Source organism: Xanthomonas sp. NCPPB 3583 (assembly GCF_041475715.2).
GTDB lineage: Bacteria > Pseudomonadota > Gammaproteobacteria > Xanthomonadales > Xanthomonadaceae > Xanthomonas > Xanthomonas euvesicatoria.
Map to the genome: position 1 here is coordinate 1,083,816 of NZ_CM191263.1, position 112,432 is coordinate 1,196,247.

The window sequence follows — 112,432 nt, forward strand, 5'->3', positions numbered from 1 at the left end:
CAAGGTGGGCAAGGTGACGCGCAAGCAGCTGGAAGAAATCGCCAAGGTCAAGGAAGCCGATTTGACGGCGGCCGAGCTGGAAGCGGCGGTGCGCACGATTGCGGGTTCTGCCCGCAGCATGGGTTTGACGGTGGAGGGCTAAGACATGGCACAGAGCAAGCGCGTTAAGGCCATCACGGCCGCTGTCGTTCCGGGCAAGACCTATGCCTTCGAAGACGCAATCAAGATCCTGAAGACTGCCACCAAGGCCAAGTTCGTCGAGTCGATCGACGTCGCCGTGCGCCTGGGCGTGGACGCCAAGAAGTCCGACCAGCAGGTGCGCGGTTCTACCGTGCTGCCGGCCGGTACTGGCAAGAGCGTGCGCGTTGCAGTGTTCGCACCGGCAGGCGCCAAGGCCGACGAAGCCCTGGCTGCGGGTGCCGAGGCGGTAGGCATGGACGACCTGGCCGAGAAGATGCAGGCCGGCGATCTGAACTATGACGTGGTCATCGCGACCCCGGATGCCATGCGCGTCGTCGGTAAGCTGGGCACCCTGCTGGGTCCGCGCGGCTTGATGCCGAACCCGAAGGTCGGCACCGTGTCGGCCAATCCGGGCGAAGCGGTCAAGAATGCCAAGTCGGGCCAGGTGCGCTACCGCACCGACAAGGCCGGCATCATCCACTGCACGATCGGCAAGGCCAGCTTCGACGACGAAGCGCTGAAGTCGAACCTGCAGGCGCTGTTGCTGGATCTGGTCAAGGCCAAGCCGGCCACCTCCAAGGGTACCTACCTGCAGAAGGTGTCGGTCAGCTCGACCATGGGTCCGGGCGTGACGGTGGATCAGTCGAGCCTGTCGTTGAAGTAAGCGAATGCGTCCGGCGTCATGCGCCTGACGTATTTGGCAGTACAGCATTGTTTTTCCGGCCCGGGTCACCGTGTGCTGGGAGTCCGTTCCCTCCTTTGGGGCAACGGACATTTTGAAGGCGATCGCCGGCACGTCCGGCGGTAGCCGTCAAAGACCGCAGGCGCGGTCAGCGCAGATCGACGACGGGCACGGATGCTCGCACTGGCAAGGAGTCGCCGTCGATGCAGCGGGATCGCTTAATTGGTTCGTGTCGAACCGGCCGGCGTAGATGGTGTCGCCCTTCTGGAGCTTTCTGGTTTACGCGCGTCTGGGACATCCCGGATCGAGTCCACTCCAGGTCTAGAACGGCCACCAAAGGAACATCGGTCGATGTTCCCGGCTTCCAGGAAGGAGGCTGCCCTGGACCGCAACCGGCAGGAGCCGCGAGCGGAGTAGTTTGAAGCGGGGATGACGATTCGGCATGTGGGATCTGGCAACGGCGTGATTGCTGTGACGGATTCCGAAGTACCAATCCCGAATCCCGGCTTTAACGGAGGAGTGCAATGGCTCTCAATCTGTCCCAGAAGCAAGAAGTAGTCGCCGAGCTGGCAGACATCGCCGCCAAGGCCCACTCCCTGATCGCCGCCGAATACGCTGGCACCACGGTCTCCCAGATGACCGCGATGCGTAAGCAGGCCCGCGAAACCGGCGTGTTCTTGAAAGTTGTCAAGAACACCCTGGCCGCGCGCGCCGTTGAAGGTACTGATTTCGCTGTCGCTGCTGACAAGCTGGTCGGTCCTTTGCTGTATGCGTTTTCGATGGAGGAGCCCGGCGCAGCCGGTCGCCTGATCAAGGAATTTGCCAAGAGCAACGACAAGCTGCAGGCCAAGGTCGTGTCCATCGGCGGGGAATTGTTCCCGGCGGGTCACGTCGACGTGTTGGCCTCGCTGCCGACCCGTGACCAGGCCCTGGCCATGCTGGCCCGCGTGCTGTCCGAACCGGCTGCCATGTTCGCCCGTGCCGTCAAGGCCGTTGGCGACAAGCAGGGTGGTGGCGACGAAGCCGCCGCGCCGGTCGCCGAGACTGCCGAAGCTTGATGTCCTAGCGTTCGCTAGAACCCCAATCCAGAAAATCATTTAAAGGTAATCACAATGTCCCTTACCAACGAACAGATCGTCGACGCCATCGCCGAGAAGTCCCTGATGGAAGTGATGGAGCTGGTCAAGGCCATCGAAGAAAAGTTCGGCGTCTCCGCCGCTGCCCCGGTCGCTGCTGCTGCAGCTGGCCCGGCCGCCGTGGTTGAAGAGCAGACCGAGTTCAACGTGGTGCTGACCAACTGTGGCGCCAACAAGGTTGGCGTCATTAAGGCCGTGCGCGCCGTGACCGGCCTGGGTCTGAAGGAAGCCAAGGATCTGACCGAAGCCGGTGGCATGCTGAAGGAAGGCGCTTCGAAGGACGAAGCCGAGAAGATCAAGAAGGAACTGACCGAAGCTGGCGCGACTGTCGAAATCAAGTAAGCAGTACCTTGCATCGCCAGCGTTTCATGGTGATGCACTGAAGGCTGGGAGCGTAAAGCTCCCGGCCTTTGGCCGTTTCGGAGGGGAATCGGGATTGGACAATCGCAGTGCAACATCGCGCGATCATCCGATTCTCGATTCCCGATTCCCGGCCTCACCGAGTTGGTAGTTGGAAGTAGCGGGAGAAGGCGTGCTGGTGCCGGCAATACCAGCGACTTCCAACTGACAATTTTGTTATTTCAGGGCCGCCGCGATGTGGCCCCCGCAGCCTAGGGTGAAGACCTCATGACGTCTTATTCGTTCACCGAAAAAAAGCGTATCCGCAAGGACTTCGGTAAGCAGCGCTCGATCCTCGAAGTGCCGTTCCTGCTTGCCATCCAGGTGGATTCCTACCGCGAATTCCTGCAGGAAGACGTGGAGCCGAACAAGCGTAAGGACCTCGGTCTCCACGCGGCATTGAAGTCGGTGTTCCCGATTTCCAGCTACAGCGGCAACGCTGCGCTGGAGTACGTCGGTTACAAGTTGGGTCAGCCGGTGTTTGACGAGCGTGAATGCCGTCAGCGCGGCATGAGCTATGGCGCGCCGCTGCGCGTGACCGTGCGCCTGGTGATCTACGACCGCGAGTCGTCGACCAAGGCGATCAAGTACGTGAAGGAGCAGGAGGTCTATCTCGGCGAAATTCCGCTGATGACCGGCAACGGTACCTTCATCGTCAACGGCACCGAGCGCGTGATCGTTTCGCAGCTGCATCGCTCGCCGGGCGTGTTCTTCGACCACGATCGTGGCAAGACCCACAGCTCGGGCAAGCTGCTGTACAGCGCCCGCATCATTCCTTACCGTGGCTCGTGGTTGGACTTCGAGTTCGACCCGAAGGATGCGCTGTTCACCCGTATCGACCGTCGCCGCAAGTTGCCGGTATCGATCCTGCTGCGTGCGCTTGGCTACAGCAACGAAGAGATGCTGGCCGAGTTCTTCGAGATCAATACCTTCCACATCAACCCGGACGAGGGCGTGCAGCTGGAGCTGGTGCCTGAGCGCCTGCGTGGTGAAACGCTGAACTTCGACCTGGCCGATGGCGACAAGGTCATCGTGGAAGCGGGCAAGCGCATCACTGCGCGCCACGTCAAACAACTGGAAGCTGCCGGCGTTGCCGCGCTGGCCGTGCCGGACGACTACCTGGTCGGTCGCATCCTGTCGCACGACGTGGTCGATGGCTCCACCGGCGAACTGCTGGCCAATGCCAACGACGAGATCAACGAAGACCAGCTGGCTGCCTTCCGCAAGGCCGGCGTCGATGCGGTGGGCACCCTGTGGGTGAACGATCTGGATCGTGGTCCGTACCTGTCCAACACCTTGCGCATCGATCCGACCAAGACGCAGCTGGAAGCGCTGGTCGAAATCTACCGCATGATGCGTCCGGGCGAGCCGCCGACCAAGGAAGCGGCGCAGAACCTGTTCCACAACCTGTTCTTCACCTTCGAGCGCTACGACCTGTCCACGGTCGGCCGCATGAAGTTCAACCGTCGCGTCGGCCGCAAGGACGTGCTGGGCGAGTCGGTGCTGTACGACAAGAAGTACTTTGCCGAGCGTAACGACGAAGAATCCAAGCGCCTGGTCGCCGAGCACGCCGACACCTCCGACATCCTGGAAGTGATCAAGGTGCTCACCGAAATCCGCAACGGTCGCGGCGTGGTCGATGACATCGATCACCTGGGCAACCGTCGCGTGCGTTCGGTCGGCGAAATGGCCGAGAACGTGTTCCGCGTGGGCCTGGTCCGCGTCGAGCGCGCGGTCAAGGAACGCCTGTCGATGGCCGAGTCCGAAGGCCTGACCCCGCAGGAACTGATCAATGCCAAGCCGGTGGCTGCTGCGATCAAGGAATTCTTCGGCTCCTCGCAGCTGTCGCAGTTCATGGACCAGAACAATCCGCTGTCGGAAGTGACGCACAAGCGTCGCGTCTCCGCGCTGGGTCCGGGCGGCCTGACCCGCGAACGCGCCGGTTTCGAAGTGCGCGACGTGCACCCGACCCATTACGGCCGCGTCTGCACCATCGAAACGCCGGAAGGCCCGAACATCGGCCTGATCAACTCGCTGGCCGTGTTCGCCCGCACCAACCAGTACGGCTTCCTCGAGACGCCGTACCGTAAGGTGCTGGACGGCAAGGTCTCCGACGACGTCGAATACCTGTCGGCGATCGAAGAAAACGAGTACGTGATCGCTCAGGCGAACGCGCTGACCGATGCCAAGAACATGCTCACCGAGCAGTTCGTGCCGTGCCGGTTCCAGGGCGAATCGCTGTTGAAGCCGCCGTCCGAAGTGCATTTCATGGACGTCTCGCCGATGCAGACCGTGTCGGTCGCAGCGGCGCTGGTGCCGTTCCTGGAGCACGACGACGCCAACCGCGCACTGATGGGCGCCAACATGCAGCGCCAGGCCGTGCCAACGCTGCGTTCGCAGAAGCCGCTGGTCGGTACCGGCATCGAGCGTGCGGTTGCGCGCGACTCGGGTGTGACCGTCAATGCGCTGCGTGGTGGCGTGATCGAGCAGATCGACGCAGCCCGCATCGTGGTCAAGGTCAACGAGGCAGAAATCGGCGGCGGCACCGATGCCGGCGTGGATATCTACAACCTGATCAAGTACACCCGCTCCAATCAGAACACCTGCATCAACCAGCGCCCGCTGGTGAATGTGGGCGACGTGATCGCGCGCGGCGACGTGCTGGCCGACGGCCCGTCCACCGACATCGGTGAACTGGCGCTGGGCCAGAACATGCTGATCGCCTTCATGCCTTGGAACGGCTACAACTTCGAAGACTCCATCCTGCTCTCCGAGCGCGTGGTGGAAGAGGATCGTTACACCACGATCCACATCGAGGAACTGACCTGCGTTGCGCGCGACACCAAGCTGGGGCCGGAGGAAATTTCCGCCGACATCCCGAACGTGTCCGAGCAGGCCTTGAACCGTCTGGACGAAAGCGGCGTGGTGTACATCGGTGCGGAAGTGCGCGCCGGCGACATCATGGTCGGCAAGGTCACGCCGAAGGGCGAGAGCCAGCTGACCCCGGAAGAAAAGCTGCTGCGTGCGATCTTCGGCGAAAAGGCGTCCGACGTGAAGGACAGCTCGCTGCGCGTGCCCCCGGGCATGGACGGCACCGTCATCGACGTGCAGGTCTTCACCCGCGACGGCATCGAGAAGGACAAGCGCGCCCGCCAGATCGAGGAAAACGAGATCAAGCGGGTCAAGAAGGACTTCGACGACCAGTTCCGCATCCTGGAAGCGGCCATCTACGCACGTCTGCGCTCGCAGATCGTGGGTAAGGTCGCCAACGGCGGCGCCAACCTGAAGAAGGGCGACACCGTCACCGACGCGTACCTGGACGGGCTGAAGAAGTCCGATTGGTTCCAGCTGCGCATGAAGGACGAAGACGCTGCCGACGCCATCGAGCGTGCGCAGAAGCAGATCCAGGCGCACGAGAAGGAATTCGAAGCACGTTTTGCCGACAAGCGCGGCAAGATCACTCAGGGCGACGACCTCGCACCGGGCGTGCTGAAGATGGTCAAGGTGTTCCTGGCCGTGAAGCGCCGTATCCAGCCGGGCGACAAGATGGCAGGCCGCCACGGCAACAAGGGTGTGGTCTCCAACGTGGTGCCCGTGGAAGACATGCCGTACATGGCCACCGGCGAGTCGGTCGACATCGTGTTGAACCCGCTCGGCGTGCCGTCGCGTATGAACATCGGCCAGATTCTGGAAGTGCATCTGGGTTGGGCCGCCAAGGGCCTGGGTCGCAAGATCCAGCGCATGCTGGAAGCCCAGGCCGCCGTCAGCGAGCTGCGCAAGTTCCTCAACGACATCTACAACCACGACAACGCGATCAATGCACAGCGCGTGGACCTGTCGCAGTTCAGCGATGAGGAATTGCTCAACCTGGGCAAGAACCTGATCGACGGCGTGCCGATGGCGACCCCGGTGTTCGACGGCGCCAGCGAAGCGGAAATCAAGCGCATGCTGGAACTGGCCGACCTGCCGCAGAGCGGTCAGACCCAGCTGTACGACGGTCGCACTGGCGAAGCGTTCGATCGCAAGACCACGGTCGGCTACATGCACTACCTGAAGTTGAACCACTTGGTCGACGACAAGATGCATGCGCGCTCGACTGGCCCGTACTCGCTCGTGACCCAGCAGCCGCTGGGCGGCAAGGCACAGTTCGGTGGTCAGCGCTTCGGTGAGATGGAAGTCTGGGCGCTGGAAGCCTACGGCGCGGCCTACACCCTGCAGGAAATGCTGACGGTGAAGTCCGACGACGTGCAGGGCCGCAACCAGATGTACAAGAACATCGTCGATGGTGAGCACGAGATGGTCGCGGGCATGCCGGAATCCTTCAACGTGTTGGTGAAGGAAATCCGCTCGCTGGCGATCAACATGGAACTGGAAGAGTGATCGAGACGGATCCCGGCGCCGCAATGCGCTGCCGGGATCCGGAACGTAACGCCCTCGGTTTCATCTCAGATACGAAATTCCTCCGACCCGGAGATATCAAATGAAAGACCTGCTCAACCTCTTCAATCAGCAGCGCCAGACGCTGGATTTCGACGCGATCAAGATCGCGCTGGCGTCGCCGGACCTGATCCGTTCGTGGTCCTACGGCGAAGTGAAGAAGCCCGAAACCATCAACTACCGGACCTTCAAGCCCGAGCGTGACGGCCTGTTCTGCGCCGCCATCTTCGGACCGATCAAGGACTACGAGTGCCTGTGCGGCAAGTACAAGCGCATGAAGCACCGTGGCGTGGTCTGCGAAAAGTGCGGCACCGAAGTCACCCTGGCCAAGGTGCGTCGCGAGCGCATGGGTCACATCGACCTGGCCTCGCCGGTCGCGCACATCTGGTTCCTCAAGTCGCTGCCGTCGCGCATCGGCCTGATGCTGGACATGACCCTGCGTGACATCGAGCGCGTGCTGTACTTCGAAGCCTATGTCGTCACCGAGCCGGGCCTGACCCCGCTCGAGCGCCGCCAGCTGCTGACCGAAGAGCAGTACCTGACCGCACGCCAGGAGTACAACGACGACTTCGACGCCGCCATGGGCGCCGAGGCGGTGTACGAGCTGCTGCGCACGATCGACCTGCAGTCGGAAATGACCCGCCTGCGCGAAGAAATCGCCAGCACCGGTTCGGAAACCAAGCTCAAGCGCCTCACCAAGCGCATCAAGCTGATCGAAGCCTTCCTGGAATCGGGCAACCGTCCGGAGTGGATGGTCATGACCGTGTTGCCGGTGCTGCCGCCGGACTTGCGTCCGCTGGTGCCGCTGGATGGCGGCCGCTTCGCGACCTCGGATCTGAACGATCTGTACCGCCGCGTGATCAACCGCAACAACCGTCTGCGTCGTCTGCTCGAGCTCAATGCGCCGGACATCATCGTGCGCAACGAGAAGCGCATGCTGCAGGAATCGGTCGATGCGCTGCTGGACAACGGCCGCCGTGGTCGTGCCATCACCGGTACCAACAAGCGTCCGCTGAAGTCGCTGGCCGACATGATCAAGGGCAAGCAGGGCCGGTTCCGTCAGAACCTGCTCGGCAAGCGCGTTGACTATTCCGGTCGTTCGGTCATCACCGTCGGTCCGTACCTCAAGCTGCACCAGTGCGGCCTGCCGAAGAAGATGGCGCTCGAGCTGTTCAAGCCGTTCGTGTTCGCCAAGCTGCAGCGTCGTGGCCTGGCCACCACCATCAAGGCCGCCAAGAAGCTGGTCGAGCGCGAAGAAGCCGAAGTCTGGGACATCCTGGAAGAAGTGATTCGCGAGCATCCGGTGCTGCTGAACCGTGCGCCGACCCTGCACCGTCTGGGCATCCAGGCGTTCGAACCGGTGTTGATCGAAGGCAAGGCCATCCAGCTGCATCCGCTGGTGTGTACTGCCTTCAACGCCGACTTCGACGGTGACCAGATGGCCGTCCACGTGCCGCTCTCGCTGGAAGCCCAGCTGGAAGCGCGTGCGTTGATGATGTCCACCAACAACATCCTGTCGCCGGCCAACGGCGAGCCGATCATCGTGCCGTCGCAGGACGTGGTGTTGGGCCTGTACTACATGAGCCGCGCCCTGGAGAACAAGAAGGGCGAGGGCATGGTGTTCGCCAACACCAGCGAAGTGAAGCGCGCCTACGACAACCGCGTGGTCGAACTGCACGCCAAGGTCAAGGTGCGCATCACCCAGGTGGACGTGGAGGCCGGCGGCAAGCGCAGCAGCGGCACCTCGATCGTGGACACCACGGTCGGCCGTGCGCTGCTGAGCGAAATCCTGCCTGAAGGCCTGCCGTTCCAGCTGGCCAACACCGAGATGACCAAGAAGAACATCTCGCGTCTGATCAACTCCAGCTACCGTCTGCTGGGCTTGAAGGACACCGTCGTGTTCGCCGACAAGCTGATGTACACCGGCTACGCCTACGCAACCCGCGCCGGCGTGTCGATCGGTATCGACGACATGCTGATCCCCGACGAGAAGAAGGGCATCCTCACCGAGGCAGAAGCCGAAGTGCTGGAAATCCAGGAGCAGTACCAGTCGGGCCTGGTCACCGCCGGCGAGCGCTACAACAAGGTCGTGGACATCTGGTCGCGTACCAGCGAGCGCATCGCCAAGGCGATGATGGACACCATCGGTACCGAAAAGGTCGAGAACGCCAAGGGCGAGACCATCGACCAGAAGTCGATGAACTCGCTGTACATCATGGCCGACTCCGGTGCCCGTGGTAGCCAGGCGCAGATCCGTCAGCTGGCCGGCATGCGCGGCCTGATGGCGCGTCCGGACGGCTCGATCATCGAGACGCCCATCAAGGCGAACTTCCGCGAAGGTCTGAACGTGCAGGAGTACTTCAACTCCACCCACGGTGCCCGTAAGGGTCTGGCCGATACCGCGCTGAAGACGGCGAACTCCGGTTACCTCACCCGCCGCCTGGTCGACGTGGCGCAGGACGTGGTGATCACCGAAATCGATTGCGGCACCACCGAAGGGTTGATCATGACCCCGATCGTGGAAGGCGGCGACGTGGTCGAGCCGTTGCGCGAGCGCGTGCTGGGCCGCGTGGTGGCCGAGGACGTGTACCTGCCGGGCAACGACGAAGAGCCGATCGTCACCCGCAACACGCTGCTCGACGAAGCCTGGGTGGCCAAGCTCGAAGACGCCAGCGTGCAGTCGGTGAAGGTGCGTTCGACCATCAGCTGCGAATCCTCGTTCGGCGTGTGCGCACGCTGCTACGGCCGCGACCTCGCACGTGGTCACCAGGTCAACATCGGCGAAGCGGTCGGCGTCATCGCCGCGCAGTCGATCGGCGAGCCGGGTACCCAGCTGACCATGCGTACGTTCCACATCGGTGGTGCGGCATCGCGTGCGGCTGCGGTGGACAACATCACCGTCAAGACCACCGGTTCGGTGAAGTTCAACAACCTCAAGTCGGTGGCGCATGCCAGCGGTTCGCTGGTTGCGGTCTCGCGTTCTGGCGAACTGTCCGTGCTCGACGGCCATGGCCGCGAGCGCGAGCGTTACAAGCTGCCGTACGGCGCGACCATCACCGCCAAAGACGGCGATGCGGTCAAGGCCGGGCAGAGCGTTGCCAACTGGGATCCGCATAACCACCCGATCGTGTCGGAAGTGGCCGGTTTCATCCGCTTCATCGACTTCGTCGACGGCGTCACCGTCATCGAGAAGACCGACGAGCTGACCGGTCTGGCGTCGCGTGAAATCACCGACCCGAAGCGTCGCGGTGCACAGGCCAAGGAACTGCGCCCGATCGTGCGCATCGTCGATGCCAAGGGCAACGACCTGACGATTCCGAACACGGATCTGCCGGCCCAGTACCTGCTGCCGCCGCGCTCCATCGTCAACCTGCAGGACGGCGCTGCCGTCGGCGTGGGCGACGTGGTGGCCAAGATCCCGCAGGAAGCGTCCAAGACCCGCGACATCACCGGTGGTCTGCCGCGCGTTGCCGACTTGTTCGAAGCACGCAAGCCGAAGGATCCGGCGATCCTGGCCGAACGCTCGGGCATCATCAGCTTCGGTAAGGACACCAAGGGCAAGCAGCGCCTGATCATCAAGGACACCGATGGGTCGGAACACGAAGAGCTGATTCCCAAGTACCGCCAGATCATCGTGTTCGAAGGCGAGCACGTGACCAAGGGCGAGACCGTGGTGGACGGCGAGCCGAGTCCGCAGGACATCCTGCGCCTGCTGGGTGTCGAGCCGCTCGCTGCATACCTGGTCAAGGAAATCCAGGACGTGTATCGCCTGCAGGGCGTGAAGATCAACGACAAGCACATCGAGGTGATCACGCGCCAGATGCTGCGTAAGGTCGAGATCGTTGACCAGGGCAACAGCAAGTTCCTCAACGGCGAGCAGGTCGAGCGCCAGCGCGTCATCGAGGAAAATGCCCGCCTGGTCAAGCGCAACGAACTGCCGGCCAAGTACGATCCGGTGTTGCTGGGTATCACCAAGGCGTCGCTGGCCACCGAGTCGTTCATCTCGGCGGCATCGTTCCAGGAAACCACCCGCGTGCTGACCGAGGCGGCCGTCCGCGGTACCCGCGACAACCTGCGCGGTCTGAAGGAAAACGTGATCGTGGGTCGCCTGATCCCGGCCGGTACGGGTTTGGCGTATCACGCCGGACGTCGCAAGGCCTCGGGTCTGACCGACTCGGAAATGGAAACGCTGTCGGGCAAGCCGGCAGCCGCCGAACCGGTCGCTGCAGTGGCCGACGCTGGCGCGGACGAGGAGTAAGCGCTCCGACGGCAGTCGCAAGACCGCCGTAAGCCAGGCGAAAAGGAGGGCAGGACGCCCTCCGTTTTCCGGCCTTGGATGGGCCAGCAGGTTCAGATTCCGTGAAGTTGACGGAGTTTCGTCCTGCCAGCTATACTTCTCTGTCTCGGTGGGCCGGTCTCGGCCTGCCTTCTTTTTCGTGCAGGCCGTCTCGGCCTATCAATCAGAAGAATCAACTGATGACGACGATCAACCAGCTGGTCCGCAAGCCTCGGCAAGCGACCACCTACAAGAGTGCCTCTCCGGCACTGGACAAGTGTCCGCAGCGCCGTGGCGTCTGCACACGCGTCTACACCACTACCCCGAAGAAGCCGAACTCGGCCCTGCGTAAAGTCGCCAAGGTGCGCCTGACCAACCAGGAAGAGGTCATCAGCTACATCGGTGGTGAAGGCCACAACCTGCAGGAGCACTCCGTGGTCCTGATTCGCGGTGGCCGCGTCAAGGATCTTCCCGGTGTGCGTTATCACACCGTCCGTGGTTCGCTGGACGCCGCCGGCGTCGCCAAGCGTCGTCAAGGCCGTTCCAAGTACGGCGCCAAGCGCCCGAAGAGCTAAGGAAATACTCAAATGTCCCGTAAAGGTTCTACTCCGCAGCGCACCGTCCTGCCAGATCCAAAGCATGGCAGCGAAACCATTGCCCGCTTCATCAATATGGTGATGCAGAGTGGCAAGAAGTCGGTTGCTGAGAAAATTGTCTATGGCGCAATGGACGTCATTGGCGAAAAGAATCCGAATGCCATCGAACTGGTGCAGAAGGCACTGGACAACGTGGCCCCGGCTGTCGAAGTTAAATCGCGTCGCGTCGGTGGTGCTACCTATCAGGTGCCCGTCGAAGTGCGTTCCTCCCGTCGCATGGCGCTGGCAATGCGCTGGTTGATCGATTCCGCGCGCAAGCGTGGCGAGAACACCATGCCGCGTAAGCTGGCTGCAGAACTGTTGGACGCCTCGGAAAGCCGCGGCGGCGCGATCAAGAAGCGCGAAGAGACCCACCGTATGGCGGAGGCGAACAAGGCGTTCGCACATTACCGCTGGTGACCTCGGGGGCCTTGGTAACGGGGCCCTTCAGCACCATATGAGTGCTGTTTGCGACGCATGTTGCGTCGCATCCAATCCGAAGGCCGCCGAAAGGCGGCGTTCGGCCATCCGAAATCCAAGAAATTGAGAGGCTCCCCGTGGCCCGCACCACCCCTATCGAGCGTTACCGCAACTTCGGCATCATGGCCCACATCGATGCCGGCAAGACCACCACTTCCGAACGCATCCTGTTCTACACCGGTGTGAGTCACAAGATCGGCGAAGTCCATGACGGCGCTGCAGTGATGGACTGGATGGAGCAGGAGCAGGAGCGTGGTATCACCATCACCTCCGCTGCGACTACCGCGTTCTGGTCGGGTATGGACAAGTCCATGCCGCAGCACCGCTTCAACATCATCGACACCCCCGGGCACGTCGACTTCACCATCGAAGTGGAGCGCTCCTTGCGCGTGCTCGACGGTGCGGTGTTCGTGCTGTGCGCCGTCGGTGGCGTGCAGCCGCAGTCCGAGACCGTGTGGCGCCAGGCCAACAAGTATTCCGTGCCGCGCATGGCCTTCGTCAACAAGATGGACCGTACCGGTGCCAACTTCGACAAGGTCGTTGAGCAGCTGAAGGCCCGTCTGGGTGCGTACGCCGTGCCGATGCAGGTGCCGATCGGCGCCGAAGACGGCTTTGAGGGCGTGGTCGACCTGCTGAAGATGAAGGCGATCCATTGGGATACCGCATCGCAGGGCACCACCTTCGAATACCGCGATATTCCGGCCGACCTGGTCGATGTCGCGACCGAGGCACGCTCGTTCATGGTCGAAGCGGCTGCAGAAGCCAGCGAAGACCTCATGGACAAGTACCTCAACGAGGGCGACCTGAGCGAACAGGAGATCCTGTCGGGTCTGCGCGAGCGCACCTTGAAGGTGGAGATCGTGCCGGTGTTCTGCGGCTCGGCGTTCAAGAACAAGGGCGTGCAGGCCATGCTCGACGGCGTCGTGCACCTGCTGCCGTCGCCGGCTGACCGTCCGCCGGTGCAGGGTATCGACGAAGACGAGAAGGAAGACACGCGCGCTGCCACCGATACCGCGCCGTTCTCGGCGTTGGCGTTCAAGATCATGACCGACCCGTTCGTGGGCTCGCTGACGTTCTTCCGTGTCTATTCGGGCACGCTGAACTCCGGCGACCAGGTCTACAACCCGGTCAAGTCGAAGAAGGAGCGCGTGGGCCGCATCCTGCAGATGCACTCCAACAATCGCGAAGAGATCAAGGAAGTGCGTGCGGGCGACATCGCCGCTGCCGTGGGTCTGAAGGATGTCACCACCGGCGACACGCTGTGTGCGCAGGACAAGATCATCACCCTGGAGCGCATGGTGTTCCCGGAGCCGGTGATCTCGATGGCGGTGGAGCCGAAGACCAAGTCGGACCAGGAAAAGATGGGCATGGCCCTGGGCCGTCTGGCGCAGGAAGATCCCTCGTTCCGCGTCAAGACCGACGAAGAATCCGGCCAGACCATCATCTCGGGCATGGGCGAGTTGCACCTGGACATCATCGTCGACCGCATGCGTCGCGAGTTCAATGTCGAGGCCAACGTCGGCAAGCCGCAGGTGGCCTACCGCGAAACGATCCGCAAGTCCGACGTCAAGTCTGACTATAAGCACGCCAAGCAGTCCGGTGGTAAGGGTCAGTACGGTCACGTCGTGATCGAGCTGTCGCCGATGACCGAGGAAGAGCGCAAGAGCGAGAACGTCAAGGACGATTTCCTCTTCATCAACGACATCACCGGCGGCATCATTCCGAAGGAATTCATCCCCTCGGTCGAAAAGGGTCTGCGCGAAACGATCACCAGTGGTCCGATCGCCGGCTTCCCGGTGGTGGGCGTGAAGGTCAAGCTGGTGTTCGGCTCGTACCATGACGTCGACTCCTCGGAAATGGCGTTCAAGCTGGCTGCATCGATGGCGTTCAAGCAGGGCTTCGCGAAAGCCAGCCCGGTGTTGCTGGAGCCGATCATGAAGGTCGAAATCGTCAGTCCGGAGGATTACCTGGGTGACGTGATGGGCGACGTGAGCCGCCGTCGTGGCGTGTTGCAGGGTCAGGACGACAGCCCGTCGGGCAAGATCATCAACGCGATGATCCCGTTGGGTGAAATGTTCGGTTACGCCACTTCGCTGCGCTCGATGAGCCAGGGCCGTGCGACGTTCTCGATGGAGTTCGACCACTACGAAGAGGCACCGGCCAATATCGCCGACGCCGTCACCAAGAAGGGCTGAGTTCGCTCAGCCGCTTCTCACAAATTTTTCAATTAGAGGTAGTTAGTCATGGCAAAAGCTAAATTCGAGCGCACCAAGCCGCACGTGAACGTCGGCACCATCGGTCACGTTGACCATGGCAAGACCACGTTGACCGCTGCGCTGACCAAGATCGGTGCCGAGCGTTTCGGTGGTGAGTTCAAGGCGTACGACGCGATCGACGCGGCGCCGGAAGAGAAGGCGCGCGGCATCACGATTTCGACCGCACACGTCGAATACGAATCCCCGACCCGCCACTACGCGCACGTTGACTGCCCCGGCCACGCCGACTACGTCAAGAACATGATCACCGGTGCAGCGCAGATGGACGGCGCGATCCTGGTGTGCTCGGCCGCTGACGGCCCGATGCCGCAGACCCGTGAGCACATCCTGCTCTCGCGTCAGGTCGGTGTGCCGCACATCGTGGTGTTCCTGAACAAGGCCGACATGGTCGACGACGCCGAGCTGCTCGAGCTGGTCGAAATGGAAGTGCGCGAACTGCTGAGCAAGTACGACTTCCCGGGCGACGACACCCCGATCATCCACGGTTCGGCGCGTTTGGCGCTGGACGGCGATCAGAGCGACATCGGCGTGCCGGCGATCCTGAAGCTGGTCGAGGCGCTGGATTCGTTCATTCCGGAGCCGACCCGCGACGTGGATCGTCCGTTCCTGATGCCGGTCGAAGACGTGTTCTCGATCTCCGGTCGCGGCACCGTGGTGACCGGTCGTATCGAGCGCGGCATCATCAAGGTGGGCGACGAAATCGAAATCGTCGGTATCCGCGACACGCAGAAGACCACCGTCACCGGCGTGGAAATGTTCCGCAAGCTGCTGGACCAGGGTCAGGCAGGCGACAACGCCGGTCTGCTGCTGCGCGGCACCAAGCGTGACGACGTCGAGCGCGGCCAGGTGCTGTGCAAGCCGGGTTCGATCAAGCCGCACACCGAGTTCGAAGCCGAAGTCTACGTGCTGTCCAAGGACGAGGGTGGCCGTCATACCCCGTTCTTCAAGGGCTACCGTCCGCAGTTCTACTTCCGCACCACTGACATCACTGGCGCCTGCCAGCTGCCGGAAGGCGTGGAGATGGTGATGCCGGGCGACAACGTGAAGATGGTCGTGACCCTGATCAACCCGGTCGCGATGGACGAAGGTCTGCGCTTTGCCATCCGTGAAGGCGGTCGTACCGTCGGCGCCGGCGTGGTTGCCAAGATCATCAAGTAAGCAACACCTGCAGCACGGCAGCTTCGGCTGCCGTGTCGCTGGAAAAGAAAAGGTCGGCGAGAGCCGGCCTTTTTCTTTGTACACGTGTTGGCGGGGACCCTGCCTGGCGCGAGAATGCGCTTGCCGATGCAAAGAGAGAGATGAAGAAAACAGGCGCCTGCTCCACTCATAACGCTGCGTCCGGTGGGCAGATGGTGCGTGCGCCAGCCGCATCGGCGGCATGATCGCGGATTGGCAAACCGGCTGTCATGACGTGAGGCGGCATGGCGCGCAGATGCCGGCAACAGTCAGCGAATGCCGTTGATCAAGCCGCTTGTCGGGCTCTTGAGCAGATTCAGGCCGGGCAGGTCGAAATTGTCCAGCTCCTGTTTGGTGGTTGCGATATTCAGCCCGACGATGGCCAAAGTGTCCGGGTCCACGTCGATGCCTAGTGGTATGGAAGAGAACTGGACGTAATCGCGGCTGGCATTCCATTGCGGGCTGCCGCCGATGGTTTGGAGGATGCGGTTGATCTGGGTGCCGACCGGATGGCCGAGTAGATGGAAGGGCAGGTGCGCCCTCTGATCGGCGAAGGCGATCAGGTTGCTGACACGGTCATTGCGCAATCCCACCGCCAGCTCGCAATGCAGGAGGATGCCAGCTCGACGCGGATGCTGCGCCAGCTGTGCTTTGATGTCGCGCGGGTACAGATACAGCAAGCTGAGTCTGTTCGGATCCACCGCATCGGTGTGGGTAACGTCAGGCTGCCCTAGCGCGGCCAGTACCTGTTGCTTGCGCATTCCAAGTGCGAGCGGACCGATGTGCGCGCATGCCACCGGCAACGTGGTCGCGCTGGCGGAGGTAGTAAACGTCAGGTGCAACGCGCGCGAGCAGGCCTTGCCATCGTTGCTGGCAGCGCGGGAAGGCGGGGCGACGAGTCCGAAGAGTAGTAGGCCGCAAAACAAGAGAGAGTGCCGGGGCATAGGGGGTGTCCGGTGGCGAAATCCTGCAAGGACGAGGCCGGGTGGGAAAGAAAGGTTGGTTACTTGTATTGGTTGATACGTCTACCTTATGCCGCCTTTGCAGCTGTCGGTAATCGGTCCGCGACGGAGTTCGACCCGATAAGCGCCGGTGGGGCCGTCGATGTCGCTGAGACCGGAAGCGTCCACCGCGATACGGTCTAGCATCAGCGCCGTCAAATGGCGCGCCGCTTGCGCGGATACGGACGTCTTTGGTGAGTTCGATATGGATGGCGTTCCCAGTGTAGTGGGCGGATTCTTGCCGGTGGTCGACACCCTGCCACCGGGCGGATCGGGGGCGTGCTGCTTAGGTGTTATCTGCAGGGCCATCTTCGGAAGCCGCATTGCTGCAGTCGTGGCAGGCTTTGCCTGCACCAGCAGACCGGTGATGCAAACGCGTTGGCAAGGTAGGGCCCTGCAACGATCACTGCAGTATCCCGGCAACGCCGCTGGGGTCCGATATTGCCTGGAACCAGGGTCGCTATACTCCAGCCGTTGTCCATGCCCGCCGTGTTTGATTCCCGGCCCTGAGTTTGGTCAGTCCGGACTGGCGCCACGACAAAGGTGGTGTCCGGGGCGGATTTATGCGTCACAGCTGCTACCGGGCTAACTCTGGATCAGGGTAGCGCGCTTGCAGGAGCGGAGGTGAGCCGCTAGAATGCGCGGCTCGGTGTCCCTGGGTAGGGCGCTGAGTTACAGCGAAAAGAACGGCAGGATGCCGCTCGTGTTCGCCAGACCGGGAAGGTCGCGTTGCATGGAGCACTCAACAACTCTCACGTTGTTGACCGTGCTCTTGTTGCGCATTATACTTTTCCGTCTGGGCAGGCCGGGTCACCGGGCTGCCTCAGTTTTTGGGCGGAGGAAATGCCCTCGCCAGCAGGATGCGCGGCGATTTCATCAATGTCAGGAATATCGGGGCAGGTATCCCAGAGGCCTTGCCCGTCGCTCTTTTAACGAAGGAACCCACCGTCATGGCGGAGCAAAAGACCGGTCAGAAGGCGGATCAGAAGATCCGTATCCGGCTGAAGGCGTTCGATCATCGCTTGATTGACCGTTCGGCCAGCGAGATCGTCGAAACGGCTAAGCGGACTGGCGCGCAAGTGCGTGGCCCGATCCCGTTGCCGACCAAGATCGAACGTTACACCATCCTCGTATCCCCGCATGCTGACAAAGATGCGCGTGACCAATACGAAACCCGCACGCACAAGCGTGTGCTCGATATCATCGACCCGAACGACAAGACCGTGGACGCGCTGATGAAGCTCGAGCTCGCGGCTGGCGTCGACGTCCAGATCAAGTTGACCTGAGGACTACGACCATGACGAAGAAATATTCGTTGGGCTTCGTGGGCCGCAAGGCTGGTATGAGCCGCGTCTTCACTGAAGATGGCCGCTCGGTACCGGTCACGCTGATCGAAGCAACTCCGAACCGCATCGCGCAGATCAAGACCGTCGAAGTTGACGGCTACAGCGCCGTGCAGGTCACCGTTGGCGCCCGTCGTGCCGCGCTGGTCAACAAGCCGGCTGCAGGCCACTTCGCCAAGGCGAAGGTGGAAGCGGGTCGCGGCCTGTGGGAATTCCGTGTTGAAGATGCCCAGCTCGGCGATTTCGCCGTCGGTGGCGAAATCAAGGCGGACATCTTCGAGGTCGGCCAGAAGGTCGACGTCCAGGGCGTCACCAAGGGTAAGGGTTTCCAGGGCACCATCAAGCGCTACAACTTCCGTATGGGCGATGCAACCCACGGTAACTCGCTGTCGCATCGCGCGCCGGGTTCGCTGGGTCAGCGCCAGACCCCGGGTCGCGTTTTCCCGGGCAAGAAGATGTCGGGCCACATGGGCGCAGTGCAGCAAAGCACGCAGAACCTGGAAGTGGTCAAGGTCGACGTCGAGCGTGGTCTGATTGCTATCCGCGGCGCCGTGCCTGGCGCAGCTGGTGGCGATGTGATCGTCCGTCCGGCGAGCAAGGCATAAGGAGAGATGACGATGGAACTCGTTATCACGGGTAGCAACAACAAGGTCTCGGTCTCCGATGCCGTGTTCGGTCGCGAATTCAGCGAAGATCTGGTTCACCAGGTCGTTGTCGCTTATCGCAATGCCGGTCGCGCCGGTACCAAGGCACAGAAGACGCGTTCGGAAGTTGCGGGCACGACCAAGAAGTCGAAAAAGCAGAAGGGCGGCGGTGCGCGTCATGGCGCGCTGACGGCTCCGATCTTCGTCGGCGGTGGCGTGACCTTCGCGGCCAAGCCGCGCAGCTTCGAGCAGAAGGTCAACCGCAAGATGTACCGTGCGGCCATCTGCGCGATCTTCTCCGAGCTGAACCGTCAGGGTCGTCTGATGATCGTCGACGCGTTCGACCTCGAAGCGACCAAGACCAAGGGCTTGATCGAAAAGCTCAAGGGGCTGGAAGTGGGCAAGCGCCCGCTGATCGTTACCGAAGAGGCTTCCGAGCACCTGTATCTGTCCGCTCGCAATCTGCCGTATGTGCAGGTGCGTGACGTGCAGGGTCTGGATCCGGTCGCTCTGGTCGGGGCCGATACGGTCGTGATCACCGCCGACGCGGTCAAGAAGGTCGAGGAGTGGCTGGCATGAGCAGCAACGAAAAAAGCAGCAACGAAAAAATCTTCAGCGTGCTGCGTGCTCCGCGAGTCTCCGAAAAGACCGCGCGCCTGCAGGAAATTTCCAACCAGTATGTCTTCGAAGTTTCGAACGAAGCCACCAAGGCCGATGTAAAGGCCGCGGTTGAGCAGCTGTTCGACGTCAAGGTCAAGGCGGTCAACGTGGTCAACGTCAAGGGCAAGAGCAAGTCCTTCCGTAACCGTGCTGGCAACCGTGGCAATTGGCGCAAGGCGTACGTCCGCCTGGTTGATGGTCAGTCCATCGACGTAACGGCCAAGGCCTGAGGTCCATCCCATGCCATTGATGAAGTTCAAACCCACCTCTCCCGGCCGTCGTTCCGCCGTGCGCGTGGTTACTCCCGATCTGCACAAGGGCGCACCGCACGCGGCGCTGCTCGACTCGCAGAGCAAGTCCGGTGGTCGTAACCACCACGGCCGCATCACCGTGCGTCACGTCGGTGGTGGCCACAAGCAGCACTACCGCATCATCGACTTCAAGCGCAACAAGGAAGGCATTCCGGCGCGTGTGGAGCGGATCGAATACGATCCGAACCGTACCGCTCATATCGCCCTGCTGTGCTACGTCGACGGCGAGCGCCGCTACATCATCGCCCCCAAGGGCCTGAAGGCTGGCGACCAGGTCATTGCCGGTGCCAATGCACCGATCAAGACCGGCAATACGCTGCCGCTGCGCAACATCCCGGTCGGTACGACGGTTCACGGTATCGAGCTGAAGCCGGGTAAGGGCGCTCAGATCGCACGTGCCGCCGGTGCAGCCGTCCAGCTGGTCGCTCGCGAAGGCATCTATGCCACGCTGCGTCTGCGCTCGGGCGAAATGCGCAAGGTGCCGGTCGAGTGCCGCGCCACCATCGGCGAAGTCGGCAACGACGAGCACAACCTTGAGAAGCTGGGCAAGGCCGGCGCCAAGCGTTGGCGCGGTGTTCGTCCGACCGTTCGCGGTGCGGCCATGAACCCGGTCGATCACCCGCACGGTGGTGGTGAAGCGAAGGCTGGTCAGGGTAATCCGCATCCGGTCACCCCGTGGGGTGTTCCGACCAAGGGTTACAAGACGCGCAAAAACAAGCGCACCCAGCAGTTCATCGTCCGCGATCGTAGGGGCTAATCGACCATGGCACGTTCACTTAAGAAGGGCCCGTTCGTCGATCACCACCTTGCAAAGAAGGTGGAGTCCGCTGCGGGTAGCAAGAAGCCGATCAAGACCTGGTCGCGCCGTTCGATGATCCTGCCTGAAATGGTAGGCATCACCATCGCCGTGCATAACGGCAAGAACCACATTCCGGTGCTCGTCAACGAGAATATGGTCGGCCACAAGCTCGGCGAATTTGCCGTCACCCGGACCTTCAAGGGTCACGGTGGCGACAAGAAGTCGGGCAGGTAAGGAGAGATGACGATGGAAGCGAAAGCAATCCTGCGCACCGCGCGCATCTCCCCGCAGAAGGCCCGCCTGGTCGCTGACCAGGTGCGTGGTTTGTCCGCCGAACGTGCGGTCAATCTGCTGAAGTTCTCGGACAAGAAGGCTGCACACCTGATCAAAAAGGTGGTGGAGTCGGCGATCGCCAATGCCGAGAACAATCAGGGCGCGGATGTCGACGAGCTGAAGGTCAAGACCATCATGGTTGATGAAGGTCCCTCCCTGAAGCGTTTCATGGCGCGGGCGAAAGGCCGCGGTACCCGCATCCTCAAGCGCACCAGCCACATCACTGTGGTTGTGGGCGCCGCCAAGTAAGCGGAAAGGAAAAGACCATGGGTCATAAAGTTCATCCGACTGGAATCCGCCTCGGCATCGCCAAGGACTGGAATTCCAAGTGGTACGCAAACAAGGCCGAGTTCGCCTCCTATCTGGCAGCCGACCTGAAAGTGCGTGAAATGCTGCGCAAGAAGCTCGCGCAGGCAGGTGTCAGCAAGATCTTGATCGAGCGCCCTGCCAAAACCGCCCGCGTGACCATTCACACCGCCCGTCCGGGTGTGGTGATCGGCAAGCGTGGCGAGGACATCGAAAAGCTGCGCAAGGAAGTGAGCCAGCTGATGGGCGTTCCGGCGCACATCAACGTCACCGAAGTGCGCAAGCCGGAGCTGGATGCGCAGCTGGTCGCCGAGTCGATCGCGCAGCAGCTTGAGCGTCGCATCATGTTCCGCCGTGCAATGAAGCGCTCGGTCGGTAACGCGATGCGCCTGGGTGCCTTGGGCATCAAGGTCAATGTGGCTGGCCGCCTCAACGGTGCAGAAATTGCCCGTTCGGAGTGGTACCGCGAAGGCCGCGTGCCGCTGCACACGCTACGTGCCGACATTGATTACGGTTTTGCCGAGGCGTCCACGACGTACGGCATCATCGGCATCAAGGTCTGGATCTATAAGGGCGAAGTCTTCGACTTCTCTCAGGTTGGCCAGGAAAAGCAGGACGACAGCCCGCGCAACGATCGTAACGATCGCGGCGACCGTGGTGACCGCCCGTCGCGCCCGGCTCGTGAAGCGAGGTAACGGCAATGTTGCAACCCAAGCGAACCAAATATCGCAAGATGCACAAGGGCCGTAACGACGGCCTGGCATGGAGCGGAAACGCCGTCAGCTTCGGCGAGTACGGCCTCAAGGCCACGGCGCACGGTCAGCTGACCGCACGCCAGATTGAAGCAGCACGCCGCACGATCAGCCGCCACGTCAAGAAGGGCGGCAAGATGTGGATCCGTGTGTTCCCCGACAAGCCGATCACCAAGAAGCCGATCGAAGTCCGCATGGGCTCCGGTAAGGGCAACGTGGAGTACTGGGTCGCGCAGATTCAGCCGGGCCGCATGATCTATGAAATCGAGGGAATCCCCGAAGAGACCGCACGTGAGGCGTTTCGCCTTGCCGCTGCCAAGCTCTCGGTGACCACCACTTTCGTGACCCGGACGGTGCGCTGATGGATATCAAACAACTCCGCGAGAAGTCGGCTGACGAATTGAAGGCCCACCTGACCGATCTGCGTAAGGAGCAGTTCTCGCTCCGTATGCAGCAGGTCACCGGCCAGCTGCCGAAGACCCACGAAACCCGCCGGGTGCGCCGCGAGATTGCTCGCGTCAAGCACCTGCTCGGCAGCACCAAGTAAGGACGGCCGCGATGAGCGACAATAACGAAAAGCAAACGCTGCGCACGGTCGAAGGCCGTGTCGTCAGCAACAAGATGGACAAGACGGTCACCGTGTTGGTGGAGCGCCAGGTCAAGCATGCGCTGTACGGCAAGTACATCAAGCGCTCGACCAAGCTGCACGCACACGACGCCGACAATGCCTGCAACGAAGGCGACGTCGTGCGTGTGACCGAGATTGCTCCGATGTCCAAGACCAAGAACTGGCGGGTGGTGGAAATCGTCACCCGTTCGGCCGAATAAGGGAGATCTGAATCATGATCCAGATGCAGAGCTACCTCGATGTCGCCGACAATTCGGGTGCCAAGGAAGTGATGTGCATCAAGGTGCTGGGCGGCTCCAAGCGCCGTTACGCACACATTGGCGACATCATCAAGGTGACCGTCAAGGACGCCATTCCGCGTGGCAAGGTCAAGAAGGGCGAAGTCTACGACGCCGTCGTGGTGCGTACCCGCAAGGGTGTGCGCCGTCCCGACGGTTCGCTGATCCGCTTCGATGGCAACGCCGCTGTGCTGTTGAACAATAAGCAGGAGCCGATCGGGACCCGCATCTTCGGGCCGGTGACGCGCGAGCTGCGTTCCGAGAAGTTCATGAAGATCGTCTCGCTCGCTCCCGAAGTGCTGTGAGCGGAGGACATACACATGGCTAACCGTATCAAGAAGGGCGACCAGGTCGTCATCAACACCGGCAAGGACAAGGGTAAGCAGGGTGAAGTGGTGCGTGTGGACGGCGATCGCGTGATCGTCTCCAACGCCAACGTCATCAAGCGCCACACCAAGCCGAACCCGCAGGCAGGCGTTGCCGGCGGCGTGGTCGAGCGTGAAGCGTCGATCCATATCTCCAACGTCAATATCGTCAACCCGGCAACGGGCAAGGGCGAGCGCGTTGGCTTCAAGGTGCTGGAGGATGGACGCAAACTGCGTGTGTTCCGCTCCAGCGGTGAGGCGCTCGACGCCTGAGGAATGAGATCATGAACACTCGTCTCGAAAAGTTTTACAAGGAAAACGTGGTGCCGGCCCTGATGAAGGAATTCGGCTACACCAATCCGATGGAAGTGCCGAAGCTGGTCAAGGTCACGCTCAACATGGGCGTGGGCGAAGCCGCTACCAACAAGAAGATTCTGGAAAATGCGGTCGCCGACATGGCCAAGATCTCCGGCCAAAAGCCGGTGGTCACCAAGTCGCGCGTTTCGGTCGCATCCTTCAAGATCCGTGACGGTTGGCCGATCGGCTGCAAGACCACCTTGCGTCGCGCCAAGATGTACGAGTTCCTGGATCGCCTGATCAACATCTCGTTGCCGCGCGTGCGCGACTTCCGTGGTGTGTCCGGTCGCTCCTTCGACGGTCGTGGCAACTTCAACATGGGTGTGAAGGAACAGATCATCTTCCCGGAAATCGACTTCGACGCCGTCGACGCGATTCGCGGTATGGATATCGCCATCACCACCACCGCCAAGACGGATGCGGAAGCGAAGGCGCTGCTGGCAGCGTTCAAGTTCCCGTTCCGTAACTGACCGTCGAGGACATCCGAAATGGCAAAGACCTCCATGATCCACCGCGACATCAAGCGTGCAAAGCTGGCGAAGAAATTCGCCGGCAAGCGTGATGCGCTGAAGAAGATCCTCTCCAGTCAGGATGCGTCCTACGAAGAGAAGATCGAAGCGTCGACCAAGTTGCAGAAGCTGCCGCGCGATTCGTCGCCGAGCCGCTATCGCAACCGTTGCGAGCTGTCCGGTCGTCCGCGCGGTGTCTACCGCAAGTTCGGTCTGGGTCGCAACATGCTGCGCAAGGCCACGATGAACGGCGACGTTCCGGGCCTGCGTAAGGCGAGCTGGTAACAGCATTCCGGCCGTTCGCGGCCGGATTTGAACAGGATGGTTCTGTTCAACAAGAGAGTCCGACGCAAGTCGGGCTCTTTTGTCGTATACTTCCGCTTCTGTCTTGCCCGTTCGGGCCTGGCGTGGCGTCAAGGGTCCTGGCCCGTCCCCAGGAAAACACAAGATTTTCGCGAAAGCGGATATCGGTGCACTCAAAGGTACTCACATGAGCATGACTGATCCCATCGCCGACCTGCTGGTTCGCATCAAGAATGCGGCCGCGGTTGGTAAGCAGACGGTGAAATTGCCGTCGTCCAAGATTAAGGTTGCGATCGCCCAGGTCCTGAAGGACGAGGGTTACATCACCGACCTGCGCGTGACCCAGACCGAAAACAACAAGGCGGAACTGGAAATCGTGCTGAAGTATTTCGAAGGCCGCCCGGTCATCGAGACCCTGAAGCGTTTTTCGCGCTCGGGTCTGCGCCAGTACCGCGGCAAGACCGAGCTGCCCAAGGTCCTCGGTGGCCTGGGTATCGCCATCATCTCCACGTCGAAGGGCATCATGACCGATGCGCAGGCTCGCGAAGCCGGCGTTGGTGGTGAAGTTCTGTGCTTCGTGGCCTAAGGGAAGGAATCGAACATGTCCCGTGTAGCCAAGAAGCCTGTCTCCCTCCCGAAGGGTGTTGAACTCAAGGTCCAGCCTGAGCTGGTCAGCGTCAAGGGCCCGAAGGGCACGTTGACCCTGCCCAAGCCGGCTGGTGTCGAAATCGCCATCGATGGCGACGTTGCCACGCTGTCGGCTAACGATCCGTCGCAGATCGCCCTCACCGGCACCGTGCGCGCCATCCTGGCCAACATGGTCAAGGGCGTCTCCGAAGGCTTCGAGCGCAAGCTCGAGCTGGTCGGCGTCGGTTACCGTGCTGCCATGCAGGGCAAGGACCTGAGCCTGGCGCTCGGTTTCTCGCACCCGCTGGTGTTCGTGGCGCCGGAAGGCATCACGCTGTCGACTCCTACCCAGACCGAAATTGTGGTCCAGGGCGCCGACAAGCAGCGCGTCGGCGAAGTTGCCGCCAAGATTCGCGGCTTCCGTCCGCCGGAGCCCTACAAGGGCAAGGGTGTGAAGTACGCCGGTGAAGTCATCATTCGCAAGGAAGCCAAGAAGGCGTAAGGCAGGTCCCTCTGCGAGGAGCCTGGCCATCCATGGCCGGACTTTTCAATGTACAAGCCTGTTTTCCTTCAGCTTTCGTAGGATAAATATCATGAGCATCAACAAGAACATCGCCCGTCTGCGTCGCGCCAAGTCCACCCGTGCGCACATCCGTGAGCTCGGCGTTGCCCGTCTGTCGGTGCTGCGCACCGGTCAACATCTGTATGCGCAGGTCTTCACTGCCGACGGCTCCAAGGTGATCGCTGCTGCGAATACCCTGCAGGCCGACGTCAAGGATGGCTTGAAGAACGGCAAGAACAGCGATGCGGCCGCTAAGGTCGGCAAGCTGATCGCCGAGCGCGCCAAGGCTGCAGGCATCGAGAAGGTCGCATTCGACCGCTCGGGCTACCGCTACCACGGCCGCATCAAGGCGCTTGCCGACGCTGCGCGCGAAGGCGGCCTGCAGTTCTAAAGCACTGCTGCGGAGGTGGTCATCGACCACCTTCGCGATACCGCCGGCAGGGAGATGCCGGACCGTCCCGTTCTTTTGCAACGGTGCCGGGAACACCGCTTCACTTCACAACCATAAGCGGCTTCGAGCCGTACATACTCAATCAATCAAGGAATCAAGATGGCAGAAGAACGTGCACCGCGGGGTCGTGATCGCGACCGTAACCGCGAAGAGAAAGTCGACGATGGCATGATCGAAAAGCTGGTCGCGGTCAATCGCGTCAGCAAGACGGTCAAGGGCGGTCGCCAGTTCACCTTCACCGCGCTGACCGTGGTCGGCGATGGTCTGGGTAAGGTCGGTTTCGGTTACGGCAAGGCGCGCGAAGTGCCGGTTGCCATCCAGAAGTCGATGGAACAGGCGCGCAAGAATCTGGCCACTGTCGATCTGAACAACGGCACCTTGTGGCATGCCGTCAAGTCCGGCCATGGCGCAGCACGCGTCTACATGCAGCCGGCTTCGGAAGGTACGGGCGTCATCGCAGGCGGCGCCATGCGCGCTGTGCTGGAAGCGGTTGGCGTCAAGAACGTGCTGGCCAAGGCTGTCGGTTCGCGTAATCCGATCAACCTGGTCCGTGCGACCCTGAAGGGTCTGTCGGAAGTGCAGTCGCCGGCACGCGTTGCGGCCAAGCGCGGCAAGAAGGTGGAGGAGCTCAACCATGGCTAAGGACACCAACAAGACCGTGAAGGTGCGCCTGGTGCGTGGCCTGCGTGGAACCCAGTCGCGTCACCGCCTGTCGGTGCGTGCGTTGGGCCTGAATAAGCTGAACGATGTGCGTGAACTGAAGGACAGCCCGCAGGTGCGTGGCCTGATCAATACGGTTCATTACCTCGTCAAGGTTGAGGAGTAATCCCATGACTCTGCGTCTTAATGACCTCAAGCCGGCCGACGGCGCCCGTACCGAGCGCACCCGCGTCGGTCGTGGTATCGGTTCGGGACTCGGCAAGACCGCTGGTCGCGGTCACAAGGGCTCGTTCGCTCGTAAGGGCGGCGGCAAGATCAAGGCCGGCTTCGAAGGCGGCCAGACCCCGATGCAGCGCCGTCTGCCGAAGATCGGTTTCCGCTCCAAGATGGCGCGCGATACCGCAGAAGTGTTGTCCTACCAGCTGGACAAGCTGGATGCCGGCGATGTCGACTTCGCAGCGCTGCGTGCGGCCAATCTGGTCCCGAGCCGCGCCAAGAAGGCGAAGATCGTGCTGAAGGGCGAGCTGAGCAAGAAGTTCGTGCTGAAGGGCGTTGCGGCAACCGCAGGCGCCAAGGCGGCAATCGAAGCTGCCGGCGGCAGCGTAGAGGAGTAATCGGCAGATGGCGCAGGCTGGCATTGGTAACCTCGGTGGCGGGCTCGGCAAGTTCACGGAACTTCGCCAGCGGCTACTGTTCGTCCTCGGGGCATTGATCGTCTATCGCATCGGCTGCTATGTGCCGGTGCCGGGCGTGAATCCCGATGCCATGCTTTCGTTGATGCAGGCGCAGGGCGGCGGCATCGTGGACATGTTCAACATGTTCTCGGGCGGCGCCCTGCACCGTTTCAGTATTTTTGCGTTGAACGTGATGCCGTACATCTCGGCGTCGATCGTGATCCAGTTGGCCACGCATATCTTTCCCGCCCTCAAGGCGATGCAGAAGGAAGGCGAGTCGGGTCGACGCAAGATCACCCAGTATTCGCGCATCGGTGCGGTGTTGCTGGCTGTGGTGCAGGGCGGCAGTATCGCGCTGGCACTGCAGAACCAGACCGCGCCCGGTGGCGCTCCGGTGGTGTATGCGCCGGGCATGGGCTTCGTGCTCACCGCGGTGATCGCATTAACCGCTGGCACCATCTTCCTGATGTGGGTAGGCGAGCAGGTCACCGAGCGCGGCATCGGTAACGGCGTATCGCTGATCATCTTTGCCGGCATCGTGGCTGGCCTGCCGTCGGCAGCCATCCAGACGGTCGAAGCCTTCCGCGAAGGCAATCTGAGCTTCATTTCGCTGCTGTTGATCGTCATCACGATCCTGGCGTTCACGCTGTTCGTCGTATTTGTCGAACGTGGGCAGCGCCGGATCACGGTCAACTACGCGCGCCGCCAGGGCGGTCGCAATGCGTACATGAACCAGACCTCGTTCCTGCCGCTCAAGCTCAACATGGCCGGCGTGATTCCGCCGATCTTTGCGTCCAGCATCCTCGCTTTCCCGGCGACGCTGTCGATGTGGTCGGGCCAGGCGGCGTCGGGTGGGGTGGGGTCTTGGCTGCAGAAGATCGCCAACGCGCTTGGGCCCGGTGAGCCGGTGCACATGCTGGTCTTCGCTGCGCTGATCATCGGTTTTGCGTTCTTCTACACTGCGCTGGTGTTCAACTCGCAGGAAACCGCCGACAACCTCAAGAAGTCGGGCGCGCTGATTCCGGGCATCCGTCCTGGCAAGGCCACCGCCGACTACGTCGATGGCGTGCTGACGCGCCTGACCGCGGCCGGTTCGCTGTACCTGGTGATCGTGTGCCTGTTGCCGGAAATCATGCGCACGCAGCTCGGCACCTCGTTCCACTTCGGCGGCACCTCGCTGTTGATTGCAGTGGTCGTGGTGATGGACTTCATTGCGCAGATTCAGGCGCATCTGATGTCGCACCAGTATGAGAGCTTGCTGAAGAAGGCCAACCTCAAGGGCGGCTCGCGCGGCGGTCTTGCGCGCGGTTAAGTGGTACACTAGATCTTCATTGCGTGAAGACGGCCCGGTTCCCGGGCCACGATCTTCCGATCAGAAGGGCGGCTCGCGCGACGTCTCGCGCGCGGGTGTGACGGGGTGGTCCTGTGCGGGAGTAGCACAGGCGATTCGGAGCAGTTTTCTGGATCAACATCGTCCGGCGCCGGAGCGAGGGCACACTCCCCACGCCGGGTCCATGGAACCTCTGGTTTCACGGGCTTCAAAGCAATCCGAGGCCTTGCTATAATTCCGAGTTCACTTTTGATCCATCCTGCCGGATGGCGCCTGGGCGCTGTCGGGCCATCACTCAGTTGGAGAATCGCGTCATGGCGCGTATTGCAGGCGTCAACCTGCCAGCCCAGAAGCACGTCTGGGTCGGGTTGCAAAGCATCTACGGCATCGGCCGTACCCGTTCGAAGAAGCTCTGCGAATCCGCAGGCGTTACCTCGACCACGAAGATTCGTGATCTGTCCGAACCCGAAATCGAGCGCCTGCGCGCCGAAGTCGGCAAGTATGTCGTCGAAGGCGACCTGCGCCGCGAAATCGGTATCGCGATCAAGCGACTGATGGACCTGGGCTGCTATCGCGGTCTGCGTCATCGCCGTGGTCTCCCGCTGCGTGGTCAGCGCACCCGTACCAACGCCCGCACCCGTAAGGGTCCGCGCAAGGCGATCAGGAAGTAAGGGATAGATCATGGCCAAGCCAGCAGAAAAGAAAACGAAGAAGAAGATCAAGCGCGTCATCACTGACGGCGTCGCTCACGTCCACGCTTCGTTCAACAACACCATCGTCACCATCACCGATCGCCAGGGCAACGCGCTGTCGTGGGCTACGTCCGGCGGCGCCGGTTTCCGTGGTTCGCGCAAGTCGACCCCGTTCGCTGCCCAGGTTGCCGCCGAGAAGGCTGGCCGCGCTGCGCTCGATTACGGCGTGAAGTCGCTGGAAGTGCGTATCAAGGGTCCGGGTCCGGGCCGTGAGTCGGCCGTGCGTTCGTTGAACAACGTGGGCTACAAGATCACCAACATCATCGACGTGACGCCAATCCCGCACAACGGGTGCCGTCCGCCGAAGAAGCGTCGCGTCTAAAGGGAGCGATAAGAAATGGCTCGTTATATCGGTCCTACCTGTAAGCTCGCGCGTCGCGAAGGCGCCGACCTTTCCCTCAAGAGCCCGGCGCGTGCGCTGGACTCCAAGTGCAAGCTTGAGCAGAAGCCCGGCCAGCACGGTGCGGCTCGCAAGGGCAAGCTCTCCGACTACGCCACCCAGCTGCGCGAAAAGCAGAAGGTCAAGCGTATCTACGGTCTGCTGGAACGTCAGTTCCGCAACTACTACAAGAAGGCCTCGACCAAGAAGGGCAACACCGGCGAGAACCTGCTGCAGTTGTTGGAAACCCGTCTGGACAACGTCTGCTACCGCATGGGCTTTGCCGTCACCCGTCCGGCCGCGCGCCAGCTGGTGTCGCACCGTGGCGTGCTGGTCAACGGCAAGTCGGTGAATCTGGCCTCGTACCAGATCAAGGCTGGCGATGCGATCACGCTGTCGGAAAAGGCACAGAAGCAGCTCCGCGTGCAGGAAGCCCTGACCGTGGCTGAGCAGCACGACATGACGCCGTCGTGGGTTGAAGTCGATTCGAAGAAGTTCAGCGGCGTGTTCAAGGCCGTTCCGGATCGCGCTGACCTGCCTTCGGATATCAACGAAGCGCTGATCGTCGAGTTGTATTCGAAGTAATTCACATTGGAGAACCTCCGGTACTGCCGGAGGTTCGCAGGAGACCCCGCAACATGACGGTTACCGCCAACCAGGTTCTGCGCCCCCGTGGTCCGCAGATCGAACGTCTTACCGACAACCGTGCCAAGGTCGTGATCGAACCCTTGGAGCGCGGTTACGGGCACACGCTGGGCAATGCCCTGCGTCGTGTGTTGTTGTCGTCGATCCCCGGTTTTGCGATCACCGAGGTCGAGATCGACGGCGTGCTGCACGAGTACACCACGGTGGAAGGTTTGCAGGAAGACGTGCTTGACGTCCTGCTGAACCTGAAAGACGTGGCGATTCGTATGCACAGTGGCGACAGCGCCACGCTGTCGTTGTCCAAGCAGGGTCCGGGTACGGTCACTGCGGCAGACATCAGGACCGATCACAACGTTGAGATCATCAACGGCGACCACGTGATCTGCCACCTGACCAAAGACACCGCATTGAACATGCGCCTGAAGATCGAGCGTGGCTTTGGCTACCAGCCGGCTGCTGCGCGTCGTCGCCCGGATGAAGAGACCCGCACCATCGGTCGTCTGATGCTGGATGCGTCGTTCTCGCCGGTGCGTCGCGTTGCCTACGCCGTGGAAGCTGCGCGCGTCGAACAGCGTACCGACCTCGACAAGCTGGTCATCGATATCGAAACCAACGGCACGATCGATGCCGAGGAAGCCGTGCGCACCGCCGCCGACATCCTCAGCGATCAGCTGTCGGTGTTCGGCGATTTCACCCACCGCGATCGCGGTGCGGCCAAGCCGGCTGCCAGCGGCGTGGATCCGGTGCTGCTGCGCCCGATCGACGACCTCGAGCTGACCGTGCGTTCGGCCAACTGCCTCAAGGCCGAGAGCATCTACTACATCGGCGATCTGATCCAGAAGACCGAAGTCGAGCTGCTCAAGACCCCGAATCTGGGCAAGAAGTCGCTGACAGAAATCAAGGAAGTGCTGGCACAGCGCGGCCTTGCGCTGGGCATGAAGCTGGAGAACTGGCCGCCGGCCGGTGTCGCCCAGCACGGCATGCTTGGTTAATGCATCAAGGCATGGGCGTCTTCGGGCGCCCATGTTTGTTTTCTACATCGACGGGTTAAAGCCTGCGATGACATCCGGTTCAAGGACGGCCGGCTCGGACCAACCGCAGTCCATTCAACAGCGCCAGGATGGCGACAACGTTTCTCAAGCAGTCTCAACATTCCCTAGGAAACCATACTCATGCGTCACCAGAAATCCGGCCGTAAGTTCAACCGCACCAGCGCGCATCGCGAAGCCATGTTCCGCAATATGGCCGCCTCGCTGTTCAAGCACGAGCTGATCAAGACCACCTTGCCGAAGGCCAAGGAACTGCGTCGCGTCGCCGAGCCGCTGATCACCATCGGCAAGGTCGATGGCGTTGCCAACCGCCGTCTGGCGTTCGCCCGCCTGCGCGACAAGGAAGCCGTGGGCAAGCTGTTCGTCGAACTGGGCCCGCGTTACGCGACCCGTCCCGGCGGCTACCTGCGCATCCTGAAGGCCGGCTTCCGTGCCGGCGACAATGCGCCGATGGCGTATGTCGAGCTGGTCGACCGTCCGGTCGTCGCCGAAGAAGTGGCCGAGTAATCGGATCGCTGCTGCACAGATTCTCGAAGAAGCCCGGCTGACGCCGGGCTTTTTTGTTGGCTGCTCGAAACTGCGTGTCTGCCGACGGCTGTCGACTGCACGGGCACGCGTGCGTGCGCGTGGATGTGTGCGTTACGCAGCAAGCAGGGCGACGTCGCCAAAGCCTATGTGCCAGTGCAGGCGCTGCCGCTTGCTCGGCCAATTGCAATCTCCTTCCGGCTGGTCGACGACGGCTTGCGGACTTTGGATTGCCGCTCGCGGGTGGGCGTGCGGTGGGCCCTGGTCTTTCGGACATCGCATGCGTGTCACTCCGTGCCGCGGCGGCGATGCAGCGCACAAGCACCACACGCCGCGCGATTGGACCGCCCGCTCAGGCATGCGTGGTCACGGCCGTGGCGATGGCTGATAATCGACGACTTGACCCAAGGCAAGCAGTGACGATGAATCCATTTCGCTGGAGTTTCCGGGCGCAGTTTCTGCTGGGCTTTCTTGCATGCGCAGGATTGCTGGCTTACGCGATCTATGTGCAGTTGCATCTGGGTCTGGAGCCTTGCCCGCTGTGCATCTTCCAACGGATCGCCTTCGCGGCGCTGGCCCTGTTTTTTCTGCTCGGCGCGCTGCATGGGCCGCGTGCCGCCGCCGGGCGCAAGGTCTATGGGGTCTTGAGTTTCATCGCCGCGGGCGTGGGCATGGGCATCGCTGCGCGGCATGTGTGGGTGCAGATCCGGCCCAAGGACATGATGTCTTCGTGCGGGCCGCCGTTGAGCTTTCTGAGCGAGACCATGGGGCCCTTCGAGGTGTTCCGCACCGTGCTGACCGGCACCGGTGATTGCGGCAATATCGATTGGCGCTTCCTCGGGTTGAGCATGCCCATGTGGAGCATGGTGTGGTTCGTGGGGTTGGCGCTGTGGGCGCTGTACGCGGGCTTCAAGGCGCGGCGTAGCTCGGTCCATCACTGACGCATGACAGGGCTAGCGGCTTGCAAAGCCCTGCGGCAGCGTTGTAGGCGTGCAGTGGGATCGTGACGGGCAACGGGCGCTGTGCGCTGCTTAGGCGAGGCTGCTGCGCGGTTGGCGGTTGAAGGGCTGCCTGATCCGCTGCAGGTCAGGCGGCTTGATTCGTCGCAAGGCGCCCGACCTGCGCTGCGCTTGCTCGACGCGTCTGCTTCCTGGCCTTGATACTGGATGCCGTTGCTGCCGCTTGCATGCGTCTGCGGCGTGTCGACCGCGAGTGCCAAGAACGACATCGAAGACGTGACTGATTCCTGGCTCTTTCCGCTGGCTAGCGCTGGTCGATCGCGGCATCGCTTCAATCGATAAGCCGATATTTACGTGTCTGCCAAACGATGCGCGTCAGCCATGCAGGCGGTCCGCAGCGTGGCCAGCCGTGCTGCAGGCTTGGTCATCGGACTTCGGCAACGAATGGGCCGGTGTTGTTCCGGTCCATTCGCCGCCTTGCACCGCGTCAGAAGTCCTGCTGCAGGCTCACATAGACGCCGCGGCGCGGCGCCCACTGCGGCGCGAAGACGCCGATACCGCCGCCATCGCGCAACTGGTAGCTGCGGTTGAGGACATTGACCGCGGCCAGTTGCACATGCAGCGGATGCGTATTGACGTCGAAGTCGTGGCCGACGCTGGCATTCAACTGGAAGTACGACGGAAGCGAGGCGCCGTTGGGCACGGTGTCGGTATCGGTGCGCAAGCCGCTGCCGAACAGATAGTTGAGGCCGACCTTGCTGCCTTCGCTGAAGGCGTAGTTGATGCCGCCGGACGAGGTCAGCTTCTGGTCGTGATCCAGGTGGATCCAGTTGTCGTAGGTGTAGGCCAGCGCATCCGGATCGAAGTTGTACAGGCTGGTCATGACCCGCTTGCCCATGGCTTTGCTGTAGGCGAGGTTGAAATATGCCGTCACCGGCCCGTTGGTGTAGTCGGCGCTGAATTCGGCGCCGCGGATGCGGCCATAGCGGTAATTGAAGGTGGAATAGATATAGGCGGCACCGAACTGGCCTTCGTCCTGCAGCCGGTCGGCCTTGCGGTAATAGGTGTCCAGGCCAAGCGTCAGATGGTCGGTGACCACTTGCGAGATGCCCAGGTCGTAGTAGTCGCTACGTTCGCTCAGTGGCGTGGTCGGGCCGTCACCGGCCGACTGCTGGTTGGTGGTGCCGTCGTAGAGCGCGATGTCGCTGGTGGAGATCAGCTCGCTGGCCGGCGGGGTGAAGTAACGCGCGTATCCGGCATGCACGGTGGTGCTGTCGGTGGCGCGCCAGATGACGCCCAGGCGCGGGCTGAGCTGACCTTCGGTCGTGCCGAAGGCCTTGTACTTGTCGCCGCGCAACCCGTAATTGACGGTCCAATCTTCGCCGATCTTCCACTCGTCCTGCAGGTAGAGCGCGTAGGTGCTGGCATGGAAACGGCTGCCGTCGGGAATGAACAGCGGCACGTTGCTGCTCTGGCTGCCGTCGTCGTTGGCGGGGAAGACATACGAATTGTTGCTGGCGATGGCGTGTTCGAAATTGCCGTATACGCCGTAGCGCAGCGTATGCGAGCCGCCCCATGGCGTTGCGAAGTCCGCCTGCACGGTATTGGCGCGGTTGCTGCGGTCCACCCGCGAGGCGATGCCGTTGAAGATCAGGTCGCCGGCGACGTCGGGGGAGAAGGCGACGCTGCTGTAACGCTGGCCGGCGGAGAGCTGATAGTTGGTGTCGCCGAGCGTGCCTTGCAGGGCCAGGGTGCCGAAACGGGTGTTTTCGCGCTGGTTCTCGTCCAGGCGCGAGGAGTCGAAATCGGTGGTGCCCAGGTAATCGAAGGCTGGCGTCTGCCCCGGATTGTTGGGGATCTGGAAGCGGTTGTTCGCGTAGCCGACCAGCAGGCTGAGACGGGTGTTCTCGTTGACCAGGTAGGTCAGATCGGCGAAGCCCTTGCCCTGATGGGTTTTGTCGTGGATGGGGTTGAGGCTGTCGACCGGGTTTTCCAGGCCATTCTTGTTCTGGTCGTAATCGCCGCTGACGAACCAGCTCCAACGCCCGCTGCTGCCCCACAGCGAGGCGTTGGGGTTGATGGTGCCGAATGAGCCGGCGGTGATGCCGACGCTGCCGCCATTGCCGAGTTCGGCACCGCTCTTGGTGGTGATGTCGACCACGGCTGCGGTGCGGTCGCCGAACTGCGCCGGCAGCGCACCATCGAGCAGCTTGAGGTTCTTGATGATGCGCGGCTCCAGACTCTGGCCGAAACCGGAGATGGATTCGGGAATCATCACCCCGTTGATGCGGTACTGCAGGTTGGCGTGGTCGCCGCGGACGTGAATGCCGCCGTAGGAATCCTGTACCACGCCCGGCGCCTGCAGCAGGACCTGATTGAGTGGAGTCGCCGCGCCGAGCGGCAGGCGATCGATATCGTCAGCGGTGATGGCAAATTGGCTGCTGCCGATGTCCGGTGACAGGGCATTGCGCGCCGCCTCGAGCTTGGCGATCACGTTGACCGTGTCCAGATCGGTCGTGCGTTCGGAGTCGGCATCGGCGGCAAACGCCGCACCGATGGGGGCGGCCAGCAGGGCGGCGGTGATGGCAGCAGACAGAAGACGAGGAGTCATGGCAGTTTCGCGAGGCGGGTGAGGGGAGGGTGTTGTTATTTTGTAACGTTGAGCGCTTTGGCGAGCGCTAGCGTAGGTCGAAAGTCATGGCTCGACGAGCGATGTTGTTTGCTGTTCAGGTCGAAAGGGCCGGCGCGCGACCGCACGTCGGACGGACGCGGCGGCAATTCGGTGCCATTGGCCTCCAGGCGCTTTGCGTAGCGTTCCGGCTCTGCGAACATCGCAGGCTGCCTAGGAGTCCTTTCATGAATCTTTCCGCTGCCACTTCCGCTACCGATTCGGCCGCCGCAGCGTGGGCGCCGGACAGCTGGCGCGGCAAACCTGCATTGCAGCTGCCGGTGTACCCGGATGAGAACGCGCTGCAGGCGGCCATGCACGAGTTGGGGCGGCTGCCGCCGCTGGTGACCTCGTGGGAAATCTTTGCGCTCAAGCGCCAGCTGGCCGAAGCGCAGGAAGGCAAGCGCTTCCTGCTGCAGGGTGGCGATTGCGCCGAAAATTTCAGCGATTGCGAATCGGGCACCATCTCCAACCGTTTGAAGGTGCTGCTGCAAATGAGCCTGGTGCTGGTGCACGGCCTGCATTTGCCAGTGGTGCGGGTGGGTCGCTTTGCCGGGCAATACGCCAAGCCGCGCTCGGCCGACACCGAAACGCGCGATGGCGTGACCTTGCCGAGCTATCGCGGCGATGTGATCAATGCGCCGGCCTTCACCGAGGCCGCGCGCGTGCCCGACCCGCGCCGCATGATCACCGCACATTCGCGCTCGGCAATGACGATGAACTTCGTGCGCGCGTTGATCGACGGCGGCTTCGCCGACCTGCATCACCCCGAATACTGGAATCTGGACTGGGTGGGCTATTCGCCGCTGGCGGCGGACTACCAGAAGATGGTTGCCTCGATCGGCGACGCCGTGCGCTTCATGGAAACGCTGTCCGGGGCAGAGGTGTACAACCTCAATCGCATCGATTTCTACACCTCGCACGAGGCGTTGTTGCTGCCGTACGAAGAAGGCCTGACCCGTCAGGTGCCGCGTCAGTGGGGCTGGTTCAATCTCAGCACGCACTACCCGTGGATCGGGATGCGGACGGCCGCGCTGGATGGCGCGCACGTGGAATACCTGCGCGGCGTGCGTAACCCGATTGCGATCAAGGTGGGGCCGTCGGTGCAGCCGGACCAGCTGCTGCGCCTGATCGATGTGCTCAATCCCGAGGACGAGCCCGGGCGTTTGAGCTTCATCCATCGCATGGGCGCGGCGCAGATCGCCGACAAGTTGCCGCCGTTGCTGGATGCGGTCAAGCGCGACGGGCGGCGGGTGCTGTGGGTGTGCGATGCGATGCATGGCAATACCGAAAGCACCGGAAATGGCTATAAAACGCGGCGTTTCGACAATATCCGCAACGAAGTGGAGACCTCCTTCGACCTACATGCGGCTGCCGGCACGCGGCTGGGTGGCGTGCACCTGGAACTTACCGGCGAAGATGTCACCGAATGCACCGGCGGTGCGCGCGAGCTCACCGAGCGCGATCTGGAACGGGCGTATCGCTCCAGCGTGGATCCGCGGCTGAACTACGAACAGTCGCTGGAAATTGCGATGGCGATCGTGCGCAAGCAACAACAGGTGGCGTCGCAGCCGCTGGGCGGATGATCAACGTGTGCGCATGACGTGATGCTCATGCCGCGTGCGGCATGCTCTGGCAGCCATCCCTCTTTCCCCCCACAGGAGGAACGGTTTGACTGCCGATTGGAACGTCATCCGCGAATATGCAATTCCGCTCGGTGCCTCGCTGCTGGCGGGCATCGTCACCTGGTCGTTGATGCTGTGGCTGTTTCGCCGCATGCAGGGTCGCGACTACCGCCGTGCGCGCATCATTCGCGTGATCACGCTACCGGCGGCGTTTATCTTGCCGCTGTTGTTTCTGGGGGTTGCCACCGAAGCGACCCCGTTGGCCGGCAAGGCGCTGGCAGCGGTGCAGCATCTGCTGCACCTGGGAATCGTCGGCTGCGTCACCTGGTTGCTGGTACGCGCGGTGGCCGCCGGCGAGGCGGCGATCTTGCGCAGCAATCCGATCGAGGTGTCGGACAACCTCACCGCGCGGCGCATCCAGACCCAGACGCGGGTGCTGAGCCGCGTGCTGATGGGCACGGTGATCTTGCTCGGCATTTCGGTGGTGCTGCTGACCTTCCCGCAGGTACGCCAGATCGGCAAGACCTTGCTGGCGTCGGCCGGCATCATCGGGCTGGTGGCCGGTATCGCGGCCAAGCCGGTGTTCGGCAACCTGATCGCCGGTTTGCAGATTGCACTGACCCAGCCGATTCGCCTGGATGATGTAGTGATCGTGGAAGGCGAGTGGGGCCGCATCGAAGAGATCGGCAGCTCGTACGTGGTGGTGCGGATCTGGGACGAGCGCCGCATGGTGGTGCCGCTGACCTGGTGGATTGAAAACCCATTTCAGAACTGGACGCGCAGCAGTGCCGATCTGCTCGGCACAGCGTTCCTGTGGCTGGATTACCGTACGCCGATTGCAGCGGTACGTGCGGAACTGGAGCGTATCTGCCACAGCGAGCCGCTATGGGACGGCCGCGTGTGCGTGACCCAGATTACCGACACCAGCGACAACACCATCCAGGTGCGACTGCTGGTGAGCGCGCGCAATTCCGGCGATGCCTTTGATCTGCGCTGCCTGGTGCGCGAACGCATGATCGATTTCCTGACCCGCGAGCATGCGTATGCCTTGCCGAGGCTGCGCGCCGAAATCGCAACGCAGGAAAGAACGCCATCACGCCCTGCCGAGCCGATTGCACAGGAGAGCGTGCGCTCGCCGGGCGCAGAAGACGGCGAGCCTGCGGCCAGCATCTAGCGCGCCAAGAAAACGACTGCACCCCTGCCAGGCGCGTGCGGCCGGTGCCCGAAACCGGCATGTATTCCGCGGACAGGCGGTTCTTGCGCGCCGCCCACGCCCGCCTGGCGACGCTCGTTGCGTTTGTGGGACTGCTTTTATCGGGTGGTATTGCGCAACTGCCGGCATCGAATGTGTTCGGCAGGCAGTTGCACAAGCGCCCGCCAGGGCATTCTTGTTGGGCGCCAGGTATAACGGCGGTCAATCATGCTGGCGCGAACCGGGCGCAGGCGCGACGGGTGTCGTGCCTGACGTGGCCCCACCTGGCGCAGCCGGCGCACTCGGCGCATAGCCAGGCGTAAAGCGCGCATGGCTGCGTTGCTCGTATGCATACGCCAGCTCGATCAGGCGCGGCTCGCTCCAGGCCGTGCCCATGAACAACAGGCCCAGTGGCAAGCCCTGGGTCTGCCCCATCGGCACGCTAAGGCTTGGATAGCCGGCCACCGCCGCGGCACCATAGCCGGCGCCGGGGAAGGTATCGCCCTTGCCGAGTGTGGTGATCCACGCCGCGCCCGTCGTGGGCACGATCAAGGCATCCAGGCGATCTGCCTTCAAGGCTGCGTCGATGCCTTCCGGCCCCGCCAATCGCTTGGCGTTGGCGCGCGCGCTCAGATACCCCGCATCGTCGAGACCGGGCGCTGCCTGCGCCTGTTCGAACAATTCCTGCCCGAAGTACGGCATTTCGCGCTGCGCGTGCTTGCGATTGAACGCAATCAACTGCTCCAGGTTCGCCACAGGCGCGTGGTGGTTCTGCAGATACGCGTTCAAGCCGGCCTTGAATTCGACCAATAGAACGAACTGCTCGGCAGCATCCCACTTGCCATCGGTGACCAGGGCGGTCTCGACCACGGTGGCGCCTGCGGCACGCAGCGTCTGCACGGCGCGGTCGAGCGCCGCGGCGATTGCCGGATCCTCGCGGAGCGGGTTGCGCAACAGGCCCAGGCGCGCGCCACGCAGGCTGTCGGGTTTCAGGTGGGCGAGATAATCGACGCTGGTCGCCGGTGCCTTGGCGGTGGCGGGGTCCTGCGGGTCGGGTGCGGCGATGGCCTGCAGCACTGCAGCCGCATCGGCGACGCTGCGGGTCATCGGGCCGGCGGTGTCCTGGCTGGCGGAAATCGGGATGATGCCGTCGCGACTGATCAGGCCAACGGTCGGCTTGAGCCCGACCAGGCCGTTGACCGATGCCGGACAGGTGATGCTGCCATCGGTTTCGGTCCCGATGCCGACGGTGGCCAGGCTGGCCGCGATGGCCGCACCGGTGCCGGCACTGGAGCCGCAGGGATTACGATCCAGCGCATATGGATTGCGCGTGAGCCCCCCGCGTCCGCTCCAGCCGGAACTGGATTGGGTGGAGCGGAAATTGGCCCATTCGCTGAGGTTGGTCTTGCCCAGGATCACCGCGCCGGCGGTGCGCAGGCGCTGCACCACAAACGCATCGCGAGCGGGGCGGAACTCGGCCAGGGCGAGGGAGCCGGCGCTGTTGACCATCGGCAGCGCGTCGATATTGTCCTTGAGCAGCACCGGGATGCCGTGCAGCGGCCCACGCACGTGGCCGGCTTTGCGTTCGGCATCCAGGGCGCGTGCGTCGGCTTCGGCCTGTGGATTGAGTTCGATCACCGCGTTGAGCCTGGGGCCGGCGCGATCGATGCCGGCAATACGCTGCAGATACGCGCGCGTCAGTTGCAGGCTGCTGCTCTGGCCGCTGGCCATGCGCGCCTGCAGGCCGGCCACGTCGGCCTCGCTCAGATCGAGAGGGTGGGCGGTGGACGCGTCGGCAGCGCTGGCCGCAGAACGCGACGGATCATCGGCATGCACACAGCCGCACAGCGCGGCAAGCAGCGCGAAGGACAAAAGGGTGGATCGCATGGATGGTCGTCCCCGGGGAGAAGTCGCAGGCTAACGGCGCTGCGTCGGGGTGACAACGTAAGGACGTGCCCGCCAACGGGCAGGCAGGCTCAGCGACGGCGGCGTCGCACCAGGTCGCGTGCCAGCACGCCGACCACCAGCAGGTTGATCGCCAGCACGCCCCAGGCGGTCCAGCCGGGATGACGCACGATGGCGTAGATATCGAATGGCAGATAGATGGCCGCCGACAGGCAGCCCAGCACCGAGGCCCAGGCCTTGGCACGCCACAGACCCCAGGCTTCCACCACATGCAGCAAGCCATAGGCCAGCATGGCGGCAGCGGCCAGATGCACCGCATCGGGGCTGATGGTCTTGAGCAACGACGGCAGTGCGCCGTGGTCGGGGTCCAGGTTGAAGCGGCGGATCAGGGTGATGACCGCGTTTTGCAGCGGGAGCGGGCCCAGAATTTCCAGGCCCGTCGCCGCCAACAGCGCAAGCGTCCCCTTGACCGCCTCAAGCAAGGCGATCACATGCAGTCCCGGATGCGCGCGCGGATCCGGGCTATAGGGTTTGTTACTCACGCGTCAGCTCAACAACTCAGCCCGAACGGCCAGCGCGCTTGCGGTCGCTTTCGGTCAGGAATTTCTTGCGCAGGCGGATTTCCTTCGGGGTGACTTCCACCAGCTCGTCGTCCTCGATGAAGTCCAGCGCCTGTTCCAGCGTGTACTTGATCGCTGGGGTCAGCTTGATCGCATCGTCCTTGCCCGAGGCGCGCATGTTGGTCAGCGGCTTGGTCTTGATCGCGTTGACGGTCAGGTCGTTGTCCTTGGAGTGGATACCCACCAGCTGGCCTTCGTACACGTTGTCGCCTTCGGCGGCGAACAGGCGGCCACGCTCTTCCAGCGGCCCCAAGGCATATGCCGGGGTCGCACCCGGTGCATTGGCAATCATCACGCCGTTCTGGCGCTTGGCGATGGCGCCCTGTTCCTTCGGACCGTAGTGGTCGAATACGTGAAACAGCAGGCCCGAGCCCTGGGTCAGGGTGCGGAATTCGTTCTGGAAGCCGATCAGGCCACGCGCCGGGATCATGTAATCCAGACGCACGCGGCCCTTGCCGTCGGGCTCCATGTTCTTCAGCTGGCCCTTGCGGGTGCCCAGCTTTTCCATCACGCCGCCCTGGTGCTGTTCTTCGATGTCCACCACCAGCTGCTCGATCGGCTCCATCAACTTGCCGTCGATTTCCTTGATGATCACTTCCGGACGCGACACGGCCAGCTCGTAGCCTTCACGACGCATGTTTTCGATCAGCACCGACAGGTGCAGCTCGCCACGGCCGGAGACCAGGAACTTGTCGGCGTCCGAGCCTTCCTCGACCTTCAGCGCCACGTTGTGCACTTTCTCGCGGTCCAGACGGTCGCGCAGCTGGCGGCTGGTCAGGAACTTGCCGCCGGACAGGTCCTTGTTGCCGGCGAACGGCGAGTTGTTGACCTGGAAGGTCATCGAGATGGTCGGTTCGTCCACGGTCAGCGCCGGCAGCGCTTCGGGATGATCGAGCGCGCACACGGTGTCAGAGATGGTCAGTTCCTGGATGCCGGAGATGGCCACGATGTCGCCGGCCTCGGCGGTGTCCTGCTCAATACGCTCCAGGCCCAGGAAGCCCAGCACCTGCAGCACCTTGCCCTGGCGCTTCTTGCCTTCGCGGTCGATCACGCTGACCGGCATGTTCTTCTTCAACGTGCCGCGCTGGATGCGGCCGATGCCGATCACGCCGACGAAGTTGTTGTAGTCCAGCTGGCTGATGCGCATCTGGAACGGGCCGTCCGGGTCCACGTCCGGGGCCGAGACGTGCTGCATGATCGCTTCGTACAGCGGGGTCATGTCGCCTTCGCGCACGTCCGAATCCAGGCTGGCGTAGCCGTTCAGTGCGGAGGTGTAGACGATCGGGAAATCCAGCTGCTCGTCGGTGGCGCCGAGCTTGTCGAACAGGTCGAACACCTGGTCGATCACCCAGTCAGGGCGTGCGCCGGGACGGTCGATCTTGTTGACCACCACGATCGGCTTGAAGCCCATCGCAAAGGCCTTCTGGGTCACGAAGCGGGTCTGCGGCATCGGGCCGTCCATCGCGTCGACCAGGATCAGCACCGAGTCCACCATCGACAGCACGCGCTCGACTTCGCCACCGAAGTCGGCGTGTCCGGGGGTGTCGACGATGTTGATGCGGTTGCCCTGCCAGGTGATGGCGGTGTTCTTGGCCAGGATCGTGATGCCACGTTCCTTTTCCTGGTCGTTGCTGTCCATCACGCGTTCAGCCAACACGGTGCGTTCGGACAGGGTGCCGGACTGCTTCAGCAGGCAGTCGACGAGGGTGGTCTTGCCATGGTCGACGTGCGCGACGATGGCGATATTGCGGAGTTTTTCGATAGACATGCGGAAAGGGCCCCTGTCTGGCGCCAGTCTTGAGATGAGGTAAGCCCGACATTATAGCGGTTTCGTTGCGCTGCCGTTGCCGATTGCCCGGAGTCGATTCAGATCGCCCATTCAGCCAGCGTGACGGGCCGCGCGCCGAGCGGGCCGGAGCGTTGAACGATGGTCGTACCCATGCGGCCGGCCACGCACCCGGGTGTATCCTAGCGGGCTATTGATCACCCCAGAACCTGCAAGGATTTCTATGTCCCTGATCGCCACTTTCGACACCTCCCGCGGCCCGATCGTCGTCGAGCTGTACCCGGACAAGGCCCCGCTGACGGTTGCCAACTTCGTGAACCTGGCAAAGCGCGGCTTCTACAACGGCCTGAGCTTCCATCGCGTCATCGCCGACTTCATGATCCAGGGCGGTTGCCCGGAAGGTTCCGGCCGCGGCGGCCCGGGCTACCGTTTCGAAGACGAGACCAACAATGGCGTCGGCCATGAGCGCGGCGTGCTGTCCATGGCCAATGCCGGCCCGAACACCAACGGCAGCCAGTTCTTCATCACCCACACCGCCACCCCGTGGCTGGACGGCAAGCACACCGTGTTCGGCAAGGTCACCCAGGGCCTGGACGTGGTCGATAGCGTTGCCCAGGGCGACACCATCAATACGCTCACCATCGAAGGCGACACCGACGCCGTGCTGGCCGCCAAAGCCGACCGCGTTGCGGAGTGGAACAAGATCCTCGCCGCCTGATCGCATCCTGTCGAACGGCCGCCATGTGCGGCCGTTCGCTTGTCAACGCGCGCCGCCAAGCCCTGCGCCCCGCCAGCGTGCGACCCCCACCAACGTTTTTTAGCAGAGGAAACACCCCATGAAAGCACCTGTTCGTGTTGCTGTGACCGGCGCTGCCGGCCAGATCGGCTATGCCCTGCTGTTCCGCATCGCTTCCGGCGAAATGCTGGGCAAGGACCAGCCGGTCATTCTGCAGTTGCTTGAACTGCCGATTGAGAAGGCCCAGGCCGCCCTCAAGGGCGTGATGATGGAACTGGAAGACTGCGCGTTTCCGCTGCTGGCCGGCATGGTCGGTACCGACGACGCCGAAGTGGCCTTCAAGGACGTTGATATCGCCCTGCTGGTCGGTTCGCGTCCGCGCGGCCCGGGCATGGAGCGCAAGGACCTGCTGCTGGCCAATGCGGAGATCTTCACCGCACAGGGCGCGGCCCTGAACAAGGTCGCCAAGCGCGACGTGAAGGTGCTGGTGGTCGGCAACCCGGCCAACACCAACGCCTACATCGCCATGAAGTCGGCGCCGGACCTGGACCCGAAGAATTTCACCGCCATGCTGCGCCTGGACCACAACCGCGCGCTGAGCCAGCTCTCGGCCAAGCTCGGCAAGCCGGTTGCCGGCATCGAGAAGCTGGCGGTGTGGGGTAACCACAGCCCGACCATGTACCCGGATTATCGTTTCGCCACCGCCGATGGTGCCTCCGTCGGTGATGCGATCAACGACCAGGAGTGGAACGCTTCCACCTTCATCCCGACCGTGGGCAAGCGCGGCGCAGCGATCATCGAAGCGCGTGGCCTGTCCTCGGCCGCCTCCGCCGCCAATGCCGCCATCGACCACATCCGTGACTGGGTGCTGGGCACCAACGGCAAGTGGGTGACGATGGGCGTACCGTCGGACGGCTCCTACGGCATTCCGGAAGGCGTGATGTTCGGCTTCCCGGTCACCACCGAAAATGGCAAGTACACCATCGTCAAGGATCTGCCGATCGACGACTTCAGCCAGAAGTACATCGACAAGACCCTGGCCGAGCTGGAAGAAGAGCGCAGCGGCGTGGCGCATCTGCTGGGCTGAGTTATTCGGTCACTGCTGTCATGAAAACGCCGGGCATTGCCCGGCGTTTTTTTATTGCGCCTCGCGTGGCAGAGACTGCGCGGTCAGGCCAGGCCTTCGGCCTTGAGTGCAGCCTGCACATCGGCATCGGCCAGCATGCGTTGCACGAACGCCTGCAGCGCATTCAATCCATCCAGATTCACCGCAACTTTCTGCGCCCACAGCAAGGTGACGAACAAATACGCATCGGCACCGGTGTGGCTGTCGCTGGCGAGCCAGGTGCGGCCTTGCAGATGCGCATCGACGCGCTCGTACAGCGTGCGCAATTTGCTGCGCGCATCGTCCTGGCTGCGCGCAATCAGCGCCGGGTCCTGCAGATACGCGGTGCTGCCGAAGATCGGCTTGAAGGTGGGGTGCACGTCGGCATTGACGAAGGCGATCCACCGATTGATCTCGGCACGGCTGCGCGCGGTGCCATCGCCGGATAGGCCGGTGAGTGGTGCGATGTCGGCGATGTAATTGAGAATGGCTGCATTCTGGGTCAGTGCCCAATCGTCGACCATCAGCAATGGCACCGAGCCTGCCGGATTCAGACGCAGATACTCTGGAGATTTCATCGTTGCCGCATCGACCACGCTCAGGTCGAACGGCAGCCCCGACCAACGCAACACGATGTGATCTGCCAGCGAACAAGCGCCGGGCTTGGTATACAGCTTCATGGACGATCCACGCGGGAATGAAGACCCAAGCTTAGCGGGCAGACGATGCCGTGTGGAGCGCGCAGCGGGAATTGGGCTTCAGCAGGGCGCCGCTCATTGGCCCATGGCTCGCTCGCGCTGGTGTCGCGCCGATATGAACGGCATCACCGAACTGGCAGCGCGCACGTGGCGGCTCCGGCCTGGTCAGGCTCTTCTTTGCAACCTGTCCGGGCGCGGGAAGCGAGTCGGTGCCTGATAAGGCTTGCTGCCGCGCTGGTCGATCGCCATGCGTGCAGTGTGTCCGTTGTATGCGACGCATGAGCGTCTTGAGATAGGCGCTTGAAACACGTCAAACGCAGCGGCACTGCGTCTCGATGATCAACGATCCCAGCGACGTATGACGCTCAGAGATACCGCGACAGTCCGCGCTCAGGACGCGTTGCGCGGGCGCAGCGATTGCACGCGATAGAACGTGTGGTCGCCGATGGTGGCCACCTGATAGGCATTACGCCAGCTGGGGCTCGCAATTGCGCTTGCGGCAAAGTGGCTGGCGCCCGGCACGATCTCCTTGCGTTGGCCAACCGGCAATGCCCAGTTGCGCTGCGCCGCCAGTGCCACGCCCAATGCCTTGTTCCAGGCATCGTCGTTCTTCAGCTGCGTGCCTGGCGCGACGATCGTCGGCGCGAACTGCTTGCGTGCAGTGACCACCTGACACATCGAATCGCCCCACAAACCACTATCCAGGCGACGCAACGCAACTTCTGCAACGGCCTGTTGGCCACGCAAGGTCTGGTCGCGCGCTTCCAGATAGACGGTCGTGCTCAAACACAGCGAATCTGCGGCTGGCTGCGGCAACACATGCGACAGCCAGAGTATCCAAACAAGTTTCATAGAACTCCTTGCTCCGTATGGGCCGGTCCGCAGAGCATCCAATGTGGATGCACCAGTGCAGAGGGCTTGGCGTCATGGGGAGGCGACCTGCCACCGGTCGCCAAATGCTTCGGCGAAAGACCATCTGCCGAAGGCGCCCACCAAATGCGGTGGGTCAAAAAGTTGGCGCAAGGTAGGCGTCGATCACACAATCGCGGCTGAATGAGAGGGGTTGACGACTGCAACCGCCCGCAACGCATGGCGCTGCACACAAGCCTCGCGTGCATCGCAACATCGCATCTGCGTCGCATCGTTGCAGCGACTGTTGTGTTGCCTGAATTTTTTGCCACATCGCGCACGCTGCGGCATTGCGCGTTGGTTTGGGAAGATCGCCTGGCGGCCAAAAAAGCACCCTCCGCATAAGCGAATTTTTCTTACACGCGCTCGTCACGCGTTGTTGTGTTGTCCAGTTGAGTTGCGCAATTGGTTTCGTACATCGACCACGGATGCGCGAGAAAAAGAGCGTTGCGGTGACGCCAGCGATGGCGCAAGTGCTACGTGTCCGAGATACATCGTCGTGCTGCAGTCTTGGCGATTTAGACATCATCTTGGATGCGTACAGATGCGCGGTCTCGACGCATCTTGCTGATAACGCCATCGGAAGCAGCACAGACGCCATCCGCTGCAGCGAAAGCTATCTGCCATTACGACGCGATTTCCGTCACTGCATGACGTTCGGAGGATGCGTGACCATGTTTCGACAGCTCGTCGATCATTCGATGCGCCAGGGATGCGCCCTAGTGCGTTGCGATGGGTTCCGAGGTCGCCTGCTTATGCGCGCAAGAGCACGAAGAAGCTCAAGTGCAGAAGTGCCAGGCACATAAGTTTCAAAACGAATGGACGCCAAGGCGAAGGAGGCGATGAGGCGCCAGGTGCTGCAGTCAGTGCAGCACGCACTGTCGGCAGCGCGCGCATGCAGCTTTCGAAATTCCTTGTCCAAGTGACAAAGCGTGCGGTGTATTCGCATCCCATAACCGCGTTGATGCTCTCGCGGTAACTGCGAATCGACAACGCAAGAAACAAGCATCGACCCGAGCGCGTTTCAGGTGCGCGAAGTGCCCGGCCGTCTACCAGGCAGGCGCGTGTCGAAATGTGCTGTCGTGCAGGCACGCAATATGGCAGGCGGCAGTGCGCGCGGTGACGATGCATCGGGCACATATCGCCGAGCCGCACGACAAGAAAAAGAACGGGCGTTGCAGACCGCCACATCCGCGTGCATGTCGGCGTCGGTCGCGCCGCATGCACGTCAGTCGTGCAGCCAGGACGCGAACACAACGACGGCGTCGTGGTGACGCCGTCTTCGAAAACCCGTTACAGGGTCGCGGCCAGCCGACTTGCCTGGTTGATCGCGCGCTTGGCATCCAGTTCGGCCGCCACGTCCGCGCCACCGATCAAATGCGGCTGCTGGCCATTGGCCTGCAGCGCAGCCAGCAACTCGCGACGCGGCTCCTGCCCGGCGCACACCACCACCGTACCGACATCCAGCAGCTGTTCGCTGCCTTCCACGCGAACGCGCAGGCCGGCATCGTCCACGCCCAGATATTCCACGCCGCCGAGCATCTTGACGCCCTTGGCCTTGAGCGTCGCGCGGTGGATCCAGCCGGTGGTCTTGCCCAGGCGTGCACCAGGCTTGCCGGGGCTGCGCTGCAACAGCCAGACCTGGCGGGCGGCGCGCTCGGGTTGCGGTTTGGTCAACGCACCGCGCGCTTCGAAGTTCGGGTCTACGCCCCATTCGGCCATCCAGCGCTGCGGATCCAGCGCAGGCGATTGGCCGGTGTGCACCAGAAACTCACCGACATCAAAGCCAATGCCGCCGGCACCGATGATCGCCACTTTGTCGGCGGCCACGTGGCGGCCCAGCACCACGTCGAGATAGCTCACCACCATCGGATGATCGGCACCGGGGAAATCCACCTTGCGCGGCTCGATGCCGGTTGCCAGCACGACTTCGTCAAAGTCTTTCAGATCGGCCGCCTGTACCGGGGTGTTCAGACGCAGCTGCACGCCGGTCGCTTCGATGCGATGGCCGAAGTAACGCAAGGTCTCGTTGAATTCTTCCTTGCCCGGAATGCGCCTGGCGACATTGAATTGCCCCCCGATCGCATCGCTAGCATCGAACAAGGTCACCCGGTGCCCGCGTTCTGCCGCCACTGTCGCGCAGGCCAGACCGGCCGGGCCGGCCCCGACCACGGCGATGCGCTTGGGCGTGGCAGTCGGGGTGTAGTTGAGTTCGGTCTCGTGTGCGGCACGTGGGTTGACCAGGCAGCTGGCCAGCTTGTTGTCGAAAACATGATCCAGGCAGGCCTGATTACAGGCGATACACGTATTGATGGTGTGCGACTGCCCGGCGCGCGCTTTATTGGTCCACTGCGGGTCGGCCAGCAGCGGCCGCGCCAGCGACACCATGTCTGCGGCACCGTCGGCCAGGATGCCCTCGGCCACCTCCGGCATGTTGATGCGGTTGGTGGCCACCACCGGAATGCGCAGATGCGGCTTGAGCTTGGCGGTGACCCCGACAAACGCGGCGCGCGGCACCGAGGTGGCGATGGTGGGAATGCGCGCTTCGTGCCAGCCGATACCGGAATTGATGATGGTCGCGCCGGCCGCTTCGATCGCTTGCGCCTGCGCCAGGATTTCCTGCCATTGGTTGCCGTCTTCGACCAGATCCACCAGCGACAGCCGGTAGATGATGATGAAGTCCGGCCCGCAGGCCTCGCGGATGCGCCGCACGATCTCCACCGCAAAGCGCATGCGCTTGCTGGCATCGCCGCCCCAGGCGTCGCTGCGCCGATTGGTGCGCGCGGCGGTGAATTCGTTGATCAGATAGCCTTCCGAGCCCATGACCTCGACGCCGTCGTAGCCTGCCTCGCGCGCCAGCCGCGCGGCACGCGCATACGCGGCGATCTGCCGGTCCACCGCGCCGGCCGACAACGCACGCGGAGTGAACGGGTTGATCGGTGCCTTGAGCCTGGACGGCGCAACCGACAGCGGGTGGTACGCATAGCGCCCGGCGTGCAGCAGCTGCAGGCAGATCTTGGCGCCGTGTTCGTGGACTGCGCGGGTGACCTGGCGATGCGGGCGTACTTCCCACGGCCAGGATAACTTGCCGCCGAATGGCTTGAGCCAGCCCACCACATTGGGCGAAAACCCACCGGTCACGATCAGGCCCACGCCACCGGCGGCGCGCTCGGCGAAATACGCCGCCAACTTGGGGAAGTCGCGCGCGCGGTCCTCCAGGCCCGTGTGCATCGAGCCCATCAGGACCCGATTACGCAATTGCGTGAAGCCCAGGTCGAGCGGGGTGAACAGGTGCGGGAAAGACAAGGCGGAGGGGCCGGTGGCGGGCGACATGATGTGGATACGCTGGCGTACGGATTGCGCACGATGCCGGCAAACCGGCCTGGCGGCAAGTCCTGGTGCATGCAGCGGCGCGCCGATGCTGCAGACGCCCGTTCGGCACCACGCCTGTGCTGCCGCCCGCACAGGCGCGCCCCGATGCGCAGGCGCCTTCGCACCAGGGCATCGGGGCAGCGACCGCGGCCCGCCGGCCGCCTTACCAGCCGGCCAGCACCAGCTTGCCGATCGTGCTGCCGCTTTCCAGGCGACGATGCGCCTCGCGCAGCTGCTGCGCATTGATCGGCGACAGCGTCTCGGTATGCGTGGTGCGCAGTTCGCCGGCATCGATCAGGCTGGCCGCCCGGTTGAGGATACGGTGCTGCTCGACCATGTCCTCGGTCGCGTAGCGCGCGCGCGTGAACATCAGCTCCCAATGGATGCCGATGCACTTGGATTTGTAGGGGTCGCCGATCGACAACGGTCCGCGCGGCTCCACGATCAGGCCCACATGGCCCTGCGGCGCCAGCACTTCGCCCAGTGGCTGCCAGTAGCGGTCGGTGTCGGCCAGATTGAGCGCCGCGTCCACCGTGTCCAGCCCCAGCGCCTGCAGTTGCGGCTGCAGCGGTTGGTGATGATCGATCACGTGATGCGCGCCCATTTGGCGAACCCACTCGATGCTCTCAGGACGCGATGCGGTGGCAATCACCGTGAATCCGGCATGCCGCGCCAGTTGGATCGCGATGGAGCCCACGCCACCAGCGCCGCCGATGATCAGCAGATGCCTGCCGCGATTGCGTGCACCGTCGAACGAAAAGGGCATGCGCTGGAACAGCAGCTCCCATGCCGTCAGAGTGGTCAGCGGCAACGCGGCCGCCTGCGCGAAGCTGAGCGAGGTCGGTTTGCATCCGGCAATGCGGGCGTCCACCAGCTGGTACTGCGCATTGCTGCCCGGCCGCCCGATATCGCCGGCGTAGTAGACCTCGTCGCCGACCGCAAAGGCGGTGACCTCCGGGCCGACCGCCTCGATCACCCCGGCGGCGTCGTAACCCAGGATCTTCGGCGCGTGCAGCGGTTGCGGCTTGGGCGCGCGCACCTTCGTATCGACCGGGTTCACCGAGATCGCTTCCACCCGCACCAATAAGTCATACCCCGACGGCGCCGCAGGTGTCGGAAGTTCCATGTCAAGCAGCGATTCGGGATCGTCGATCGGAAGATGGCGGGTGAGGGCGACAGCTTTCATTGGAGCGCTCCAGAGCGGGAGGTTCAGGGTGCGTTGTGGAGCAAGTCGCCCGCAACCACCGACCCCACAATTCAGCTCGGACGGGGCCTGGCGTTCACCAATGTAGTTTTCGAGGCCGCCTGGAACGCTAAAAACCAGTCAGCCTGAAAGCGTATTCAAGTGACTTAATTGGGCTGCGGTTCATGCAGGTGCGTTATCCGAATTGGGCGCACGGTCCTTTCCTTCATGAAGCTGTATACGTAGTATTGCTTGGCGTTGCGGGACCTGGTGATTGCTTTCACATGTTATATGACCGTTAACGCGATCTTCACCGAGGCCGGCTTAATCTGCGCCCCGATGGCTCTGGATGTGACGAGCATCTTTACCAAGCACAACGCCTCTATCGGTTTTATCTCCCAAAGAAGGAGCTGTATAAATGAACAAGAAAATTCTCACTGCCGCGTTGCTCGGCGGTCTGGCAGTTGCCCAGGCTGCTTCCGCGCAGGAGTTCGACGACCGTTGGTACCTGACCGGTAGCGCTGGCTTCAACTTCCAGGACAGCGATCGCCTGACCAATGATGCCCCGTTCGTCACCCTGGGTCTGGGCAAGTTCGTCAGCCCGAACTGGTCGATCGACGGTGAGCTGAACTATCAGAACCCGAACTTCGATGCCAACCAGGATCTGAACTGGAGCCAGTACGGCATCTCGTTCGACCTGCGTCGCCACTTCATCCAGGAAGGCCGCGGCTGGAACCCCTACCTGCTGTTCGGCCTGGGCTACCAGCGTTCGGAAGAAGAATTCGACGCGACCCCGAACCCGGTTTCGCCGGGCCAGCAGAAGGACGGCAACTTTGCCGCCAAGGCTGGTGTCGGTCTGCAGACCACCTTCGACAAGCGCGTCGCCGTGCGTGCCGAGTTGGCCTATCGCGCTGACTTCAACGACCAGAGCGTTGCCGCTCCGCGCGAAGACTGGTTCGGTGACGTGCTGGCTTCGGTCGGCGTCGTGATCCCGTTGGGACCGGCTCCGTCGACCGCTCCGCCGCCGGCTCCGGCTCCGGTTGCTCCGAGCTGCGCCGATCTGGATGACGACGGTGACGGCGTCAACAACTGCGACGACAAGTGCCCGAACTCGCAGCCTGGCCAGACCATCGGTCCGGACGGTTGCCCGGTTCCTGTCTCGATCGACCTGAAGGGCGTGAACTTCGACTTCAACAAGTCGACCCTGCGTCCGGATGCCGTCTCGATCCTGAGCGAAGCGACCGAAATCCTGAAGCGTTACCCCGATCTGAAGGTCGAGGTTGCCGGTCACACCGACTCGAAGGGTACCGACGCGTACAACCAGAAGCTGTCCGAGCGTCGTGCGACCACCGTGTACGACTACCTGACCAAGAACGGCGTCGATGCGTCGCGTCTGGTCGGCCCGATCGGCTACGGCGAGAGCCGTCCGATTGCTCCGAACACCAACCCGGATGGTTCGGACAATCCGGAAGGTCGTGCGAAGAACCGTCGTACCGAGCTGAACGTCCAGAACTAATTGGACCGCTAGCTTTGCTGCATACAAAACCCGGCCTTGCGCCGGGTTTTGTCTATGCAGGCCCTGGAAAAGCGCGCTCAGGCGCTGCCGATCCTGTCTGTGTTGCCATCCAGGCACGGTTCCTGTTGAAACAGCGTTCATCGCTGCCTACACTCGCCGCGTCAATACCACACTCATACTTGGAAGAACCCGATGCTGCGTACCGCTACGGCAGGACTGCTCTGTCTCGCTCTGATCCCCGCCGCCTACGCCGCTCCGAACTGCGCCGGCAGCATGGTGTCCCAGCCACTGCCGTTGCCCGCCACCGTGGTTGCACCGGCGGCTGCCGAGTTCTACACCCGCAGCGTGCAGCTGGGCATGCCCACTGGCGTGCTGGCACAGCCCTATAGCAGCGACCAGTCGGTGGATCGCGTGCTGCTGCGCCTGCGCGTGGAAGGCTGCCAGGATCTGGCCAAGGTCATTCCGCCTGGCGGCACCGTCAACCCGAACGACCCGGCGGCCTACAAGGCGACCACCGCGTTCGACAACACCCCGTGGCGCTTCGACATGAGCCAGAACGGCAAGCGCATGACGGCAGAAGAATTCGATGCCTGGATGAAGGCCCGCGGTGTGCGCGTGGTCAAGGCACGCCCGGCCGCTGGCGCGGCACCTGCCGCGGCAGCGCCCGCAGCACCTGCAGCCGACGCCAAGTCGGTCGAAAACAAGTAAGCCCTGCGGTCGGGACGGCATGCCCCGGCGACCTGCGCCGGCAACGTCCCGGCAGCGTCAGCGTGGTCCGGGAGCGGCCGGTGCAGTGCGCACGTCCGCTGCCGCATCCGCCAATGCCGCGCCACGCCATGGGCTGGCGCGTGTGCTGTCCAAGCTTGGCGTGTGTTCGCGCACCGAGGCAGCGCGCTGGATTGCCGATGGCCGCGTCAGCGTGTCGGCGCGTGTGGTGCGCGACCCCGAATTTCCGATCCGCGGCGATCAGCAATCGTCCATCACTGTCGATGGGCAGCCGCTCGCGGGGCCGGCGCGTTGCTATCTGATGCTCAACAAGCCGCGTGGCGTGGTCACCACCGTGCGCGACGAGCAGGGCAGGGACACTGTCTACCGTTGCTTCGATGGCGCCGGCCTACCGTGGATCGCGCCGGTGGGGCGCCTGGACAAGGCCAGCGAAGGCCTGCTGCTTTTCAGCAACGACCCCCAATGGGCGGCGACGGTGACCGACCCGGCGAGAGGGCCGGACAAGACGTACCACGTGCAGATCGATTGCCGCCCCAGTGCCGCGCAACTGACGCAGCTGCAGGCCGGTGTGGCAGATACCGATCCTGAGGGGGAGGGCGTGCTGTTGCGTGCCAAACAGGTCAGCGTGCTGCGCGAAGGCGAGCGCAATGCCTGGCTGGAAATCGTGCTGGACGAAGGCCGTAATCGGCAGATCCGCCGGCTGTTGGCCGCAGTCGATATCGGCGTACTGCGGCTGGTGCGCGTGGCGATCGGCCCGCTGGCGATGGGGGAGCTCGGCAAAGGCGCGTGGCGGATGCTGAGCGCCGAGGAAGTCAGGGCGTTGGTACCGGCAGCGCGCGCCAGCGCGCCAGACGCGCGCTGAGCAGGGCGCTCACCACTTCGTAAGCGCGTGCGTCGCCGGCGCCGTTGGCATCGTGGCGGCGCCCCTTGGCGTGATTGCAGCCGGCACAGGCCAGCGCCAGATTGCGCGCATCGTTGGCATCGCCGCCCACCAGCGCGCACAGCGCCGCCGCCGCGCGACGACCGAACCAGGCCTGCGGCACCACGTGTTCCAGCGTGGTGTGGCCAAGCGGTTCGCCGTCGGCGCGCACTTGCAGATGCCGACGGCAATGCAGGCAGCGTGTCTCCCAATGGCCGTCGCGCAGCTGCGCCTGCGCATCGGTCTGCGCCGCCAGCAGCAGCCGTTGGCGCAGCACCGTGCGCATGCTCAGGCGTCGATGACCTTGAGTTCGCGCCCGATCTTGATGAACGCTTCGATCGCTTGATCCAGGTGCTCGCGCGTATGCGCTGCGCTGATCTGGGTGCGAATGCGCGCCTGGCCTTTCGGAACCACCGGGAAGAAAAAGCCGATGGCGTAGATGCCTTCTTCCAGCAAGCGCTCGGCGAATTTTTGCGCCAGCGGTGCGTCGTACAGCATCACCGGGCTGATCGGATGCACGCCCGGTTTGACGTCGAAACCGGCGGCGGTCATGCGGGCGCGGAAATAGGTGGTGTTTTCGACCAGCTGCGTGCGCAGCTCGCCCGCGGCATCCAGCATGTCGAAGGCCTTGATGCCGGCAGCCACCACGTGCGGCGGCAATGAATTGGAGAACAGGTAGGGGCGCGAACGCTGGCGCAGCAACTCGATCACTTCGCGCTTTGCGGTGGTGAAGCCGCCGAGTGCGCCGCCCATGGCCTTGCCCAGGGTGCCGGTGAAAATATCGATCTGGTCCAGTACGCCTTTGACCTCGGCCGAGCCGCGGCCGGTGGCGCCGAGGAAGCCGGTGGCGTGGCATTCGTCGATATGCACCAGCGCGTTGTATTTGCGGGCCAGGGCAGTGATTTCGTCGAGCGGGGCGATGAAGCCGTCCATCGAGAACACGCCGTCGCTGGTGATCAGCTTGGTCTTGCAACCGGCGGCGTCGGCGGCCTGCAGCTGCGCCTCCAGATCGGCCATGTCGCAGTTGGCGTAGCGGAAGCGCTTGGCCTTGCACAGGCGCACACCATCGATGATGGAGGCATGGTTGAGCGCGTCGGAAATGATGGCGTCGTGCTCGCCCAGCAGCGGTTCGAACAGGCCGCCGTTGGCATCGAAGCAGGCCGCGTAGAGGATGGTGTCTTCGGTGCCGAAGAACTCGGCGATGCTGCGTTCCAGTTGCTTGTGCAGGTCCTGGGTGCCGCAGATGAAGCGTACCGAGGCCATGCCGAAGCCGTGGCTGTCCAGCGCGTCCTTGGCGGCCTGGACGATGTCCGGGTGGTCGGCCAGGCCCAGATAGTTGTTGGCACAGAAGTTCAGCACGCGGCGGCCATCGGCCAGGGTGATCTCGGCCGACTGCGGACCGGTGATGATGCGCTCGGACTTGAACAGGCCTTGGGCCTGGATGGCATCCAGTTCGGCGGCGTAATGGGCAGTCAGCGCGGCGGGAGCGGTGGTCATGGCGGTCGCAGTGGCAGAAAGAAGCGCAATTTTAACGATCACGGTGGCATACCACTACGTCATGCAAAATCGGCATAAGAGGCGGCGCTGATGTCATTTCACCGCCTGCGTGCCGCTGCGCAGCATGGCATGCTTGCTGTTCAGCTGTGCTCAACCGGCCAGGAGATCGTCGTGACATACCCCCGTTTCCGTTTTGCCTCCCTTCTTTGCGCCTTGCTGGTCCTGGCCGGGCCGGCTGGCGCGCGCGAGATCGGGCTGCTCAACGTAAGCTACGACCCCACCCGCGAGTTCTACCGCGACTACAACGCCGCCTTCGCCGCGCAGTGGAAACAGCAGCACCCGCAGGACACGGTGACCGTGGAAACCTCGCACGGCGGCTCTGGCAAGCAGGCGCGCGCGGTGATCGATGGCATCGAGGCCGACGTGGTGACCCTGGCGCTGGCCTACGACGTGGATGCCATCGCGCAGAAGGCCAAGCTGATCGATGCCGATTGGGAAAAGCGCCTGCCCGACAACAGTGCGCCGTATACCTCGACCATCGTGTTCCTGGTGCGCAAGGGCAACCCGAAGAACATCCACGACTGGCCGGACCTGCTGCGGTCTGGCGTAGCGGTGGTGACGCCGAACCCGAAGACCTCCGGAGGCGCGCGCTGGAACTATCTGGCCGCCTGGGCGTATGCCGACCACATCTTCAAGGGCGACCGCCAGCGCATGCTGCGCTACATGCAGGCGCTGTTCCGCAACGTGCCGGTGCTGGATACCGGCGCACGCGGTGCCACCACCACGTTCGTGCAGCGCGGCATCGGCGATGTGCTGCTGGCCTGGGAAAACGAAGCGCTGCTGGCGCGCGAGGAACTGGGCAAGGACAAGTTCGAGATCGTGGTGCCGAAGTTGTCGATCCTGGCCGAGCCGTCGGTGGCGCTGGTGGACAAGAACGTCGACAAGCATGGCACCCGCGAGGTGGCCGAAGCCTACCTGCGCGATCTGTATGCGCCTGAAGGGCAGAAGCTGGCAGCCAAGCATTTCTATCGCCCGCGGCATCCCGAATTTGCCGACCCGGCCGACATGGCGCGGTTTCCGGACATCAAGCTGGTGACCATCCAGCAGGCGTTCGGCTCATGGGAGAAGGCGCAGCAGGAGCACTTCGCCGACGGTGGCGTGTTCGACCAGATCCAGGCCAACAAGTAGGCGATGTCGATGTCGGTTGCACCCCACCCAGCGCCGTCATCGCGCCGACGCGTGATGCCGGGGCTGGGCCTGAGTCTGGGCATCACCCTGACCTGGCTTGGCCTGATCGTGCTGATCCCGCTGCTGGGCATCTTCATCAAGACCAGCGGTCTGGGCTGGGAGGGCCTGTGGCGGGTATGGAGCGAGCCGCGCGTGCTGTCGGCGCTGCGGGTGAGCTTCGGCACCGCGTTTGCGGCCGGTGCCTTCAACGCGGTGATGGGCACCTGGGTGGCCTGGGTCTTCGTGCGTTACAGGTTCCCGGGCAAGCGCTTTTTCGATGCGGTGATCGATCTGCCGTTCGCGTTGCCCACCGCGGTGGCCGGCATTGCGCTGACCGCGCTGTACGGCGGCAACGGGTGGGTGGGGCGCTGGCTGGAGGCGATCGGGATCAAGGTGGCTTACACGCAGCTGGGAATCGTGCTGGCGTTGGTCTTTGTGGGCCTGCCTTTCGTGGTGCGGGTGGTGCAGCCGGTACTGGCAGAGAGCGATCGTGAAATGGAGGCTGCCGCCGCCACGCTGGGTGCCTCGCGCTGGCAGACGGTATGGCGGGTGGTGCTGCCGGGGCTGTGGCCAGCGGTCCTGACCGGGTTTGCGCTGGCATTTGCGCGCGGCGTGGGGGAGTACGGCTCGGTGATCTTCATTGCCGGCAACCTGCCCAATTCCACCGAGATCGCCCCGCTACTGATCACCATCCGGCTGGAAGAATTCGACTACGCCGGCGCCACTGCCATTGCCGCGGCCATGTTGTTGCTGTCGTTCGTGATCCTGCTGGTGGTCAATACGCTGCAGGCACGGCTGCTGCGCTATCAACGGAGGCCCGTATGAACGATGCCGTTTCATCTCTGCCTTCCATGTTGCCTACCCACGCCATGACCAAGCAGGCGCGCCGCATCAGCGATTCGGCCACCAATGAGCCGCGCTGGGTGCAATGGCTGATGATCCTGGGGGCCGTGCTCTTTCTGCTGGCGTTCTTGCTGCTGCCGCTGGTGCTGGTGTTCGCCGAGGCATTGCGTGGCGGTTGGGAAACCTTCCTGCGTGCGGTGGTCGACCCGGACGCGTTGTCGGCGATCAAGCTGACCTTGCTGGTGACGGCGATCGTGCTGCCGTTGAATCTGGTATTCGGCGTGGCCGCGGCGTGGGCCATCAGCAAGCATCAGTTCTGGGGCAAACGTCTGCTGGTCAGCCTGATCGACCTGCCGTTTTCGGTGTCGCCGGTGGTGGCAGGCTTGATCTTCGTACTGATCTTCGGCCGCAGCGGCTGGGCCTGGCCGCTGATCGACGAAGGCTGGCATGTGCAGCTGCCGGTGCTGGGCGAGTTGGTAATTCAGCTGCCGCGGATCGTGTTCGCGTTGCCGGGCATCGTGCTGGCGACCACGTTCGTGACATTCCCCTTCATCGCGCGCGAACTGATGCCGCTGATGGAGCAGCAGGGCAGCGACGAGGAACTGGCGGCACTGAGCCTGGGCGCGAACGGCTGGCAGATGTTCTGGCGGGTGACGTTGCCCAATATTCGTTGGGGCCTGCTGTATGGCGTGCTGCTGTGTGCGGCGCGCGCGATGGGCGAATTCGGGGCGGTGTCGGTGGTGTCCGGGCATATCCGTGGACGCACCAATACGCTGCCGCTGCATGTGGAAATTCTCTACAACGAATATGCCTACAGCGCCGCATTTGCCTGCGCGTCGCTGCTGGCACTGACCGCGCTGCTGACGTTGGCGCTGAAGACGTATCTGGAATGGCGACACGGCGATTCGCTGGCCGCCAACCACCGCCATTGAGGTGACCATGGGCATCCGCATTCACCGCCTGCGCAAGCAGTTCGAGACCTTTACCGCGCTGGACGACATCAATCTGGAAGTGCGCCAAGGCGAGTTGCTGGCCTTGCTTGGGCCCTCCGGCTCGGGCAAGACCACGCTGCTGCGGATCATGGCCGGGCTGGAGCATGCCGATGGCGGCCAGGTGCTGTTCGGCGATGAAGATGCCACCCGCATGAGCGTGCAATCGCGCCGGGTCGGCTTCGTGTTCCAGCACTACGCATTGTTCAAGCATATGGACGTGTTCGAGAACATCGCGTTCGGCTTGCGCGTGCGCCGCGGCAACGCGCGTTGGGCCGAAGCGCGCATCCGTGCGCGCGTGGAGGAATTGCTGGCGCTGGTGCAGCTGCAGGGCCTGGAGCAGCGTTATCCCACCCAGCTCTCCGGCGGCCAGCGGCAGCGCGTGGCGCTGGCGCGCGCGCTGGCGATCGAACCGCGCGTGCTGTTGCTGGACGAGCCATTCGGGGCGCTGGATGCGCAGGTGCGCCGCGACCTGCGCCGTTGGCTGCGCGAGTTGCACGAACGTACCGGCCTGACCACCGTCTTCGTCACCCATGACCAGGAAGAAGCCCTGGAACTGGCCGACCGCGTGGCCATCCTCAACCGCGGCCGCATCGAGCAACTCGACACGCCGGCCATGATCTACGACAAGCCGGCCTCGCCATTCGTGTATTCGTTCGTGGGTGCGGTGAACCGTATCCCCGGGGTGCTGGCGCAGGGGCAGATCCAGGTGGCTGGGCACGCACTTCCCCTGCCCAATGCCTCGCTGGCTGCAGGGCCGGTGGAGGTGTATGTGCGGCCGGAAGATCTGGTGCCCGACGAGGCGGGCTGGCCGGCGACGGTAGCGTGGTCGCAGCGCAGCGGGCCGCGCCTGCGGCTGCGCGCAACGCTGGAACCGGCGGGCAACGAAGTGGAGGTGGAACTGCCGGCCTCTGCCGGTAGCTTTCAGCCAGGGCAGCAAGTGCGCTTGGCAGCACGGCAGTACGGGATATTTCCCGCGTAAGCGGGCGCCGGCTGAGATCGCAGGGCGCGGGAATGGATGTGCGAGGCGCGTTTCGCCTTTGCTGTGACCAATTCCGCTGCCCGATTTCAACCCGAACATCAAGATTCGGCGCAAGCGGTCGATGACATCGACACCTGATTCGCGCATGGGCTCTTGAGTGTGTGCGCTGGATCAAGCGAACGCGACTTTCATGTTGCGCTGCAATGACAGTTGGACTAATAAGTCCTTGCAGCCTCGCTTCGCGCCATCCCACCGTTCATCGCTCCAGGAGATGCCCATGAAGTCGTCCCCGCTCGCTTGTTGTCTTTCGTTACTCCTGTTGGGCGTTGCACCGCTTGCGCAGGCGCAGGACGAAGATGCGTCTACATCGCCGTTCAGCGGCACCTTCGCGGTGACCAGCGATTACCTGTTCCGCGGTATTTCGCAGACAAATGAAGAGCCTGCGTTTCAGGCCGGTTTGACCTACAAGACGCCATTCGGGTTGTACCTGGGGACCTGGTCGTCCAACGTCGATTTCGGCGCCGGCGACCCGGATTGGGAAGTGGATGGTTTCGTCGGCTACAACACCGACCTGGGCACCCACTGGAACTTCGACGTCATGATCAACCGTTACCAGTATCTGGGAGCGGGCGCATCCAACTACGCCGAGTTGATCACCAAGACCACGTTCCTGAAGACCTATAGCGTGACGGTCGCCTACACCGACGATCTGTACGGCAGCAAGACCGATGGCTATTACTACGCCTTCGATGCCAACTGGACGTTGCCGTACGACTTTACGCTCGGCGCGCACGCAGGGCACAGCGTCTACACCTCGTCGCTGAGTCAGGTGGACCACGACTACAACGATTTCGGCGTCAACGTCGGCAAGACGTTCGGCCCGCTGGGTTTGAGCGTGGGTTATTACGACACCAGCAAAGCCGCCGAATTCGGCTTCGGTCGTCAGAATTCGCAGAACCATCTGGTGGCAACGGCGACCGTCACCTGGCCGTGATGGCGACTGATTGAAGCGACTCTGACAACGTGCAGAGTCGTCGTCATGCGGGAAGCGCCGACGCACTGGGTTGTCTGCTCTGCGTCCAAACCAGGTCAAGACTCGAGGCTTGGCTGGTTCGATTCTTGAATGACTGCAGCTTGTGGATCGATCACTTGCGGAGCTGCCGATCGGCGGCCGCCTGCAGGGTCCTTGCCGCCCACCATCGCGCAGCACGCGGCACGTGCGTCCGTGCAAGCTCCGTGGCGTTGTCCATGCCGCCAAGGGTCCCGCGACGGTGAGCGGGCAAGGACCAGTTGAGCTGGTCGGTGCGTCGAGTTCCAACGAGTCGGTCAGTAGACGGTCTGCCGCGGTGTGTTCGTTCTTCAATGAATCCACCAGCAAACTATCCGGTGCGGTGTCCTTGCCGATTGCGGGACCGTTGGCGGCATGGATGCCGCCATCGAGCCTACATGGACGTACTTGCGGCGTGTCCCGCGAGCGGCGAGGGCACCGCGCAATCGGCCCACTAGGCTTTTATCCAGACCCTAGCCGCCCCCGCGTTGCTTGAGACGCTTCGCCAGCTCCTGAAAATCGCTCGCAGCATTCGTCAGCAAGCGCATGTCTTAAAAACGCAAAAGGCGCCTCGCGGCGCCTTTCGCAGATCTGCAGTGTCAGCCGATCAATTCCAGCTCAGCACGACCTTGCCGGCCTTGCCTTCTTCCATCAGGTCGAAGCCTTTCTGGAAATCGTCGATCGGCAGCTGATGGGTCAGCACCTTGTGCAGCGGAAAACCCGACAGCACCAGCTGCGTCATCTTGTACCAGGTCTCGTACATCTTGCGGCCGTAGATGCCCTGCACGGTGAGGCCCTTGAAGATGATCTTGTCCCAGTCGCAACCGGCGCCACGCGGCATGATGCCGAGCATGGCGATCTTGCCGCCGTGGTACATGCAATCGAGCATGTCGTTGAACGCACGTGGGTTGCCGCTCATTTCCAGGCCCACGTCGAAGCCTTCCATGTGCAGGTCGGCCATGACGTCCTTGAGCGAGGTCTTGGAGACGTTGACCACGCGCGTGGCCCCCATGTCGGCCGCCAGCTTGAGGCGGAAATCGTTGACGTCGGTGACCACCACATTGCGCGCACCGATGTGCTTGCAGATGCCGGCGGCAATGATGCCGATCGGGCCGGCGCCGGTGATCAGCACGTCCTCGCCGATGACGTCGAATTCCAGCGCGCAGTGCGCGGCGTTGCCGTAGGGGTCGAAGAACGCGGCAAGCTCGGACGGAATCTGGTCCGGGATCGGCCACAGGTTGCTGGCCGGCATCACCATGTATTCGGCGAAAGCGCCGTTGACGTTGACACCGATCCCGACCGTGTTGGGGCACAGGTGCGGACGGCCGCCACGGCAGTTGCGGCAATGGCCGCACACGATGTGGCCTTCGGCCGACACCCGCTGGCCGACCTGATAGCCGGTCACGGCCGAACCGAGCTCGGCCACGCGGCCGACGAATTCATGACCGATGGTCAGGCCCGGCCTGATCGTGCGCTGGCTCCATTCGTCCCACAGGTAGATGTGCAGGTCGGTGCCGCAAATGGCGGTCTTTTCCAGCTTGATCAGCACCTCGTTGGGGCCGGGCGTCGGCACTGGCACCTGTTCCAGCCAGATGCCCTTGTTCGCTTCGCGCTTGACCAGCGCCTTCATCGTCTGCGCCATCTGGCGGAACCTGCTGAGTGAAAGTAAGCCGGCGATTATAGGCGTCGCGGCCTGTATGCCATGCGGCGGTGCGGGAATGGACGTGATGCGGCCCTGGATCCACGGTGGGGCAGGGCCGGTCCGGCCCGTGCCCGTTGCGACGAAGCTGGCGCCTCGGCCCAGGATGGGAACCACGCTCCAGACCTGCCGCCGCCTGCCAGGGCTAGCGCGTTGGCCAAACGGCAGGCGTGCGTCATCGGCGCCAGCACCGCTCCAATGCTTGTCAGCCGCGCCTAGAACTTCACATCCAGGCTCATGAAGTACTGCCGCGGTGCGCCGACCACCATGGTCTGGTTGTAGCCATCCGGATCGGAGGCGACATAGCCGTTGGTGCCGGTGCTGGCGAAGTAGCGCTTGTCGGTGAGATTGCTGATGTTGAGCGCCAGCGCCACATCGGCCACCCCGCCGACACGGCCGAAGTCGTAACGTGCCCCGGCATTGAACAGCCAGTAGGACGGCACCTGCGAATCGTTGAGGAAGGTGATGTAGCGCTTGTCCACGTACTTGCCGTCCAGATCCAGGCGCAGGTTGCCGATCTGGTAGCTGGCGCTGGAAGAGAACATCAACGCCGGGATGCCCACCACGTCCTTGCCGGAGGTGGCGACCACGCCGTTGTTGAGGTAATCGTCCTGGTAACGCGAGCGATTCCACGACAACGAGTTCAACCAGCTCACTCCTTCGGTCGGGCGCCACATCAGTGCCAGATCCGCGCCGGCGCTGTGCACCGCACCGACGTTGCTCAGGATCGAAGCGCAGGTCTGCACCGCGGTGCACGGCGAGGTGGTCAGCAAGCGGTTGGAGAACTTGGTGAAATAGGCGTCGGCCGAGAGCTGGAACTGCGCATCCTGCACGCGGTAACCCACCTGCACGGTCTGCGATTGTTCCGGTTCCAGCGTGGAGCGGCTGCGGTCGAACGCCGCCTGCGAGGTGGCGAACGGGGTGAAGCCGAACGCCGCGATGTTCTTGCTGTAGGACGCGTACAGGTCCTGGCGTTCGTCGAGCTTGTAGTTGATGCCCACCTGCGGCAGGAAATTATCTTCGGCGCGAATGCGTCCTTGCGCCAGTGCGGTGGTCGGCACCAGCGATTGTGCGCGCGTGGTGGTGCTGAGCGCCTTTGCGCCGTAGTTGAGGGTCAGACGGTCGTCGAGCAGGCGCACGGTGTCCTGTAGATACAGCATGCGGGTCTGGGTGGTGTAGCGCTGCAGGAAGTCGCGACGGAACGGGGTCTGTGCCTCGTATACGTTGTACAGCGAGGTGTAACCTTCGTTACCAAGCGCGAAGTAATTGCGGCCCTGCATGGTGCGCGCGTTTTCTGCCCATGCGCCCACTTCCAGATCGTGGTTGCCCCATGACCACTTCAATGCGCTGGTACCGCCGAAGCGATCCAGGCCGTAGTCGGTGGTGCGCATCGACAGCGGCATCTGCGCGGAGGTGGGCACATACGGTGTCACCCATTGGCCTTCGCCACGATTGCCGTGGTAATAGCCGCTGGCATCGAGCGTGGCGCCGCCGAACACGAACGTGCCCGACAGGCCTGCCAGGTTGTCGCGACGCAGTCCGCCGCCAGCGTAATAGCTGGCGTCGAGCCAGCTGTAGTCGCTGGGCAGGCCGGCCAGCGATTGCGGGTAGCCGTTGGCCACGCCGCTGGTGGCCCCGGTGTTCTGATACGCGCGTGCCATCTGCACGGCGGTGGCCCAATCCGGCTGCAGGTAATCGTAGTCCCAGCCGAGCGCGCGCTGGCTGGTCAACGACAGATCCATGTAGTCGTATTCCTTGCGCCGCGAGGTATCGACGAACAGGCTCAGGCGGTTGCCGTCGCCCCATTGGTACACCGTCTTGAGATTGGCCTGTTCGGATGTCTGATCGCCATAGCCCTTCCATTTGTCGGTGCTGGCATTGGCATACGACAGATACGCCGACAACCCATCGCGATCGCCGGTGTCGGCGCGCACAAAGGTGCGGCGCGTTGCATCGCTGCCCACCGTCTGCACCAACCGTGCGCCAGGCGTGGTCTGCGGGTCGGCCGAGTAGAACTGCATGGTGCCGCCGAGATTGGTGTTGGACGCAGTGCCTAGTGCACCAGCGCCTTGCGCAATTTCCACCGAACCGAGGTTTTCCGAAATGATGGCGCGCGTAATGTGCAGGCCATTGGTCACGCCATAGCTCATGTTGCCCAGTGGAATGCCGTCGAGCGTGTAACCCAGGCGGCTTTGGTCGAAGCCATGCAGGGTCACCTGCGTGGACCATTCGTAGGTGCCGAATGGATCGGCGGACTGGAACTGCACGCCAGGCAGTTTTTCCACTGCCTTGAATGCGCTGCTGCCGGGCGTCAGCTGCTCGATGTCCTGCTGGCTGATGCGTTGCACCTGGCGCGTGCTGCCTTGCGACACCACATTGATTGCATCCAGTTGCGTTGCATTGGCGGCGTCGGCCACAGGTGTCGCTGCCTCCGCTGCCGGAGCAACGGCAACCGGCTCAGCCGGCGACGCGGCCTGCGAAACGACGGGAAGCAGCGTTGCCAGGGCAAGCGCCAGCGGTGTGACATGAAAGCGACGAGCGGAAGTCATGGGGGAGTCCTGTTCGGCCACGGCTGAGGGCGGACGCACGGTGCAAAGCCGGCGTTTCGCGACGCAGGGTGTCAACGGCTCATGAAACATTGATGACGATCGCTGTCGCAAAACTGTCGCGCTCGCCCGCTATACGTGTCGTGTCCAACCGCGCTGCGCGGTGAAAAAAGCACCATTTTTTGCAGGTTCTGCCGCCATGACCTCTTCCTCTTCCTCTTCGCGTCGCGATTTCCTCAAGCGCGTCGCTGCGCTCACTGCTGCCGGCGCCTTGCCGTCTTCGATCGGCCGTGCGCTCGCGCTGCCGGCCAACGCGCGGACCGGCACGTTGCGCGATCTCGAACATGTGGTGATCCTGATGCAGGAAAACCGCTCGTTCGATCATTATTTCGGCGCGCTACGTGGCGTGCGTGGCTTTGGCGATCCGCGCGCGCTGCAACTGCGCGATGGCCATCCGGTATGGAGTCAACCCACGTCCGATGGACGACGCTTGCTGCCGTTCGCGTTCGATTCGCAACATACCTGCGCGCCCTTGATCAAGAGCCTGGATCATTCCTGGAAGGCCGGTCACGGGCAGGACCCGGCACGCTGGGCCGAATACGATGCGTGGGTGCCGTACAAGGGGGAATTGACGATGGGATACTTCCAGCGTCACGACATCCCGTACTACCACGCGCTGGCCGACGCGTTCACCATCTGCGACGGCTATTACTGCTCGCTGCACGGGCCGACCAATCCCAACCGCATGTATCTGTTCACCGGTACCAGCGGCCCAAGCGTGGGCAACGTCGGCGCGCAGGCGGTGACCAATGCCGACGATGGCAACTGGACCGCCGACATGGCGCGCGACAAGCCCGGCTACGCAGCACTGCAGTGGACCACGTACGCGCAGCGTTTGCAGGCTGCCGGCGTGGACTGGCGCGTGTATCAGGAATACGACAACTTCGGCTGCAACTCGCTGGCGTACTTCTCGCACTACCGCGATCTGCGCACCGACGACGAACGGTACCGGCGTGCACGTGCGTGCGTGCCCGGGTCCACCGCGGACAATGCCGCCACCACCCAGGCCGAGCATCTGGTCGCGGCGATCGCTGCCGATGTGCAGGCCAATCGCCTGCCGCAGGTGTCGTGGGTCATCCCGCCCACCGCGTACTGCGAACATCCCGAAGCGCCGCCTGCCTATGGCGAGTCGCTGGTGGCGCGTCTGATCGATGCGCTCACCGCCAATCCCGAGGTGTGGGCCAAGACGGCACTGATCATCAATTACGACGAGAACGACGGCTTCTTCGATCACGTGCCCGCGCCGTTGCCGGCAGTGGACGCACGCATGGGGCGCAGCAATGTCGACACGCGTGGCGAGGTCTACGATGGCGTGCCGATCGGCCTGGGCATTCGCGTGCCGATGCTGGTGATCTCGCCGTGGACGCGTGGTGGCTGGGTCAACTCGCAGGTGTTCGATCACACCTCGGTCCTGCGTCTGCTGGAACGCCGCTTCGGCGTGGCCGAGCCGAACATCAGCCCATGGCGGCGTGCGGTCAGTGGCGATCTCACCAGCGTGTTCGACTTCCGCAAACCGGACGATTCGGCGTTGAGCGCATTGCCGTCGGTCGAGGACTATCGCGCACGTACCGCTGCCGTGCGCGACAAACCGCTACCGTCGGTGCCTGCCGCCGCAGCGATGCCGCGGCAGGAACCGGGGCAACGGCCGGCGCGCGCACTGCCGTATGCCTTGCAGGTGCATGCACGCGTGCAGGAGGGCGCCCCCGTGCAGTTGCAGTTCGTCAACAGCGGCGCGGCGGCCGCGGCGTTCAACGTCTACAGCAGCGCGGCCAGTGGCGGCCCCTGGTATTACACGGTGCTGCCCGGCACGCAGCTGGAGGATGCGCCGGTTGGGGCCACGCACGCGGGTGCATACGCCTTGCGCGTGCACGGGCCGAATGGCTTCTTGCGCGAGTTCTCCGGGCAGGTGCCAAGTGCCTCTGCGCCATCGGCCGCGCCATGGGTGGAGGCGCGGCAGGAGGGCGACGCCTTGGTGCTGGAAATCGGCAATGCCGGGCAGCGCGCCTGCACCGTGCAGCTGCGTGCGCTGGACTACGCAGACCCAGATGCGCGCACCTTCCCGCTGGCCCCAGGTCAGCGCGAGACCATTCGCCTGGCGCTTGCCGCCAGCGATCACTGGTACGACCTGGTGGTGGAACAGCCGGGCAGCGCTTTCCGCCGCCGGCTGGCCGGGCATCTGGAAACCGGCAGGCCCAGCCGCAGCGACCCCGCGTTCGGCCGCGTCTAGGCGGGCGCCCGGCCACGGTAGCTGCAGGCGAACCGCGGGCGCCTGCTGCGCGGCATACGTGCGTGCGTGGGGAAAGGGCGCGCGCCGATCCTGTCATCGGTCGTGGATTTGCCAGCAGACGTTGGCGTTACACTGTAACGACAATAACCCTTGGGGCTGTCGATGCGTCCGAACCTGTTCGCTGTTTCCGTGCTGGCCACGCTGGCTGTCGTTTCGTCTGCACAGGCGGGCGAGGGGATGTGGGTTCCACAACAGCTGCCCGAGATCGCCGGGCCCCTCCAGCAAGCAGGCTTGCGGCTTTCGCCGCAGCAGCTGGCCGACCTGACCGGCGATCCGATGGGCGCCGTGGTCGCCCTGGGTGGTTGCACCGCCAGCTTCGTCTCGCCGCAGGGTCTGGTCGTCACCAACCACCACTGTGCCTATGGCGCGATCCAACTCAACTCCACCGCGCAAAAGAACCTGATCAAGGACGGGTTCAACGCTGTACGTCCCGCCGACGAGCTCAGCGCAGGTCCCAGTGCGCGTATCTACGTGCTCGATGCCATTACCGACGTCACGGCACCGGCAAGGGCAGCGATGGCCACTGCAGGCGACGATGCGCTCAAGCGCACGCTGGCCCTTGAGGATTTCAGCAAGCAACAGATCGCGTCCTGCGAAGCGCAGCCGGGTTACCGCTGCCAGTTCTTCAGTTTTGCCGGGGGCAACGCCTACCGGTTGTTCAAGAACCTGGAGATCAAGGATGTGCGCCTGGTCTATGCACCGCCCGGCAGCGTGGGCAAGTTCGGCGGCGACATCGACAACTGGATGTGGCCGCGCCACACCGGCGATTTCTCGTTCTATCGCGCCTATGTCGGCAAGGACGGCACGCCTGCTGCCTACGCCAAGGACAATATGCCCTACCAGCCCAAGCACTTCCTGAAGTTCGCCGACCAGCCGCTGGGCGCTGGCGACTTCGTGATGGTGGCCGGCTATCCGGGCCGCACCAATCGCTACGCGCTGGCTGCCGAATTCGACAACACCGCTAGCTGGACCTACCCGGTGGTCGGCCAGCAATTGAAGGACGTCATCGGCCTGATCGAACAGGCAGGCAAGCAGGATCCCGACATCCAGGTGAAATATGCCAGCACCGTCGCCAGCCTCAATAACTCCGCCAAGAACTTCGACGGGCAACTGGAAGGTTTCAAGCGCATCAATGCGCAGGCCACCAAGCAGGCCGACGAAGCGGCCGTGCTGGCCTGGCTCAAGGGGCGGGGTGCGAGCGGGCGTAATGCGCTTGCCGCGCACGACACCTTGGTCAAGCTGCTCAAGCAGACCCAGGCCACGCAACAGCGCGACTTCGTGCTGCGCCAGTTCGACTCCACCGGCACGGTGGGTGCCGCGGTGACGCTGTACCGGCTGGCGCTGGAGCGTGCCAAGCCCAATGCGCAACGCGAATCCGGGTACCAGGACCGCGACCTGCCGTCGATCGAAGCGACGATGAAGCAGATGGAGCGCCGTTACGTGCCGGCCATGGATCGTCAGCTGCAGCAGTACTGGCTCAGCCAGTACCTGAAGCTGCCGGCCAACCAGCGCATCGCCGCGCTGGACCAGTGGTTGGGCGGTCGCGATGCGGCGGCCGTGCAGGCGGCCGTGGGCAAGCTCGATGGCACGGCGTTGGGGAGCACGCAAGCGCGGCTGACGTGGCTCACCGCCGACCGGGCCGCCTTCGAAGCCAGCACCGACCCGGCGATCCAGTACGCCGTGGCGGTGACACCGGCCCTGTTGCAGATCGAGCGCGAGGACAAACTGCGTACCGGCGAGCAGCTCAAGGCGCGGCCGGTGTATCTGCAAGCCCTGGCCGACTACAGGAAGAGCCGGGGCGAATCGGTCTATCCGGATGCCAACCTGTCGCTGCGCATCACCTTCGGCAACGTCAAGGGCTACGCCCCGAAAGATGGCGTGGCCTACACACCGTTCACCACCGTGGAAGGGGTGGTCGCCAAGGAGACCGGCGCCGATCCGTTCGATTCGCCCAAGGCCTTGCTGGATGCGGTCAAGGCCAAGCGCTACGCCGGGCTGGAGGACAAACGCCTGGGCTCGGTGCCGGTCAATTTCCTGTCGGACCTGGACATCACCGGCGGTAACTCCGGTTCGCCGGTGATGGACGCGCAAGGCAAGCTGGTCGGCCTGGCATTCGACGGAAATTGGGAGTCGGTGAGCAGCAACTGGATCTTCGATCCGGCAATGACCCGCATGATTGCCGTGGACAGCCGCTATCTGCGCTGGATCATGACCGAGGTCGCTCCGGCGCCACAGCTGTTGAAGGAGCTAGGCGTGCGCTGACGCGGCGCCGGTGCGGCAGGGGTTATCATGCGGTCCCGTTTTCGCTGCGGCGAGCGGGCCCCTCCCCCAAGGAACTCCCAGCGCATGCGCATCCTGCTTGCTCGTCACGGCGAGACGCCGTGGAACGCCGAAGGCCGTTACCAGGGCCAGATCGATATTCCGCTTTCGCCGGTTGGCGAAGGCCAGGCGCGCGCATTGGGCGAACGGCTGCACACGCTGCAGATCGACCGCGCGGTGGCATCGCCGTTGTCGCGTGCGCAGGCCACTGCCAAGGCCGCGCTGGGCGCGTCGCGTCAAGCGCTGCTGCAGACCGATGCCGACCTGCAGGAAATTGCGCACGGCGAGTGGGAGGGCCTGCTGGCCAGCGAGATCAACGACAAGGACCCCGCACGTCTGCGCGCCTGGCGCGAAGAGCCCGATACCGTGTTGATGCCGGGTGGCGAATCGCTGCGTCAGGTGCTCGATCGCAGTTGGCGCGGCCTGGTGCGTGCCACCGATGGGCTGGGCGCGCACGACACCTTGCTGGTGGTTGCGCACGATGCGGTCAATCGCGTGATCCTGTGCAAGATCCTGGGCCTGCCGTTGTCCAAGCTATGGAGCTTCCGCCAGGCCCCGACCACGCTGAACCTGCTCGAAGGCGATGACGTGGAGCATCTCGAAGTGGTGCGCCTCAACGACTGTGCGCATCACACACCGTTCTTTGGTGAGGCAAAGCATCGGGCGTTGTAAGGCGAGGCAAGGACGCTGTATCGCCAATGACACGCCATGTCGTTGCAGGTGCCAAAATGCCGAACGTCGTTGATACACGCTTGCAGGTTTGGGTGAGTTGGTGGAACAGGCCTCGGTGCGGTTGCGTAGTCAACGCTCCGTGTCGGGGCTGCGTCTTGGGGTGATCGCTAAACGTCCTGGGATGCGCTGGTGACGGCGTTCGCCACCATGCGCGATCAACCGAGCTGCGTCGTACTAACCAAGCACGCGCGATACATCCAACACCGACGTGGCGTGCGTTGCGCAAGCGCAAATGGCGATAATGTGCCCCTCTCTGCGCAGCCCTCCCCATGAACGCAACCGACTCCCTCTCCGCCTGGCTCGCCTATATCGAGCAGCAGCATCCCAGTGCCATTGCGATGGGCCTGGAGCGCGTGCGCGCGGTTGCGGCGCGGTTGCAGCTTGCCGCGCCGGCCACGCATGTCATCGTCGTGGGCGGCACCAATGGCAAGGGCTCGACGGTGGCCTTCATCGAGGCGATCGGGCGTGCTGCCGGCTGGAAGGTGGGGGCCTACACCTCGCCGCATCTGCTGCGCTACAACGAGCGCGTGCGCATCGATGGCGAAGAGGCCAGCGACGCGCAGCTGGTCGACGCGTTTGCAGCGGTCGAAGCAGCACGCGGCGACACCGCGTTGACCTATTTCGAGTTCGGTACGCTGGCGGCGCTGTGGTTGTTTCAGCAGTCGGCGCTGGAGTTGGCGGTGCTGGAAATCGGCCTTGGCGGGCGCCTGGATGCGGTCAACATCGTCGATTCGGATGTGGCAGTGATCACCACGGTCGATCTCGACCACACCGACTGGCTGGGCGAGGACCGCGAGGCCATCGGCGCCGAGAAGGCCGGCATCATCCGCGCATGGAAGCCGGTGGTGCTGGGCGAGATCGACCCGCCGTCCAGTGTGCTGCGTCGCGCCTACCAGCTGGGTGCCAATGCCATCCGTGCCGGCAGCGATTATTTCTTCGAGCCGATCGACACACGGCACGCCGAGAGCCCGCAATCCGACGCGCCGCGCTGGCGCTGGCGCGATGTGGCAGTGACGTTGGAACTGCCGATGCCGGCACTGCGTGCGCCAGTGCAGCTGGCCAACGCCGCTGCCGCGATCGCCGCGTTGCAGGCATTGCCGGTGGAAGTGCCCGACGCGGCCTGGGCGCAGGGCATCGGCAACGCGCAAGTGGCCGGGCGACTGCAGCGGCTTGAGGTCAATGGCGTACAGGTACTGCTGGATGTCGGACACAACCCGCAGGCCGCACGCGCGCTGGCCGCCGCGCTCGGTACGCAGGCGCATGCCGGCCGCACCTATGCGATCTACGCCGCATTGGCCGACAAGGATGTGCTGGGCGTGGTGGAGGCAGTGGCTGGGCAGATCGACCACTGGGCGCTGGCGGGGCTGGAAGGCGCGCGCGGCCAATCGGCGCAAGCATTGCATGCCCGTCTGCAAGGCAGTGCCGCCGCGCAGGCGCCGTGTCATCGCGATGTTGCCAGTGCAGTGCGCGCGGTCCTGGACAGGGCCAGCCCCGGCGACCGCGTGCTGGTGTTCGGCTCGTTTCACACCGTGGCCGACGCGCTCGACGCACTTCATTCAGCCCGCTGAGGTCGTCGGGGTGGCGCCGGCCTTATAATCGCCGCGGCACCCCGCCACGCCGCCTCTCGTCTCTTCCGTGGATACTGCTCTGAAACAGCGACTGATTGGCGCCATCGTTCTGGTGGCGCTTGCCGTGATCTTCCTGCCGATGCTGGTCAAGGGCCCCGCGCCGTCGAGCGGTGTGGCCGATGTACCGCTCGAGGCGCCCGCAGCGCCCGCCAATGGCGAGTTCGAAACCCGCGAATTGCCGCTGGTCACTCCGGGCAATGCGCCGGCCGGTGGGGCGCTAGGCATGGCCGGTGCGCCGGCGCCGGTGCAGAACAACCTCGATGCCGCCGATCTGGCCGCTCCGTCCAGCACGCCCTCGGCTCCGGAAGTGGCTGCCGGCAACTACGCAGTGAATTTTGGTGCATACGCCACCAGCGCCGACGCCGACGCGGTGATTGCGCGGCTCAAGCAGGCGCAATTGCCCGGCTTCAGCGAAAAGACCCAGATCAACGGCCGCCCCGCCTGGCGCGTGCGCGTGGGGCCGTATGCCGACCAGGCGCAGGCCGAATCGGCCCGGCTGCAGGCAGTGAAGGTACGCAGCGACGTCAACGCCCAGGTGGTGACGTTGGACGCCAACGCCGCCGCGCCGGCGCCTGTCGCCAGCGCACCGGCGCCTGCGCCTGCCGTCAAACCCAGCAGCAGCGTCGCCGCCGCCAGCACCACCGCACCGACCAAGACCGAAAGTCTGCCGCCGGAGCCCGCCAAACCGGTGGCCGCCGCGCCCAAGCCGGCCGAGGTGGCCAAGCCCGTGCCGGCCAAGCCTGAGGTCACCAAGCCCGCCCCCGCCAAGCCCGAGCTTGCCGCCAAGCCTGAACCCGCCAAGCCGGTGGCCACCGCGCCGGCAGCGCCTGCGGCCAGTGCGGTCGGGTTTGCAGTGCAGCTGGGCGCGTTCGGTCGTGCCGAAGATGCCGATGCCTTGCGCGACCGCGTGCGCGCTGCCGGCTTCAGTGCCTTCGTCGAACAGGTGCGGACCGACAAGGGCGCGTTGAACCGCGTGCGCGTCGGCCCGGTCGCCAATCGCAGCGATGCCGAACAGTTGCGTGCCCAGGTGGCAGCCAAGGTCGGTATCTCCGGCATGGTGCGTCCGCATCCGTAACCGCCATGCCGGCCGCAAGCAAACGCGGCCGCCGCGCAGGTGGCCGCCGCTCGTACACTGCACTGCCGGCGGACCGTCACGTGTCTGCCAACTGCCTGCACTGCGCGCCTGCAGCTGCTGGATTTTCCAACGCCTCGCACCCATGGAGGGGAGGGCAATGACGACCGAGCCCCATTGCATTCACGGCGCGCGCGCCACGCGGAGAGGTTGCCCATGATCGACATGGTGCTGGGCGTCATCATTCTGGTGTCGGCCCTGTTGGGCTTGTTGCGCGGCTTTGTGGCCATCGTGGTGGGTACGTTGTCGTGGTTGCTGGCCGGCTGGGCCACCTTCATGTTCGGCGGCGCGGCCGCGCGCTGGCTGGCCGATGGCAAGCATCCGTCTGCGACCGAATCGTTCGGCGGCTACGCCATGGTGTTCGTCGGTGTGCTGATCAGCGTGGCGGTGATTGGCATGGTGATCCGCGCGGGCGTGGATGCGATCAAGCTCGGCGGCACCGACCGCATGCTCGGGTTCGGCCTGGGCGTGGTGCGCGGTGCGTTTCTGGCCAGCGTGCTGGTGCTGCTGATGGGCTTCACCCCGCTGCCGCGCGAGCCGGCATGGCGCCAGTCGGTGCTGCTGCCCATGCTGCAGCCGGGCGCGGGCTGGATGCGGGCACAACTGCCGGCCTGGCGAATGCCATCGATGGAGATGCCATCAATGGAACTCGGCAACTTGCCCACGGAGTTGGGGAAGTTGCCTTCGGCAGGCGATAATACGGACCTGGGCAAGGCACTTGGCGGTTCCGGGCTGAGCAACACCATCACCCGTGCGCTTGGCAACCCCGGCAAGACGGCTGGCGACGGACGCGATCCGACGCAGGCGATGCCGGCCAACATCGATCCGGCGCAGGTTCGCGGCGGAGAAAGCGACCCGGCTCGGGTCGAATCCCAAGGCCAGGCACGGCCACCTTCACAGTAACGGCGCAAGCCGAAGCGGAGAACGCGCACCATGTGTGGCATCGTCGGTATTGTCGGCAACCAGAACGTCGCCGGGCAGCTATATGACGGCCTGACCGTCCTGCAGCATCGTGGGCAGGACGCCGCGGGCATCGCGACCGCAGATGGCACGCGCCTGCGCGTGCAGAAGGCCAACGGCCTGGTGCGCGACGTCTTCGACGAAAAGAAGATGGCGGTGCTGGAAGGGCGCGTCGGCATCGCCCATTGCCGCTACCCGACCGCAGGCTCGGAAGGCATGGACGAGGCGCAGCCGTTCTACGTCAACTCGCCCTACGGCATCGCGCTGGCGCACAACGGCAACCTGATCAACACCGAGGCCTTGCGCCAGCAGGTGTTCGAAGCCGACCGCCGCAACATCAATACCGATTCGGACAGCGAAGTGCTGTTGAACGTGTTCGCCTACGAGCTGGACGCGCAGCGCATGCTCACCCCCGAAGCGGCGATCCGCGCGGTGGCCGGCGTGCACCGCCGTTGCAAGGGCGGTTATGCGGTGGTCAGCGTGGTGCTGGGCCTGGGCCTGGTGGCGTTCCGCGACCCGCACGGCATCCGCCCGCTGGTGCTGGGCAAGCGCGAACACGCCGAAGGCACCGAATACATCGTGTCCTCCGAGTCGGCAGCGCTGGATATCCTCGGCTACCAGCGGATGCGCGATGTGCGCCCGGGCGAAGCGCTGGTGATCACCGCGCGCGGCGAGCTGTTCTCGGAAGTCTGCGCCGCACCGACCAACAACGCGCCGTGCATTTTCGAGTACGTGTACTTCGCGCGCCCCGATTCGATGATCGACAACATCTCGGTGCACAAGGCGCGCATGCGCATGGGCCTGAAGCTGGGCGAAAAGATCCTGCGCCTGCGACCGGACCATGACATCGACACCATCATTCCGATCCCGGACACCTCGCGCGATGTGGCGCTGGAGATGTCCAACGTGCTCGGCGTGAAGTACCGCGAGGGCTTCGTCAAGAATCGCTACGTGGGCCGCACCTTCATCATGCCGGGGCAGGGCGAACGGCAGAAATCGGTGCGCCGCAAGCTCAATCCGATCCACCTGGAATTCCGTAACCGTGTGGTGCTGCTGGTGGACGATTCCATCGTGCGCGGCACCACCAGCCGGCAGATCGTGCAGATGGCGCGCGATGCCGGTGCGCGCAAGGTGTACCTGGCCTCGGCCGCGCCGCCGGTGCGTTACCCCAACATCTACGGCATCGACATGCCGGCGGCCGAAGAGCTCATCGCACATGGCCGCAGCGAGCTGGAAATCCAGGAGTTTCTGGGCTGCGACTGGCTGATCTACCAGGATCTGGAAGACCTGGAAGTGGCAGTGCGCGAGGGCAACCCGGACATCAAGCAGTTCGATTCCTCGTGCTTCAACGGCGAATACATCACCGGCATCGAGCCGGGGTATTTCGAACGCATCCAGCAGCTGCGCTCGGACGATGCCAAGAAGCGTCGCCGCGCCTGAGTCACCGAACCAGGGCGGCCGATTGGCCGCGCTGGTTGGCGTGCGGAGAGGGTCGGCGAGGTGCGGCAAACAAAACACCGCAGCTATCGACACGCTCGATGAAGCGCGCCTGCGCAACGGGCAGCTACCTGCGGCCGAACATGTGCAAGCGCAGTGCGTTTCTGCAGCGCGCCAGTGCCCCGTGCGGCCAACGGCGTGAGCAGCGATCCGTTCGCAAGCGCGGATCTGTTCGACGCTGCGCGGCTGTGCCTGGACCAGGCCGACCCGCGACAGAAAGTCGCGCTGACCCAGCACTACGCGGCCGCCTTTCGCGAAGGCGTCTTGACGCTCGATCCGGCAGCGCCTGCGCCTGCGCCGATCCGTATGCCAGGCCGTCCGGCAACGCCACTGCTGGTGCATCCGCGCCACTTGCCGCGCCGTGGACTGGGCACGCCGGAAGGGCGCGCTGCGTTTATCCATGCCATTGCGCACATCGAACTCAACGCCATCGATCTGGCCTGGGATGCGGTGTATCGCTTTCGCGGGCTTCCCGCGGCGTTCTATGCCGATTGGGTCGCGGTCGCCGACGATGAATCGCGCCACTTCATGCTGCTGCGCGCACGATTGCAGGCGCACGACCACGACTACGGCGATTTCGCCGCGCATAACGGGCTGTGGGAAATGTGTGAGAAGACTGCACACGACGGCCTGGCGCGCATGGCCCTGGTGCCGCGCGTGCTCGAAGCGCGCGGCCTGGACGTGACACCGGCGATGATCGTCAAACTTCGTTCGCTCGGCGACGCTGCCACTGCCGAGGTGCTCGAAACCATCCTGCGCGAAGAGGTGGCGCACGTGGCCGCCGGCTCGCGTTGGTACCGGTGGTATTGCGAGCAGGCCGGTGTCGAGCCGCGCGCACGCTTCAAGGCGCTGCTGCGCGAATACGCTGGCGGGTATCTGCATGGGCCGTTCAATCTGCAGGCGCGCCTGCTTGCCGGTTTCGACGAGGACGAGCTGGCCGACCTGGTGGAGCAGGCTGGCTGAGCGTGCCTGCACGGGAGCTGCGAATCTGCGTTCGTGACCTGTACTGTGAATCTACCTGACGCATGCGTGCGCGGATTCCAGTGACGCCACACACGCCGCGTCACGCGCCACAGCTTGGAGCGCACCTTCACGTCATGGCCGATGAGGCGGGCATCCATGCACGCGATGCCATGCATGACGACCTGGCGTCACTCGCCATCTGCACCGACGCCGACGCAGCGGTGTCCACGACACAGGCGAGGATCGACGCAGCCAATCGCTGGGCGGACGCAATCGGGTCCATGTGCATCGATCCATAGGGCGACGCAGGATCGCCGTATTGTCCGTGAAGACGGCTTGTGCTCGTTTGACGCACGCCTTCAGCACGCGCTCTTTCAGTACGACTGTGCGCTGGTTCCCGTTCGAGAGCTGCTGGAATCGCATCCAGGGATTGGTAAACATCACAGAAACATAATTTTCCGTTGTAACAACTTGCATTCTGTGCAGTGCCACGCGCCCTAATGGCGTCCCGGGGACAGGGGCCCGGTGTTTCACATCCGTAACTTTCATGTCTTAGGAGAGAAAGACGATGAAGTCGAAGTCGATGTGCACCACGGTCGGTCTGATTGCCATGTGCCTGGCCGGCTCGGCCGCCGCTGCCGGCAAGCCGTTGTATCAAACCGGCCCTGCGCTGAGCCGCAGTGCCGCCGCCACCGCTGCAGCCGAACCTTCGCTGCAACGCCTGTTGAGCGCCCCGTCCACTGCCAACGCGCAGGTGGTTCAGCTCGATGCCGGCGCGGTAACCGCCTCGGAAAAATTGCTGGAGCTACAGCTGGATGGCCAGACCATCACCGCTACCCAGGCCAAGGTCGATGCCCTGGAGGGTGGCGACAGCGTCTGGTACGGCAACCTCGGGCCGCGTGCCGGCACCCGCGCACGCACGCTCTCGGGCGTGGACCCGCTGAACTCGGCCATCTTGGTGCGCAGCGGCGACACCGTGACCGGCACGATTCGCTACGCCGGCAAGCTCTATCGCCTGCGTCCGCTGGCCGATGGCCGCCACGTGCTGGTGCAGGTGGATGAGCAGCGCATGCCGCAGGAGCATCCGGCCGAATACAGCCTGCTGCCGAAGTTCGACATGCCCGGCGACGGACGCGTGACTGCCGCTGCTGCCTCATCAGGTAGCCCGGCCACCATTCGCGTGCTCGTGGTGGCCACCAACAAGGCCGTGACCGCTTACGGCGGCAACATGCAGTCGCTGGTGCAACTGGCGGTGGCCGAAGCCAACCAGGGCTACATCAACAGCAACGTGGGTATCACCTTGCAGCTGGCGCGCTACGAGACCACCAGCTACACCGAGACCGGCAACTTCACGACCGACCTGCAGCGTTTCCGCGTGACCAACGACGGCTACATGGACAGCATCCACACCAGCCGCAACACCTACACGGCCGATGTGGGAGTCATCGTGCTGGACAACAGCAGCTACTGCGGCCTGGCGTCGGGTATTGGCTCTAACGCCGCGAGCGCATTTGCGTCGGTGTACTGGGATTGCGCCACCGGCTACTACAGCTTCGCTCATGAAATCGGGCATCTGCAAAGCGCACGCCACGACGCCACCAACGACCCGAGCACCTCCCCGTATGCGTATGGCCACGGCTACCGCTACGGCAACAGCTGGCGCACCATCATGGCCTACGACTGCACCAGCGGTTGCCCACGCCTGAACTACTGGTCCAACCCCAACATCAGCTACAACGGCGTGCCCATGGGCAATGCCAGCACCGCCGACAACCAACGCGTGCTGGTCAATACCAAGGCCACGATTGCGGCCTTCCGTTGAGCGGTTGTTGACCGATCCAAGCCCGGCCCGGCACCGCAAGTGCCGGGCGTTTTGGCTACACCCGCGCGCATGGATCGCGCAGACTAGGCGCACCGCCGGTGACTGCCGGCCTTGTCCTGTCGAGCGGAGCCCTCATGTCCACGTCTCTGCGTCATGCGCTTGTGTTCCTGGCCGCGCTGACGGTTGCCGGATGCAAGCAGCAACCGGCCGACCCTGTCGCCACGCAACCCAAACCTGCCGTGAGCGCACCGGCGCCACCCCCCGGCGGCGACGCGCAGGCCCGCGCACTGCAGGCGCTCGAAAGCCGCTTGCAGGGCGACAAGGTGTACCCGGATAACTGCATCAGCATCATGGCCGAGGACGGCGATGCGCCTGCGCCGGACACGTTCGATTTTGCGGTGCGCGAACGCCATGGCGACGGCTGCCCCGGCGACCCGCAGACCAGCCCGGTACGCGACCGTTTCCGCGTACAGGCCGATGGCACGCTGCTGTGGTACGACGTGGTGAATGCCGATTTCGTCGACTACGCCGAGCGTGCGCGAAGCCTGCAGTGATGCGGTGCGGTCATTGATTGGCACGCTCGACGATGCTGCGTGCCTCGATCGGCAAGCGCTGCCGATCCATGGTTGCATCGCCGCGTGTCTGTGGCGTCAGGCGCGCTTTCGATCGTGCTGCGCGCCTTGAATGCAGCACCGCGTCGCTGCGCCTGCCATGGCAGGCGCGTGGATCTGCCGCGCTATAACGCCAACTGCTCCAGCGACACGCCATCGGCATCCACGCGCAGGACCGATCCTTGCTCGTACCAGTCGCCCAGCACGATGCGCGTGCAGGTGTTGCCGCCGGCCTGCAAGGTGTGGATGGCAGGGCGATGGGTGTGGCCGTGGATCAGCCGATCCAGCCCGTAACGCACGAAGGTGGCTTCCACTTCGGCGGGCGAGACATCGGTGACGGTTTCGAAGCGCGACTGGTCGCCCTGCTTGAGTTCTGCATGCCGCGCCTGGCTGGCAGCGCGCGCCTGCTGCGCGAACGCGACGCGTGCGGCCAGCGGCTGGGCCAGGAACTGCGCCTGGAACACCGGGTCGCGCGTCTGCGCGCGGAAGGCCTGGTAGGCCGTGTCGTCGGTGCACAGCAAATCGCCGTGCATCAGCAGCGTGGTGTGCCCGTACAGATCGATGACGGTGGGGTCGGGCAGGATCCGGAAGCCCGCGCGCTGCGCATAGGTTTCGCCTACCAGGAAGTCGCGGTTGCCTGCCATGAAGAACACCGGCACCCCGGAATCTGCCACTGCATGCAGGGCCACCGCCACTGCATCGGCGGCGGTGGATGGGGTGTCGTCGCCGATCCAGGCTTCGAACAGATCGCCCAGGATGTAGAGCGCGTCGCTGCCGGGAACCTGCGTGCGCAGGAACTCCAGAAACAACTCGGTGATTGCCGGCCGGGCCGGATCCAGATGCAGGTCGGAAATGAACAGGGTCGTCATTGCGCCATTGTACGGCGGCAGCGCGGGGCGGGAATCGGGAATCGGGAATCGCAGAAGCATTGCAGCTTCGCGGCGATTGGTGTGCCAACTTGCAACGACGCCGCAGGCTGGCGATCGCCATTCAGACATCCTGCGGGTCGCACGCGCCGTGGGACATGCGCGTGGGTGGGCAACCTGCCGTCAGTTCACCGCGTACCGGCAGCGCAAGATCCCCTCTCCCTGCGGGAGAGGGGTGAGGGTACGGGGCGAAGCCACGCGCTGGAGTCGCAATTGCTGCGCTGGGGCTCTTTTCGGCGTTTGCGAAAACACCCATCGACGGCGAGTGCATGAGGCTTCGCACGTACCCTCATCGGCCCTTCTCCCCCATAAAGGAGGACAATGTCCCGAAGGGAGAAAGATGAGGCGAAGAGGCCTTGTTGCTGACTGGGCAGCGTCTTGGTACCTGTCCGTTTGCCGTTACGCTTACCTGTCAGCAAGCCGCCATCACGCAACCCCTAGCGCTTATCCCAACACCACCGGCAAGCCCCACAGCGACAGGCTGGCCAGCAGCACGCCGATCAGCGTGGCGGCCAGCACGTCGCTGGGATAATGCAGCCCTAGCACCACCCGCGAGAGCGCCACGCCGGCCGAAAACGGCACCAGCAAGGGGGCCAGCCAGGGGTAATAGGCCAGCGCCACGATGCTGAAGGACACCGCGTGCAAGGTATGGCCGGAGGGAAAGCTGAACTCGTCCAGCGGTGCCACCCACGCGCGAATACGCACGTCCGCCGCATATGGCCGCGGACGCCGGGTCCAGCGTTTGAGCGCCTTGTAGAGCGTCAATGCAAGCACGCCGGTGGCAGCCATGTGCGCCGATGCACGTACACCGTCCATGCCGTCGAGCACCACCAGCAACCCCATCAAGGCGTACCAGAACACGCCGTCGCCCAGGCGGCTGATGGTGGCGAAGACGCGCCGTACCGGGTGGCGTCGGCACCACAGATTGGCGCGTCGGCACCAGCGCGCTTCGTGACCGCGCAAGACCTCAAGCCGCGTTGACGACATAACGCCCCCGTGCAGCGCTGATCCCCAGCAACAAGGCTTCGAAGTCGCAGACCACATTGTCCGGATGCAATTTTTTCATCGCCTGCGCCGCCGCCGTGCCCATGCGCTGGCGCAGGGCGTCGTTTTCGGTGAGCGCGACGGCGGCCTGGATAAAGGCCTCGTCGGTGTCCACCGCCGCGCCGGTATGGCCGTTGCGCAGATATTCGCGGGCCGCGCCGTAATCGAAAGCGACCGTCGCCACGCCGCTGGCCATCGCCTCCAGCGTCACGTTGCCGAAGGTTTCGCTGCGGCTGGGAAACAGGAACAGATCGCCGCTGGCGAAGTGACGGGCCAATGCATCGCCACGCTGGACACCGCAGAAGATGAAGTCCGGATTGTCGTGCGCAAGCTTCTCGCGCGCCGGGCCATCGCCCACCCAGACGAAGCGTGCCTTCGGGCGGATCTGCTGCAGTTTGCGAAAGGCGCGTACGGCCAACGGCAGATTCTTTTCGCTGGCGATGCGCCCCACATAGATGGCGGCAAAGCCTTCGCCTTCCATGCCCCAATCGGCGCGCAATGCGAAATCGCGACGGATCGGATCGAATTGCTGGCTATCCACTGCCCGCGCCAGCAATTGCACACGCTCAAAGCCATCGTTGCGCAGAAACTGCTGCAGCTCGCGCGTGGGCACCAGGGTGGCATCGGCCTGGTTGTGGAAGCGCCGCATCCAGCGCAACGCGGTGCCCTGCAGCCAGGCAGCGCCGTAGTCGGGCAGGTATTCGTCGAAGCGGGTGTGGAAGCCGGTGGCGACCGGAATGCCGAGCCGGCGGGCTGCGCGCATTGCCGACCAGCCCAGGGGGCCTTCCGTGGCCACATAGATCGCGTCCGGCTGCGTGCTGCGCCAATGACGGACGAGGCGTTGCGTCGCCGGCAGGCCGAATTTCAATCCCGGGTAGCGCGGCAACGACGCGCCACGCACCAGTAGCGCATCGGTCGGGGCGGTATCGGCGCTCTGGCGTGGCCGCACCACATCCACCTGGTGTCCGCGCGTGCGCAGACCGGTTTCCAGACCATGCACGGTCAACGCAACACCGTTGACCTCGGGGGGATAGGTTTCGGTGACGATCGCGTAGCGCATGCCCGTTCTCCCGTTTTGACTAGCTTCCGGGAGTGCGATGGCATTGATGTTGCGCTAGTAAGACGTGGCGGTGACAGGTGTGACGGGATTCGGGATTGGAGATTCGCAACAGCGAATTTCATCTTTTCGGCACGTACCCCACAACGATGCTGCTCTGGCTTTAAGCGAATCCCGAATCCCGAATCCCCAATCACCAATCCCGCCTGCGGCCGCAGGCCTCAGGTCACAAACGGTTTGAACGCAATTCCCAGCCCGGCCATGCTGTCGACTTCGCCGATCAGGTCGGCGCGCAGCAGCGGGCGCGAGTCGATCCAGCTTTGCGACAGGATCAACGACAGCCGGGTGTCGTCGGCGGTGAGTTCCAGGGTCGGAATCGGGTCGGACTCATGCGCGCGGTGCAGCAACACCGCCAGTCGCAGCAGCGCAGCCTTGCGTCGGGTTGGCAGCAGCAGGCGGTCGGGCAGCGCATCGAAGGCGGTCTTGGGCACATTGCGCCGGTGCGTGCGTACCAGCGCCGCCAGCACCTGCTGTTCCTGTCGCGAAAAACCCGCGATATCCGAATGTTCCAGGATGTAGCTGCCGTGCACGTGGTACTGGCTGTGCGCGATGATCAGCCCCAGCTCGTGCAGGCGCGCGGCGCGGCGCAGCACCTGCGCATCGTCGCCATCCAGTTGCCAGGATTCGCAGACCTGGTCGAACAGGCGGCAGGCGGTCGCTTCCACGCGCTGCGCCTGCACTTCGTCGATGCCGTAGCGCTGCATCAGTGAGGTCACCGAACTGTCGCGCGGGTCGTTCTCGCCGCCGCGGCCAAGCATGTCGTACAGGATGCCTTCGCGCATCGCCGCCTTGCTGACCATCAGTTTCTCCAGCCCCAGCGCCTGGAACGCAGCCTCCAGCACCAGGATGCCACCGGCGATGATCGGCCGCCGTTCGGCCGCCAGGCCGGGCAGCTGGATGTCTTCGATACGCTTGGCCTTGAGCAACTCATCGCGCAGCGCCGGCAGCGCCTGCGCGGTGATCGCGCCCTTGGTCAGCTTCATCGCCGCGCACATCTCGCCGATGGCCTTGTGCGTGCCGGACGAGCCGATCGCCTCATGCCAGCCCAGTGCCTTGTACTGGCCGGCAAATTGCTGGAACTCGGCGCCGATCTCGGTCAGCGCGTCCTTCCATTTCTTCTTGGATAATTTGCCGCCGGGGAAAAACCGCCGCGTGCTGGCAATGCATCCGGCCTGCAGACTTTCGCGTTCCAGTGTCTGAAACCCGCGGCCGATGATGAACTCGGTCGAGCCGCCGCCGATGTCGATCACCAGCCGGCGTTGGTCGGGCTTGGGCGGTTGCGCATGCGCAACACCAAGATAGATCAGGCGCGCTTCCTCGCGCCCGCTGACCACTTCGATCGCATGGCCCAGCGCGGTTTCGGCCGGCATCAAAAACGCCTGTGGCGAACGCAGCTGACGCACCGTGTTGGTCGCCAGCGCACGCACGCGCAGCGAAGGCACGTCGCGAATGCGCTGGCCGAACCGCGCCAGGCATTCCAGTGCGCGCTGTCGCGCTTCATTGGAGAGCCCACCTTTGCCATCCAGGCCATCGGCCATGCGCACGGTCTCGCGCAGGCGATCGACGACGCGCAGCTGACCCATCAGGTAGCGCGCAATGACCATGTGGAAACTGTTGGAGCCTAGGTCGATGGCGGCAAGAAAATCGCCATCGCGCAGGGGCGGAATCGTGGGGGAGGGCATTGGCATGGCCGCATGGTAGCCGATGGGCTGTTGGCCACGTGAGAGGCCATGCGTGCGCCCAGCGGCAGGCGCACCAGATCTGCATTCGCAAGCGCGGCAAGCGGGCGGTCAATCGCCGTGATGGGCATGCCGCATGCCTGCGCAAGCGGCTTGCACCTGGCGTGCGGCAGTGCGCGCTCAGATCCGCTCGAGCAAGGTCATCTGCGCCGAATGCGCCGGCTCGCCCGGGGCGGGCGTGCGCTTGTGGTACACGCCCTCGGCGTCCAGCTCCCAGGCGCTGACGTTGTCGTCCAGATAGTTCTGCAGCACTTCGCGGTAGATGCGCTTGGCCAGGTCCGGTTCCAGGATCGGGAAGCAGGTCTCCACCCGCCGCAGCAGATTGCGTTCCAGCCAGTCGGCACTGGCGCAGTACAACTCGGCGGCCCCGTCGTTGCCGAACCAGTACACGCGGCTATGTTCCAGAAAGCGGCCCACGATCGAACGCACGCGGATGTTGTCGGACACGCCTGGCACCCCGGGGCGCAGCGTGCAGGCCCCGCGCACGATCAGATCGATCTGCACCCCTGCCTGCGAGGCCATGTACAACGCACGCACCACCTGCGGTTCGTTGAGGGCGTTCATCTTGGCGATGATGCGGCCCGGACGACCCTTGCGGGCCAGCCGTGTCTCGCGATCGATTCGCTTCAATACGCCCGCATGCAGCGTAAACGGCGACTGCAGCAACTGGTCCAGCTTCATGCGCGGCGCAAGTCCGGACAACTGCTGGAACAGCATGTGCACGTCGTTGCCGATCTCGGCATCGGCGGTGATCAGGCTGATGTCGGTATACAGGCGCGCGGTGCCGCTGTGGTAATTGCCGGTGCCCAGGTGCACGTAGCGTTTGAGCTTGCGGCCCTCGCGGCGCACGATCAGCAGCATCTTGGCGTGGGTCTTGAAGCCGACCACGCCGTAGACCACCTGCACGCCGGCTTCCTGCAGCTTGTCGGCCAGGCCCAGGTTGGCTTCTTCATCGAAGCGCGCACGCAACTCCACCACCACCGTGACGTCCTTGCCGTTGCGCGCGGCCAGAATCAGCGCATCGACAATCAACGAATCCTTGCCGGTGCGGTACAGCGTCTGCTTGATCGCCAGCACGTTCGGGTCGACCGCGGCCTGGCGGATGACATCCAGCACCGCGGTAAACGCATCGAAGGGGTGATGCAGCAACACATCGCCTTTTTTGACGATCTCGAAGATGCCCTCGCTGTCGCGCAAGGTGCGCGGATTGAACGAGGGATACTTGAGTTCGGGGCGCTGCACCAGGTCATAGACCTGGGTGACGCGGCTCAGGTTGACCGGCCCGGTGATGCGGTACACCGCGTTCTCGTTCAGGCCGAAATTCTGCAACAAGGTGCGCAGGATCGGCGCCGGGCAATCGTGCGCGATCTCCAGCCGCACCGCCGGACGGTAGCCGCGCGTGACCAGTTCATCGCGCAGCGCCAGTGCCAGGTTTTCGACTTCTTCCTCGTCCACCACCAGTTCGGAATTGCGGGTGACGCGGAACTGGTATGAGCCCATCACCTGCATGCCCGGGAACAGCTCGTCGACGAATTCGGACAACACCGACGACAGGAACACGAAGCTCTGCGTGCCCTCCGGCGACAGGCTGGCCGGCAGCTGGATGATGCGCGGCAGCGAACGTGGTGCGCGCACGATGGCCAGATGCCCGGCGCGACCGAACGCGTCCTGGCCTTCCAGCACCACCACGATGTTCAAGGTCTTGTTGAGGATCTTCGGGAACGGGTGCGCCGGGTCCAGGCCCAGCGGCGACAGCACCGGCATGATCTCGTTGCGGAAATACGCACGCAGCCAGCGTTTCTGCCGCGCCGTCCATGCCGAGCGGCTGAGTACGGCAACGCCTGCGTCTTCCATCGCCGGCCGCAGCACCTCGTTCCACGCGTGGTATTGCTGCTCGACCAATTTGGCGGCGCGATCGTGCACGGCGTTGAGGATGGCGGTCGGGCTCAGCCCGTCCGGTGCCGGCGGCAGCCCGAACTCCTGTGCGTGCCGCACCGTGGCCGCACGGATTTCGAAGAACTCGTCCAGGTTGGTGCACGAGATGCACAGGAAGCGCAGCCGTTCCAGCAATGGCACCTGCTCGTCGAGCGCCTGCGCCAGCACCCGGAAGTTGAAGTCCAGTTGCGACAGCTCGCGGTTGATGTACAGCGCCGGATCACGCAACGGATCGGTGGCGATGTCGTCGCCGGGTGTGATGTCGTGCAGTTCTTTGGCGTGGCCCATGGAATCGATCGTCAAGACGGGTTGTGTAATTGCCTGGGGCGCGCAACGCAGGCAATGCGGCGCGTGGCAGGCGCGTCCATCGCAGCGCGCTGCGGCGCGCACTGACTACATATCACGCCGAGCGTGACAGTGGCACCGATTGCTCGCGCTGCACGACGCGCGCAGGCACGAAATGACACGAGAATTCGCTGCCGCGTCCCACTTCGCTTTCGATGTCCAGGCGCGCCTGATGCAGCCCCAGGATGTGCTTGACGATCGACAGCCCCAGCCCGGTGCCGCCGCTCTCGCGCGAGCGGCTGCTGGACACCCGGTAGAAGCGTTCGGTGATGCGCGGCAGGTGCGAGGCGGGAATGCCATAGCCGGTGTCGCGCACGGCCAGCGCCGCACCATCGCCTTCGCGCACGAAACGGATCGTCACCGTGCCGCCGCCGGGCGTGTAGCGCACCGCATTGGTCACCAGGTTGGAAAACGCACTGTGCAGCTCCTTGTTGGAGCCGAGCAGATCCACGCCGGCCTCGTCGATCACCTCCACGGTGTGGCGGCCCTGGCTGTGCGCCTCGGCCTCGCGGCGCAAGGTCGACAGCATCGGCGCCATCGCCACGTGTTCTTCGCCGAGTTCTTCCTGCGATTCCAGCCGCGACAGCGTCAGCAGGTCTTCGACCAGCTGCGCCATGCGCTGGGATTGCTTGCGCATTTCCGCCAGCATCGGACCCGAATCGGGGAAGTCTTCCGGGTCGAGCATGTCCAGATAACCGTGCACCACCGTCAGCGGGGTACGCAGTTCATGCGAGACGTTGGCCACGAAATCGCGGCGCACCTGTTCCAGCCGCAGCAGCTTGCTGACATCGCGCGCCACCAGCAGCCAGTAGTCGTCGGAGTAGGGGATCAGGCGCAGATTCAGGCGCAGATCCGGGTCTGCCGGCGAGGCGGCATCCAGCATCGGCTCGGCGTTGCGCCCGGCCGCCAGCCAATGCGCCAGCGGCAACGGCTGCAGCCGCTCCACGATCGACACGCCCATGTCGCCGGGATGGTGCAGGCCGAGCAAACCGCCGGCCGCCTTGTTGAACCACTGCACGCGCTGGCTGTTGCGATCCACGACCACCACTGCATCCGGCAGCGCCTGCGCTGCGGCGCGGTAGGTGCGCAACATTTCGATCAGGCGCCGCTTGCGCGCGCGCATTTCGTCCTGGCTGCGATACAGCAGCCGGTCCAGTTCGTTCCAGGCCCCGATTCCGGCCGCAGGCTCGGCACGCTGGCGTGCAGTCAGCCGCCGCAGCACCTGGCGCAGCCGCCAGTAATGCCAGGCCAGCACGCCCAGGGCGGTGAGCGTCAGCGCCATCCACACATGTCCGATCAGCACGCCGACGACGACGGCAGCGCCCAACAACAGCGCGAGGGTGCCGAGCGTCTTGAGCCAGGCGGAACGGATGTGTTGAGGCATGGAAGGCGTTACCACGAAGCGTCAGGTAGGCAGCCACCCGGCCGGACTGCGGCCAGGGCGGCTTTGCGGCACGTCAGGTCGCCGAGGAAAAACGATAGCCCGAGCCGCGCACGGTCTGCACCATGTTTTCCAGCCCGAACGGTTCCAGCGTCTTGCGCAGGCGGCGGATATGCACGTCGATGGTGCGCTCTTCCACATACACGCTGCCACCCCAGACATGGTCCAGCAGCTGGGTGCGTGTATACACGCGCTCGGGGTGTGTCATGAAAAAGTGCAGCAGACGATATTCGGTCGGGCCGATCGGCACCGGCGCATCGCCGGCGAACACCCGGTGCGCGGCGCCGTCGATGCGCAGCTTGCCGACCGCCACGCTACCGTCTTCGTCGTCTTCGCGGGTGCGCCGCATCACCGCGCGGATGCGCGCCAGCAGCTCGCGTGCCGAGAACGGCTTGACCACGTAATCGTCGACGCCGGCTTCCAGGCCGCCCACGCGGTCGTTTTCTTCGCCGCGCGCGGTGAGCATGATGATCGGAATCTCGCGGGTCAGCTGCTCCTTGCGCCAGCGCCTTGCCAGGTCCAGCCCGCTGGTGCCCGGCAACATCCAGTCCAGCAGGATCAGGTCCGGCACGCGGTCGGCGATGGCGGTCTGCGCCTCGCGGGCATCGCCGGCATGGATGGGCTCGAACTCGCCTTTGCGCAGCGCGAACGCCACCATGTCGCGGATCGCGGGTTCGTCATCGACGATCAGAATGCGTTTCTGCACGCGGGGCTTACCGTCTGGCTTTGGTTGATCGCCAGTAGACTACGGTTTTGTGACTCTAATGTGACATCGCCGGCGGCGCCTGCGTGGCGAAACAGGGGCGTGAAGCGGACTGGGCAGTTCCGTTACCGGCCGGCGGCCGCGCGATACCGTGCCGTCGTGAACAGGCCGGCAATGCATCGGCGATCAGCGCGTGGACAAATCCGGGTCGCGGATCCCTTGGCGACGCAACTCCAGCACGGTTGGGGTGATCGCGGCGATGCGCGCATCCACGCGCGCCCGTGTCACATAGTCGAGATCTTTCTTCTTCAGTGCTTCCAGCTGGATCAGTGCCTGTTCGGCGCGGCCGTTCAAAAACGCCGCCTCCGCATACGCTTCGCTGGCGCGCAATGGGTCGCCGGACAGCTCGCAGGCCCGCGCGTAGCTCTGTTGCAGCAATGGGTCGTCGCTGCTCCGGTGCAACAACGGTTCCAGCACCTGGCGCGCGCGCTGGCCGGATTCCTTGCTGGCCTGCTCGTTGAGCGCAGTGGCATAGGTCAGCGCAACCGCGCGGTTGTTCGGCAATTGCTTGAGCAACGCATCGAAGCGGGCATTGGCCGCCTCGCGCGGGCCCACGCGCGCCTGCGCCTCGCTCAGGCCCAGCGCCAGCCACACATTGTCCGGATGCGCCTCGAGCAGGCTGGTCAGCTCGGCCACCGGCTCGCCCGGCCGCCCGCCGCTGTTGCGCAGCCGCGCCAGCGCCAGGCCATAGCGCTGCGGATCGCTCAAGCCTTGTTTGGCGCTGCGGCGCAGGTTTTCGTACTCGCGAATGGCCGCATCCGGCGTGGCTGCGCTGAGCACGCGCAGGCGTTCCTTGGCCCAATCGAAACCCTGCTGGTCGCCGCCGCGGCTGAGCGCATCCACCGGCAACCGCAGCGCGTAAGGGAGCAGCGCGTTGCCATTGCGACTGAGCGGCTCCGACAGCGACGGGTCGGCCGGGTCTACGCGCTCCTGGCGCGTCCCGCCCGGCACCGAGGTGGTCAGCACCACGGTGTTCTTCTTCATCTGTTCGGCGCGCGACTTGGCCTCGCTGATGCGGGTGACGGTCACCGGATGGGTCTGCAGGAAATCCGGCGCGCTGTAGCCGCCCTCGTTGGCGCGCATCGCCACCGACATGCGCTCGAAGAAGCCGGCCATCGCATCCACGTCGTAGCCGCTGCGCGCCAACGTGCGGATGCCCAGTCGGTCGGCTTCGGATTCGTTGGAGCGGGTGTAGTCGATCTGGCGCTGCTGCATCAGCCCCATTGCGCTGGTGATGGTGGCCATGGTGGCGTCGCCCTTGGAATTGCCACCGGCCTGCTGCGCTGCCACCACCGCCGCCAGCATGCCGAGCAGGATCGGAATCTGGTCGCGCTGCGCTCGCTCCACTCCACGTAGCACGTGCTGCTGGGTGACGTGGGCGATTTCGTGCGACAGCACCGCCGCCACTTCGTCCTCGCGCTCGGCGGTCAACACCAGCCCGGCATTGACGGCGATGTAGCCGCCCAGCGTGGCGAATGCATTGATCTGGCGGTCGCGCAGCATGAAAAACGTAAACGGCTGCTGCGGTTGGTCGCTGTTGGCGCCCAGCCGGGTGCCCATGGTCTGCAGCCAGTCGGTGATCAGCGGGTCGTCCAGCACGTAGTCGTAGTTGCGCAACTCGGCCAGCATCATCCGGCCGTATTCGGCCTGGCGGGCCGGGGTCAGCAACTCGCCGGCCGACGAGCCGATATCGGGCAGGCGGCTTTCCTGCGCAGGTGCCACGCCCATGGCGACGGCCAGCGTGAGGGCAGTGGCGAGCGGTAGCAGGCGCAAGTGGAACTCCCAGGTGGTGTGCGGAGCATGCGGGCAGCCCGGCGCAGAGGCGTGAATCATCGGTTAACCCACAGTGTTGCGGTGACGACATGGAAATTCCAGTCGCCCGGTACCATGTGTCAGACCTCACACCAACCACGGAGTTTCCCGTGAGCCAAGACCATACCGATCAGGATGCGGCCTCCGGCCCGCAGATCACCCTGTATTCCTCTGCCATCTGCCCGTATTGCGTGGCGGCCAAGAACTTCCTCAAGAGCAAGGGCAAGACCTGGACCGAAGTGCGGATCGACCTGGATCCGGCCGAACGCGACAGGATGATCGCCCTGGCCAAGCGCACCAGCGTGCCGCAGATCTTCGTCGGCGACGTTCACGTGGGCGGCTACGACGACATGATGGCCATGCATCGTGCCGGCAAGCTCGAGCCGCTGCTGGCCGGCAGCGCGGGCGGCCAGGCATGAGTGGCCCCGACGACGGCAGCGCCGACCGCCTGCGCGAGTTCACGCAATTCCGCCAGCGCATGAACCAGCGCATCCTGGCCGAGCCGAACCAGGTGGTGCGGCGGTTCTTCGCGCTGGACACCCAGACCTACCAGGCCGGCGCGCTGGACGTGAAGACCAAGGAACTGCTCGGCCTGGTCGCCTCGATGGTGCTGCGCTGCGACGACTGCATCAGCTATCACGTGGCCCAGTGCAAGGAAGCCGGCGTGAGCCGGGAAGAGTTCTTCGAAACCTTCTCGGTCGGCCTGGTGGTCGGCGGCTCCATTGTCATCCCGCATCTTCGCCGCGCGGTGGATTTCCTGGACCAGCTCGAAGGCGGTGCGCAGGCGCCGGCCCAGCACGCACACGACTGAACGGGTCGCTGCGGCACGCAAGTGTCGATCAGGGTTCGTCAAAGCGAGTAACGCACGCGCCGCCCACCGAGGCGGCGCGTTGCGTTCGGGCGCCTGCACCCTTAGACCAAGGTCGGTTTGGGCGCCTTCACCGGCATCGGGCATAATTGCCCGTGAAACCTCCTTGCGCCGCTCTGCCGGGTATCGCGGCTGGCGCTCCCCCCCTTCAAGTTCGGAAACCCAACGTTATGACGCAGACAATCACGGTCATCCGCGGCGACGGCATCGGCCCGGAGATCATGGATGCCACGCTGTTCGTGCTCGACGCGCTGCAGGCTGGCCTGACCTACGAGTACGCCGACGCCGGCCTGGTCGCCCTGGAAAAGCATGGCGATCTGCTGCCCGAGTCCACTCTGGCGTCGATCAGCAAGAACAAGGTGACGCTGAAAAGCCCGCTGACCACGCCGGTCGGCGAGGGTTTCAGCTCGATCAACGTCGCCATGCGTCGCAAGTTCGACCTGTACGCCAACGTGCGTCCGGCCAAGTCGTTCCCGAACACCAAGTCGCGTTTCGCCGACGGCGTGGACCTGATCACCGTCCGCGAAAACACCGAAGGCGCGTACCTGAGCGAAGGCCAGACCGTGTCCGAGGATGGCGAGACCGCGTTCTCCGGCACCCGGATCACCCGCAAGGGCTCCGAGCGCATCGTGCGCTACGCCTTCGAGCTGGCCAAGAGCACCGGCCGCAAGAAGGTCACCGCCGTGCACAAGGCCAACATCATCAAGTCGACCTCGGGCCTGTTCCTGAAGGTGGCACGCGATGTCGCCGCGCAATATCCGGACATCGAATTCCAGGAAATGATCGTCGACAACACCTGCATGCAGCTGGTGATGCGTCCGGAGCAGTTCGACATCATCGTGACCACCAACCTGTTCGGCGACATCATCTCCGACCTGTGCGCCGGTCTGGTCGGCGGCCTGGGCCTGGCCCCGGGTGCCAACATCGGTCTGGACGCGGCGATCTTCGAAGCCGTGCACGGCTCGGCGCCGGATATCGCAGGGCAGGGCAAGGCCAACCCGTGCGCGCTGCTGCTGGGCGCAGCGCAGATGCTGGACCACATCGGTCAGCCGCAGAACGCCGAGCGCCTGCGCGAAGCCATCGTCGCTACCCTGGAAGCCAAGGATTCGTTGACCCCCGACCTGGGCGGCACCGGTAACACCATGGGCTTTGCCAAGGCCATCGCCAGCCGCCTCTGAGCGCACTGGCAAATTGCACAAAAAGAAAGGGCGCCTAGGCGCCCTTTCTGTTTGCTCGGGATTCCTCCTGAGCCGTCCTCGGTCATCGAGCGCAGGGGAAACGCTGTTGCGATTCCCCAATCCCGATTCCCCGCTCAATTGCGCGACTGCAGCTTCGACAACAGGCGCAGGAACTCGATGTACAGCCACACCAGCGTCACCATCAGGCCGAATGCGCCGTACCACTCCATGTGCTTGGGCGCACCGTGCTCGACGCCGCTCTCGATGAAGTCGAAGTCCAGCACCAGGTTCAGTGCTGCCACCACCACCACGAACAGGCTGAAGCCGATGCCGATCAGGCCCGAGTCGTGGATGAAAGGGATGCGCACACCGAACAAGCCCAGCACGATGGTCGCCAGATACACCAGTGCAATGCCGCCGGTGGCTGCGACCACGCCCAGCTTGAAGTTCTCGGTGGCCTTGATCATGCCGCTGCGATACGCGAACAGCAGCGCGAACAGGGTGCCAAAGGTGAGCAGGACGGCCTGGAACACGATGCCGTTGAAGCGCGCTTCGTACACCGCAGAGATCGAGCCGAGGAAGAAGCCTTCGATCAATGCATACAGCGGCGCCGTGATCGGTGCCCAGGTCGGCTTGAAGCTGGTGGCCAGCGCGAATACCAGGCCGCCAATCGCGCCGGCGATCATGTAGATGCGCGCGACGGGCAGCGGCATGCCATCGGCCCCGATCGATTGCGACCAGGCGAAGGCGGCCGTGATCACCGCCATCAGCAACAACGCGCCGGTCTTGTTGACCGTGCCGTTGAGGGTCATCGCCTGACCGTCGCGGGTGACGATCGAGCCGGAGCCGGAGTCGAGGAATGTGGATTCCCGAAGGGCAGGGTTACCGCTACGCATGCATGTTCTCCATGAAAATAGTGCTCACCCTACTGGCGAACGTTGGTGTGAGGATAGCTGATCGTTCAAGTTACACAGGGTGATTGACAGCGAGGCCAATCATTCCCAAAATAGCCGACCTTTCGAGCCTTCAGGATTGAAAGGTCCCGCCGGGGTATAGCGCAGTCTGGTAGCGCGCCTGCTTTGGGAGCAGGATGTCGGGGGTTCGAATCCCTCTACCCCGACCATTCCGAGCTTTCGACGGCGTGGGAATGCGAAGTTCGGTCCGGGCGCCCGTAGCTCAACCGGATAGAGCACCGGCCTTCTAAGCCGGCGGTTACAGGTTCGAGTCCTGTCGGGCGCGCCATCGGTTCCTTATGTTTTTCAGTAAGTTGCCGCCAAGACTTCCTCTGATTCTGGGTTTGCTCCAGAAAATACTCCTGAAATTGATACAGGTCTTCAGTTGTGCGGCATGCTGCCGCTGTACACTTTAGCGCCGTGCATGTTTGCTAGATTAGCAAGTGCTTCCGTTGCCGACCCTGTAGGAGTTGCATGTAGTGGCAAACGCCGCGCCAGCTACGATCTTTGATGCGGTACAGGCGAAAGTCCTGGCTGCAATCGGGACCGGCATAAGTGAGTTCGAAGCTCGTTCGCTCAGGGCTGAGGCTGAGAAGCTCTCTAGAGCGGACCCGCTGTCGGCGATTGAGCTCAAGGCCATGTTGGCGATTGCGGACGGAAGATTAGAAGAAGCTGATGAGATGTATGCGCGGGTCCTGAGGGCCAGTGGCAACCCACTAGACAGATTGCTGAGGTACTTGTCCGTGCTTTCACGTGCGGGTCACGCTGAGCAGTTAGGTCGTGTTTACCGTAGCAGAGTCAACTTGGCCGATCTTGCCCCTCATTCACGCGAACTGATGGCGAAGATTCTGGGATTCTGTGGATGGGCTGTCGAATCGACGAGGATTCGCCGCGAGTTGGGTGCAACCGGCTACCAACTAGACTATGGACCTATCACTAGCCTTCATTTCCCCGACGAAGCTGCTAAGGAAGCTTCAATGCCAGGGGAGTGGATTCCGAGATCGCAGAGCATCCGTGACCTCACAATCACAGAGGAGACGATGGCTTCGCTTGGCACGGATGACTCATGGATAGCCGCGCGCGTGGGGGATGCTCTGCAATTTTTCCGCTCCCGAGCCATCGACGTACTTGCCGTGCGGTCTTCGCCGACTCCCAGGGAGTCAGGTGAACAAGGGCTTCTCGTGAACATATACGTAAATGCTCTCATTGATGAGGCATCTGATGCCGAGTGGGAAATGTTCGGTTATCTTTGCGACCGTAGTCCTGACATCTTGGATATAGATGGCGTCGGGTTTGCGGTAGTGGCTGCTCCAGAGTACTCGTGATGGCAATAGGTGCAAAGGATTTGCGAGATTTCGCAAAAGCGAGTTGTCATGAGAATGCAGATGAGGTAACCCTTCGGGCCTCTGCGAGCCGTGCTTACTACGCTGCGTACCATGCCCTTCTTCCGTTCGTGGAACTTCTACCTGTTTCTAGTAAGGGGGATCCTTCTGCGACTAATGTTGGTCACAGGGAAATGTTACGAAGGCTGTCCGAATGGCGGGTTTATTGTGTGCATCCGAAGCTAGACGATCTTTCTTCAACTAAAGGGAGACTAGTGCTCGCAATGAGGGCGCTTAGGGAGACCCGGGAAATGGCTGACTATCAGCTTACGACCAACATGAGTCGCAACGAAGTTTGTCAGCAGGTTGAGAGATGTCGTCAGGTCCTTAGTGCTAGCTTACAGATTCAAACTATTCGCGAGTCGGATCGTTCTGACGTTGCTTGATCTTTAACAAACAGTGACCTTTACTTGCGGTTATGGTGGCTAAAGCGCCTAAGTTTTGATTCGGGCATGACATAAAAGCTCTTCTAAAATTTGTGTCAGGCTCCGTCGATAGATGGTGTGCTAAATAGGCGCGCTATTTATAAATGACCGTATTTCCCGGTGTGGTTGGTGGCAATTTTGCTTGGTAGCGAAAAACTGCGCACTGAGATTTGCTTGCTTGAAGGAGGTCGTCACTTCATCTTTCATTGCGCACTGAAAATCTCAATTGACGTGCTGCATGTTATTTAGTGTCAGTTCGTTCATTTTCATCGATCAATGCAGCCTTTGGCGCTCGCAACGATTGGATTAGGGTGTTGGTGGCCCAGCCAACGACTCCTAGCAGCACAGTCCCAAGCAACCCTGAGATCCATTTCAACAGGCCATATAACCTGTCTATCTCTTCGCGAAATACCATTCGTTGAAGTTCGTTGCTTGCGCGAGCCGCGTCTAGGTCGCGCCTTAAAAGTGGGATTGCCAGTGCTTTTTCTGGGTTCTCAAGAATGGTTGACTCTAATTTCTGCATTCTTTCGTTCAAGTCAGTTTGACTATTTTTGATTGAAAGTATTTCGTCATTTTCACTTTCATTTTTAGCGCCCGATTGGCTGATCATATGAACGCCAGCCGCTTCAATGAGTTGTTTGACCCGAGCCTCGTCTGTTCCTTGTGCAGCTGCCTTGGATAGTAGATCTGAGAACTCCTCTGCTCGAACATTTGTAACTTCTAGGCGTTCGCGATCAACCTTCCAGTTGTATATTCCTGCCCAAAACGCTACTAAACTACCCACTAGGGAGCTGCAAGCTAAAATAATCCTCAAGCGTGCGTTACGGCGGCGTTTGCGTGAATTAGGGAGGGGGCGTTCTTTGAGGCCTTCCGTTTCGTGATGTGGGAGGTGTGCTGTGGCAGGGTCATTTTTTCTATTGTCATCGCGCTCGGGCATTCAAAGTCCTTGGGTGGTGTATAGGGTGCTCATTGGTTGAATTCGGATTAAAAATTTTGTTTGGATGGCTTGTATCGTGATCGTTAGAAACGAAGTCTGTACTGGGCGTCGAAGTGAAGCGGATAGCTTTACTCTGAGTCGTCAGTTGACTGCACGGATAGCAAAGAGTGGTCATAGAGATATGCCATGGCATCAGTCTTGTGTCCACTAGCAGTTTTCTTGTCCCCTTGAGTGTCAGTCACTCCGCGATGCTTTAGGCCATGTATTGCGAAGCGATCGTCAGCATCCAGTACTTTCGCTTCAATTGCATTCTTTATCATCCGCTGCCAAGAGGTGTTAAATCCAGATCTGCTTAACGGATCTCCATCTTCACCTACAAAAAGAAAACGTTCACTCGGCCGAACAGGCTCAGGTCGTCCGCGTTGCTCCCATACTCGCTGCCGATACGCCTGCAGTGATTCAATCGCTGCGGTGAGCTGCGTACCTTTGCGTACCAAGTTGTCGCGACTGCCCTTTCGTCTATTTGTCATCAGCTCCTTTCCCAGGTCGTGTGCGTCGGTAAGCGTAAGCACCTCAATGCCCCTCAACCTTGCCTGGTATGCCAGTTCCATGGCTGCCCAGAGATATGGCGGGACAGCACCTTTTTGGCGGGCACCTCGGGTGCTGCATTCCCGGGCGTAGGCCTGCACCGCACGAAACACTTCGATCTTCGGCATTCGGTGAGCCCGTCGTTCCATCACCTGCTTGACGCCGCTAGCCGGATTGGTCTGCACATGGTCGTGTTCACGGGCCCAGCCGAAGACTCTGCGTAGGTAGCGCAGCCAATGATTTGCCTTGGTGGGATAGCCGGGCACATCCTCCTGCCCAGGTTTTTCGGCTGGTCTACCTTGAGCGATCACGTCTACCAGCCGGCGGATGACGCCCGGGGTAAGGCGGTCCACAACTGCGTCGCCGAGCTTCGTGCCGTTCTTCAACGGGTACAGCCTGATCGCTTTTGCGTAGTCACGATAGTGCTGTTGGGTTGTGCTCGCCAGCTGAGCAAATGTCAGGCTGCCTTCGAAGAGGTCAATGACGAACGCGATGGTGCCTCGTATCGCAGCACCGCTGCGCTGCTCGGCGATCACATGCAGGTCGGATAGCCGCGCGGAGGCCTGAGCTACTGTCTTTGCTTTGCAGCCTCTGCCTTCCGGATGTGGATTCAGTACATACCATCGACCATTGCCGCTGGCGTCCCAGTAGATACCCTTGGGCACTTTGCTGTAGTCGATATGGCTTGGAAGATTTGCGGGTGTCTTCCGTGGGCGGCCGCGCGTAGCCATGCTGATAACCATAAAAGTAGATGACCCGCATTCGGGCAATGGGTTGACGTCAGTCTTGCGAGTCAAAGCAAATCGCTAGCGCTATAGGACTCAGCATTGTTGGCATTTGGCGAAAGACCGATGGCAGCGTTTAGTGCATCGGTTGTTGTCCATATGCCTCCTTTGCCGTCGTAGTGATAGCGAATGCCGCAGCGACGTGCCCATTGCTCGACGGTGGCCAGACGCGGGCGCTCGCCCGGTCGGCACAAGGACTGCATGTCCTCAAATTGCAATACGGTTCCAATCACGTTGGCGATCCGATCGCGATTTCTTTCAGCAGCAGAAAGGAAATGCTGCCAGTGCCAATGTTTGCTGTGGCTGCTTGTCCTACCATTGCGCGCCTGTTATCTCGAAGGAACGCCTATGTCGAACGCTTGTACTTGCAGTTGCCACAACGAGGAGATTCCTACTGAGCAACGCGTGCAGCAGCTGAAAGATGCTGACGCGGAAGCTTTTGAGCAATCGCTCAAACGCTTCGTGGAGTTGATGAAATGCATGGCGCTTGGGGTGTCGTTTGGCATTGGCGGAGCGGCTGTAGCAGCGTCTGGGATCGCAGACCGTGCGAAGGTTGTGGGAGTAGTAGGCTGCGCGATCGGCGGAGCCCTGACAGTTGCTTGTGCTGTCCTGATTTTTGTAAAGCCATATATGCACAATGTTCCCTCCGAGTGGCGTGCGAGGGCTAAGGGCGTTAGCGTCTTTTCGGCTCTTGTATTGGCGGCATCCTTCACATTCTTCATCACGATGGATGTGATCAAAGATGCTCGTAAAGACCGACCTGTCCCTGAGTCCTGCATTGGCTCTGGCAGCCAATTCGATCAGTCCAGTTTGATAGTGAAATATTGACCGCATACAACTAGACCTTGATCACTCGCGCATCGTTTGCCTCACGCCGCGACAAGCTCTTACGCACCGGCGTAGCACCCAACTTCTGCACCTTGCCGCCGCGCTTGGCGAACGCCTTGAGGTCGTTTGCCAGCTCGGCGCGTTCGCGGTCCTTGTAGCGGACGGTGGACAGGGCAAAGGCGCTCATTGCGCACCTGCCTTGCCACGCGCAGCGGGTTCGTCGCGCAGCAGCTGTTCGGCGTAGGCGATGCCGCGCGGGTTGAGGGTGATGACGTTCGGGAATTGCGGGTCGTCGAATTGCACCAGGCCGGCTTCGTCGAGCCAGTTGATGCAGCGGCGGGTGAACGCCTGGATCTGCACGGGGCCGCTGGTTTGTACTTGTGCGGGCATGGCGGCGAAGCCTCCGCGGGTGCGGCGCAGAGTGCGGCCTTGGGCGCCGTAGGCCGCCTTGAGCGCGGCCTGTGCTTTGGGTTGTAGATGCATGATGACCTCGGTCAGGCGGCGTGGGCCGCAAGCGCCAGTACGGCGAATAGTTGCTCGCGTGCTCGGCTTAGGTGGGACAGCGGGATGCGGTGCTGGCCGGTGGGTTCGGTCCAGCGGCTTTCGGTGAGCGCGCGGCTGGGGGTGGGCGCGGTGGCCTTGCCGCAGCGGCAGCACTCGATGTGGAACGTGGTCGGTGCGGGGCCGCCGATGCGATAGCGATGCGGCGCGCCGTGCGTGGTGACCAGTTGCGGGCGATGGCCCGGCTGGCATGTCGGGACGGTGGACGGTAACGGCGTGGCTTCCTGGCGCATGTCAGTCCTCTGCTCGCGCCAGCCGTACGTGGGGGACGGACGCCTTTTGCTCTGTGACCACTGCCGGCTGGGCATCTACGTTGCGTTGCGCGGCGTGGATTTCGGCCAGGCGTATTGGCACACAGACGGCGGCGCCGATAGCCACCAATGTCCAGCCAAGGGCGAGGGCACGCTGATAGAGGCGGCTCATGCGCGCTGCTCCTGGACCCGCACGCCGTGCAGGCGTAACCAGCGCGTGGCACGCAGCAGAACGCGTGGTGCCAGTGCGAAGGAGTCACGGCCGATGCACAGATGGCGGGCTGTGGCGCGTGCGCGTAGGCGCGGCGCAACTGCGCAGCCATCCAGGGATGGCGTGACCTTGCCGTCGTACAAGCCAGCCCAGATCCAGTCGCTGCAGATCATCAGCGCGAGTGTTTGGCTGGCGTGCCCAGTGGGGAAGAAGGCTTCCAATGGTCGGTCGCTCATGGCGTCACCCGTACCGGCACGCCGTGCGCCGCCATCCACTCGCACATGGCCTGCAGCGCGTCATCGCCTGCGGTATACGCGGTCTGGCCAAGTTGCAGCGCGCCGGCCATGCGGCGCACGTCGCCGAGGCGGCAGACAGTCACCGCAAGCTCTCTGCCGCGGTCTGTGCCATATAGCGCAGCGCTCACCGAGTCACGTTTGACGCACAGCCGCAGCAAGGTGCCTTGACCACGGCCCGGCCGGAAGCCGGCAGAGGGAAAGTCGCTCATACGGCGCCAACCTCTGCCAGAGCAGAGCGGAAGCGCTCCACTTGCTCCCTACGCTTGGCGATCCTCTTTTGCAGGCACGATGTATAGCTCGCCGAGGCAGAGTCGCCCAGCGCTTTTAGGGTATGCGCGTCCTCGCGGATAGCGTCCTCGGCCCAGATGATTGCGGCCGTCAGATCTTCCGCGGTCAACGAAGCTGCAACAGCGCTCATGCGCGCAGCTCCCGGACGAAGTCGCGACTGGCTGCTTCGGCCCGCAGGCCCGTCAGTTCTATGCGATTGCTGCGCTTCGGGTAGCGTTTTGGACCCTTTGACATGCCGCGGCGCTTAAGCGCCTTGGCGTGTGAGTGGTCAGCAGCTGCGCAGGCTTGAAGACACCTACGTGCGGTAGCAAGCAAATCGTTATTGGCAGCATCGGTGTCTGCCTGCGCATCTACGGCGTGTGTGCTGGTACGCATTGCGTTCTCCTGCCGCGACCTCGCGGCAAGAGAACAATAGCGAAGCTATCTACAACAATCAATAGCAAGGCTATCTACATTTGCTGCTACAGCTGAGAGCGTTAGAACTTGCAGCCACTGCCGCCATCAACCCAGCGTTTCAGGCGGTCAGCTTGGCGCTCGCGCGTAGCCTTTGCATACAAGGTGACTTCCGTCCGCCCGTTCTCCACTTCCTTGATGGTGATGACGGTATAGATCTGCGTTCCTACTCCGGACGCACCCTGCACGATCTTTGCTTCTCGCAGATCGGGATAGTTCTGCACGTCGTTGATCGTCTGACCAACCGGTACCAGAGGTTTAGGACGGCACTCTCCGTCTGCTTCAACAATGCGCTTGAGCGCGAGTTGGTAGGGAATCTCCACTACGAAAGAGGAGGCGAACTCGGGCTTTTCCAAGCCCTTGGGGCTACTCGCGCACCCAGATAGGATGAGCAAAGCGATACACGCAATCTTCTTCATGTCGTCCTTACAAAATTGATCGAAGCAAACCTGCATCTTCAAACTTGATGTCCTCGCGGATGCATTCAATGCCTCTGTCCATGTCACGCATCAATTGGCGCAGCTCTTCGTCGCCTAATTGCTCAAAGCCGGCCACCTCCCTGCATGCTTGATCGATCAGAATCTGCATGGGTGGCCCCCAGAAATGCCGATAGTGCCGGATCATGCGGTAATGCCCTTCGCGAGTGATGTCGTCCATCAGCGACTTGGGCGACGGGGCTGGTGCGCCGGCAACCTCTCTATGCAGATTTTCGCGCCCCACGAGGCGCAGGCTCGCTTTTTTCCCTAGCTTGCGCTGAGCGCGTAGGGCGACTGACTCGGCCAACCTTTCCATCTCTTCCTTCAGACTCACTTCTTCCCTCCAACGCGTTCTTCATCTCCAAGGTTGCGTTGATTGCATCTGCCAACTCTTCCGGCCGATGCTCTACGGCGAATGAATCATCAGCCATCAGGCCTGCGACTTTTTTCGCATACGCAACCGCGGCGATGATTATTTCCGCATCGAGTCGCTGCGGATGAGACCGGCCAAAGTGATCCTGAAGTCGACGGTACTCAGCACTGATGACAGCTGGGGAAACCCCAATAAGAGTGGCCAGCGGCTCGGCCTTATCCCACGGCACGGGACGATGACCACTAGCAAATTGGGAGATGAAGCCTGCACTGACATCCAACATGTCTGCGAGTTTCGCCTGAGACTGACCCGACCGCAGAATAGCTTCTGTGATGGCTTGGCCTTCAGGGGTCTTGGGGTTGGCGGGTCTAGGCATGTAGCAATGCTATTGATAGCCAGTGTGACCAGCCATCAGCAACGCTATTTACACTTGTAGATAGCGTTGCTATGCTCAGGTCATGGAAAGCCCAATTCACAACGCAATCCGAGCCGCTGGTGGACAGCGCGCTTTGGCTACTGCGCTGCAGATTCATCCAGCCTTGGTGTCCCAGTGGGCGACTGCTAGGCGTCCAGTAGCTGCACATCATGTGTTGGCCATCGAAGCGTGCACGGGTGTGTCACGCCATGTGCTGCGTCCTGATGTATTCGGATCGGAGCCTTCAACAATCGTCGAAGGTGCTGCCTGATGACTCGCTCTGTCATTCCTGTGCAGGACGACCTGGACTCCGGCGAGCTCTCGTCTTTGATTGGCATACCGGTTCACGATAACGGTGACGTCGCAGAGCTTTGTCTGACTACGGATGAGTGGAGTGCGCTGATAGAACGCCGTCGACGAGTTCGATGGCCGCTCAGATTTCTGGAGCACCGCGATGCACGATGAGTGGGGCATCAAGCCGCGAACGATACAGGTCGCTCGGATATCTAGTGCGTTATCCACCGCGAAGCTGGCTCGGGCGGTACTGGCCGTTACGCTGATGACGACAAGTGCTGCCCTGTTTTTGGCGGGCCTCTTGAGCAACGAAAAAGACGGCGACGACGTCGCCGACACCGGTGCGCGTGTCGTAGCGTCGGAGGGCGGTGAATCTAAGGAGTGGGGTGGTGTGCATGACGCACATGGTGCGTCGGCCGACCAATCCGCCACCACGATGAACTGCGCAGCGTTTCAGGGTGCCGCGCGATGACGTGCCAACGCTCAGACATCTACTGGCGCGACGCGCTGTACAACTCGGTGTCGCAAATGCCGGGGAATGTGCGTGCAGCCGCTGCCTACCTGACAGAGCGTCGTGGCAAGGCCATCGCCGCAGAATCGCTCCGCAAGAAGCTGCGAGGGCTTGAGGGTGAGTCGCTGTCGATGGAGATGGCGGAGATGCTCACCGAGTGGATGCAGGAGCTGAGTGCCGGGCAGGCGCAGGCGACGTGCTGGATTCAATCGCTGGGCGCGCAATTCGATTTGGCGATGGACTTCGTACCGCCCGCACCGGAGAACGGCTGGCCGGATGAAGTGGCCGCGATGCAAGCCAAGCTGCTGCACGTTGCCAAGCACGCGGGGCGCCTGTCTGGTGTTGCGCTCGAAGCGCTGGACGATGCGCATCTGTCGCTGCAGGAAGCCGACCTGATGGTGGACGAGCTGCAGGCGATCCGCACGATGTGCCACCGCCTGGAGCGCAACGTTCGCCGCGCGGCAGCCAAGGGCCGCAAGCGTGCATGACATGACGACCAACCGCGCCGCACACATCCGCCGCGTCTTGAGCCCCGTCGCGCAGCAGCACGTGGCCGAGGCCTTGCGCCTGCTCTACAGCGATGCACCTGGCCTGGCCGGCGATGACGCGCTGGCCGAGCGCGAGCGGTTGCGCCATGCCGATGCCGCAGGCGTGTACGCGCAAGGCGTGTTGCCGCTGCCCTGCGCCCCATCTCCCCGTGAGGCGGCGGAAAGGACGCGCGCGCATGGCGAGGCACTGAATCTGAATAAACGGACGGGGCAGTCAGCTCCGGGCGATGGGTCCTCCTGGCCGACCCCCGATGCGGGTAATTCGAACCCCGTTCCCATGGTAGATAGCGCGGCTGGAAGTTACTGAATGTTGGCGAATTACGATGATGTGCTTGGCCAGCTGCGCGACGCGGGTCTGATCCTCGACAGCTTGGATGCGAGCGGCCGCATGGTCCGCTGCAAGGTGGAAGGTTCGCGCGAGCGGCGCGGCTGGTATGTGCTGCACGAGCTGCAGACCAACGGCACGGATATGCTGATTGTTGGCACTTACGGCATATGGCGCGGCAACGACAACGGCGCGCTCAAGGTGGAGCTGCGCAAGCGTGACAGCGAGTTCACCGCCGAGCAGCGCGAAGCATTGAAGCGCCGGCTGGCGGAAGACCGCCGCCGCGCAGAAGCAGCGCGCCAGGACGAAAATCGCCGCGCTGCCGAACGCGCCACGCGGGCGTGGGGCAAGGCTCTGCATGACGGCGAATCCGACTATCTGGCCGCCAAGGGCGTGCAAGGCTTTGGCCTGCGCTACGGCGGATCAGGCATTGCCGTTGTGCCGCTGCTCGATGGCAATGGCGCGATCCACGGGTTGCAGCTGCTTCGTACCGCCAAGCAGGCCGACCAGCAGCGCAAGCCGGTGAAGGAATTCTGGCCGGCCGGCCTGGCCAAGCGTGGGCACTTCCACCTGATCGGCGGCACGCCGCAGTGGGTGCTGCTCGTCGCCGAGGGCTACGCCACAGCGGCCAGCTTGCACATGGCGACTGGTTACCCCGTTGCCGTGGCGTTCGACGCCGGCAACCTGATGCCAGTGGCCAGCGCGCTAGCGAAGCGGTACCGCAGCACAAAGGTGCTGATCTGTGGCGATGACGACGTGCTGCAGAAGTGCCGCGCGTGCAAGTCGCGCCTGGTGCTCTCCGACCACCCGAAGACGTGCCCGACTTGCGGCGAAGACCACAAGGCGGAGAACGCCGGCATGCTGGGTGCCAGCGCTGCGGCACTGGACGTGCGTGGTGCTGCGCTGTTACCGGTGTTTGCCGATGAGGGCACGCGCTGTGCCAACTATATCGACCACGGGCGCAAGGTCAGCGACTTCAATGATTTGCACCTGGCCGAAGGACTGCACGTGGTGCGCGCGCAGGTAGAGGCCCGCATCACGGAGCTATCGTGGCGGGCACCGGTGGAAAAACGCGCCGCTTCCATCCCCAGCACCGGGGGCGCGGGGAAGGCACTCCTCAAGCCCATCGACAGCATCGATGCACTGCTGAGCCGTTTTGCGTTGGTGTATGGGCAGGGCGGCACGGTGTTCGATCACCAGGAGCACATGCTGGTGGCGCTCGGCGACATGCGCGATGCCTGCGTGCGGCGCGAGCTGCACCGCGCATGGCTGGAAAGCCCGCAGCGCGCCATCGTGCGTGTGCAAGAGGTGGACTTCGACCCATCTGGCTGCAAGCCCGGCATCACCTGCAACCTGTTCGCGGGCTGGCCGACCGTGCCGCAGGATGGCACCTGCGACAAGCTGCTGCAGCTGCTGTGGCACATGTGCGGCAACGAAGCCAACCAGCGCATGCTCTATGACTGGGTGATCAAGTGGCTGGCGTACCCGCTGCAGCACCCGGGCGCCAAGATGAAATCGACGATCGTGATCCACGGGCCGCAAGGCACCGGCAAGAACATGTTCTTCGACGAGTACATGAAGCTGTTCGGCGAATACGGCCGCGTGCTGGACCAGTCCGCGCTGGAGGACAAGTTCAACGACTGGGCCAGCCGCAAGCTGTTCTTGCTCGCGGACGAAGTGGTGGCGCGCACCGAGGTGTATCACCTCAAGAACAAGCTGAAGGCGCTGATCACCGGCGACCGCATCCGCATCAACCCGAAGAACATCCAGGCCTATGAAGAAGACAACCACGCCAACCTGGTGTTCCTGTCGAACGAGGCGATGCCGGTTGTGCTCGAGGAGGACGACCGCCGGCATGCGGTGATCTGGACGCCGGACAAGTTGCCGCCCGACTTCTACCAGGAGGTGCTTGCGGAGATCCGCGCTGGCGGCACCGCAGCGCTGCATCACTACCTGCTGCAGGTGGACCTTGGCGACTTCAGCAACGGCACCAATCCGCCGATGACCGCTGCCAAAGCGGAGCTGATCAACCTGGGGCAAGACAGCCCACAGCGCTTCCTGGACGAGTTGTACGGCCAGGACATTCCTGGTTTGAAGCCGCGGCCGGCGCCATCGAAAGAGTGGTACGAGGTCTACAAGGTCTGGTGCGGCCGTGAGGGCGTGAAGCCGGCGCCGTCGCCCAAGTTCATCAACGCGCTGGTGCGCAAACGAGGCATCACGCATCCGGATCGCGCGCGCAAGCGATACCTGATCGAGCAGACCAGTCACGGCCCGCATGGGTTTCTGTTGCTGGGAAATGCGACATGTCCCCAAGACCAGACCGAATCGTCCTGGCTGGGCACCGAAGTGGTCGGGTTCCGCGGCGCGTTCAACGAATACAAGGGGCGCGCATGAGCACTGCGCCTGGTCATGTGCGGGACGTGCGGGATGGTGTGCGGGCTTCTGTGCGGGCGCAGATGCTGATGGCAGTAGGCGTGTGCGGGATGTGCGGGCGTTTTGTTTCCTACGCGGGCGCAGGCGCGCGAGGCGCCGCCCTCGATAAGGCACCTACACGCTCCCGCGTGTGTGAGTGCCCGCACATCCCGCACATCCCGCACATCGCTACTGCCGCAAGTGTCTCGGGCGATATGCGTCCCGCACACGTTCCCGCACAGCCCGCACACGCTCACACGCGCGCGTTTTCTCCTGTCTTGCTGGCCCTGAAAGAAATGGAAGAAGTGGAGTACTGGGTATGACGGACAACGAGGTGGTGGTGACAGGCAAGGAGTTGGCGGCTTACATCGGCTGCCGGCCGTCTTACATCGTGGAGCTCAAGCGCAACGGCCGCCTGGTGCAGGCCGAGGGCGGCAAGGGCTATCTCAAGAGCGCATCCCTGGCGCTGTACGAGCAGACGCGCGATCCCGCCCGTGCCGGCGTCGCTGCTCGCCACGCCGAAGCGCGTGGGGCTGTGCTGGCGGGCGAGGGCAGCGACGACCGGGACGACGCCGACGAGCCGCAGACCAGCGACGCAAAGCGCAAGGCCAAGGCGCTGGCGGACAAGGCCGAGACGGACGCGCAGATGGCGCAAATCGAACTGGCCGAGAAGCTGGGCGAGCTGCTGCCACGCGCAGACGTGGAGCAGGCCATCTCCGAGGCCGGCACCGGCCTGCGCGTGGCGCTTGAGCGCATCCCCGACACGCTCGCCCCGCAGCTGGCTGCCGCAACCGATGAGGCCAAGGTGCGGCAGCTGCTGTGGGACGAGTTGATGCATGCGCTGGAGGAGGTGAGTCGCGGCTTTCGGTCAGCCACCAGGCCGGCAGAGGTGGAGGGATGAGGTCGGACAACAACCAGCGGCACCTGATCCGCGAGTGCGACCCGGAGCTAGCGAGCGCCTTCCGTGCTGCCGCCGAGATCGCCGCCGTAGACCCGCACTTCTACGGCGCCGTGCGTGAGCAGCGGGTGCGCCACTACCTCGACCAGGCAGCCTTTCACGAAACCGGCGTTCAACCCGCCCAGGGAGCAGCACGATGAGCAAACAGCAGTACATGATGAAAGCGCGGGCCGCATGGTGGTGGACGTACCTGTACACGCCTGCGGTCGTGCTGATGATTTGTTGCGGGCTCGCTCCCAGCCAGCGCCGAATTGAGCAGGACGCGGTGCGCGCCATCCGCATCGTGCTCAAGCCGGTGCGCCGCTATGAGGTTTTGTTCTGAACACGTCGGCCTCCCTTCGAATCAATGCCGTGCTTGCACGTGCGCTGCAGCCGCGCCGGCCGTTGACCGTCTCGCAGTGGTGCGATGAGCACATGCGTCTGTCGAGTAAGGGCAGCAGCAAGCCGGGACGCTGGGTCACCGACCGCAACCCACCGCTGCGCGAGCCAATGGACGCCATGTCCGCGCGCAGCCCAGTGCATCAGTTGGTGGCCATGTTCCCGATCCAGTTCGGTAAGAGCCAGCTGGCCACCAACGCGATCGCCTACTGGATGGACTACGCACCGGCGCCGATCATGTACGCGCTGCCGGGCGAGGCCTCCATGAACAAGTGGATTGCCCAGAAGTTGAACCCGATGATCGAAGTGTGCCCGGCCGTGCGCCGCGCGCTCAGCAGCACTGCCAGCCGAGACAGCGCCAACCAGCGCACTTTCAAAGACTTCGCCGGCGGCCAGCTCTACGTGGAGCACATGGGCAGCCCGCAACGGCTGAAATCCACCACGGTGAAGTACCTGGGCGTCGACGAGATCGACGAGGCACCGCAGCAGCTCATCACGGGCGACGATCCGGTCAAGATGCTGGACGGGCGCACCTCGGCATTCCCGACCACGTACAAGCGCCTTTACATCAGCACCCCCGGCATCGCTGGACTGAGCCGCATCGCCAAGCTCTATGAGAAAAGCGACCAGCGCCGGTTCCACGTGCCTTGCCCGCACTGTGGCCATTACCAGGCGCTGAGTTGGAGCGGCCTGGTGTGGTCGCCCGATGCCAAGCACGCCTGGTACGCATGTAGCGACTGCGGCACCGCGATCGAGGAGCACCACAAAACCGACATGATCGCGGCCGGCCGCTGGGTAGCCGCAAATCCAGACTCCGATGTACGTGGCTATACGATCAATTGTCTCTACTACCAATTCGGCCTTGGGCCGCGCTGGGCAGATCTGGCTCGCGAGTGGCTCGATGCCCAGAACGATCCCGCCTCCCTCAAGACGTTCATCAACGACCGGCTTGCGGAGACGTGGGAAGATCCGTCGATGCGGGCGGTGAAGCACAACGTCATCGCCGACCGCGCGGAACCGTACCGCCTGCGGCATGCGCCGCGCGGCGTGCTGGCGATCACAGTAGGCGTCGACACGCAAGACAACCGCTTGGCGGTGCACATCGTGGGATGGGGCAGGGGGATGGCCGCCTGGACTCTGGATTATGTCGAGCTGCCGGGCGACCCCGCTGAGGAAGCAGTGTGGGTGGCGCTGACTGATCTGCTGAACCGGCCCATTGAGCGCGAAGATGGGGCCCAGCTGCGGCCGCTCGCTACTGCTATCGATGCCGGTGGCCACCGGACAGAGGCGGTGAAGCACTACGTGCGCCAGCGGCTGATCACTCGTCCGATGTGCATCTTTGGCGCCGTGCCGAACAACGCCCCGATCCTTTCGAAGGGAAAGCTGGTCGACGTCACCTGGCGAGGGCGAACCGACAAGCGCGGCATCACGATCTACCACATAGGTAGTGTGGCGGCGAAGCACTATTTGTACAGCCGGCTGTCAGCAGATGCGGAGCGGCAGGCCGATGCGCGCCTGGTGCACTTCAGCGATCAGCTGCCGCCAGAGTTCTTCCCAGGGCTAGTGTCGGAAGTGTACAACCCGGTCAAAAATCGCTTCGAAAAGCGAGTCGTTCGCAACGAGCCGCTTGATACATGGGTCTATGCGTATGCAGCGGGGCACCATCCTGAGGCGCGAATACACCGTTACGGTAGGTCCGACTGGGACGCCCTGGATGACCGCACTTGCTCCTCGATATCTCTCCGCATGCAGACAACTCGAAGCGCAACTGAATCCACTGCAGATTGCGGGGGAAACGATTCCCGTGGAACCAGCCCTGCCGGTCAGGCACCACTGGCCCCGTCGGAACCCAGGCAGATTCGAACAGTGAAGCGATCGTCCGGGTTTGCTCGAGAGGATTGGACTCTCCTATGACTAATGAAGTTGGATCAGATGGGCACCTCCGTTGCCGCATACTGAAAGCGTTGGAGGCAGACATAGGTATTAGCCGAAAAATGGCAGAGCCTTTCGTTAATGCTGTCTTAGATTGCTTCGCAGGTGAACACCTTTACTTTCCTTCAAAACGTCGAACCTATCCTCTGGAAACCATTGCGGAGAAGCTTCGAGCAGGAGCAACCGTTAAGCAGGTCGTGAAAGAGTTCGACATGTCGAGATCCAAACTTTACGACCTGTTCCCCGGTGGCTTGCCGGGGAGGAAAAAACGTCAGTGTCAACGCAGCAGCCGTCAAGAATTGTCTGCTGCAAAGCAAGCTCATCAATGAACTTGCTTGCGCAAATGACTGGGCCGGTTAAGACTTGTGGGTCAACAAAAGAGCCGCGACATGGAAGACCACATCAAGGTTGCTGATATTTATGACAAGAGCCTCAGTTTTTTAATCGGTTCTGGTGCGTCAGTGGGACTCTTGCCGACGCTCGCACTAAAAATCAAGGATGAAATTGGGCTAACCTCGACAATTGAAGAATTAGCAACTCGGTTTGAGAAGCAGGATGCTCGTTTCGACTGGCTTTTTGCTCATTATTACAAAACATGCATAAGGCCCGCACAGATCTTCCGCCCAGAAGATGCCAATACTGAGGATAAGAAGAAAGTCCTGTCGAATTACGAGGTATTTACCGCGACATTATTGCGCATCCTTCAAAAGCGAAAAGCGCTTGACAGGCGTTGCAATGTTTTTACAACAAACTATGACAGTTGTTTTTTTCATGCAGCGGATGCGCTTATAAGAAAAGGTGAGTTTGACTTCCATCTCAATGATGGAACTCGGGGTTTTAGAACTCGCTACTTACATGCGCGTAATTTCAACTCATATCTTTGTCAGGCGGGAGTTTTTGACAAGGGTTTGAGCGGTATCCCGCAGATTAATCTGATTAATCTACATGGTTCAATTTATTGGAAGAAGGTTGCTGATAGTATAGTGGTTGACTATGGGATTGATCATAAGGAATCTTATCTTCCCGACTTTATAATTCCGGATGTAGAAGCATTCTCAGATCAATTATATGACCCGAATAATGACGTCGATAACTTGACCGCATTGCCAATGCCTCCTCATATAAGCGAAGCATTCTGGAAGAAATATCGGGCGCTCCCAATCGTTAATCCAACGAAGTGGAAATTTAACGAGACAGTGTTTGAGGAGCACTACTATCAGATGCTTCGTTATCTCACTTACGAATTGGAAAAGCCCAATTCCGTTCTAATCTCCTTTGGGTTTTCATTTGCAGACGAACATATTTTGAACCTCATTAAGAGGTCGCTGTCTAATCCGACATTGCAAGTTTTCATTTGCTGTTATTCGGTTAGTGAGCATTCTCGCTTGGCCCCTAAATTCAAGCTTTTCGCTAATGTTAAATTTATAGTACTTGCCGACAACGAAATGAGTTTTACGGAGTTCAATGAATCTGTTTTTAACATTCAACGACCTACTCAAGCAATTTCATTGCCTGGAGTGGTCTGATGTCTATAAAGGTCGGAGAGGTTATAGCCGTCCACGGCGTAAAAATCACCCTGCGAATTCAAGAGGAATCTAATAAAGAGTCCCTGTATTATAACGGGGAGAAATTTAAGGGTATTTCGATTCGAGAATATATCTCTGTGCAGCGCGGATTTCGCGATATTGTCTGTATTGTCGAAGGGGAATACCTAGACGAAAACAGAATCGAGGGGGATGGGCCCGCTGCGGTATACATGCGTAAGGTTGACGTGCGCCCAGTTGGGTATTTTGAAGAAGGGGTCTTTAAACACGGAATTAAATTTCTGCCTATGATTAGGGATGTCGCTTTTCTGCTGCCAGAAAGACTGATATCGCAAATCTATGGGAAAGAAGCTGTCGGTACCTTTGTGATTGGTAGAACTCTAAAAGAGGAGGTGCCAATTGGCCTGCCCTGGAAGCGATTGTTCAATAGCCACATCGGTGTTTTTGGCAATACTGGAAGCGGGAAATCCAATACATTGACAAAGCTATATACAGTTCTTTTCGACAACAAGGTTGACGTAATTGTCGGGAAGAGCAGATTTATTGTTCTTGATTTTAATGGGGAGTATACGGGGGCGCAGCTGATCTCGGAGGATCAAAAGACGGTTTTAAAGCTCAGAACTCAGGGCGATCAAGGTGATAAGTTTCCTCTGCATAAAGACGAATTTTGGAACGCCGAGATGCTTTCGCTGCTGTTTCAAGCTACACCAAACACTCAGAAGCCGTTTTTGATTAGATTAGTTGAAGGCAGGAAGATATTTGAAGCAAGTGTTGGCGCTATGAGCAACTACTGCAAGGCAACCTTTCGAAGAGCATTTAGTGCAGCTCGGCCGAGGCCTGAAGCACTTGATCTATTGCGCGGTATTGCCTCGACCCTCAAGAGCGAAAGCTTAGTAGCATTGCTTAAGACTATCTCATGGCATAGTATCCAGGAGCGCTTTATCCGACGAAGCGATTCGACATATTTTGACGCTGACGGAACACAATATGACGAAAAAATTGGCCCTTATGTTGAACAATTAGACTTGTCTGATCTGGATTCTTTCGATCAGCTGATTATTCGTGCATATGTTCAACTGACGCGCGAGCTGATTAACGGGTTTGTGCAATTTGATCATATCCAGCCACTAATCAAACGAATGGAGTCTTCGATGTCCAGTCTTCGGAGAGTTCTGGATGTCAATCTTGCTCAGCAATTGGAGCGACTAGTTACGGTGATATCGTTAAAAAATTGCAATAACGATGTAAAGAAAATTTTGCCTCTGTTGGTGGCCAAGCATTTTTATAATCAGCATAAAGATGTGGTTGGCTATCCTCCGAGTCGTACTGTGCACTTGATAATTGATGAGGCTCATAACATCCTTTCGCAGCAATCGTCCCGCGAGCAAGAAAGTTGGCGCGACTACAGGTTGGAGTTATTTGAGGAAATTATTAAAGAAGGTCGTAAGTTTGGTTTTTTTATCACGATCGCGAGTCAGCGTCCTGCCGATATATCTGCCACGATAGTGTCGCAACTGCACAATTTCTTCATTCACCGTTTGGTGAACGACCGAGACCTTTTTCTGGTTGATAATGCATTGACCACACTGGACAGCCTGTCTCGTTCCATCATTCCAAACCTTTCACAGGGCTGCTGCGTTGTTACGGGCACATCATTCGACATCCCGATGGTGTTACAAGTTGATGAGCTTGACCCGGGCCGGAGGCCCGACAGCGGGGACGTTGATCTGGATGCACTTTGGGCTGCCCCGTAAACACGCTGCTTTTCCGGGGATGGAAGGTTTTGTCTGCTTTTTGGCAAAGTCGCGGACAGTAGGATGTCAGGACCTTTAATAATCAAGAGCTTGGTGCCGGTCGCGTCTATAAAATTTTTTAGGATTTGGACAATTCGCTAGTTAGCCTGACTCGTCATGAAGACGGCTCAGGAAATGCTCACAACATACCAGCAGGCAGAGATTGCCGTGCTGCAAGGGCAGAGCGTTCGTATCGGTGAGCGCGTGCTCACCCGCGCGGACCTGGCAGAGATCCGTAAGGGTCGCCAGGAGTGGCAGGCCGCCGTAGATCGAGAGGCTGGAGCAGGTCGTCGCGCTCGCTGGGCAACGGCTGATTTCGGTGGCCGCACCTGATGGCCTCCGCACGCATCGCCCGCGAGCGCCTCGGCGTCGCAATCTCAACTGACCGTAGCGTGCGCGCCATCGAGACGCGCACGGCGGTGCGCGAGCAGCAGCTGCGCGTGGTCGCACGTGCACATGAGGTGACCCGCCCATCGCGCAGCCGCAAGCTGGCCCGTGACTGGGGCAGTGGTAACGCCATTGCCGGCATGGATGCCCGGCAGCTGCGTGACCAAGCGCGCCACCTTGAGCGCGACCTGGACCTGGCTGACAACGCGCTCAACGTGCTGGTGCAAAACACCGTGGGCTCCGGCATCGACGTGCTTTCTGCACCACGGCTGCCGGGCC

At 62.8% G+C, this 112,432-nt stretch carries 115 protein-coding genes, 2 tRNA genes and 1 pseudogene (2 of these 118 only partly in view); 81 read left to right on the plus strand and 37 right to left on the minus strand.

Annotated features, from left to right (window positions below; all coding sequences use genetic code 11):
- The 10 genes from rplK to tuf form a co-directional block, all read left to right on the plus strand.
- Positions 1–142, plus strand: partial view of a 50S ribosomal protein L11 gene (rplK, locus tag ACCQ07_RS04800; protein WP_008574191.1) — the 3' portion only. The gene continues 287 nt to the left of window position 1, outside the view; only the last 142 of its 429 coding nucleotides appear in the window; the start codon falls outside the window, past its left edge; it ends in the stop codon at positions 140–142.
- Between the two features lie 3 nt (positions 143–145).
- Complete coding sequence (rplA, locus tag ACCQ07_RS04805; RefSeq protein WP_003486747.1) at positions 146–844, plus strand: 50S ribosomal protein L1; 699 nt, start codon at positions 146–148, stop codon at positions 842–844.
- A gap of 542 nt (positions 845–1,386) precedes the next feature.
- A complete protein-coding gene (gene rplJ / locus ACCQ07_RS04810; RefSeq protein WP_005930748.1) occupies positions 1,387–1,920 on the plus strand; it encodes a 50S ribosomal protein L10 in 534 nt (177 codons plus the stop codon).
- Between the two features lie 54 nt (positions 1,921–1,974).
- Positions 1,975–2,340: a 50S ribosomal protein L7/L12 gene (rplL, locus tag ACCQ07_RS04815; RefSeq protein ID WP_008574194.1), complete on the plus strand. Its 366-nt coding sequence runs from the start codon at positions 1,975–1,977 to the stop codon at positions 2,338–2,340.
- Positions 2,341–2,625: 285 nt separating this feature from the next.
- Positions 2,626–6,777 carry a DNA-directed RNA polymerase subunit beta gene (gene rpoB / locus ACCQ07_RS04820; RefSeq protein ID WP_029818764.1) on the plus strand — a complete coding sequence of 1,384 codons (4,152 nt, stop codon included), beginning with the start codon at positions 2,626–2,628 and terminating at the stop codon, positions 6,775–6,777.
- 100 nt (positions 6,778–6,877) lie between these two features.
- The gene (gene rpoC, locus ACCQ07_RS04825; RefSeq protein ID WP_011346539.1) at positions 6,878–11,092 is read left to right on the plus strand and encodes a DNA-directed RNA polymerase subunit beta'; all 4,215 of its coding nucleotides are present in this window, start codon (positions 6,878–6,880) and stop codon (positions 11,090–11,092) included.
- 218 nt (positions 11,093–11,310) lie between these two features.
- Positions 11,311–11,685: a 30S ribosomal protein S12 gene (gene rpsL, locus ACCQ07_RS04830; RefSeq protein WP_002811712.1), complete on the plus strand. Its 375-nt coding sequence runs from the start codon at positions 11,311–11,313 to the stop codon at positions 11,683–11,685.
- Between the two features lie 12 nt (positions 11,686–11,697).
- Positions 11,698–12,165: a 30S ribosomal protein S7 gene (rpsG, locus tag ACCQ07_RS04835; protein ID WP_005917592.1), complete on the plus strand. Its 468-nt coding sequence runs from the start codon at positions 11,698–11,700 to the stop codon at positions 12,163–12,165.
- Between the two features lie 137 nt (positions 12,166–12,302).
- Positions 12,303–14,420 (plus strand): elongation factor G, encoded by a 2,118-nt coding sequence (gene fusA / locus ACCQ07_RS04840; protein ID WP_008574200.1) that lies wholly within the window; start codon positions 12,303–12,305, stop codon positions 14,418–14,420.
- Between the two features lie 48 nt (positions 14,421–14,468).
- Positions 14,469–15,659, plus strand: coding sequence for an elongation factor Tu (gene tuf / locus ACCQ07_RS04845; protein WP_003486726.1), 1,191 nt, complete (start codon positions 14,469–14,471; stop codon positions 15,657–15,659).
- 287 nt (positions 15,660–15,946) lie between these two features.
- On the opposite strand, the gene ACCQ07_RS04850 is transcribed toward tuf, so the two are convergent.
- Entirely contained in the window at positions 15,947–16,621 is a 675-nt protein-coding gene (locus ACCQ07_RS04850; RefSeq protein WP_122273220.1) for a secreted signal peptide protein, read from the minus strand.
- Positions 16,622–17,628: 1,007 nt separating this feature from the next.
- Between ACCQ07_RS04850 and rpsJ the strand changes: the two genes are divergently transcribed.
- The 28 genes from rpsJ to ACCQ07_RS04990 all read left to right on the plus strand — a co-directional run bounded on the left by rpsJ (position 17,629) and on the right by ACCQ07_RS04990 (position 32,861).
- Positions 17,629–17,964 (plus strand): 30S ribosomal protein S10, encoded by a 336-nt coding sequence (gene rpsJ / locus ACCQ07_RS04855; RefSeq protein WP_008571672.1) that lies wholly within the window; start codon positions 17,629–17,631, stop codon positions 17,962–17,964.
- Positions 17,965–17,975: 11 nt separating this feature from the next.
- On the plus strand, positions 17,976–18,626 hold the full coding sequence (gene rplC / locus ACCQ07_RS04860) for a 50S ribosomal protein L3 (RefSeq protein ID WP_005917121.1): 651 nt from the start codon (positions 17,976–17,978) through the stop codon (positions 18,624–18,626).
- Positions 18,627–18,638: 12 nt separating this feature from the next.
- A complete protein-coding gene (rplD, locus tag ACCQ07_RS04865) occupies positions 18,639–19,244 on the plus strand; it encodes a 50S ribosomal protein L4 (protein WP_005917124.1) in 606 nt (201 codons plus the stop codon).
- The gene (gene rplW / locus ACCQ07_RS04870; protein ID WP_082340333.1) at positions 19,241–19,555 is read left to right on the plus strand and encodes a 50S ribosomal protein L23; all 315 of its coding nucleotides are present in this window, start codon (positions 19,241–19,243) and stop codon (positions 19,553–19,555) included. Before rplD ends, rplW begins: the two co-directional genes overlap by 4 nt.
- Positions 19,556–19,565: 10 nt before the next feature.
- Complete coding sequence (rplB, locus tag ACCQ07_RS04875; protein ID WP_003486715.1) at positions 19,566–20,393, plus strand: 50S ribosomal protein L2; 828 nt, start codon at positions 19,566–19,568, stop codon at positions 20,391–20,393.
- A 6-nt stretch (positions 20,394–20,399) separates the two neighbouring features.
- On the plus strand, positions 20,400–20,669 hold the full coding sequence (gene rpsS / locus ACCQ07_RS04880; protein ID WP_005917128.1) for a 30S ribosomal protein S19: 270 nt from the start codon (positions 20,400–20,402) through the stop codon (positions 20,667–20,669).
- Positions 20,670–20,681: 12 nt separating this feature from the next.
- Positions 20,682–21,017: a 50S ribosomal protein L22 gene (gene rplV, locus ACCQ07_RS04885; RefSeq protein ID WP_003486710.1), complete on the plus strand. Its 336-nt coding sequence runs from the start codon at positions 20,682–20,684 to the stop codon at positions 21,015–21,017.
- A gap of 17 nt (positions 21,018–21,034) precedes the next feature.
- A complete protein-coding gene (gene rpsC / locus ACCQ07_RS04890) occupies positions 21,035–21,769 on the plus strand; it encodes a 30S ribosomal protein S3 (protein ID WP_008571670.1) in 735 nt (244 codons plus the stop codon).
- A gap of 5 nt (positions 21,770–21,774) precedes the next feature.
- Positions 21,775–22,188: a 50S ribosomal protein L16 gene (gene rplP, locus ACCQ07_RS04895; RefSeq protein ID WP_003486706.1), complete on the plus strand. Its 414-nt coding sequence runs from the start codon at positions 21,775–21,777 to the stop codon at positions 22,186–22,188.
- Positions 22,188–22,373 carry a 50S ribosomal protein L29 gene (gene rpmC, locus ACCQ07_RS04900; RefSeq protein ID WP_003486703.1) on the plus strand — a complete coding sequence of 62 codons (186 nt, stop codon included), beginning with the start codon at positions 22,188–22,190 and terminating at the stop codon, positions 22,371–22,373. Before rplP ends, rpmC begins: the two co-directional genes overlap by 1 nt.
- Positions 22,374–22,384: 11 nt before the next feature.
- Positions 22,385–22,654, plus strand: a complete 270-nt coding sequence (gene rpsQ / locus ACCQ07_RS04905; protein WP_003486701.1) for a 30S ribosomal protein S17 — start codon at positions 22,385–22,387, stop codon at positions 22,652–22,654.
- A gap of 14 nt (positions 22,655–22,668) precedes the next feature.
- Positions 22,669–23,037, plus strand: a complete 369-nt coding sequence (gene rplN / locus ACCQ07_RS04910) for a 50S ribosomal protein L14 (RefSeq protein WP_003486699.1) — start codon at positions 22,669–22,671, stop codon at positions 23,035–23,037.
- Between the two features lie 15 nt (positions 23,038–23,052).
- Complete coding sequence (gene rplX / locus ACCQ07_RS04915; protein WP_003486696.1) at positions 23,053–23,370, plus strand: 50S ribosomal protein L24; 318 nt, start codon at positions 23,053–23,055, stop codon at positions 23,368–23,370.
- 11 nt (positions 23,371–23,381) lie between these two features.
- Positions 23,382–23,924 carry a 50S ribosomal protein L5 gene (gene rplE / locus ACCQ07_RS04920; RefSeq protein WP_008571668.1) on the plus strand — a complete coding sequence of 181 codons (543 nt, stop codon included), beginning with the start codon at positions 23,382–23,384 and terminating at the stop codon, positions 23,922–23,924.
- An 18-nt stretch (positions 23,925–23,942) separates the two neighbouring features.
- Complete coding sequence (gene rpsN, locus ACCQ07_RS04925; protein ID WP_008571667.1) at positions 23,943–24,248, plus strand: 30S ribosomal protein S14; 306 nt, start codon at positions 23,943–23,945, stop codon at positions 24,246–24,248.
- A 205-nt stretch (positions 24,249–24,453) separates the two neighbouring features.
- On the plus strand, positions 24,454–24,852 hold the full coding sequence (gene rpsH / locus ACCQ07_RS04930) for a 30S ribosomal protein S8 (protein WP_003486688.1): 399 nt from the start codon (positions 24,454–24,456) through the stop codon (positions 24,850–24,852).
- A gap of 15 nt (positions 24,853–24,867) precedes the next feature.
- The gene (gene rplF, locus ACCQ07_RS04935; protein WP_031421274.1) at positions 24,868–25,395 is read left to right on the plus strand and encodes a 50S ribosomal protein L6; all 528 of its coding nucleotides are present in this window, start codon (positions 24,868–24,870) and stop codon (positions 25,393–25,395) included.
- A gap of 91 nt (positions 25,396–25,486) precedes the next feature.
- Positions 25,487–25,846: a 50S ribosomal protein L18 gene (gene rplR / locus ACCQ07_RS04940; protein ID WP_003486684.1), complete on the plus strand. Its 360-nt coding sequence runs from the start codon at positions 25,487–25,489 to the stop codon at positions 25,844–25,846.
- 159 nt (positions 25,847–26,005) lie between these two features.
- Complete coding sequence (gene rpsE, locus ACCQ07_RS04945) at positions 26,006–26,548, plus strand: 30S ribosomal protein S5 (RefSeq protein ID WP_003486682.1); 543 nt, start codon at positions 26,006–26,008, stop codon at positions 26,546–26,548.
- Positions 26,541–26,732, plus strand: a complete 192-nt coding sequence (rpmD, locus tag ACCQ07_RS04950; RefSeq protein ID WP_003486678.1) for a 50S ribosomal protein L30 — start codon at positions 26,541–26,543, stop codon at positions 26,730–26,732. The genes rpsE and rpmD overlap by 8 nt, the downstream gene beginning before the upstream one ends.
- A 4-nt stretch (positions 26,733–26,736) precedes the next feature.
- Positions 26,737–27,180, plus strand: a complete 444-nt coding sequence (gene rplO / locus ACCQ07_RS04955; RefSeq protein ID WP_003486676.1) for a 50S ribosomal protein L15 — start codon at positions 26,737–26,739, stop codon at positions 27,178–27,180.
- A gap of 7 nt (positions 27,181–27,187) precedes the next feature.
- Entirely contained in the window at positions 27,188–28,552 is a 1,365-nt protein-coding gene (gene secY / locus ACCQ07_RS04960) for a preprotein translocase subunit SecY (protein ID WP_008571664.1), read from the plus strand.
- 332 nt (positions 28,553–28,884) lie between these two features.
- The gene (gene rpsM / locus ACCQ07_RS04965; RefSeq protein ID WP_003486672.1) at positions 28,885–29,241 is read left to right on the plus strand and encodes a 30S ribosomal protein S13; all 357 of its coding nucleotides are present in this window, start codon (positions 28,885–28,887) and stop codon (positions 29,239–29,241) included.
- Between the two features lie 10 nt (positions 29,242–29,251).
- Positions 29,252–29,644 carry a 30S ribosomal protein S11 gene (gene rpsK, locus ACCQ07_RS04970; protein ID WP_003486671.1) on the plus strand — a complete coding sequence of 131 codons (393 nt, stop codon included), beginning with the start codon at positions 29,252–29,254 and terminating at the stop codon, positions 29,642–29,644.
- A gap of 15 nt (positions 29,645–29,659) precedes the next feature.
- Positions 29,660–30,286 carry a 30S ribosomal protein S4 gene (gene rpsD / locus ACCQ07_RS04975; protein ID WP_002811641.1) on the plus strand — a complete coding sequence of 209 codons (627 nt, stop codon included), beginning with the start codon at positions 29,660–29,662 and terminating at the stop codon, positions 30,284–30,286.
- Positions 30,287–30,339: 53 nt separating this feature from the next.
- A complete protein-coding gene (locus ACCQ07_RS04980; protein WP_002811635.1) occupies positions 30,340–31,338 on the plus strand; it encodes a DNA-directed RNA polymerase subunit alpha in 999 nt (332 codons plus the stop codon).
- Positions 31,339–31,518: 180 nt separating this feature from the next.
- The gene (gene rplQ, locus ACCQ07_RS04985; protein WP_003486665.1) at positions 31,519–31,902 is read left to right on the plus strand and encodes a 50S ribosomal protein L17; all 384 of its coding nucleotides are present in this window, start codon (positions 31,519–31,521) and stop codon (positions 31,900–31,902) included.
- Positions 31,903–32,342: 440 nt separating this feature from the next.
- A complete protein-coding gene (locus ACCQ07_RS04990; RefSeq protein WP_122273219.1) occupies positions 32,343–32,861 on the plus strand; it encodes a disulfide bond formation protein B in 519 nt (172 codons plus the stop codon).
- 145 nt (positions 32,862–33,006) lie between these two features.
- Here the strand turns inward: ACCQ07_RS04990 and ACCQ07_RS04995 are convergent.
- The 3 genes and pseudogenes from ACCQ07_RS04995 to ACCQ07_RS05005 form a co-directional block, all read right to left on the minus strand.
- A pseudogene (locus ACCQ07_RS04995) lies at positions 33,007–33,307 on the minus strand (hypothetical protein).
- Between the two features lie 59 nt (positions 33,308–33,366).
- Positions 33,367–35,490 carry a TonB-dependent receptor gene (locus ACCQ07_RS05000; RefSeq protein ID WP_372363842.1) on the minus strand — a complete coding sequence of 708 codons (2,124 nt, stop codon included), beginning with the start codon at positions 35,488–35,490 and terminating at the stop codon, positions 33,367–33,369.
- Positions 35,491–35,525: 35 nt separating this feature from the next.
- Positions 35,526–35,711, minus strand: coding sequence for a hypothetical protein (locus tag ACCQ07_RS05005; protein ID WP_071118680.1), 186 nt, complete (start codon positions 35,709–35,711; stop codon positions 35,526–35,528).
- Positions 35,712–35,735: 24 nt separating this feature from the next.
- On the opposite strand from ACCQ07_RS05005, the gene ACCQ07_RS05010 reads away from it, so the two are divergent.
- Both ACCQ07_RS05010 and ACCQ07_RS05015 read left to right on the plus strand, forming a co-directional pair.
- On the plus strand, positions 35,736–37,133 hold the full coding sequence (locus ACCQ07_RS05010; protein ID WP_071118679.1) for a class II 3-deoxy-7-phosphoheptulonate synthase: 1,398 nt from the start codon (positions 35,736–35,738) through the stop codon (positions 37,131–37,133).
- An 85-nt stretch (positions 37,134–37,218) separates the two neighbouring features.
- The gene (locus tag ACCQ07_RS05015) at positions 37,219–38,346 is read left to right on the plus strand and encodes a mechanosensitive ion channel family protein (protein ID WP_008571659.1); all 1,128 of its coding nucleotides are present in this window, start codon (positions 37,219–37,221) and stop codon (positions 38,344–38,346) included.
- 240 nt (positions 38,347–38,586) lie between these two features.
- Here ACCQ07_RS05015 and ACCQ07_RS05020 read toward each other — a convergent pair whose 3' ends face one another.
- From ACCQ07_RS05020 to typA, 3 genes are all read right to left on the minus strand, one after another.
- A complete protein-coding gene (locus ACCQ07_RS05020) occupies positions 38,587–40,236 on the minus strand; it encodes an amidase (RefSeq protein ID WP_372364120.1) in 1,650 nt (549 codons plus the stop codon).
- 104 nt (positions 40,237–40,340) lie between these two features.
- On the minus strand, positions 40,341–40,760 hold the full coding sequence (locus ACCQ07_RS05025; protein WP_008571656.1) for a DUF2127 domain-containing protein: 420 nt from the start codon (positions 40,758–40,760) through the stop codon (positions 40,341–40,343).
- Positions 40,761–40,827: 67 nt separating this feature from the next.
- Positions 40,828–42,657: a translational GTPase TypA gene (gene typA / locus ACCQ07_RS05030; protein WP_003486646.1), complete on the minus strand. Its 1,830-nt coding sequence runs from the start codon at positions 42,655–42,657 to the stop codon at positions 40,828–40,830.
- 241 nt (positions 42,658–42,898) lie between these two features.
- Between typA and ACCQ07_RS05035 the strand changes: the two genes are divergently transcribed.
- Together ACCQ07_RS05035 and ACCQ07_RS05040 are read left to right on the plus strand one after the other, a co-directional pair.
- A complete protein-coding gene (locus tag ACCQ07_RS05035) occupies positions 42,899–43,393 on the plus strand; it encodes a peptidylprolyl isomerase (protein WP_003486644.1) in 495 nt (164 codons plus the stop codon).
- 118 nt (positions 43,394–43,511) lie between these two features.
- Positions 43,512–44,498 (plus strand): malate dehydrogenase, encoded by a 987-nt coding sequence (locus tag ACCQ07_RS05040; RefSeq protein ID WP_008571655.1) that lies wholly within the window; start codon positions 43,512–43,514, stop codon positions 44,496–44,498.
- An 83-nt stretch (positions 44,499–44,581) separates the two neighbouring features.
- Here the strand turns inward: ACCQ07_RS05040 and ACCQ07_RS05045 are convergent, their stop codons facing one another.
- The 4 genes from ACCQ07_RS05045 to ACCQ07_RS05060 all read right to left on the minus strand — a co-directional run bounded on the left by ACCQ07_RS05045 (position 44,582) and on the right by ACCQ07_RS05060 (position 50,681).
- Positions 44,582–45,196 (minus strand): glutathione binding-like protein, encoded by a 615-nt coding sequence (locus tag ACCQ07_RS05045; protein ID WP_008571654.1) that lies wholly within the window; start codon positions 45,194–45,196, stop codon positions 44,582–44,584.
- Positions 45,197–45,604: 408 nt separating this feature from the next.
- Positions 45,605–46,066, minus strand: a complete 462-nt coding sequence (locus ACCQ07_RS05050; protein WP_005915848.1) for a cell wall hydrolase — start codon at positions 46,064–46,066, stop codon at positions 45,605–45,607.
- Positions 46,067–47,416: 1,350 nt separating this feature from the next.
- Positions 47,417–49,456: an NADPH-dependent 2,4-dienoyl-CoA reductase gene (locus ACCQ07_RS05055; RefSeq protein ID WP_277574163.1), complete on the minus strand. Its 2,040-nt coding sequence runs from the start codon at positions 49,454–49,456 to the stop codon at positions 47,417–47,419.
- A gap of 202 nt (positions 49,457–49,658) precedes the next feature.
- Positions 49,659–50,681, minus strand: a complete 1,023-nt coding sequence (locus ACCQ07_RS05060) for a zinc-binding alcohol dehydrogenase family protein (RefSeq protein ID WP_014089494.1) — start codon at positions 50,679–50,681, stop codon at positions 49,659–49,661.
- Positions 50,682–51,096: 415 nt separating this feature from the next.
- Between ACCQ07_RS05060 and ACCQ07_RS05065 the strand changes: the two genes are divergently transcribed.
- The 3 genes from ACCQ07_RS05065 (at position 51,097) to ACCQ07_RS05075 (ending at position 53,782) form a co-directional block, all read left to right on the plus strand.
- Entirely contained in the window at positions 51,097–52,194 is a 1,098-nt protein-coding gene (locus tag ACCQ07_RS05065; RefSeq protein WP_008571649.1) for an OmpA family protein, read from the plus strand.
- A gap of 192 nt (positions 52,195–52,386) precedes the next feature.
- On the plus strand, positions 52,387–52,902 hold the full coding sequence (locus ACCQ07_RS05070; RefSeq protein ID WP_007968908.1) for a hypothetical protein: 516 nt from the start codon (positions 52,387–52,389) through the stop codon (positions 52,900–52,902).
- A gap of 19 nt (positions 52,903–52,921) precedes the next feature.
- The gene (locus ACCQ07_RS05075) at positions 52,922–53,782 is read left to right on the plus strand and encodes a pseudouridine synthase (protein WP_218534369.1); all 861 of its coding nucleotides are present in this window, start codon (positions 52,922–52,924) and stop codon (positions 53,780–53,782) included.
- On the opposite strand, the gene ACCQ07_RS05080 is transcribed toward ACCQ07_RS05075, so the two are convergent.
- Positions 53,733–54,125: an HNH endonuclease gene (locus ACCQ07_RS05080; RefSeq protein ID WP_122273214.1), complete on the minus strand. Its 393-nt coding sequence runs from the start codon at positions 54,123–54,125 to the stop codon at positions 53,733–53,735. The genes ACCQ07_RS05075 and ACCQ07_RS05080 overlap by 50 nt on opposite strands.
- Positions 54,126–54,127: 2 nt before the next feature.
- A complete protein-coding gene (kbl, locus tag ACCQ07_RS05085) occupies positions 54,128–55,336 on the minus strand; it encodes a glycine C-acetyltransferase (RefSeq protein ID WP_057681045.1) in 1,209 nt (402 codons plus the stop codon).
- A gap of 90 nt (positions 55,337–55,426) precedes the next feature.
- Between kbl and ACCQ07_RS05090 the strand changes: the two genes are divergently transcribed.
- The 5 genes from ACCQ07_RS05090 (at position 55,427) to ACCQ07_RS05110 (ending at position 60,371) form a co-directional block, all read left to right on the plus strand.
- Positions 55,427–56,524 carry a sulfate ABC transporter substrate-binding protein gene (locus ACCQ07_RS05090; RefSeq protein WP_057681044.1) on the plus strand — a complete coding sequence of 366 codons (1,098 nt, stop codon included), beginning with the start codon at positions 55,427–55,429 and terminating at the stop codon, positions 56,522–56,524.
- A 3-nt stretch (positions 56,525–56,527) separates the two neighbouring features.
- On the plus strand, positions 56,528–57,388 hold the full coding sequence (cysT, locus tag ACCQ07_RS05095) for a sulfate ABC transporter permease subunit CysT (RefSeq protein ID WP_011346559.1): 861 nt from the start codon (positions 56,528–56,530) through the stop codon (positions 57,386–57,388).
- On the plus strand, positions 57,385–58,338 hold the full coding sequence (gene cysW / locus ACCQ07_RS05100; RefSeq protein WP_011346560.1) for a sulfate ABC transporter permease subunit CysW: 954 nt from the start codon (positions 57,385–57,387) through the stop codon (positions 58,336–58,338). The genes cysT and cysW overlap by 4 nt, the downstream gene beginning before the upstream one ends.
- A gap of 7 nt (positions 58,339–58,345) precedes the next feature.
- Positions 58,346–59,377 carry a sulfate/molybdate ABC transporter ATP-binding protein gene (locus tag ACCQ07_RS05105; protein ID WP_011346561.1) on the plus strand — a complete coding sequence of 344 codons (1,032 nt, stop codon included), beginning with the start codon at positions 58,346–58,348 and terminating at the stop codon, positions 59,375–59,377.
- A 277-nt stretch (positions 59,378–59,654) separates the two neighbouring features.
- Positions 59,655–60,371, plus strand: a complete 717-nt coding sequence (locus ACCQ07_RS05110; RefSeq protein WP_011346562.1) for a TorF family putative porin — start codon at positions 59,655–59,657, stop codon at positions 60,369–60,371.
- Between the two features lie 661 nt (positions 60,372–61,032).
- Here ACCQ07_RS05110 and tdh read toward each other — a convergent pair.
- A complete protein-coding gene (gene tdh, locus ACCQ07_RS05115) occupies positions 61,033–62,067 on the minus strand; it encodes an L-threonine 3-dehydrogenase (protein WP_008571638.1) in 1,035 nt (344 codons plus the stop codon).
- 272 nt (positions 62,068–62,339) lie between these two features.
- Positions 62,340–64,763, minus strand: a complete 2,424-nt coding sequence (locus tag ACCQ07_RS05120; protein WP_081029550.1) for a TonB-dependent receptor — start codon at positions 64,761–64,763, stop codon at positions 62,340–62,342.
- Between the two features lie 106 nt (positions 64,764–64,869).
- Between ACCQ07_RS05120 and ACCQ07_RS05125 the strand changes: the two genes are divergently transcribed.
- From ACCQ07_RS05125 to ACCQ07_RS05170, 10 genes are all read left to right on the plus strand, one after another.
- Complete coding sequence (locus ACCQ07_RS05125; RefSeq protein WP_209242030.1) at positions 64,870–66,957, plus strand: phosphocholine-specific phospholipase C; 2,088 nt, start codon at positions 64,870–64,872, stop codon at positions 66,955–66,957.
- A 237-nt stretch (positions 66,958–67,194) separates the two neighbouring features.
- Complete coding sequence (locus tag ACCQ07_RS05130) at positions 67,195–69,279, plus strand: S46 family peptidase (protein WP_170922818.1); 2,085 nt, start codon at positions 67,195–67,197, stop codon at positions 69,277–69,279.
- A gap of 84 nt (positions 69,280–69,363) precedes the next feature.
- The gene (locus ACCQ07_RS05135; RefSeq protein ID WP_008571633.1) at positions 69,364–70,008 is read left to right on the plus strand and encodes a histidine phosphatase family protein; all 645 of its coding nucleotides are present in this window, start codon (positions 69,364–69,366) and stop codon (positions 70,006–70,008) included.
- A 329-nt stretch (positions 70,009–70,337) separates the two neighbouring features.
- Positions 70,338–71,636 carry a bifunctional tetrahydrofolate synthase/dihydrofolate synthase gene (folC, locus tag ACCQ07_RS05140; protein ID WP_008571632.1) on the plus strand — a complete coding sequence of 433 codons (1,299 nt, stop codon included), beginning with the start codon at positions 70,338–70,340 and terminating at the stop codon, positions 71,634–71,636.
- Between the two features lie 67 nt (positions 71,637–71,703).
- Complete coding sequence (locus ACCQ07_RS05145) at positions 71,704–72,771, plus strand: SPOR domain-containing protein (RefSeq protein WP_372363844.1); 1,068 nt, start codon at positions 71,704–71,706, stop codon at positions 72,769–72,771.
- Positions 72,772–72,984: 213 nt separating this feature from the next.
- Positions 72,985–73,731, plus strand: coding sequence for a CvpA family protein (locus tag ACCQ07_RS05150; RefSeq protein WP_057681042.1), 747 nt, complete (start codon positions 72,985–72,987; stop codon positions 73,729–73,731).
- 30 nt (positions 73,732–73,761) lie between these two features.
- Positions 73,762–75,228: an amidophosphoribosyltransferase gene (gene purF / locus ACCQ07_RS05155; RefSeq protein ID WP_008571628.1), complete on the plus strand. Its 1,467-nt coding sequence runs from the start codon at positions 73,762–73,764 to the stop codon at positions 75,226–75,228.
- Between the two features lie 174 nt (positions 75,229–75,402).
- Positions 75,403–76,248 (plus strand): ferritin-like domain-containing protein, encoded by an 846-nt coding sequence (locus ACCQ07_RS05160; protein ID WP_014089506.1) that lies wholly within the window; start codon positions 75,403–75,405, stop codon positions 76,246–76,248.
- A gap of 568 nt (positions 76,249–76,816) precedes the next feature.
- On the plus strand, positions 76,817–78,070 hold the full coding sequence (locus tag ACCQ07_RS05165) for a zinc-dependent metalloprotease (protein WP_008571625.1): 1,254 nt from the start codon (positions 76,817–76,819) through the stop codon (positions 78,068–78,070).
- A 134-nt stretch (positions 78,071–78,204) separates the two neighbouring features.
- Positions 78,205–78,624, plus strand: a complete 420-nt coding sequence (locus tag ACCQ07_RS05170; protein WP_008571624.1) for a hypothetical protein — start codon at positions 78,205–78,207, stop codon at positions 78,622–78,624.
- A 182-nt stretch (positions 78,625–78,806) separates the two neighbouring features.
- Here the strand turns inward: ACCQ07_RS05170 and lpxH are convergent, their stop codons facing one another.
- The 8 genes from lpxH to ACCQ07_RS05210 all read right to left on the minus strand — a co-directional run bounded on the left by lpxH (position 78,807) and on the right by ACCQ07_RS05210 (position 89,764).
- Entirely contained in the window at positions 78,807–79,550 is a 744-nt protein-coding gene (gene lpxH, locus ACCQ07_RS05175; RefSeq protein WP_008571623.1) for a UDP-2,3-diacylglucosamine diphosphatase, read from the minus strand.
- Between the two features lie 501 nt (positions 79,551–80,051).
- Positions 80,052–80,594 carry a phosphatase PAP2 family protein gene (locus ACCQ07_RS05180; protein ID WP_008571423.1) on the minus strand — a complete coding sequence of 181 codons (543 nt, stop codon included), beginning with the start codon at positions 80,592–80,594 and terminating at the stop codon, positions 80,052–80,054.
- Entirely contained in the window at positions 80,575–81,711 is a 1,137-nt protein-coding gene (locus ACCQ07_RS05185) for a glycosyltransferase family 4 protein (RefSeq protein ID WP_071118454.1), read from the minus strand. The genes ACCQ07_RS05180 and ACCQ07_RS05185 overlap by 20 nt, the downstream gene beginning before the upstream one ends.
- A gap of 218 nt (positions 81,712–81,929) precedes the next feature.
- Positions 81,930–83,450: an exopolyphosphatase gene (gene ppx / locus ACCQ07_RS05190; protein ID WP_008571425.1), complete on the minus strand. Its 1,521-nt coding sequence runs from the start codon at positions 83,448–83,450 to the stop codon at positions 81,930–81,932.
- Positions 83,451–83,627: 177 nt separating this feature from the next.
- Positions 83,628–85,730, minus strand: a complete 2,103-nt coding sequence (gene ppk1, locus ACCQ07_RS05195) for a polyphosphate kinase 1 (RefSeq protein ID WP_008571427.1) — start codon at positions 85,728–85,730, stop codon at positions 83,628–83,630.
- A gap of 112 nt (positions 85,731–85,842) precedes the next feature.
- Positions 85,843–87,171, minus strand: coding sequence for a phosphate regulon sensor histidine kinase PhoR (gene phoR, locus ACCQ07_RS05200; RefSeq protein WP_011346580.1), 1,329 nt, complete (start codon positions 87,169–87,171; stop codon positions 85,843–85,845).
- Between the two features lie 73 nt (positions 87,172–87,244).
- Entirely contained in the window at positions 87,245–87,934 is a 690-nt protein-coding gene (gene phoB / locus ACCQ07_RS05205; RefSeq protein ID WP_003483753.1) for a phosphate regulon transcriptional regulator PhoB, read from the minus strand.
- Between the two features lie 183 nt (positions 87,935–88,117).
- Positions 88,118–89,764, minus strand: a complete 1,647-nt coding sequence (locus ACCQ07_RS05210; RefSeq protein WP_033837401.1) for a M48 family metalloprotease — start codon at positions 89,762–89,764, stop codon at positions 88,118–88,120.
- Between the two features lie 149 nt (positions 89,765–89,913).
- Here ACCQ07_RS05210 and grxC point away from each other — a divergent pair, with 149 nt between their 5' ends.
- The 3 genes from grxC to ACCQ07_RS05225 all read left to right on the plus strand — a co-directional run bounded on the left by grxC (position 89,914) and on the right by ACCQ07_RS05225 (position 91,849).
- On the plus strand, positions 89,914–90,222 hold the full coding sequence (grxC, locus tag ACCQ07_RS05215; protein WP_017158114.1) for a glutaredoxin 3: 309 nt from the start codon (positions 89,914–89,916) through the stop codon (positions 90,220–90,222).
- The gene (locus ACCQ07_RS05220) at positions 90,219–90,614 is read left to right on the plus strand and encodes a carboxymuconolactone decarboxylase family protein (RefSeq protein WP_122273205.1); all 396 of its coding nucleotides are present in this window, start codon (positions 90,219–90,221) and stop codon (positions 90,612–90,614) included. The genes grxC and ACCQ07_RS05220 overlap by 4 nt, the downstream gene beginning before the upstream one ends.
- 227 nt (positions 90,615–90,841) lie before the next feature.
- Entirely contained in the window at positions 90,842–91,849 is a 1,008-nt protein-coding gene (locus ACCQ07_RS05225; RefSeq protein ID WP_372363845.1) for an isocitrate dehydrogenase, read from the plus strand.
- 134 nt (positions 91,850–91,983) lie between these two features.
- Here the strand turns inward: ACCQ07_RS05225 and ACCQ07_RS05230 are convergent, their stop codons facing one another.
- A complete protein-coding gene (locus ACCQ07_RS05230) occupies positions 91,984–92,745 on the minus strand; it encodes a Bax inhibitor-1/YccA family protein (RefSeq protein WP_008575005.1) in 762 nt (253 codons plus the stop codon).
- Between the two features lie 150 nt (positions 92,746–92,895).
- Between ACCQ07_RS05230 and ACCQ07_RS05235 the strand changes: the two genes are divergently transcribed.
- From ACCQ07_RS05235 to ACCQ07_RS05245, 3 genes are all read left to right on the plus strand, one after another.
- Positions 92,896–92,972 (plus strand) — tRNA-Pro (locus ACCQ07_RS05235).
- Between the two features lie 42 nt (positions 92,973–93,014).
- Positions 93,015–93,091: transfer RNA gene (locus tag ACCQ07_RS05240), tRNA-Arg, on the plus strand.
- A gap of 190 nt (positions 93,092–93,281) precedes the next feature.
- Complete coding sequence (locus ACCQ07_RS05245) at positions 93,282–94,127, plus strand: hypothetical protein (RefSeq protein ID WP_372363846.1); 846 nt, start codon at positions 93,282–93,284, stop codon at positions 94,125–94,127.
- Positions 94,128–94,850: 723 nt separating this feature from the next.
- Here the strand turns inward: ACCQ07_RS05245 and ACCQ07_RS05250 are convergent.
- The 3 genes from ACCQ07_RS05250 to ACCQ07_RS05260 form a co-directional block, all read right to left on the minus strand.
- Complete coding sequence (locus ACCQ07_RS05250) at positions 94,851–95,546, minus strand: hypothetical protein (protein ID WP_372363847.1); 696 nt, start codon at positions 95,544–95,546, stop codon at positions 94,851–94,853.
- 128 nt (positions 95,547–95,674) lie between these two features.
- Positions 95,675–96,877, minus strand: coding sequence for a site-specific integrase (locus ACCQ07_RS05255; protein WP_503255530.1), 1,203 nt, complete (start codon positions 96,875–96,877; stop codon positions 95,675–95,677).
- Positions 96,878–96,927: 50 nt separating this feature from the next.
- On the minus strand, positions 96,928–97,152 hold the full coding sequence (locus ACCQ07_RS05260; RefSeq protein WP_260222288.1) for a hypothetical protein: 225 nt from the start codon (positions 97,150–97,152) through the stop codon (positions 96,928–96,930).
- A gap of 115 nt (positions 97,153–97,267) precedes the next feature.
- Here ACCQ07_RS05260 and ACCQ07_RS05265 point away from each other — a divergent pair, with 115 nt between their 5' ends.
- Positions 97,268–97,747, plus strand: a complete 480-nt coding sequence (locus ACCQ07_RS05265; RefSeq protein ID WP_503255532.1) for a hypothetical protein — start codon at positions 97,268–97,270, stop codon at positions 97,745–97,747.
- A 10-nt stretch (positions 97,748–97,757) separates the two neighbouring features.
- Here the strand turns inward: ACCQ07_RS05265 and ACCQ07_RS05270 are convergent, their stop codons facing one another.
- From ACCQ07_RS05270 to ACCQ07_RS05315, 10 genes are all read right to left on the minus strand, one after another.
- A complete protein-coding gene (locus ACCQ07_RS05270) occupies positions 97,758–97,934 on the minus strand; it encodes a hypothetical protein (RefSeq protein ID WP_372363851.1) in 177 nt (58 codons plus the stop codon).
- A complete protein-coding gene (locus tag ACCQ07_RS05275) occupies positions 97,931–98,230 on the minus strand; it encodes a hypothetical protein (RefSeq protein WP_115562370.1) in 300 nt (99 codons plus the stop codon). The genes ACCQ07_RS05270 and ACCQ07_RS05275 overlap by 4 nt, the downstream gene beginning before the upstream one ends.
- 11 nt (positions 98,231–98,241) lie before the next feature.
- Positions 98,242–98,541 carry a hypothetical protein gene (locus tag ACCQ07_RS05280; protein ID WP_372363852.1) on the minus strand — a complete coding sequence of 100 codons (300 nt, stop codon included), beginning with the start codon at positions 98,539–98,541 and terminating at the stop codon, positions 98,242–98,244.
- Position 98,542: 1 nt separating this feature from the next.
- Positions 98,543–98,731: a hypothetical protein gene (locus ACCQ07_RS05285; protein ID WP_372363853.1), complete on the minus strand. Its 189-nt coding sequence runs from the start codon at positions 98,729–98,731 to the stop codon at positions 98,543–98,545.
- Positions 98,728–99,006, minus strand: coding sequence for a hypothetical protein (locus tag ACCQ07_RS05290; RefSeq protein WP_218488592.1), 279 nt, complete (start codon positions 99,004–99,006; stop codon positions 98,728–98,730). Before ACCQ07_RS05290 ends, ACCQ07_RS05285 begins: the two co-directional genes overlap by 4 nt.
- A complete protein-coding gene (locus ACCQ07_RS05295) occupies positions 99,003–99,275 on the minus strand; it encodes a hypothetical protein (protein WP_039586170.1) in 273 nt (90 codons plus the stop codon). The genes ACCQ07_RS05290 and ACCQ07_RS05295 overlap by 4 nt, the downstream gene beginning before the upstream one ends.
- Complete coding sequence (locus tag ACCQ07_RS05300) at positions 99,272–99,484, minus strand: hypothetical protein (protein ID WP_039586168.1); 213 nt, start codon at positions 99,482–99,484, stop codon at positions 99,272–99,274. Before ACCQ07_RS05300 ends, ACCQ07_RS05295 begins: the two co-directional genes overlap by 4 nt.
- On the minus strand, positions 99,481–99,729 hold the full coding sequence (locus ACCQ07_RS05305) for a hypothetical protein (protein WP_089111461.1): 249 nt from the start codon (positions 99,727–99,729) through the stop codon (positions 99,481–99,483). Before ACCQ07_RS05305 ends, ACCQ07_RS05300 begins: the two co-directional genes overlap by 4 nt.
- 101 nt (positions 99,730–99,830) lie before the next feature.
- Positions 99,831–100,226, minus strand: coding sequence for a hypothetical protein (locus ACCQ07_RS05310; RefSeq protein ID WP_039586166.1), 396 nt, complete (start codon positions 100,224–100,226; stop codon positions 99,831–99,833).
- Positions 100,227–100,233: 7 nt separating this feature from the next.
- A complete protein-coding gene (locus ACCQ07_RS05315) occupies positions 100,234–100,617 on the minus strand; it encodes a hypothetical protein (RefSeq protein WP_223670351.1) in 384 nt (127 codons plus the stop codon).
- 497 nt (positions 100,618–101,114) lie between these two features.
- Between ACCQ07_RS05315 and ACCQ07_RS05320 the strand changes: the two genes are divergently transcribed.
- The 14 genes from ACCQ07_RS05320 to ACCQ07_RS05385 form a co-directional block, all read left to right on the plus strand.
- On the plus strand, positions 101,115–101,342 hold the full coding sequence (locus tag ACCQ07_RS05320) for a transcriptional regulator (protein WP_078568070.1): 228 nt from the start codon (positions 101,115–101,117) through the stop codon (positions 101,340–101,342).
- 183 nt (positions 101,343–101,525) lie between these two features.
- Positions 101,526–101,837, plus strand: a complete 312-nt coding sequence (locus tag ACCQ07_RS05325; protein ID WP_372363854.1) for a hypothetical protein — start codon at positions 101,526–101,528, stop codon at positions 101,835–101,837.
- On the plus strand, positions 101,834–102,364 hold the full coding sequence (locus tag ACCQ07_RS05330) for a hypothetical protein (protein WP_039586164.1): 531 nt from the start codon (positions 101,834–101,836) through the stop codon (positions 102,362–102,364). The genes ACCQ07_RS05325 and ACCQ07_RS05330 overlap by 4 nt, the downstream gene beginning before the upstream one ends.
- 1 nt (position 102,365) lies before the next feature.
- Positions 102,366–102,731, plus strand: coding sequence for a hypothetical protein (locus tag ACCQ07_RS05335; RefSeq protein WP_372363855.1), 366 nt, complete (start codon positions 102,366–102,368; stop codon positions 102,729–102,731).
- Positions 102,732–105,143, plus strand: a complete 2,412-nt coding sequence (locus tag ACCQ07_RS05340) for a DUF5906 domain-containing protein (RefSeq protein ID WP_372363856.1) — start codon at positions 102,732–102,734, stop codon at positions 105,141–105,143.
- Between the two features lie 337 nt (positions 105,144–105,480).
- Positions 105,481–106,062, plus strand: a complete 582-nt coding sequence (locus tag ACCQ07_RS05345; RefSeq protein WP_372363857.1) for a hypothetical protein — start codon at positions 105,481–105,483, stop codon at positions 106,060–106,062.
- On the plus strand, positions 106,059–106,259 hold the full coding sequence (locus ACCQ07_RS05350) for a hypothetical protein (RefSeq protein WP_039586156.1): 201 nt from the start codon (positions 106,059–106,061) through the stop codon (positions 106,257–106,259). Before ACCQ07_RS05345 ends, ACCQ07_RS05350 begins: the two co-directional genes overlap by 4 nt.
- Positions 106,256–106,441, plus strand: coding sequence for a hypothetical protein (locus tag ACCQ07_RS05355; protein ID WP_372363858.1), 186 nt, complete (start codon positions 106,256–106,258; stop codon positions 106,439–106,441). Before ACCQ07_RS05350 ends, ACCQ07_RS05355 begins: the two co-directional genes overlap by 4 nt.
- A gap of 92 nt (positions 106,442–106,533) precedes the next feature.
- Positions 106,534–108,411, plus strand: coding sequence for a phage terminase large subunit family protein (locus ACCQ07_RS05360; RefSeq protein ID WP_372363859.1), 1,878 nt, complete (start codon positions 106,534–106,536; stop codon positions 108,409–108,411).
- Complete coding sequence (locus ACCQ07_RS05365) at positions 108,408–108,758, plus strand: hypothetical protein (RefSeq protein WP_372363860.1); 351 nt, start codon at positions 108,408–108,410, stop codon at positions 108,756–108,758. Before ACCQ07_RS05360 ends, ACCQ07_RS05365 begins: the two co-directional genes overlap by 4 nt.
- 60 nt (positions 108,759–108,818) lie before the next feature.
- Positions 108,819–109,955, plus strand: a complete 1,137-nt coding sequence (locus ACCQ07_RS05370) for an SIR2 family protein (RefSeq protein WP_372363861.1) — start codon at positions 108,819–108,821, stop codon at positions 109,953–109,955.
- Positions 109,955–111,727, plus strand: a complete 1,773-nt coding sequence (locus ACCQ07_RS05375) for an ATP-binding protein (RefSeq protein WP_372363862.1) — start codon at positions 109,955–109,957, stop codon at positions 111,725–111,727. Before ACCQ07_RS05370 ends, ACCQ07_RS05375 begins: the two co-directional genes overlap by 1 nt.
- A gap of 156 nt (positions 111,728–111,883) precedes the next feature.
- Positions 111,884–112,099 (plus strand): DUF6148 family protein, encoded by a 216-nt coding sequence (locus ACCQ07_RS05380; RefSeq protein ID WP_372363863.1) that lies wholly within the window; start codon positions 111,884–111,886, stop codon positions 112,097–112,099.
- Positions 112,099–112,432, plus strand: partial view of a phage portal protein gene (locus ACCQ07_RS05385; RefSeq protein ID WP_372165350.1) — the 5' end (the start) only. It continues 1,223 nt past the right edge of the window; the window shows 334 of its 1,557 coding nt (coding positions 1–334); it begins with the start codon at positions 112,099–112,101; its stop codon lies off the right edge, out of view. The genes ACCQ07_RS05380 and ACCQ07_RS05385 overlap by 1 nt, the downstream gene beginning before the upstream one ends.

Coding starts and splice junctions, on each gene's coding strand:
- rplA (WP_003486747.1), top strand. CDS start 146: ATGGCACAGAGCAAGCGCGTTAAGGCCATCACGGCCGCTGTCGTTCCG.
- rplJ (WP_005930748.1), top strand. CDS start 1,387: ATGGCTCTCAATCTGTCCCAGAAGCAAGAAGTAGTCGCCGAGCTGGCA.
- rplL (WP_008574194.1), top strand. CDS start 1,975: ATGTCCCTTACCAACGAACAGATCGTCGACGCCATCGCCGAGAAGTCC.
- rpoB (WP_029818764.1), top strand. CDS start 2,626: ATGACGTCTTATTCGTTCACCGAAAAAAAGCGTATCCGCAAGGACTTC.
- rpoC (WP_011346539.1), top strand. CDS start 6,878: ATGAAAGACCTGCTCAACCTCTTCAATCAGCAGCGCCAGACGCTGGAT.
- rpsL (WP_002811712.1), top strand. CDS start 11,311: ATGACGACGATCAACCAGCTGGTCCGCAAGCCTCGGCAAGCGACCACC.
- rpsG (WP_005917592.1), top strand. CDS start 11,698: ATGTCCCGTAAAGGTTCTACTCCGCAGCGCACCGTCCTGCCAGATCCA.
- tuf (WP_003486726.1), top strand. CDS start 14,469: ATGGCAAAAGCTAAATTCGAGCGCACCAAGCCGCACGTGAACGTCGGC.
- ACCQ07_RS04850 (WP_122273220.1), bottom strand. CDS start 16,621: ATGCCCCGGCACTCTCTCTTGTTTTGCGGCCTACTACTCTTCGGACTC.
- rpsJ (WP_008571672.1), top strand. CDS start 17,629: ATGGCGGAGCAAAAGACCGGTCAGAAGGCGGATCAGAAGATCCGTATC.
- rplC (WP_005917121.1), top strand. CDS start 17,976: ATGACGAAGAAATATTCGTTGGGCTTCGTGGGCCGCAAGGCTGGTATG.
- rplD (WP_005917124.1), top strand. CDS start 18,639: ATGGAACTCGTTATCACGGGTAGCAACAACAAGGTCTCGGTCTCCGAT.
- rplW (WP_082340333.1), top strand. CDS start 19,241: ATGAGCAGCAACGAAAAAAGCAGCAACGAAAAAATCTTCAGCGTGCTG.
- rplB (WP_003486715.1), top strand. CDS start 19,566: ATGCCATTGATGAAGTTCAAACCCACCTCTCCCGGCCGTCGTTCCGCC.
- rpsS (WP_005917128.1), top strand. CDS start 20,400: ATGGCACGTTCACTTAAGAAGGGCCCGTTCGTCGATCACCACCTTGCA.
- rplV (WP_003486710.1), top strand. CDS start 20,682: ATGGAAGCGAAAGCAATCCTGCGCACCGCGCGCATCTCCCCGCAGAAG.
- rpsC (WP_008571670.1), top strand. CDS start 21,035: ATGGGTCATAAAGTTCATCCGACTGGAATCCGCCTCGGCATCGCCAAG.
- rplP (WP_003486706.1), top strand. CDS start 21,775: ATGTTGCAACCCAAGCGAACCAAATATCGCAAGATGCACAAGGGCCGT.
- rpmC (WP_003486703.1), top strand. CDS start 22,188: ATGGATATCAAACAACTCCGCGAGAAGTCGGCTGACGAATTGAAGGCC.
- rpsQ (WP_003486701.1), top strand. CDS start 22,385: ATGAGCGACAATAACGAAAAGCAAACGCTGCGCACGGTCGAAGGCCGT.
- rplN (WP_003486699.1), top strand. CDS start 22,669: ATGATCCAGATGCAGAGCTACCTCGATGTCGCCGACAATTCGGGTGCC.
- rplX (WP_003486696.1), top strand. CDS start 23,053: ATGGCTAACCGTATCAAGAAGGGCGACCAGGTCGTCATCAACACCGGC.
- rplE (WP_008571668.1), top strand. CDS start 23,382: ATGAACACTCGTCTCGAAAAGTTTTACAAGGAAAACGTGGTGCCGGCC.
- rpsN (WP_008571667.1), top strand. CDS start 23,943: ATGGCAAAGACCTCCATGATCCACCGCGACATCAAGCGTGCAAAGCTG.
- rpsH (WP_003486688.1), top strand. CDS start 24,454: ATGAGCATGACTGATCCCATCGCCGACCTGCTGGTTCGCATCAAGAAT.
- rplF (WP_031421274.1), top strand. CDS start 24,868: ATGTCCCGTGTAGCCAAGAAGCCTGTCTCCCTCCCGAAGGGTGTTGAA.
- rplR (WP_003486684.1), top strand. CDS start 25,487: ATGAGCATCAACAAGAACATCGCCCGTCTGCGTCGCGCCAAGTCCACC.
- rpsE (WP_003486682.1), top strand. CDS start 26,006: ATGGCAGAAGAACGTGCACCGCGGGGTCGTGATCGCGACCGTAACCGC.
- rpmD (WP_003486678.1), top strand. CDS start 26,541: ATGGCTAAGGACACCAACAAGACCGTGAAGGTGCGCCTGGTGCGTGGC.
- rplO (WP_003486676.1), top strand. CDS start 26,737: ATGACTCTGCGTCTTAATGACCTCAAGCCGGCCGACGGCGCCCGTACC.
- secY (WP_008571664.1), top strand. CDS start 27,188: ATGGCGCAGGCTGGCATTGGTAACCTCGGTGGCGGGCTCGGCAAGTTC.
- rpsM (WP_003486672.1), top strand. CDS start 28,885: ATGGCGCGTATTGCAGGCGTCAACCTGCCAGCCCAGAAGCACGTCTGG.
- rpsK (WP_003486671.1), top strand. CDS start 29,252: ATGGCCAAGCCAGCAGAAAAGAAAACGAAGAAGAAGATCAAGCGCGTC.
- rpsD (WP_002811641.1), top strand. CDS start 29,660: ATGGCTCGTTATATCGGTCCTACCTGTAAGCTCGCGCGTCGCGAAGGC.
- ACCQ07_RS04980 (WP_002811635.1), top strand. CDS start 30,340: ATGACGGTTACCGCCAACCAGGTTCTGCGCCCCCGTGGTCCGCAGATC.
- rplQ (WP_003486665.1), top strand. CDS start 31,519: ATGCGTCACCAGAAATCCGGCCGTAAGTTCAACCGCACCAGCGCGCAT.
- ACCQ07_RS04990 (WP_122273219.1), top strand. CDS start 32,343: ATGAATCCATTTCGCTGGAGTTTCCGGGCGCAGTTTCTGCTGGGCTTT.
- ACCQ07_RS05000 (WP_372363842.1), bottom strand. CDS start 35,490: ATGACTCCTCGTCTTCTGTCTGCTGCCATCACCGCCGCCCTGCTGGCC.
- ACCQ07_RS05005 (WP_071118680.1), bottom strand. CDS start 35,711: ATGTTCGCAGAGCCGGAACGCTACGCAAAGCGCCTGGAGGCCAATGGC.
- ACCQ07_RS05010 (WP_071118679.1), top strand. CDS start 35,736: ATGAATCTTTCCGCTGCCACTTCCGCTACCGATTCGGCCGCCGCAGCG.
- typA (WP_003486646.1), bottom strand. CDS start 42,657: ATGTCTATCGAAAAACTCCGCAATATCGCCATCGTCGCGCACGTCGAC.
- ACCQ07_RS05035 (WP_003486644.1), top strand. CDS start 42,899: ATGTCCCTGATCGCCACTTTCGACACCTCCCGCGGCCCGATCGTCGTC.
- ACCQ07_RS05040 (WP_008571655.1), top strand. CDS start 43,512: ATGAAAGCACCTGTTCGTGTTGCTGTGACCGGCGCTGCCGGCCAGATC.
- ACCQ07_RS05045 (WP_008571654.1), bottom strand. CDS start 45,196: ATGAAGCTGTATACCAAGCCCGGCGCTTGTTCGCTGGCAGATCACATC.
- ACCQ07_RS05050 (WP_005915848.1), bottom strand. CDS start 46,066: ATGAAACTTGTTTGGATACTCTGGCTGTCGCATGTGTTGCCGCAGCCA.
- ACCQ07_RS05055 (WP_277574163.1), bottom strand. CDS start 49,456: ATGTCGCCCGCCACCGGCCCCTCCGCCTTGTCTTTCCCGCACCTGTTC.
- ACCQ07_RS05060 (WP_014089494.1), bottom strand. CDS start 50,681: ATGAAAGCTGTCGCCCTCACCCGCCATCTTCCGATCGACGATCCCGAA.
- ACCQ07_RS05065 (WP_008571649.1), top strand. CDS start 51,097: ATGAACAAGAAAATTCTCACTGCCGCGTTGCTCGGCGGTCTGGCAGTT.
- ACCQ07_RS05070 (WP_007968908.1), top strand. CDS start 52,387: ATGCTGCGTACCGCTACGGCAGGACTGCTCTGTCTCGCTCTGATCCCC.
- ACCQ07_RS05075 (WP_218534369.1), top strand. CDS start 52,922: ATGCCCCGGCGACCTGCGCCGGCAACGTCCCGGCAGCGTCAGCGTGGT.
- ACCQ07_RS05080 (WP_122273214.1), bottom strand. CDS start 54,125: ATGCGCACGGTGCTGCGCCAACGGCTGCTGCTGGCGGCGCAGACCGAT.
- kbl (WP_057681045.1), bottom strand. CDS start 55,336: ATGACCACCGCTCCCGCCGCGCTGACTGCCCATTACGCCGCCGAACTG.
- ACCQ07_RS05090 (WP_057681044.1), top strand. CDS start 55,427: ATGTCATTTCACCGCCTGCGTGCCGCTGCGCAGCATGGCATGCTTGCT.
- cysT (WP_011346559.1), top strand. CDS start 56,528: ATGTCGATGTCGGTTGCACCCCACCCAGCGCCGTCATCGCGCCGACGC.
- cysW (WP_011346560.1), top strand. CDS start 57,385: ATGAACGATGCCGTTTCATCTCTGCCTTCCATGTTGCCTACCCACGCC.
- ACCQ07_RS05105 (WP_011346561.1), top strand. CDS start 58,346: ATGGGCATCCGCATTCACCGCCTGCGCAAGCAGTTCGAGACCTTTACC.
- ACCQ07_RS05110 (WP_011346562.1), top strand. CDS start 59,655: ATGAAGTCGTCCCCGCTCGCTTGTTGTCTTTCGTTACTCCTGTTGGGC.
- tdh (WP_008571638.1), bottom strand. CDS start 62,067: ATGGCGCAGACGATGAAGGCGCTGGTCAAGCGCGAAGCGAACAAGGGC.
- ACCQ07_RS05120 (WP_081029550.1), bottom strand. CDS start 64,763: ATGTTTCATGAGCCGTTGACACCCTGCGTCGCGAAACGCCGGCTTTGC.
- ACCQ07_RS05125 (WP_209242030.1), top strand. CDS start 64,870: ATGACCTCTTCCTCTTCCTCTTCGCGTCGCGATTTCCTCAAGCGCGTC.
- ACCQ07_RS05130 (WP_170922818.1), top strand. CDS start 67,195: ATGTGGGTTCCACAACAGCTGCCCGAGATCGCCGGGCCCCTCCAGCAA.
- ACCQ07_RS05135 (WP_008571633.1), top strand. CDS start 69,364: ATGCGCATCCTGCTTGCTCGTCACGGCGAGACGCCGTGGAACGCCGAA.
- folC (WP_008571632.1), top strand. CDS start 70,338: ATGAACGCAACCGACTCCCTCTCCGCCTGGCTCGCCTATATCGAGCAG.
- ACCQ07_RS05150 (WP_057681042.1), top strand. CDS start 72,985: ATGATCGACATGGTGCTGGGCGTCATCATTCTGGTGTCGGCCCTGTTG.
- purF (WP_008571628.1), top strand. CDS start 73,762: ATGTGTGGCATCGTCGGTATTGTCGGCAACCAGAACGTCGCCGGGCAG.
- ACCQ07_RS05165 (WP_008571625.1), top strand. CDS start 76,817: ATGAAGTCGAAGTCGATGTGCACCACGGTCGGTCTGATTGCCATGTGC.
- ACCQ07_RS05170 (WP_008571624.1), top strand. CDS start 78,205: ATGTCCACGTCTCTGCGTCATGCGCTTGTGTTCCTGGCCGCGCTGACG.
- lpxH (WP_008571623.1), bottom strand. CDS start 79,550: ATGACGACCCTGTTCATTTCCGACCTGCATCTGGATCCGGCCCGGCCG.
- ACCQ07_RS05180 (WP_008571423.1), bottom strand. CDS start 80,594: ATGTCGTCAACGCGGCTTGAGGTCTTGCGCGGTCACGAAGCGCGCTGG.
- ACCQ07_RS05185 (WP_071118454.1), bottom strand. CDS start 81,711: ATGCGCTACGCGATCGTCACCGAAACCTATCCCCCCGAGGTCAACGGT.
- ppx (WP_008571425.1), bottom strand. CDS start 83,450: ATGCCCTCCCCCACGATTCCGCCCCTGCGCGATGGCGATTTTCTTGCC.
- ppk1 (WP_008571427.1), bottom strand. CDS start 85,730: ATGGGCCACGCCAAAGAACTGCACGACATCACACCCGGCGACGACATC.
- phoR (WP_011346580.1), bottom strand. CDS start 87,171: ATGCCTCAACACATCCGTTCCGCCTGGCTCAAGACGCTCGGCACCCTC.
- ACCQ07_RS05220 (WP_122273205.1), top strand. CDS start 90,219: ATGAGTGGCCCCGACGACGGCAGCGCCGACCGCCTGCGCGAGTTCACG.
- ACCQ07_RS05225 (WP_372363845.1), top strand. CDS start 90,842: ATGACGCAGACAATCACGGTCATCCGCGGCGACGGCATCGGCCCGGAG.
- ACCQ07_RS05230 (WP_008575005.1), bottom strand. CDS start 92,745: ATGCGTAGCGGTAACCCTGCCCTTCGGGAATCCACATTCCTCGACTCC.
- ACCQ07_RS05250 (WP_372363847.1), bottom strand. CDS start 95,546: ATGCCCGAGCGCGATGACAATAGAAAAAATGACCCTGCCACAGCACAC.
- ACCQ07_RS05255 (WP_503255530.1), bottom strand. CDS start 96,877: ATGGTTATCAGCATGGCTACGCGCGGCCGCCCACGGAAGACACCCGCA.
- ACCQ07_RS05265 (WP_503255532.1), top strand. CDS start 97,268: ATGTCGAACGCTTGTACTTGCAGTTGCCACAACGAGGAGATTCCTACT.
- ACCQ07_RS05270 (WP_372363851.1), bottom strand. CDS start 97,934: ATGAGCGCCTTTGCCCTGTCCACCGTCCGCTACAAGGACCGCGAACGC.
- ACCQ07_RS05275 (WP_115562370.1), bottom strand. CDS start 98,230: ATGCATCTACAACCCAAAGCACAGGCCGCGCTCAAGGCGGCCTACGGC.
- ACCQ07_RS05280 (WP_372363852.1), bottom strand. CDS start 98,541: ATGCGCCAGGAAGCCACGCCGTTACCGTCCACCGTCCCGACATGCCAG.
- ACCQ07_RS05285 (WP_372363853.1), bottom strand. CDS start 98,731: ATGAGCCGCCTCTATCAGCGTGCCCTCGCCCTTGGCTGGACATTGGTG.
- ACCQ07_RS05290 (WP_218488592.1), bottom strand. CDS start 99,006: ATGAGCGACCGACCATTGGAAGCCTTCTTCCCCACTGGGCACGCCAGC.
- ACCQ07_RS05295 (WP_039586170.1), bottom strand. CDS start 99,275: ATGAGCGACTTTCCCTCTGCCGGCTTCCGGCCGGGCCGTGGTCAAGGC.
- ACCQ07_RS05300 (WP_039586168.1), bottom strand. CDS start 99,484: ATGAGCGCTGTTGCAGCTTCGTTGACCGCGGAAGATCTGACGGCCGCA.
- ACCQ07_RS05305 (WP_089111461.1), bottom strand. CDS start 99,729: ATGCGTACCAGCACACACGCCGTAGATGCGCAGGCAGACACCGATGCT.
- ACCQ07_RS05310 (WP_039586166.1), bottom strand. CDS start 100,226: ATGAAGAAGATTGCGTGTATCGCTTTGCTCATCCTATCTGGGTGCGCG.
- ACCQ07_RS05320 (WP_078568070.1), top strand. CDS start 101,115: ATGGAAAGCCCAATTCACAACGCAATCCGAGCCGCTGGTGGACAGCGC.
- ACCQ07_RS05325 (WP_372363854.1), top strand. CDS start 101,526: ATGCACGATGAGTGGGGCATCAAGCCGCGAACGATACAGGTCGCTCGG.
- ACCQ07_RS05330 (WP_039586164.1), top strand. CDS start 101,834: ATGACGTGCCAACGCTCAGACATCTACTGGCGCGACGCGCTGTACAAC.
- ACCQ07_RS05335 (WP_372363855.1), top strand. CDS start 102,366: ATGACGACCAACCGCGCCGCACACATCCGCCGCGTCTTGAGCCCCGTC.
- ACCQ07_RS05340 (WP_372363856.1), top strand. CDS start 102,732: ATGTTGGCGAATTACGATGATGTGCTTGGCCAGCTGCGCGACGCGGGT.
- ACCQ07_RS05345 (WP_372363857.1), top strand. CDS start 105,481: ATGACGGACAACGAGGTGGTGGTGACAGGCAAGGAGTTGGCGGCTTAC.
- ACCQ07_RS05350 (WP_039586156.1), top strand. CDS start 106,059: ATGAGGTCGGACAACAACCAGCGGCACCTGATCCGCGAGTGCGACCCG.
- ACCQ07_RS05355 (WP_372363858.1), top strand. CDS start 106,256: ATGAGCAAACAGCAGTACATGATGAAAGCGCGGGCCGCATGGTGGTGG.
- ACCQ07_RS05360 (WP_372363859.1), top strand. CDS start 106,534: ATGCGTCTGTCGAGTAAGGGCAGCAGCAAGCCGGGACGCTGGGTCACC.
- ACCQ07_RS05365 (WP_372363860.1), top strand. CDS start 108,408: ATGACTAATGAAGTTGGATCAGATGGGCACCTCCGTTGCCGCATACTG.
- ACCQ07_RS05370 (WP_372363861.1), top strand. CDS start 108,819: ATGGAAGACCACATCAAGGTTGCTGATATTTATGACAAGAGCCTCAGT.
- ACCQ07_RS05375 (WP_372363862.1), top strand. CDS start 109,955: ATGTCTATAAAGGTCGGAGAGGTTATAGCCGTCCACGGCGTAAAAATC.
- ACCQ07_RS05380 (WP_372363863.1), top strand. CDS start 111,884: ATGAAGACGGCTCAGGAAATGCTCACAACATACCAGCAGGCAGAGATT.